The following is a 111,195-nucleotide window of genomic DNA, read 5'->3' on the forward strand; positions in this document are numbered from 1 at the left end:
TCAGGAATCCCGAGCCGGTGGCGCCGTCGGCCGACGAGCCGCTCACCTCGAGCGAGACCACGCTGGGCAGGACCCGGTTGGCCACGCCCGCCACGGAGTCGGGCGGGCGGTTGGTGACGCCGCTCGGCGCCGGGCCGAGGCTGTAGGAGGGGTTGCTGCCGGCACTCGGCCTGGTCAGCAGGTAGGTGCCGAGGCTGCCGAGCCCGGAGGCGACCAGCGCGATCACCACGGCCAGGGCGACGAGCAGGCCAAGGTTGGGGCCGCCGCGCTTCGGCGCCGGGCCGGCACCGAAGCCGTGCCCTGGAGGCGGCGCCCACCCGGCGCCCATCCCCGTCGCCCCCGGAGGAGGCGGAGGCGTTCCGCCGCCGCCAGGAGGCATCCCGCCGCCCCCGTGAGGCGGAGGAGGCCCCTGGGGCACGCCGAAGGCCAGGGTCTCACTGGAACCACTCGGTGGCGCGCCGTACGCCGACTCGTTGAAGTAGGGCTGTGGCCGGCCGGAAGGGTCGCCCCAGCCCGCGGAGGGGTTCTCGAACGAGGCCGTCTCCCCGTCGCCCGCAGGCAGGAAGTCCGGCCGCTCCGACGGCGTGCTACGGCGCGTCTCGTCGGTCACTAGTGATCACCACTCCTTGCTCGGACACCGCAATCCTGGTCCGCACGGCATACGAGAGTCGTCAACAAACCACGATCGTATGCCCCCAGCGCGGCTGGCTGCGTCCTACCGAGTATCCCAGCTACGGCGTCGCGGTGGGGGTGGTGCCCTGGTGGGACGGTGAGATGGGCCGCTCGAACAGCTGGACGGGCGGAGGTGTGTTCTGCCCGACGCCGGAGACCGCGAAGAAGGTGCCGAGCGCGACGGCGGCCGAGACCACGCCGACGGCCACGTACGTCGTGCGGCGCCTAGTCCCCCGACCGGGGCCGGTGGCCCCACCAGCGGTGCGGGGGCGGTTGTCCAAAGGGGCGATACTGTGCGGCCCAGGCAGCGGCACCCCTCCGAACGTCCGGGTAGGGAAAGGCCGCTCCCGAGGCGGCAGCGGCCCGCCCGGCTCTGCCATCCGCAGCAACGACATCGTGAGGTCGGCCGGCATCGCCGGACCGTCGAGCGACCGCAGGCGCGACTTCAGCGCCCGCATCGACTCCACCTCACGCCGGCAGTCGCCGCAGAAGGTCAGGTGGGCGAGTGCGCGCTCGCGTTCGGCGTGACTGAGCTCGCCGTCCACGAGTGCGGATACACGCTCTCCAAGATGCGACATATCAGACTTCCTCCCCACGGATCCCCGACGGGTTTACTGGCGGGGGGAGTTGAGAGTTGCGGGGCGCTCGATGCTCGAGTGCCTCACGCAACTGCGCCCGGCCACGGTGAATACGGCTTCGGACCGTACCCAGCTTGACGCCGAGCGTGGCCGCGATCTCCTCGTAGGACAGGCCTTCGATGTCGCACAGCACGATCGCGGCCCTGAACTCGGGCGCGAGCGATTCGAGCGCGGCTTGGATGTCCGGCTCGAGATGCGCGTCGTCGAACGCCTGCGCCGGTGACGGCTCGCGCCCGCGCAGCCTCTCGGCCGCGTCGTCGGCGAGCCCCTCGAACCTGATGCGCTGCTTGCGGCGCGCCATGTCGAGGAACAGGTTCGTGGTGATCCTGTGCAGCCAGCCCTCGAACGTGCCGGGGGTGTAGCTGGACAGGGACCTGAACACCCGGACGAAGACCTCCTGAGTGAGGTCCTCGGCGTCATGGACGTTGCCGGTCAACCGGTAGGCGAGCCGATACACGCGTGCGGAGTGCGTCCGCACGACCTCCTCCCAGGTGGGAGGAGTCCACTCGGACACCTGGTGGTCGCTTTCGTCCACCAAGGCTCCTCTCTTTGGGACCACCGCTACAGCCATAGTGCCTGCTTTCGTCCCCTCGTGCGTACTGCCTGCCTTCCGGACCGGCAAAGCCCGTTTAAACCTGCAACGCCCAAGGTGCGACTTGAGTTCCCGTACCGGCGTGTCTCCCCTAGGCTGCGATCGGTGAACAATCGCACGAAAGTGGGGGGAGGTGGCCGATGACCAGCCCGGTGGAGGCCACTCTGGCCTATGCGGAGCAGTTCCATCACGAGGATGAAATCCTGCACGCGGCGCGGCAGCGCGGCCTGGAGATGGGGGCGGTGCCCATCCTTCCCGGGGGCGGGGCGGCGCTCTGCTTCGTCGCCACGGCGCTCAACGCCAAGTCGGTGGTGGAGGTCGGCACCGGCTGCGGTGTGTCGGGCCTCTGGCTGCTGCGCGGCATGCGCGGTGACGGCACGCTGACCAGCGTCGACGTGGAGCCCGAGCATCAGCGCCTGGCCCGCCAGGCCTTCGCGGAGGCGGGTTTCTCCGGCGGCCGGGTGAGGTTGATCACAGGCCGCGCCCTGGACGTGCTCCCCCGCCTGTCTGATGGCGGCTACGACATGGTCTTCGCCGACGGCTCCAAGCAGGAGTACGCCGACTACCTCGCCGAGGCCGTCCGCCTGCTGCGCGTGGGCGGCGTGGTGGCCTTCGACAACGCCCTGTGGCACGACCGCGTCGCCGACCCGGCCCAGCGAGACCCCGACACGGTGGCGATCCGCGAGCTGGGCAAGCTGGTGCAGGCCGACGACCGGCTGCGCTCGGTGATGATGCCGCTGGGCGACGGGCTGCTCGCCGCCGTCAAGCTCTCTGACTGAGGAGTACGGCGAGCCGCCCGGAATCTCAGTACCGGGTGAGCCAGTCGAGCAGCACCCGGACGCCGAACCCGGTGGCGCCCTTGGTCACGATGCCCTCGTCCACGGTGCTCCGGCCGACGCCCGCGATGTCCAGGTGCGCCCACGGCCGCTTGCCGGCGAACTCCCGCAGGAACAGCGCCGCGGTGATCGACCCGGCCCCGAAGCGCGAACCCGACTCCACGTTGGCCAGGTCCGCGATCGACGACTCCAGCGCCGGCGTGTAGTCGTCGATGAGCGGCATCCGCCACAGCCGGTCGTCGCTGGACTGCCCGGCCGCCACCAGCGCGTCGGCCAGCTCGTCGTCGGAGGAGTACACGGCGCCGATGTTGCGCCCGAGCGCCACCGTGATCGCGCCCGTGAGCGTGGCGATGTCCACCACCGCGTCGGGGTCGAGCTCGGAGTCGGCGTAGGCCAGGGCGTCCGCGAGCACCAGGCGGCCTTCCGCGTCGGTGTTGAGCACCTCGACCGTGCGCCCGCCGTAGTGGGTGATGACGTCGCTGGGCCGCTGCGCCGTACCGGAGGGCATGTTCTCGGCCGAGGCGATCAGACCGGTCACCCGGACCCGGGCGCCCAGGGCGGCCAGCGCGCCGAGCACGGCGATGACGACGCCGCCGCCCGCCATGTCCGTCTTCTGGGTCTTCATGTTCTCGGTCGGCTTGAGCGACAGGCCACCCGAGTCGAACGTGATGCCCTTGCCCACCAGCACGACGTGCCGGTCGTAGGAGTCGGGCGTGTAGGACAGCTGGATGAGCCGGGGAGGGCTGGCCGAGCCGCGCCCGACGGCCAGGATGCCGCCGAAGCCGCCGGCCTGCAGCTGCTCCTCGTCCCACACGCGCACGGGCACGCCCTGCTCGGCGGCGCGCTCGGCCAGCCAGGCGGGATTCTTGACCGAGGCGGGCGTGTTGGCCAGGTCGCGGGCCAGCGCCACGGCCTCGGCGATGCGGCGGCCTCGCCGTACGGCCTGCTCGTCGGGCGTGACGAGGGTGAGCGTGCCGACGGCAGGCTTGCCGGGGGTGCCGATCTTGAAGGTGTAGGCCGCGAGCAGGGCGGCCTCGGCGAAGACCGCGACGTCGCCGTCGGGCACGACCACGGCCAGCGACGCGCGGCCCTTGGCCTTGCGGGTGAGGGCGGCGGCGGCCTTGCGCAGCGCCTTCGGGGAGGCGTCGCCCACGCCGTACAGCAGCACCCGGCCGACCGCGTCGCCGCGGGTCACCGGCACCTCGACGATCTCGCCGGGCTCGCCCTTGGCCTCGTGGTGGTCGAGCAGCCCGGCGACAGGGACCGGCAGCTCGAAGGGGAGGGCGGGGGTGAGGTCCGAGGAGTACGGCACGGCCAGCAGCTCGGCGTCCTGAGGGACCTCGGCGACCACCGCGGCAGTGGTCTCAATGGGCACGGGATATCTCCAAACGTAACCGGCCCCGGCGCGAGCACGCCAGGGCCGTCATCCAATCCGGGGAGCGCTCAGCCGACGACGTTCTTCAACGCCTCGCCGAGCGCCTTGGCCTCGTCGGCGGAAATCTCCACGACGAGCCGGCCGCCACCCTCCAGGGGGACCCGCATGACAATGCCGCGCCCTTCCTTGGTGACCTCGAGCGGACCATCGCCGGTCCGCGGCTTCATCGCCGCCATGCGTGCATCCCTTCCTGCCTTGGGCTCCCGCGGCCCGCGATTTCCGGCCGCCCACGGGGGCGACCGGCGCATTCACGTCTTCTGTGATGTCCTATTCTCCCGCATCGAGAGCCCTCATGGGTAACGATCTCCTCCCAGAATGCGTTGTCGAGGTGGTCCAAGGCGTCCAAACTGGACCTTGTGCATGCGCGTGCTGCCCTGTTCGACCTCTACGGAGACCACCTGCGCACACGCGGTGGTCAGGCCTCCGTGGCCGCTCTTGTCCGGCTCATGAAACCCCTGGAAATCGCGGCTCCCGCAGTACGGACAGCCGTGTCACGGATGGTGCGCCAGGGGTGGCTGCGGCCGGTGAAGCTGCCCCCTGGGCCGGGTTACGGGCTGACCCCTAAGTGCGTGAGACGCCTGGATGAGGCAGCGCTGAGAATTTACCGAGCTGGGACGATCACCTGGCGCGGCCGCTGGCACCTGATCGTCTTCGGGCCGGTCAAGGAGCGCCAGCGCAGGGAGCGGATCAGGGCCGACCTGACCTTCCTCGGCTACGCCTCGCTGTCGGAGACGACGTGGATCGGGCCGCGCTCGTCCATCGAGCTGGACCACCTGCTGGAGGCGGAGGGCATCGAGGCCGACAGGTTCGACGCGGCGCTGGAGGGCGATCCGCGGGAGCTGCTGGCCAGGGCCTGGGATCTGGAGGCCATCGGCGCGGCCTACGAGCAGTGGCTTTCCGAGGCCGTGACACTGGTCGCGGCGCTGCCGGAGAACGCCCCGGGTGATCAGGTGTTCGCCACCAGGAGCAGACTGGTGCACGGGTGGCGCAACTTCCTGTTCCGCGATCCCGGTCTGCCCGCCGAGCTGCTGCCCGCCGGGTGGCCGGGCGAGAAGGCGAGGATCTACTTCGAGCAGGAAGCTGCCCGCCTGCTGCCGGCGGCGGCAGCCTTCGTCGACAGACAGCTGCTATGACGCAAGGAGCACTCTTTGATCCGCTATGACGTGACCGACGCCGTCGCCACCATCACGCTGGACCGCCCCGACGCGATGAACTCGCTCACGGCCGATCTCAAGGCCGGCCTGCTGGCCGCGCTGCGCGACGCGGCGGCCGACGAGTCGGTCAGGGCAGTTCTGCTGACCGGCTCGGGCAGGGCCTTCTGCGCCGGGCAGGACCTGCGCGAGCACGCCGACAACCTGGAGGCGGGCCGCGGCCTGGCCAACACGGTGCGCGAGCACTACAACCCCATCGTCGAGCTGATCACCACGATGCCCAAGCCGGTCGTGGCCGCGGTCAACGGGGTGGCCGCCGGGGCGGGCGCCGCCCTGGCCTTCGCCTGCGATCTGCGGGTCGCCTCGGAGAAGGCCAAGTTCGCCGCGGCCTTCTCCGGGATCGGGCTGGCGCCCGACTCGGGCATGTCGTGGACGCTGCAGCGCCTGATGGGTCCCGGCCGCGCCGCCGCGCACCTGCTGCTGGGCGAGCCTCTCGACGCGGCCCGCGCCTTCGAGCTGGGCCTGGTCACGCGCGTGGTGCCCGCCGACGACGTGCTGAAGACCGCGCAGGAGCTGGCCGTACGGCTGGCAGCGGGACCCACCAAGGCGTACGCGGCCACGAAGCAGGCCCTGGCCTTCGCCGCCACGCACTCCCTGGCCGAGTCGCTGGCACTGGAGGCCGACCTGCAGGACGCCTGCGTGGCCACCGAGGACCACCAGGACGCCACCCAGGCCTTCCTCGCCAAACAACGGCCCACCTTCCAAGGGAAGTGAGCCTGCTCAGAGGTCAGAGGCCGTGGGGCGGGCTCAGGGCTGGCGGGCTACGCAGCCTTCGATGTGGTCGTTGACCAGTCCGATCGCCTGCATCAGCGCGTAGGCCGTCGTCGGGCCGACGAAGCGGAACCCGTGCTTCTTCAGTTCCTTGGCCAGCGCCTTGGACCCGGGTGTGATGGCGGGCACGTCGGCCATCGTCCTCGGCATGGGCGCGTCCGGATCCGCGTACCGCCAGACCAGCTCCGACAGCCCGCCCGGCACCTCGAGCGCGGCCCTGGCGTTGGCGATCGCGGCATCCACCTTGGCCCGGTTGCGGACGATGCCGCTGTCGGCCAGCAGGCGCTCCACGTCATGCTCGGTGTAGGCGGCGACCTTGACGATCTCGAAGCCGTCGAAGGCCTTGCGGAAGTTCTCCCGTTTGCGCAGGATCGTGATCCACGACAGGCCCGACTGGAACGCCTCCAGCGTCACCCGCTCGAAGATCTTGTCGTCGCCGTGGACCGGGCGGCCCCACTCCTCGTCGTGGTAGGCCATGTACAGCGGGCTGGAGTTGCCCCACGCGCAGCGGATGACCTCGGTCACTGGCGCTCGTCCTCGTCCTTGCCCGACGACACCCGCACAGTCTCCCCGTCCTCGTGTTTCTGGTCCTGCGCCCCTGCCTCCGGGGTCTCGACGCCCGCCTCCTCGCCCTGCGGCTCGTCGGACTCGACGCGCTCCGGCTCGTCCTGGGAAGCCTCGACGTGCTCGTCCTGGGAAGCCTCGTCCTGGCGTGCCTCGGCGGCGGGCTCCGCGGCGGGCGAAGGCTCCGCGACCGGCTCCTCGGTGGGCTCGTCGGTGGGTTCCGGCTCGGCCTGCCGTACCTCGTAGGGGTGGCTGGCGGCCTGCCGTACCTCGTGCCGGTCGTCCTTGCCGAAGGAGGGCGGGGCGTAGACCTGGTCGCCCTCCTCGGGCAGCGCGGGGCGGGCGGGGGCCTCGGGCTCGTGCTCGGTGCGCGGGCCGCTGCCCGGCGCCGCGTAGACCTCCTGGCGCGCCTGCAGGCGGCTCGACAGCAGCTCCGACACGCGCTGCTCCAGCACCGCGATCCTGGTGTCGCGGGCGCTGATCGCGCTGGCGGCCCGCCGCAGGGTCTCGTCGACGGTCTGCGTGTGATAGCCGACCAGGTTGACCGGCAGCTGCAGCGCCATGAAGTCCACCGCCGTCAGCTGCCCGGGCGCGGGCAGATCCAGCGGCGGCACGTCCGGCGGGAACTCGGTCAGCTCACCGCCCCTACCAAGGGAGACCAAGACGACGCCTGCCAGAATGGCGAGCGCGGCGATGGCGAGTACGACGACCAGCACATTGGCATCGTACTCATACCATCGGGGCATGATGCCCGCACTTGTCACCCCAGGCGCGCCCTGGGATCCCGCGTGGACGCAGGCGCGAACCCCCGCGGAGGCGGCCGAACTGTCCGCCGGAGGCGCGACCGTGCTGGTCACGTTGCCGTCCCGGCTCGACGCCGCGCTCGCCGCCGCGGCCGTTTACTTCTGGCATGGTGCGCGGGTGTTCGTCACGGAATACACGGATGAGGTACGGCAAGCCCTGGAGATGACCGACTCCCTGGCGGGCAACCGGCCCCCGGCGCTAACCCGGCGCGGACTCGCCTAGCTCCTCCACGCTCGGCCGCACCGGCTTGGCCCGCCCTTCCAGGTGCTCGAAGGCCTCTTCCACCGAGGTCGTCCACGACACCGCGTCGAAGATGTTGGCCCGGGTGAAGCCCGCCTCGTACAGGTTGTCGATGAGCTGCCGCAGCGGCTCGAACAATCCCCACGGGTCGAGGATGACCAGCGGCCGGTCGTGCAGGCCGAGCACGCGCGAGGTCCAGATCTCGAACAGCTCCTCGAGCGTCCCGATGCCGCCAGGCAGCACCAGGAAGGCGTCGGAGCGGGCGTCCATGAGGCCCTTGCGCTCGCGCATGTCGGCCGTGACGATCAGCTCGTCCGACTCGGTGTCGGCGATCTCGATGTCCACCAGCGACTGCGGGATGACTCCCACGGTGCGCCCGCCCGCCGCCCGCGTGGCCCTGGTCACGGCCCCCATGCAGGAGACCGTGGCACCGCCGCTCACCAGCGTGTGCCCGCGCTCGGCGAGCTCGGTGCCGACCTCGGCCGCCAGGTCCACGTACTTCTGGTCGATCTTCTGACTGGAGGAGCAAAAGACGCAGATATTCACGGACGCGAGCTTATGCGGGGCTCCCTACTGGGGTTCGGCAGGCTGGGCCGCGGATGCCTCCAGCTCGTCCTGAAGCTGCCTGGAGCGGGCCAGGTCGGCGTCGGCCACGATGCGCACGGCCTCGTCGACGTCGTCGGTGAGGTGGATGAGGTCGAGGTCCTGCGCCGCGATCTTGCCGCCGCCGAGCAGCGCGTGCTTGACCCACTCCAGCAGCCCGCCCCAGTACTCGCTGCCCACCAGCACGACGGGGAACGAGGTCACCTTGCGCGTCTGCACCAGCGTGAGCGCCTCGAACAGCTCGTCGAGCGTGCCGAACCCGCCGGGCAGCGCGATGAAGCCGCAGGAGTACTTGACGAACATGGTCTTGCGGACGAAGAAGTAGCGGAACTCGATCCCGAGGTCCACGTAGTCGTTCATGCGCTGCTCGAACGGCAGCTCGATGCCGAGCCCGACCGAGATGCCCCCGGCCTCGGTGGCGCCCCGGTTCGCGGCCTCCATGACGCCTGGCCCGCCCCCGGTGATCACCGCGTACCCGGCCCCGGCCAGCGCCCTGCCCAGCTGCACGCCGAGCTCGTACTCGGGCGAGTCGACGGGCGTGCGGGCCGAGCCGAACACGGTCACGGCCGGAGGCAGCTCGGCCAGCGCACCGAAACCTTCGACGAACTCCGCCTGGATGCGCAGTACCCGCCACGGATCCATGTGCACCCAGTCGGCGGGCCCCTGCCTGTCGAGCAGCCGCTGGTCGTGGGTGGAGGAGGGGACCATATCGCCACGAACCACGGCCTGCCCTTGGCGGCGTTCCGGACGTGTCTGTTTCATACGGAGCACGCTAGCCCGTCCTGCGCGAATTACGCGTCTTGCGGCTCCGGATCCCTCCTCCGGGGTCGCCGCGGCCCGGCCGTATCGGGACTCGGTGACCGGGTCGCGAACGAAATCCCTGGTCAGAGACCATTTCAGGTTCTCTAAAAAATCTTGAAAAAAGGAGGAACCGGATTTCGAGGAGGCTGCGTCTAATCGGCGAGGGTGCTGCTCGGGACTGAAAGTGGCTCTCCCCGCCAAATGGCCGGCGAGGAGAGCCACTTTCATGTGCGGAGCCAGTCGAGCATGGCCCGCTCGCTTTCCGCGATCTTCGAAAGCGACACGAACTCCCCCTGCTGGTGCGCCAGATTCGGATCCCCCGGGCCGTAGTTGACGGCGGGAATGCCGAGTGCGGAGAAGCGGGCGACGTCGGTCCAGCCCAGCTTGGCACGGGGCGTGCCGCCGACCGCGGTCGTGAAGGCGGCAGCCACCGGGTGGGTGAGGCCGGGCCTGGCGCCGGGCGCGGTGTCGGTGAAGGCCACCTGGAACCCGTCGAACACCTCGCGCACGTGGTCCTGAGCCTGCTCGATCGACAGGTCGGGGGCGAAGCGGTAGTTCACCGACACCACGCACTCGTCGGGGATGACGTTGCCGGCGACGCCGCCCCTGATGCCGACCGCGTTCAGCCCCTCGTGATACTGCAGGCCGTCCACCACGGGCAGCCTGGCCTCGTAGGCGTTCAGCCTGGCCAGCACCGGCTCGATGCCGTGGATGGCGTTGACCCCGAACCAGGACCTGGCGCTGTGGGCGCGCTTGCCCGTGACCGTGACGTCGGCGCGGAGCGTGCCCTGGCAGCCGCCCTCGATGACGCCGTCGGTGGGCTCCATGAGCACGGCGAAGTCGGCGGCCAACCAGTCAGCGTGGTCGCGGGCCACCCGGTTGAGGCCGTTGCGCTCGGCCTCGACCTCCTCGCAGTCGTAGAAGACGTAGGTCACGTCCCTGTTGGGGGCGGCCACGGTCGCGGCCAGCTTGAGCGCCACCGCCACGCCCGCCTTCATGTCGGTGGTGCCGCAGCCGTAGAGCAGGTCGCCCTCGACCCGGCTGGGCAGGTTGTCCGCCACGGGCACGGTGTCGAGGTGGCCCGCGATCAGGACCCGCTCGCCGTACCCGAGGAAGGTGCGGGCCACGACCGTGTCGCCGGAGCGGTCGACGGTCAGGTGGGGCAGCGCCCGCAGCGCCTGCTCGACCAGGTCGGCCAGGGCCTTCTCGGCGCCGCTGACCGACTCGACGTCCACGATCGCGGCGGTCAGCGCGCCGACGTCCTGCGTGAGATCCAGCATCAGGCATTCACTCCGTGCTCGCGCAGCACCTGGTTGAGTGCCGCCTTGTCGTGTCGCTGGCCCGGCTCGAGGCGCCTGAGCACCAGCACGCACGGCAGGCCGAACGTGCCGCCGGGGAACCGCTTCTGGCGGGTGCCGCTGACCGCCACGCACCAGTCGGGGATGCGGCCGCGGCTCAGCTCTTCGCCGGTCTCGACGTCGATGACCGGGATCGACGCCGACAGGATGGTGCCCGCGCCGACGACCGCGCCGCGGCCGACCCGGGCGCCCTCGACGATCATTGCCCGGCTGCCGATCAGCGCGTCGTCCTCGATCACCACCGGGACCGCGTTCGGCGGCTCGAGCACGCCGCCGATGCCCGCTCCTCCGGACAGGTGCACGTTCTTGCCGATCTGGGCGCAGGAGCCGACGGTCGCCCAGGTGTCCACCATGGTGTTCTCGTCGACGAAGGCCCCGATGTTGGTGAAAGACGGCATGAGCACCACGCCGGGGGCCAGGTAGGCGCCCCAGCGGGCGATCGCCCCCGGCACCACGCGCACCCCTTCGAAGGTGGTCTTCAGCGGATGCCTGTCGAGGTGCTGGAAATCACCCACCTGCGACCTGGCCATGCTCAGCACCTTGAAGCTGAGCAGGATCGCCCGTTTGGCCCGCTCGTCCACCATCACCTCGTCGCCGGAGATCATGGCGACCCGGGCCCTGCCGGTGTCGAGCTGGTCGATGGCGCCCACGACGAGGCTGCGGGCCTCGGCGTCCTCCGGTGACAGCGTGTCGCGGCGCGCCCACAGCTCGTCGATCGCGGCGGGCAAGGGTGACTGCAGACTCATGGCCACGGAGCCTATCTGGCCGGGTAGTTTTTCAGGGTGCGCCTGCGCTTCTCCCGCGGAGTCATCGCCATCGCGGTCATCGTCGTCGTGCTCGCGGTGGGAATCTCCGTGGGCCTGTACAACCTGCTCAAAAAGACCGCGCCGCTGGTGGTGACCGAGGCCCACTGCCTGGTCAAGACCGACAAGGGTGAGCTGGGGCTCGAGCCGGAGCAGGCGCAGATGTCGGCCACGATCGCCGCCGTCGCGGCGCGCCGCCGGCTGCCGGAGCGGGCGGTGGTGATCGCGCTGGCCACCTCGCTGCAGGAGTCGAAGCTCTTCAACCTGAAGTACGGTGACCGCGACTCGGTGGGCATCTTCCAGCAGCGCTCCTCGCAGGGGTGGGGGTCCAAGAAGCAGCTGATGGACCCGGTCTACGCCTCGAACAAGTTCTTCGCCGCGCTGGTGAAGGTCAAGGACTACCGCAAGATCCCGCTCGCGGACGCCGCCCAGGCGGTGCAGCGCTCAGCCGGCGGCTACGCCTACGCCGTGCACGAGGAGGACGCCAAGCTGCTGGCCTCGGCCTTCACCGGCCGCGTCCCCAAGGCCCTGCACTGCAGCTACCCGCCGCCCAAGGCGCAGACACCCCAGCCGCAGCCGCGTACCGACGAGGCCCGCCGCCAGCTCACCCGCGCGCTCGGCAGCACCGCCAGCACCACCGAGCGCCGCGGCTGGCTGATCGCCTCCTGGTCGGTCGCGCACGCCCAGAAGTACGGCCTGCGCCGCGTCGCCTACAGCGGCAGCGCCTGGTCCGCGTCGGCCGCCGCCTCGGACGACGACGGCTGGCAGCCCACTACCAAAGCGACCACCGACGCGGTCGAACTGTCCTGACCCGCCGACGCGTCAGTTGGGGGCGCGGCTGACGATCGTGATGGAGCCTGGGGGCAGGGGTTCGGCGTGGCTGGCGGTCCAGGCGGCGCCCTGGACGCGTTCGAAGGAGAGCAGGCGGCCGTCCGAGGCGCGGTAGTCGGCGAAGTCCAGCAGGCCGCGCTCCGGGTACCCGGTGTCGCCCTCCGTCCGGAAGGCGGCCGTGCCGCGCTCGATGGGGAAGAACTCGACGCCCTCCATGATGAGCATGCTCTTGGCCGGCACCATGCCCTGGGTCGGGACGTCGGTCCAGACCAGGACCTCCAGGTGGGGCGGATCCCCGCCGGCCAGGCCGTGCCGTACCTCCACCGAGAGCCAGCGCGTGCGGGCGATCCCCTCTTCCAGGACGTACTCCGTCCACTCCTGCCCCTGCCAGGAGACGAAGACGGCCCCGCGGACGCGCGAGGGCGTGCCGTGCACTTCGATCCGATCGCCGACCTTGATGGTGCGGGGATCGTCGTAGTCCGAGCCGACATGCCCGGGCACGACCACGGGTGCCGCGAGCGGGGTCTCGACGGGAGCGACCTCGGCAGGCGGCGCGGTCGTGCGGCCCTTCCCGTCCCGCCGCAGGGTGGCCACGAAGGCCCCGAGCAGCAGCAGGACGGTGGCGATGCTCAGCCCGAGTACGACCATGGAGGTCATGCTCATCGATCAGCTCGCTCCACTCGCGGTCTGCCTCGGCAAACGCCCTTTATCAACTTATGAGGCGCGATCCTACTGGAGGCGGCTCACCGCCGCACCGATGCGTTCATCGGAGGCGGTCAGCGCGACGCGGACGTGCCGTTCACCTGCTCGTCCGTAAAATTCGCCTGGCGCGACCAAAATCCCGATTTCGGAGAGCTTGCTCACCTGATCCCAGGCGTTCTCCCCGTTCGACGCCCACAGGTAGAGCCCGGCCACCGAGTGGTCGATCCGCCACCCCGCCCGCTCCAGCGCGGGCCGCAGCACCGCACGGCGGGCCGAGTACAGCTCCCGCTGGGCCTCGGCGTGCGCGTCGTCACCCAGCGCGACCGTCATCGCGACCTGGACCGGCTGCGGCATCAGCATCCCCGCGTGTTTACGGGTTTCCAGCAGCCGCTTGACCAGCGCGGGATCGCCCGTGACGAACCCGGCCCGGTATCCGGCCAGGTTCGAGCGCTTGGACAGCGAGTGGACCGCAAGCAGCCCCTCGTGGGAGCCCTCGCACACGGACGGGTGCAGGATCGAGACCGGCTGTTCCTCCCAGCCCAGCTCGATGTAGCACTCGTCGGAGGCCACGACCGCGCCGCGCTCACGGGCCCAGGCGACCACCTTGCGCAGGTGTTCAGGGGGCAGCACCCGTCCGGTGGGGTTGCTGGGCGAGTTCACCCAGACCAGGTCCACCTTCTCCGGCCCGAGCGCCAGCAGCCCGTCCGAGGCCACCGCGGAGGCCCCTGCCAGCCTGGCTCCCACGTCGTAGGTGGGATAGGCCAGCTCGGGGAACACCACCCGCTGGGCGCCCAGGTAGCCGGGCAGCGCGGCGATGAACTCCTTGGAGCCGATCAGCGGCAGCACGTCCCGCGGCTCGACCGCGACGCCGTGGCGACGCGCCAGCCACCCGGCCGCCGCCTCGCGCAACGCCGGGGTGCCGTGCGTCAGCGGGTAGCCGGGGCTGTCGGCGCCCTGGATGAGGGCATCCTGGATCACCTTCGGCACCGGATCGACCGGCGTGCCGATCGACAGGTCGACGATCCCGTCGGGATGTGCCTGAGCGCGTTCCTTGTACGGCTCCAGCCTGTCCCACGGGAAATCGGGAAGCTTGTTCACGTGTCTCCAGACATGGGTTCGGTACGGCCGGCCGTACCGAACCCGCGGGAACTACTCGCCCTCGGCCTGCGGAGGCAGGGCGGCGATCAGCGGGTGATCCTTGTCGATCTTGCCGACCTTCGAGGCGCCGCCGGGCGAACCCAGATCCTCGAAGAAGTCCACGTTCGCCTTGTAGTAGTCCTTCCACTGCTCGGGAAGGTCATCCTCGTAGAAAATCGCCTCGACCGGGCACACAGGCTCGCACGCGCCGCAGTCCACGCACTCGTCGGGGTGGATGTAAAGCATGCGCTCGCCCTCGTAGATGCAATCGACGGGGCACTCCTCGATGCACGCCTTGTCCAGGACGTCCACGCAAGGCTGCGCGATGACGTAGGTCACCTCGAGCTCCTTCTTCTCCGCACCATGGCACGACTTCAACCGCGGTTTGCTGTCACCTAGTATTGCCGTGCTTGCCAACTGGCCGAAACGTAGGGTGGCAAACTCGTGCCCGCTCGCCTGGTGATCAGGATCACATCTGCCGACATCGGCGCACGGATCACCACGCGCAGGAGGGTTTCCGGCGGGTTCAGCGACGCGGTGGGAATTCTCGAATCGTGGGACGCCGGAGTGTTGCGCGTTCGCAAACAGGACGGCACGATCGTGGAAATCCTTGAAGAGATGCTGGTCGCCGCCCGCGTGGTGCCTCCTCGACCCTCGGGGCGATAGCGGTAAGTATTTAATCCGTGACCGTACGTACCAGCGCAGCAGCTCTTGCAGCGATCCTCGTCAGCGCCGGTTGCGGCGCGTCGACCACCACAGAGAAGCCGCCGCCGCCCGTCAACGCGCACGCCGCCTCCATGAAGGACGGCTTCGGCACGATGGAGCGGCTGGCCGAAGAGGCCAAGAAGGAAGGCTCCCTCACCGTCATCGCCCTTCCCCGTGACTGGGTGAACTACGGCGAGATCATCGACACCTTCGCCGACAAGTACGGCGTCAAGGTCAACCAGCTCGAACCCGGCGCCAACAGCAGCCGCGAGATCGAGGCCGCCAAAGACCTCAAGCCCGACGTGTTCGACCTGACCCTGGACGTGGCCGTCGCCAACGCCGGCAAGTTCGCCCCGTACAAGGTGCTGGGCTGGCAGGACGTGCCCGACCACGTCAAGGACCCGAAGGCCGCCTGGTACGCGGGCTACGGCGGCTACATGTCGATCGGATACGACCCGCGCAAGGTGCAGGCGCCGGCCTCCTTCGCCGACCTGCTCAAGCCCGGCTACACGGTCGCGCTCGACGGCGACCCGCTGCGCTCCGCGGCGGCCTTCAACGGCATCATGGCGGCCTCGCTGCAGTCCGGCACCCCGCGCGTGGAACAGGGCGTCAACCTGTTCGAGAAGCTCAAGCAGACGGGCAGGCTGACGAGCCCGGACAAGGCCAACGTGGTGGTGGACTGGGATCACCTCAACGCCGCCAGGGCCGCCAAGGACGCCGAGGCGTGGAAGGTCATGATCCCGCGCGACGCCCCGCTCGGCGCCTACTACGTGCAGGCGATCAACAAGAACGCCCCGCACCCGGCGGCCGCCCGGCTCTGGGAGGAGTTCCTGTTCTCCGACGAGGGGCAGAACCTGCTGCAGAAGGGGTTCGCCCGCCCCGCGCGCGGCGAGGCCATGCTGATGCGCGGCACGCTCGACACCGAGCAGGCGGCCAAGCTCCCCACCGCGCCTGGAGCTCCCGTGCTGCTGACGATCCCGCAGGAAGATGCCGCAAAGGCCTACATCAAGCACCAATGGCAATGATGCGGATGTGACTTGATATGTCGTAGAGACAATCAGGCTCTAAAGTGAGCGGACAGCACGGCCACGGGGGCCCGATGTCTGACGAATGTGAGCTGATCGTCTTGCGATACGACACACCGAGTCTGGAGCGTCTTCGCAGTAACAGCTTTGGATACGTCTCCGCCAACGGTCGTCCGCTGGTGGACCTGCTCGACCCGCAGCCGGGCGAGCGCGTGCTCGACCTCGGCTGCGGCACCGGCGTGATGACCGCCGAGATCGCGCTGCGGGGAGCCGAGGTGCTCGGCATCGACGGCTCCTCCGCCATGATCGAGAAGGCCCTGGCGCAACACCCGGGCATCGACTTCATCATCGGCGACGGCCACGACTTCACCGTCGTCCAGGCCTACGACGCCGTTTTCTCCAACGCGGCCCTGCACTGGATGAGCCGCGACCCCGGCACCGTGATCGCCAACGTCCGCGAGGCGCTGGCCCCCGGCGGCCGTTTCGTGGCCGAGATGGGCGGGGCCGGCAACTGCGCCGAGCTGACCGCCGCGATGCTCACCGCATGGCGGGAGTACGGCCTGCGTGAGCCGGACCTGCCGTGGTACTTTCCCTCCCCTGCCGAGTACGCCCAGCGCCTGGAGCGCGAGGGCTTCGTGGTCAGGTTGCTCGAATACTTCGACAGGCCCACCCCGCTCGACGAGTGCCCCGGCGGGGCGGCCGACTGGGTGCGCATGTACGCGGGCTCGGTGCTCGACGGGCTCCCGTCCGACATCGTGGATCCGCTGCTCAGGCGGGTCAACGAGCTGGCGGCGCCCGCCCTGCGGCGCGAGACCGGATGGATGGCCGACTACGTTCGCCTACGCTTCGCCGCCGTTCGGCGCTGATGCGTAGTCCATGGTGCGTAGGGCCTTTTTGCCAGACTATGGTCTGTTCCGTGGGATGGCTGCGCCGAGACGGCGGAGTGAGGGGCTGGTGAACGGAACGGAATGAACTTCTGCCTGAGCGACCTCGTACCACCGTTGCGGTGGAGCGACGCGTCCAAGATCACGCTGCTCACGGGGCAGCCGGACCTGCCGGAAGCCTGGTGGCGGAGCCTGCCCATGCCGCGGGTGCTCGCGGCCATCGGCCCCGAGTCCCTCGGCGAGCTGCTCACGGAGATCGCCCTGGAGCACTGGCCCGCGGCCGCCGTGGGTGACGTGCTCCCGGCGCTGCACGTGCTGGACCCGGACGACGCCGACGAGCCCCACGTGGCGATCGCGCTCGACCGTGCGGGCTCCTGGACCGGCCTGCTCGCCCTCACCAGCCGCGAGCTCGCCGACCAGCCCTTCATCCAGGCGCGCCCGGTCCTCACGACGCTCTTCTCCGCGGTCCTGGTACGGCTGGCCTCCCCTGCCCCGGCACCCCACGCCGCATCCCCGGCGAAGTCCGCCGCCGAAGCGCCGGTGACCAAGGACCCCACCGAGCAATCGGTGGCCGGTGAACCCGCGTCACCCACCGAGGCGGTCAAAGAGCCGACCGCCAAGGATGCCACCGCGTCACCGCTGGAGGCCGCCGAGCACGAGGAGCCGGTTGCCGACGAGCAGGTGGCCGAGCAGCCCGCTGAGGAGCCGGTGGCCGACGAGCCCGCAGCGGCAGCCGCCGACGCCGTAGAGCTCGCCGAGGCGCAGGCCGAAGCCGACGAGCCCGTCCAGGCGCAGGCGAGTGCTGTTCAGCCCGCCGAAGCCCAGGCCGAGGCCGACGAGCCCGCAGCGGCCGAGGCCGACGAGCTCGCCGAGGCGCAGGCTCTCGAGCTTGCCGAGGCCGACGAGCCTGCCCAGGCGCAGGCGGGTGCTGTCCAGCCCGCCGAAGCCCAGGCCGAGGCCGACGAGCCTGCCGAAGCACAGGCCGCGGATGCGGAGCCTGCCGAAGCACAGCACGAAGCCGACGAGCCTGCCGAGGCGCACGCCGAAGCCCCCGAGGCGGAGGCGGCCGAGCTTGCGGAGGTTCATGCCGAGGCCGCCGAGTTCGCCGAGGAGCCGGCCGCGGATGCGGAGCTTGCCGAGGCCGTCGAGGACGCCGAGGATGCGGAACCTGAGGGCGAGGGCGGGCTTCTCGCCGCCGCCCCCTCGGCCGAGGCCGGGGCCGAGCTCGACGAGGAGGCCGCGCCGAGCGAAGCGGAACCCGAGCCGGCCGCCGCGGGCGAGCCCGTCGAGCTTGCGGACCTGATCGAGGCCGCGTTCGCGGGCCTGGACGACAAGAGCTGGGCGGTCGCGCAGAACCGGGTGTTCACCGACGAGCCGTCGGCCGTGGACCAGCTGGCCAAGCTGTTCGCCGTGCCGCCCGCCGAGATCGACCAGACCGAGACCCAGCTGCGTGCCAAGCTCGACCAGTGGCTGGCCAGCGACGAGGCCGCGCCGTACCGCGCGCATCTGGACGAGCTGCGCAGGACGATCGGCCCTGCCGCGCCCAAGGAGCGGCTGATCCGCGCCGCCGACTGGCACCGCAAGGAGATCCGCGCCCTGGAGGTCCCTGCCTGGCAGTTCGTCCTGGCCACGATGCCCGAGCAGCGCCAGGCCGCCCAGGAGGCCCCGCAGCCGGTGCAGGCCCAGGGGCAGCAGGCACCGCAGGCCGAAGCGCTCCAGGCTCAGGCGCCGCAGGCCGACGGGCCACGCGAGCAGGAGCCGCAGTTCCACGCGTTCACCCCGGTGGCCCCGGCGCAGGGCAACGGAGTGGCGGAGGAGCCGCCCAAGCCGTACCAGCCGCTGAAGGACGTCGCCCACACCAGACGCTGCTTCCGCCAGCCGGACGGCCGCTGGTGGCTGCGGATCGACGTCACCGCCGAGCAACTGACCGGCGGCGAGTGCGCGCTCCCGACCGGTTTCGCCGCCTACCTGGACCTGTCGCCCGGCGAGAGCCGCACGGTCCGCAGCGCCGCGGGCGAGCTGACGATGACCTGGCACGGCAGGCCCGTGCTGGAGAACGTGGAACGGCTGCTTGCCGACGTGGGCGCCAAGGAGGGCGGCCACCTGTTCCTGACGCTGTCGGACGAGGGTGTGCTGCGCGCCAGGCACCTGCCGGTGGCCGCGGCGGGGGCAGAGAAGATCACCAAGGCGCTGCGCCTGGTCGGCTACACCGCTCCGGGCGGCACCAAGGACCAGGCGGCCAGGGTGATCGCGACCAGGATCGGGATGACGGGACCCGTCGGACTACCGGATCTGCTGACCAGGCTCCGCGAGCGCGGTGACCGCGACCTGCTCCAACTCCTGGACTGAGCCGTGCCGCGGCTGGCGATCGGCCCCGACTTCCCCCGGGAGCTCAGCGCACTGGATCACCCGGTGCGCAGGGACGTCGTGGTCGCGCTGCGCCGCTTCCTGCTCAACGCCGCCGGCGCCCCGCATCCAGAACGGGTCAGGGGCGCCCGCGACGCCAGGGTCGCCACGCTGCGGCTGACCGAGGGGCAGCGCGCGGTCGTGGTACGCCAGCGGGACGTCTACTGGCTGCGCAGCGTACTGCCGGACCCGGAGGCCTGGTCGGACGCCAGACGGCACCGCTTCGGCATCAACCCGGTGATCGGCGTCATCGAGGAATGGGACGCCGAGGCGCTGGACCTTGTCGAACCGGCGTTACGGCGGTCGGCGGGCGCGGCGCGGCTGTTCGACCCGATCTGCGACGGCGATCTGCTCGCGCTCGGCATCGACGTGCGGGCGCTGCCGCTGGTCAGGCTCATCACCACCGAGGCGGACGTCGAGGCGCTCGAGCCGCTGCTGCCGCCCACCCAGCACCTGCCGCTGGCCGTGCTGGCCCGCGGCGGCACGATGGCGGAGGCCTGGCAGGAGGTCGACGGCTGCCGCGCCGTGGCCGAGGAGCCGGGTCCGATCGACCCGGACGACTTCCACGCCGCGATGCGCCGCAGCCCTGACCGCGCGGTCTTCGTCGCGGACAAGATCCAGCTCGAGAGGGTGCTGGAGGCGCCGGACTGGTGCACGTTCCTGCACCCGCCGCAGCACCGGCTGGCCCGTGCCCCGCGCTACGACCACCCGGTGCTGGTGGTGGGCGGGGCGGGCACCGGCAAGACGCTGGTGGCCCTGCACCGCGCCGCGCACCTGGCCGAGCGCGGCACCGGTCCTGTCCTGCTGGTGACGTTCTCGCAGGGGCTCGCGGAGGACCTGACGGCCAGGCTGGACCTGCTCGTCCAGGACGAGTTGGCGCGCAAGCGGATCGAGGTGGGCAACCCGGAACGGCTGGCCATGCGCATCGTGGCCGACGCGGAGGGCAAGCGTCCCGCCCTGGTCGGACCCGGCGCGCGCACGCTGGCCGAACTGACCGACGAGGCGCTGCGGCTGCTGTCCAGGACGACCGGGGACCTGCTCGACGACGTGCTGGCCGATGGGGACCCGGTGCGCAAGCCGTACCGGCACATCGTGGTGGACGAGGCGCAGGACATCAGCCCCGCGCAGTGGCGGCTGCTGCGGGCGGCGGTGCCGCGCGCGCCCGACGACCTGTTCATCGTGGGCGACCCGCACCAGCGCGTGACCGACACCCATATCGCGCTCGGCGCGGTCGGGATCCCCGCGGTCCAGCACACGCTCAAGGTTTCGTACCGCCTGCCCCAGGAGATCCTTTCCTTCGGTGTCCGGCTGCGCGGTGGTGGTCCGGCGGATGGCCTGGTCAAGGGCTATGCCGCTCTGTACGGCTTCCGCGCCACGCACAACGGGGAGCGGCCGGTGATCAGGGCGTACGACACGCCGGAGGCCGAGCTGGCCGGGCTGGCGCACACCGTGGACGCCTGGCTGGACGAGGGCGTCCCCGCGGACCGGATCGCGGTCGCGGCCCGCACCAGGCCGCTGGTGAGCGCGGCCAAGCGGGCGCTGGGCGAGCGTGCGGTGCGGGTGGCGACGTTCCAGGGGCTCAAGGGCCTCGAATTCGAGCGTGTCGCGGTCATCGCGGTGACGGAGGGTGTCGTTCCCGAACCTCCGCCGGCCGATCCCGCGGCCCGCGCCCGAGCCTTACAACGGGAGCGGAGCATGCTGTTCGTAGCATGCACGCGGGCCCGCACCCTGCTCTACATCTCTCACTCCGGACGGGGCAGCCCATTTCTGTCCCTCTGATCACATAGTCTGAACTGCGGAATCTCCCCTTGCCGGTTGGACCCCTATGAACCTCAGCCTGAGCGACCTCGCGCCACCCCTGCGCTGGACCCCACCTGGTCAGATCGCGCCGATCGTGGAAGAGCCCCAGCTGCCCGAGGCATGGTGGGCGGCGATTCCGCTCGACCGCGCGTGCGCCCTCGTGGGGACCCAGACGGTGGCGGGCCACCTGGCCGAATTGGCGGTGGCCTGCTGGGGTCACCTGCTCGTCGGCGACATCCTGCCGTTGCTGCGCTTCTCCGACCCCGCCGAAGCCGAGCGCACGCCCGAGTCGCTGGGCAAGGACGTCGTGCAGAAGCTGTTCGGCGGCGTGTTCGACCGGCTGCTCGAGCCTGCGCCGCAGCCGGTCGTGCCCAAGGCGGACAAGCCGCTGCCCGAGCCGATCGAGGACGTGTTCGCGGCGCTGGACGATCGGCAGCGGGCCATCGCCAGGGACCGGCTCTACGCGGGGCAGCGGGCCACGCTGGACGAGCTGGCGCAGCGGTTCTCGGTCACGCGGGAGCGGATCAGGCAGATCGAGCGCGACCTGCGCGACCACGTGGAGGCCTGGCTGGCAAGCCCTGAGGCGGCCGGTCTGGTGGCGCACGTGTCGTGGCTGCGGGGGCGGCTCGGCTCCGCCGTACCCGCCGACGATCTGGCGGCGGCGGTGCCCTGGCACCGTGGCGAGCTGCGGACGCTGGGGATCCCCGTGTGGCGGTTCGTGCGGACGCTGCTGACCGGCTACGAGCAGGCCGACGGCTGGCTGGTCGCGGGCGGGGCGGACGAGCTGCGGGAGAAGACCAGGCAGCTGTTCGCCGACGGGCCGCGGCCGCTGGGCGAGGCGGTGGCCATGGTCACCCAGCTCGGCGTGCGCGAGGACGTGGCCGAGCGGTGGATCCTGGCGGTGCCGCAGCTGCGGGTCCTGGAGCAGCACGTGGTGCCGTGGCCGCGCAGCATCAACGAGAAGGCCGAGGCGGTGCTGGCGGTGGCGGGGCGCCCGCTGTCGCCCGAGGAGATCCAGGAGCGCATCGGCGAGGACTACAGCCTGGTCGGCATCCGCAACCAGCTGACCGCCGACGAGCGCTTCCTGCGGGTCGACCGCAACAAGTACGGGCTGGCGCGCTGGAGCGGCGAGGAGTACCTGGGCATCAGGGAGATGATCGCCAGGGAGATCGAGCGGGCCGGGGGCGAGGCCTCGGTCAGCACCATCGTGACGAACCTGACCTCCAAGTACGAGGTCAGCGAGAGCTCCGTGCGCGCCTACTCGGGCGGGCCCGGGTTCGAGCGGACACAGCGCGGGTGGATCCGGGTGGCCGGGTCCGGGGACGTCGAGCCGTACCAGCCGCGCAAGGACGTCTCGGAGACGCGGCGCAGCTTCCGCAGCCGCGACGGGCGCTGGTGGCACCGGGTGGACGTCAACGCCGAGCACCTGCGCGGCTCGGGTTCGCCGCTGCCGACCGGGTTCGCCGCCTACCTGGGCATGGCGCCGGGCGGGCAGCTGACCGCCGCCACGCCGTCGGGCGACGTGGTGATCTCCTGGCACAACCAGCCGACAATGGGCTCGATCCGCAACGTGCTCGCCGACTTCAAGGCCGGCGAGGGCGACCACGTGTTCCTGACCGTGTCTGACGGCGGCGAACTGCTGACCCGCCACCTGCCGGCCGCGCCGCCGTCGATGCCGCCGCTGAACCGGGCGCTCTACCTCATCGGCTACACCGCGCCCGTGACGTCGGAGCTGGAGGGGCTGCGCCTGATCGGCGCCAGGATCGGGCTGCCCGACCTGGCGGCGCGCGAGGAGGTGCTGGCGCGGCTGCGCGAGCGTGGCGACCGCGACATCCTGGGGTTCCTGGGCAGCTAGGCTCGGAGGATGCTGCGCCTGTACGACCCGCGGACCGGACACGTCGAAGAGCTCGCCGCCAAGCGGGCCATGCGCGTGTACAGCGAGGGCGACCTGCGTACGCTCCTGCTGTCTGACGTGATCCGGCGCGTGCTCGAGCGGCACCGGGTCCGCACGGTCGCCTGGTGGGCCGACCTGCCCTCCTACGCCGGCGAGCTGAACCTGCGGCCGCCGGAGCACTTGGACGGCAGCGCGGACTTCGATCTCGAGGTCGGCCCCGGGCGCCGGGTCGAGGCCGCGCCCATGCCCGACCTTCCCGACGTGCCGGGTCTCGATCCGCTGGCCGTACGGCTGGCTCTGCTGCAGGGCCACTACCGGCAGCCCATGACGCTGACCGCGCAGGCGCTCGGCGAGGCGGAGGCGGCGCTGCTCGGGTGGCGTTCGCAGGTGGCCACGTGGGCCGAGTCGCCGAGCGCGCCCCTGGCCTCGCACGTGGCGCAGGTCCTGGAGCGCTTCGACGACGATCTGGACACACCCGGGGCGCTGCGGGAGCTGGCGGCGCTGGCGGAGGATCCCGCGGTGCCGGCGGGGGCCAAGTTCGAGTCGTTCCTGCAGGTCGACCACGTGCTCGCGCTCGACCTGTCCTCGCAGATCGGCCGCTAGACCCCGGCCAGCCCCTCGCTCAGCAGCGCGAAGGCCTGCTCCGCCTCTTCCGCCGCCGAGGGGAAGCGGTCGTCCGCCGTCTGGCCGCCGGTGAGATGGCGGGCGTTGTCCAGGGCCAGCAGCCACTCGACGGCCACCACCTGGGTGGCCGCCACGCGCGCGGTCAGCGCCGGGGCGCCCGCGGTCTCCTGGAGCGCCTCGGCCAGCGCCCGCTCGGCACCCTCCTGGAAGCGGGTCATCCTGGCCACCAGGGCCGGGGTCCGCAGGATCATGCCGGTCAGCGCGAGGATCTCCGGGATGTCGTTGAGCCCGGTGATCGGATCCCGCCTGCGCAGGCCGTCGAGGAAGTGGTCCCGCAACGCCTCGATCGGCGTGGCCCCCTGCGGGCGGGCGCGGACCACGCGGGCGGCCTCGGCCTCGTGGTCGGCGAAGCGGTGCACCACGAGGTCCTCCTTGGCCGGGAAGTAGGCGAACAGCGTGCGCCTGGAGACCTCGGCCGCCTCGGCCACCTGGGTGATCGAGACCTGGTCGAAGCCGTGCTGCAGGAACAGCGCGATGGCGGCCTCGGAGATGGCCTCGTGTGTTCGCTGCTTCTTGCGTTCGCGTAGCCCGGTCATGGCATCATTATATCTGCACTCGGTCTACATTTGCACTTGGAGGAGCTTTGCGTGAGACAGAGGTCGTCATCGTGGGAGCGGGGCCCACAGGGCTGATGCTGGCCTGCGAGCTGGCCCTGGCCGGGGTCGAGACGCTGGTGGTGGAGAGCCTGCCGGAGCGGATCCAGCAGACCAAGGGCGGCGCGATCCAGCCCCGCACCGCCGAGCTGCTGGAGCTGCGCGGCCTGCTCGAGCCGATCCAGCGCAGGACGCTGACGCGCGAGCCGGTCGGCGGGCACTTCGCGCTGCTGCCCGTGCCGCTGGACTACACCTCGTGGGACACCCGGCATCCGCACCCGATCGCGATCCCGCAGTGGGAGGTGGAGGAGGTGCTCGAGGAGCGCGCCACGAGCCTGGGGGCCGAGGTCGTGCGCGACGCGCCCGTGACGGCCGTGGAGCAGGGAGACGGGGTGGTGGTGACGGCTGGTGACCAGCGGATCAGCGCGCGCTGTCTGGTGGCCTGCGACGGCGGGCACTCCACGGTCAGGAAGCTGCTGGACGTGCCGTTTCCCGGACGGTCAGGGACGTACACGGCGATCCTCGCCGACATCCAGGTGTCGTCGGTGTCCGACCTGGTGCCGACCAAGATCGGACACATCAGCGACCTCGTACGGGAGGTCGACGGGCACTGGGTGATGCTGGTGCCGCTGGGCGGCGACCGGTACCGGTTCACCGGCGGGGAGCCCTCGCAGGTGTCGCGGCAGACGCCGGTGGCCTTCGAGGAGATCGCCGGCGCCCTCAGGCTCGTCTACGGGGAAAAGACCGTGCTGGCGGCGATCGAGAACGCCTCCCGCTTCTCCGACGCGACCCGGCAGGTGGAGTCCTACCGGGTGGGCGAGGTGTTCTTCGCCGGGGACGCGGCGCACATCCATCCGCCGCTCGGCGGGCAGGGGCTGAACCTCGGCGTGCAGGACGCCTTCAACCTCGGCTGGAAGCTGGCCGCCACGCTCCGCGGCCGGGCTCCCGCCGGGCTCCTCGACACCTACCACGACGAGCGCCACCCCGTGGGCGCCCAGGTCCTGCACCACACGGCGGCGCAGCGGGTCTTCGCCAACCCGCGGGTCGACGAGGACGTGCGGGCGCTGCGCGACATCTTCATGGACCTGATGCGCCTGCCGGAGGCCAACCGGCAGCTGGCCGGGCTCATGTCGGGCCTGGCGATGTCCTACGACCTGCCGGGCGACCACCCGCTGGTCGGCCACCGGGTCCCGGACGTCGACCTGGGCTCGATCCGCCTGTCGTCGCTCTTCCGCTCGGGCAACGCGGTACTGCTGGACTTCGCGGGCGTACTCCCGCCCGGCATCGAGGCCACCCGCGCCGAGCCCGTCCCCGGCCTCCCGGCAGCCCTCCTGATCCGCCCCGACGGCTACATCTCCTGGGCCACCGACACCACCCCCGACCTCGAGGCGCTGGCCGCGGCCGCCGCCCCGCACGCCATCGACATCGCCGGAGCGCCCTCTACATAACAGGTATGTAGAGATATTTCCGCTATCGATCACTTGACAGGACTGGGTGGTAAACAGTTGATCCCTTAGAAATCCTGAAGCTTTCAGAGGGAGCGTCACCGATGGTCGATTCCTCCATTTCCGTCGAGCACGACGGCCTCCGCAAGGCCGGTCTCAACACCGATTTGGTCCGCGACGAGCTCAACACCTTTCGGACCGGCGGGATGATCGACCAGGTGCGGCTTCCGCTCGCTGCGCTCGGCCTGATCGGCATGCCCGCCGCGATCCGGCACAACATGGGCGTGGACAACTATGCCGAGCGGCTGGGACATGGCGCGGAGTCGGCGGACTGGCTCGCCGGCAACCTGGGGAAGACCAACGGCAGCTACCTGGGCGCGAATGACGCCGCCATCCAGGCACTGGTGGCGCGCACCGCGAATGACTCGCGCGATGTGTACACGGACTACAGCGTGATCCCCAAGAAGCTGATCGCGAAGGACTACTCGGAGAACTGGCTCGGCCACAGCATCCCGCAGTCCGACTTGTCCGACGAACAGCGGAATCGGCTGCTGGAAGTCGGCTTTGGGGGTGCGGCCGTGGCCGGGGCCGCACGACTCGGCGCCTACGCGGCCGACCTGTATGGAGGGAGCACAGCGGGAAAGTACAGCGAGATGATCAAGGCCAGGCTCAACGGCGCCAAGTTGCTCTCGCCGTCGGTCCTGGTCCCGATCGCCATCTTCGCCGCCATCGCGATCAGGTCCGACTTCGAGATCGACCAGTGCGTGGGCGAGTGGCACACGCTCGCCGCGTGGATGTCCGGACTCTTCGGCGCAGGCGATCCCATGAAGCGGGAGGAACTGGCCAACGCGTGGGACAGCCCTGCACACGACTCGGCTGACCTGAAGCTGCGCGACTACGTCACCGCGGGCATCCAGCTCACCGATCGGGCCGTGGCCAAGTTCGACGCGCTGCGCAAGGCGGTCTACGCCCTGAACAGGCTGTACAAGATCCTCCTCTACACCACCACGGCGGAAGTGCTCCTCCTCATGGGGCTGAGCGTCGCCGCCACCTTCAACCCCACTGCTCTCCTCATGAAGGAGAGGTACGCGGCCAAACTCGGAATCACCTTCGCCGCTTTCTATGCCGCGCTCGGCGTGTTCTACGGCTGGAAGATGTGGCACGACATGGGCAACGACTCCGCCGTCGCCCAGCCGCACGGCGTGTCCAACGTGGACTTCCCGAGAGGCGCCTGACCGTCAGCGCCGCGATCGGGTGACCGCGGAGAGGACGGCGGCGTCCGGGGTGCGGCCCGCACCCCAGAACGTGCCGTTGGGGGTGCGGATCTCGGCGTAGGCGAGGTGGTCGTCGTGCTCGCGCGCGATGACCTCCGTGTCCGCCGGCACCGAAGCCGCGCCGGGGATCAGGTAGGTGGCGGTGAAGAGGGCGTGCAGGTCGGCGGCGCCGTACTCCTTGCCCGTGGCGTCCGTGGCCTGCTGCACGACGGCGGAGAACTCGGCGCGCATCCGGGGCGGCAGCGACAGACCGTAGTTGGCCTGAAGGAGGTGGGCGATGCCGCCCTTGCCGGACTGGCTGTTGACCCGGATCACGGCCTCGTACGAGCGTCCCACGTCGGCGGGGTCGATCGGCAGGTACGGGACCTCCCACAGCGCGCCCTTGCGGGTGGCGAAGCCCTTGCTGATCGCGTCCTGGTGGGTGCCCGAGAAGGCGGTGTAGACGAGGTCGCCGGCGTACGGGTGCCGGATGTGCACGGGCAGGCGGTTGCACTCCGCGACCGTGTCCCTGATGACGTCGATGTCCGAGAAGTCGATCATCGGGTCGACGCCCTGGGCGTGCAGGTTGAGCGCCAGCGTGACCAGGTCGACGTTCCCCGTGCGCTCGCCGTTGCCGAACAGGCAGCCCTCGACCCGCTGCGCCCCCGCGAGCATCGCCAGCTCGGCGCAGGCGACGCCGGTGCCGCGGTCGTTGTGCGGGTGCACCGACAGGATCACCGAGTCGCGCCTGGCCAGGTTGCGGTGCATGTACTCGATCTGGTCCGCGTACACGTTCGGCGTGGCGATCTCCACGGTGGCGGGCAGGTTGTGGATGACCGGCCGGTCCGGCGAGGCGTCCCACAGGGCGGTGAGCCCGTCGCAGATCTCCAGGATGTAGTCCGGCTCGGTCAGGTTGAACACCTCCGGCGAGAACTGGAACCGCACCTCGGGCCCCAGCCGCGCCATCAGCGTGGCCGCCTCCATGATCATGGCCTTGACCTCGGTACGGCTGCGCCCGAGCACCACGTCGCGCCAGATCGGCGCGGTGGCCGTGTACAGATGCACCACCGCCCGCGGCAGCCCCTCGATCGAGGCGAACGTCCGCTCGATCAGCTCGGCCCGCGCCGGCGTGAACACCACCACGGTCACGTCGTCTGGAATGTCCGTCCGCGTCGCCAGATACCGCACGAAGTCGTAGTCGGTCTGGCTGGCCGACGGGTAGCCGACCTCGATCTCCTTGAACCCCATCGCCACCAGCAGGTCGAACATCCGCCGCTTGCGCGGCGTGTCCATCGGCTCGGCCAGGGCCTGGTTACCGTCGCGCAGATCCACGGGCACCCACAGCGGCGCGCGCTCGATGATGTTGTACGGCCAGCGCCGATCGTCCAGCGCCGGGACCACCACCCGCTCATGGAACGGGCGGTACTTCTGGTACGGCATGCCGCTGCGCCGCTGCGGATTCCAGGAGGGCGCGCCGTCGGGCACGGGACCGCTGGGCGTGTTCAGCGTGGGAAACCCGGTCATGATTCCTTCTCTCCGGTCTCGATCGAACGACCGGCAGCACGACCACGCGCTCACCGGTCACAGAAGTCGGTCGACCAGGAAGGCGTCACCTGCGCCCTCACCGGTCGTGGGAGTCAGTCGACCGGCAGCACGGCACCCCGCGGCGGGGTGCCGGTCTGGTCAGGCCCCGCCGCGGCGGCCGAGAAGGAGAACCCGCAGCGTCATGCCGGGTATAGTGGCACACCTCAGCTCCTCAGACAACCTGAGAGGTTCTCTCACGTGGCCCTCGGCGAACTCCAGCCCAGCCCGCTGGTCGAGCAGGCGACCCGCACGCTGCGCGAACAGATCACCGGCGGCGCCTGGCCGGTCGGCACCAAGCTGCCCGCCGAGACGGCGCTCGCCAAGACGCTCGGCGTGGGCCGGTCCACCGTGCGCGAGGCCCTGCGCGCGCTGGCGGGCGCCGGGCTGGTGCAGGCGCGTCAGGGCTCGGGCGTGTTCGTGATCGCCGCCTCACCGGTGGAGGACTGGGCCTCCCGCCTGCGCCGGGCCGCGATCGCCGACGTGTACGAGGTGCGCATGCTCGTGGAGGTCGAGGCCGCCCGGCTGGCCGCCCACCGCCGCTCCCCTGACGACGCCACCGCGCTCCGTGCCGCCCTGGCCCGCCGCCAGGAACTCGCCCCCCGTCCCGGTGGCGTGTGGACCGGGGATTCCCGGGTCGCGTTCGTGGACGCAGACGTGGCGCTGCACGCCGCGGTGGTCGCGGCTGCGCACAACCCCGTGCTCACGGACCTGTTCGGCGAGTTCGTCCCCGCGATGCGCCAGGGCCTCATCGACCTGGTCGACCTGCTCGACGTGAGCACCATGGAAGCCGAGCACGGCGACGACGCCCACGCCGCCCTCGTAGCAGCCGTGATCACCGGCGACCCCGACACAGCCGGCCGCGTACTACACGAAGAACTCCAACGCACCCTCACCCACCTACGCACCCGCTAACCGAACAACCCAGTACCGCACCCACTACGCCGATCAACCCGACGCACACGGTGTAGGGCGGGGGGCGTTGAGGGGCGGGTGTGGCAGGGGCCGTACCGGGGCGCACGCCATCCGAGCGGGGTGAGGATGGCGCACGCGACAGCAACGTAGGCGATCCGGGGTTGCAAGCGGGTTGCCCTGGTTTCAGGGGACATGGGTTGTAAATCCGGGTGCGACAGCGGGGTTGGGGCCCCTGGCCTGCCGTACCTCAAGAAGGGGTTGATCTTTGGTCACGGGGTGTTCAAGCCAGTGCCAAACTTGGTGCCCATGAGGTTGAGACCCTACGCGTGGATGCCGTGGCCGCTGCGGTGGCTCGCCCGGGTGTTGACCGTTCTCCTGGTGCTGGCGCTGGTGCTCGCCGGGGTGCTGGTGTACACCGTGCGCAGGTCGTTCCCCCAGATGGACGGCCAGCTCCGCCTGCCCGGTTTGAGCGGAAATGTCGACATAAAGCGGGATCAGTGGGGGATTCCGCAGATCTATGCCGACACGGCCGAGGACCTGTTCATGGCCCAGGGCTACGTCCACGCCCAGGACCGCTTCTGGGAGATGGACTTCCGCCGCCACGTGACCGCGGGCCGCCTGTCGGAGATGTTCGGCAAGGCCACGGTCGACGACGACAAGGCCATCCGCACCATGGGCTGGCGGCGCGTGGCCGAGCAGGAGCTCCCCCAGCTCGCCGAGCCCACCCGCCGCTACCTGGACTCCTACGCCAAGGGCGTCAACGCCTGGCTGGCCGCCAACCCCGACGCCTCGGAGAGGAGCCTGGAGTACTCGATTCTCAAGCTGCAGAACGGCTCCTACACCCCCGAGCCGTGGACCGCGCTCGACTCGATCTCCTGGCTCAAGGCCATGGCCTGGGACCTGCGCTCCAACATGGACGAGGAGATCGACCGCGCGCTGGCCGCCACCAAGCTGCCCAGGCAGCGCGTCGAGCAGCTCTACCCCGACTACCCCTTCGACGAGCACTCCCCGATCGTCACGCAGGGCGCGATCAGGCGCGGCCGCTTCGAGGCTTCGGCGGAGCCGGCCCCCACAGGCACCCCGGCGCTCTTCCAGTCGGCAGCGGGCACGCTCGACCGGATCCCGAGCACGCTGGGCAGCGGCGAGGGCATCGGATCCAACTCGTGGGTGGTGTCGGGCGAGCACACCAAGAGCGGCAAGCCGCTGCTCGCCAACGACCCGCACCTGTCCCCCGCGATGCCGTCGGTCTGGTACCAGGCGGGGCTGCACTGCCGCCGGCTGTCGGACGCCTGCCCGTACGACGTCACCGGGTTCACCTTCTCCGGCCTGCCCGGCGTGGTCATCGGCCACACCGGCAAGATCGCCTGGGGCTTCACCAACCTGGGCCCTGACGTGGCCGACCTCTTCCTTGAGCAGGTCAAGGGCGACACCTACCGCTACAAGGACCAGTGGGCCAGGCTGACCGCCCGGCAGGAGACGATCAAGGTGGCCGGCGGCGACCCGGTCACGATCACGGTTCGCACCACCCGGCACGGTCCGCTGATCAACGACGTGATCGGCGACGTCAAGCCGTCCGACGGCGCCAACGCGGTGGCCCTGCAGTGGACCGCGCTGACCCCGGGCAGGACCGCCGACGCCATCTTCGAGATGAACAGGGCCACCAGCTGGCAGGAGTTCAGGCAGGCCGCCGCGTCGTTCGAGGTCCCCGCCCAGAACCTGATCTACGCGGACACGGACGGCACGATCGGCTACCAGGCGCCCGGCCGGATCCCGGTCCGCGCCAAGGGCGACGGCACCTGGCCGGTGCCCGGCTGGACGGGCGAGTACGACTGGGTCTCCACCATCCCCTTCGACGAGCTGCCCAGCGTGCGCGACCCCGACGTGGGCTACATCGTCACCGCCAACAACGCCGTCATCGACCCCCGCCGCTACGAGCCGCTGCTCACCAGGGACTGGTCGTACGGCTACCGCTCCCAGCGCATCCTGGACCGGCTGCAGCAGGAGACGAACAACGGCAAGATCGACGCGGCGACCATGGCCGCCGTCCAGCGCGACACCCGCAACGGCTTCGCCCAGACCCTGGTGCCCGAGCTGCTGAAGATCGACCTGGCGGGTCCCGCCGCCCAGGCCAGGGACCTGCTGAAGGGCTGGGACGGCGCGCAGGACATGGACTCGGCCCCCGCGGCGTACTTCAACGCGGTGTGGCGCCACCTGCTCAAGCTGACCTTCGACGACGACCTGCCTGCCGGAGCGCGGCCCGGCGGCGGCGACCGCTGGTACGAGGTGGTCGGCCGGCTGCTCGACACCCCGGACGACCCGTTCTGGGACGACATCACGACCGAGCGCGTCAAGGAGACTCGCGACGACATCCTGCGGCAGGCGCTGGCCTCCGGCTATCAGGAGCTGGCCGACCGGCTCGGCCCGGACGTCAAGGCGTGGCGCTGGGGCGACGTGCACCAGCTGAAGCTGACCAACGGCTCGCTCGGCACCTCGGGCGTCGCCCCGATCGAGGCGCTGTTCAACCGCGGCCCGTTCGGCGTGCCGGGCAGCAAGGACGCCGTGGACGCCACCGGCTGGAACGCGCAGAAGGGCTACGAGGTCACCGCGGTCCCGTCGATGCGCATGGTCGTGGATCTGAGCGATCCGTCGAAGTCGCAGTGGATCAATCTGACGGGCGCCTCCGGGCACGCCTTCAACGACAACTACTGGGACCAGGCCCCGCTGTGGACGAAGGGGGACCTCCTGCCGATGCAGTCGGAGCCCGTTCACACGCTCCGCCTACATCCGTAGGGGTAGCCGGGTTCTAGACAGAGGCCCGATTCGGCGGGGCGCGTGTCGCGGCACGATCGCGGCATGACTCGCCTCTGGTATGCGATCGGTGTCCTGCTCCTGCTCGCCGGGCTGTTCCATCTCGGCGTGCTCGTGGTCGAGGGCGGTCCGTGGGACGGGCCGGTGTCGTTCCGCAAGCCGTTCACGTTCGGAATCTCGTTCGGCCTGAGCGTGCTGACGATGACGTGGGTGGCCCAGTACGTCAGGACGCGCCGGCGGGGCCTGCTGGTCGGCGCGTTCGCCGTGGCGTCCGCGTACGAGGTCTTGATGATCACGGTGCAGGCGTGGCGGGGCGTACCCTCGCACTTCAACATGTCCACCACGGTCGACTCGCTGATCGCCCGCTCGCTGGCGATCGGCGGCGGGGTGCTGATCGCCGTGGGCATCGTTATGACCATTGCCGCGTTCCGCCGCAATCCGGACGTGCCGCCGAGCATGAACCTGGCCGTGCGCGCCGGGTTCGGCACGCTGCTCGCGGCCTTGGTGTTCGGCGGCGTCATGATCGCCCGGGGCATGGTCGAGGTGTTCTCCGGCAACCAGGACCTGGCCTACACGGTGGCCGCCTCGGTCAAGCCCGCACACGCGATCTTCATGCACGGGGTGCTGCTGCTGCCGGCGCTGGCCGTCCTGCCGCTCGAGGAGGCCGTACGGCTGCGCCTGGTACGGCTGGCCACCTGGACCTACGTGGGAATCGCGGGGATCGTCGCGGCGCTGGCCGTGGCCGGGATCGAGCCGGTGAGCCCGTCGATCGCCTCGATCCTGGCCGCGGGCGCCGTGTCAGGACTCGGCATCGGAGCCCTGTCCCTGCGCCGGATCAGGTCGTGACCTCTTCCACCAGAGGGGACAGTGCGGGTACCCGCCGTCGTCGAGGCCCGCCAGGCGCTCGAAAGGGTTGTAGGAGGCCTGGTGGCCACAGAGCATGATCGAGACGAGCATGGACAGCAGGTAGAGCGGGAGCATCGGCAGGCCCGCGCACCAGGCCCACTGCGTGGAGTGTCGCCCCTCGTGCAGCACGAGCCGGTCGTCGAGCGACTGCTCCTTGGTCAGGATGACGTTGCCCACCGTGAACGCCCCGGCGATCGGGAAGCGGTAACGGTAGCCGAAGGCGAACACCAGACCGTTGGGTCCCGGTGTCCTGGTGGCTCCGCCGACGACGGAGATGAGCAGCCCGAGGGGGGTGGCGAGGTTGATGTAGTTCACCACCCGGCGGAACCGGTATCGCCTGTCCATGCGTCTTAGCCTTGACCAATCTTGACAAGCCGGAATAATGATCCACGTCCTGAAATCTCCCACAAGAGCAGGATCATGCGATTCATCACCGTTGGCGCGCTGCTCGGCACCGTGGCCATGGCGGCTGCAGGCGGCCTCGCCATCACCCAGACCTCGTTCAGCGACCCACTTCCGTCCACCGGCATCCCCTTAGGCATTCGGGTGGCGTTACCCAACACGTCGACTCCGACCCCAACCCCTACGGTCGGGAAGTACACCCTGAAGACGAAGGTCGTCAAGAAGAAGGGCGTGTCCTATCTGGATGTGTCCATCAAGTACGACGGCGCGGCCCGCTTCACCGTGAAGCAGAAGGCGTGCAGAACCTCGAAGTCCTGTACGAGCTCCACGGCCGAGCTCCCCGTCACGACGGGCGCGGGCACGGCGGCCAAGAAGATCGGCAAGGGCGCCTACAAGCTCAAGGGCAAGCCCACGGTCAAGATCAAGGTCCTCCCCTGGCCCACCCGTACGGTCACCGCCACGCCCAGCGCCACGACCACGGTGACCGGCAGCGCGGCACCCGCCGCCACGGTCACGGTCAGCAACCAGGCCACGGTCACCGAGCAGGCCACCGTCACACAGGAGGTCACGGTCACGGCCGCGCCCTCGGAGAGCTCCTCGGACTCGGCCCCGGCTCCCGCCGAGACGGTCACCGTCTACGTGACCTGCCAGCCCGGCACCTCGACCCCGAGCCTGCCCCCGACAGGAACCCCATCGGAAACCCCGTCAGGGACGCCGTCCACGGTCGCGGAAGCGCCATCCGACACACCGACCCCGACTCCGACACCCACCCCGACGCCGACCCCGACGGTGACCGACTCGCCCACGGCCACGCCGACCGTCTCCGACACCACGGTCCCGACGTGTCCCACCCCTGCCGGCACCCCGACGCCCCCGACTGAAACCCCCACCGGCACACCGTCCGGCTCCCCCAGCCCGGCGGCCCAGTAGCCGTAGCGCCGGCCGCCCCCGCGCTCCGGGGGCGGCCGCGCCGTGTCAGCCCTTCTTCTTGCGCCGGATCTTGATGTCGCGCATGTCCGTCACCGCGGTGCGCAGGACCCGGTACGGCACGCCGTACTTGTCCAGTGCCACGATCGCGCGGCCGGCGGCCTCGTTCTCGTCCTCGCCCTCGACCTGGCAGCGGAACGTGAACGACGACAGCGTCCCGTCGTGGGTGAAGGTGCCCTCCTCGGTGAAGCCGGCTCCCACGGCGGCCAGCACGGCCTCCCTGTCGGCCTCGGGCATCGACTCGAACGCGCCGGAAACGATCACTCTGAACAAGGTTTGTCCTCTCTGATGGCGTAACCGAGAATCCGCTCGCCCAGCAGCTGCTCGACCGTGTCCAGCAGTGCGAGCACCGACGTGGCGATCGCGTCGGGCGGCTCGCCGGCCGTGACGCGCCTGCCGATCTCGGCGTAGACGAGGGAGTGCACGCTGCCCAGGTGCCAGGCCACGACCCGGGTCAGCGGGTCGCCGGGCGCGGCCCCGGTCTCGGCGGCCAGCTCGGCCGCCAGCGCGTCGGTCATCTGCTCGGCCAGCTCGCCCAGCCGGGCGGTGAGCGTCGGCGCGGCCCGCATCATCTCCAGCACCCGCCCGAACCCTTCGGTCAGCCCCACCCGGCGGTCGCGCCGCCGCACCTCCTCGCGCAGGTGGTCGAGCACGGCCCGGACGGCCGGCACCCCCGCGGCCCGCGCGCGCACGATCGCGGCCAGCCGGTCGGGCGAGGCCTCGTCCGGCGGCAGGACGAGGTCCTCCTTGGTGTCGAAGTAGTTGTAGACGGTGTTGACCGACACCTCGGCGGCCTCGGCCACCTCGGCGATCGTCACCTGGTCGAAGCCGCGCTCCACGAACAGGGCGGTGGCCACCCGGGAGATCCGCTCCCGTGTCTGGCGCTTCTTCCGCTCTCGCAGTCCTTCACTCACACGCAAAGTCTAACTGCACTCCAAAAATGCAGTCGACTACAAAGATTTGTACCGGCCGTCGTGGTAGATCAGCGGCGAGCCGTCGTGCGGGGTGGCCAACGACAGCACCTCGCCGACCACGATCGAGTGGTCGCCGCCCGGGTGGACGGCCGTGGTGGCGCACTCCAGGGTGGCGAGGGCCTCGTCGAAGAGCGCGGCGCCCGATGTGGGGCCACGGTGGTGCGGCCAGCGCGACAGCTGCCCGTCGAGCGGGCGGCCGCGGTGGGCGAAAAAGCGGGAGGCGTCCTCCAGCGAGGCCGGCAGGATCGACACGGCCCAGGTCCCCGAGGCCATCACGGCGTCGTGGAAGCGGGCGACCTTCTCGGCGCAGAACAGCACGAGCAGCGGGTCCAGCGAGACCGAGGTGAAGGAGTTCACGGTCATGGCATGGTCGGCGCCGTCGAGGGCGGTGGTGACGATCGCGACACCGGTGGCGAACTGGCCGACGACTTTGCGGTAACTTGCCCGGTCGACGGCCCGCTCAAAGGAGTGCACGATCGCTACTTTATGTCCCTATGTCGGACTCTTCGGCAGCTGCCCACGCAGGAGCCAGGACCCGCTCCGCCGGGACGGGGGCGACAGGTAGAAGGCCACCACCACCGCGACCATCCCGCCGTACAGGTAGACGATTCCCGCCCATCCCTCGATGACCAGGTCACCGGGGGCGAGCTGGAACGACAGCGGCATCGACACCAGCAGCCAGCCCAGCGCGGGCAGCGCGGCGGCCAGCCGGGCCCGCATCACGCGCCCCGCGGCCAGGCAGACGCCGAACAGCACGATCACCCAGAAGATGGCGGCCACGGGGATCGAGGCCACCTTGAAGGCCTGGGTGAAGCCGCCCACCAGGCCCATGGCCAGCCCGAGCACGAACAGCATGCCGTAGGCCGCCCCTTTGAGAGCCGCCTCCGCATGGCTGCGTTGTTCCATGGCGCCGAGGTTAGTGGATGCCCGCGAACAGATCGTTCTCGCGGGTGTGCGGCTCGCCGAGACCGCCTGCTTCCAGCCGGACGCCCGGCGCGGCGGGTCCTGGCCGCCCGGCGGCCAGCACGAAGTGCTCGACGCCCAGCGCCTCCTGGCCGATGTTGTTGGACAGCGCGAACCACGGGTCGCGCACCGTGATCTGGGTGGCGTGCGCGCGCATCGCGTCGAGCTTGTTGGCCACCCACGGGCGGGCGTCGATCTCGGTGGTGATCACCCCGTCGGGGCAGCCGAACCCCAGGTCCTCCTCGATGAGGAAGCCGGTGCCCGCCTCGCGCAGCTCCTCGACGGAGCGCCGGATCACCGACCTGGCCTGGGCGGTGTGGTAGAACTTCGCGACCTGCCAGGGCGTGCCGTAGGCCAGGTCGAAGGCGCGCCTGGCGACCCGGTGCGCCTGGATGTGGTCGGGGTGACCGTAGAAGCCGTTGTCGTCGTAGCTGACCATGACCTGCGGCCGCACCTCGCGGATCACCTCCGTGAGCAGCGCTGCCGCCGCCTCCACGTCGGCCTGCCAGAAGGCGTCGGGGCGGTCGTTGGAGGCCACGCCCATCATCCCGGAGTCGCGGTAGCGGCCCGCGCCGCCCAGGAAGCGGTGGTCCTCGACGCCGAGCGCCTTGCAGGCCGCGGCCAGCTCGCCGATGCGGTGCTGCCCGAGCTCGTCCGGGCCCAGATCCGCCAGCTCGGGCGGGATGATCTCGCCCTCCTCGCCCAGCGTGCAGGTCACCAGCGTGACGTGCGCGCCCTGCGCCGCGTACCTGGCCATGGTGGCGCCGGTGCCGATCGACTCGTCGTCCGGATGGGCGTGCACGAGCAGCAGGCGTCGGTCCGTCATGGCACGAGCGTACTGGCAGGATTGGGACCATGAGTGAGAGCTTCCCGCGCCTGTCCGCCCGGACCCGCCGCTTCACCCTCGGGGTGCCACGCGGGTTCACGATCTCCCCCGACGGGGGTCGGGTCGTCTTCCTGCGTACGAAGTCCGGCACCGATCCGGTGACGTGCCTGTGGGAGCTCGACACGCGCGACCATGTCGAGCGGCTGGTCGTCGACCCGCGCACGCTGGACGCCGACGAGGAGAACCTGCCGCCCGAGGAGCGCGCCAGGCGCGAGCGGAGCAGGGAGTCGGCGGGCGGCGTGGTGGGCTACGCCGCCGACAAGGAGGTGGCCAAGGCCGTCTTCGCCCTGTCGGGCGAGCTGTACGTCACCATCCTGGCGACCGGCGACACCCAGAAGCTGGACACGCCCGGCGGCGTCATCGACCCGCGCCTGTCGCCCGACGGCCGCACCGTCGCCTACGTCAGCCAGGGCACGCTCCGCGTCCAGGACCTGGCCACCGGTGCCGACCGCGCGCTGGCCGCGCCCGAGTCCGACACCGTCACCTACGGCCTGGCCGAGTTCATCGCCGCCGAGGAGATGGACCGCATGCGCGGCTACTGGTGGTCGCCTGACAGCGACGCGCTGCTGGTCGAGCGGGCCGACGAGGCGCCGGTCCGCACCTGGTACATCGCCGACCCGGCCAACCCCTCCAGGCCCGCCGCCGAGCAGCGCTACCCGGCCGCGGGCACGCCCAACGCCGTCACCGAGCTGTTCGTGATCGGGCTCGACGGGTCGCGGGTGGCCGTGCCGTACGAGCAGGAGTATCTGACGACGGCGGCCTGGGACTCCCACGCGCTGTCGATCGTGACCATGTCGCGCGACCAGAAGTCGCTGCGGCTGTTCACCGTCGATCCGGCCACCGGCGCGTCCACGCTGGTGCGCGAGGACACCGACCCGGCCTGGGTGGACGTGGTCGGCGGCGTGCCCGCCCACCTGGACGACGGGTCGCTGGTGTGGGTGGCCGCGCACGAGGGCGGCAACCGGCTGTTCGTCGGCGACCGCGCCGTCACTCCGCCGACGCTGCAGGTGCGGGACGTGCTCGACGTCGACCACGACAGCGTGCTGTTCCGGGCCAGCGGCGACCCGACCGAGATCCAGCTGTGGACCTGGGACGGCCACTCGTTGCTGCCCGTCTCCACCCGTTCCGGCGTGTTCTCGGGGCGGATGTCCGGCGGCGTCGGCGTGCTGAGCGAGCAGACTCTCGACGCCGAGGGCGTGTCCACCACGGTCGTGCTGCGCGACGGCATGGCGTTGCCGATCCCGTCCGTCGCCGAGCGTCCCGGCCTGGACCTGCGCGTCTCGCTCGGCCGTTCCGGCCGTCGCGAGCTGGCCACCGCCGTGGTCCTGCCGTCCTGGCACGAACCCGGCTCGCGCAAGCTGCCCGTCCTGATGGACCCGTACGGCGGGCCGCACGCGCAGCGGGTCCTGGCGCGCCACGGCGGCTACCTGGAAAGCCAGTGGTTCGCCGAGCAGGGCTTCGCCGTGATCGTCGCCGACGGCCGCGGCACGCCGGGCCGCGGCCCCGCCTGGGAGCGGGAGATGCTCGACGACCTGGCGACCCCGGCGCTGGAGGACCAGGTGGACGCGCTGCGCGGGGTCGCCGAGCAGTACCCGGATGACCTGGACCTGTCCCGGGTGGGCATCCGCGGCTGGTCGTTCGGCGGCTTCCTGGCCGCGCTGGCGGTGCTGCGCAGGCCGGACGTCTTCCACGCGGCGGTGGCCGGGGCGCCGGTGACCGACTGGCGGCTGTACGACACCTGCTACACCGAGCGCTACCTGGGCCACCCGGACGAGCAGCCGGAGGTCTACGACCGCTCGTCGCTGTTCGGCGACGCGGCCAAGCTGGAGCGGCCGCTGCTGCTGATCCACGGGCTGGCCGACGACAACGTGGTGGCCGCGCACACGCTGCGCCTGTCGTCGGCGCTGCTGGCGGCGGGCCGCCCGCACACCGTGCTCCCGCTCTCGGGCGTGACCCACATGACGCCGCAGGAGGTCGTGGCAGAGAACCTCATGCTGCTCCAGGTGGACTTCCTCAAGAAGTCGCTGGGCGGCTGACCGGGCGCTCCGCGGGCGGTCCTGTCACCCGGCCGCCCGCGCGTCCTGCGCCGGTGACAGCTGGTGCAGGGTCCAGCCGCCCGAGGCCTGCTTGAACAGGTACTCGGCCCGCTCGTACGACAGGCGGCCCCGTCCCGTGTGCGGGCACAGGTTCTCCTGCCCGGGCATGCGGGCCGGGGCGGGTCTCCGGTCGGCCAGGAAGAGCGGGCCACGGGTCCGGCCCGCCACCAGGTCGGGCAGGAGGGCGGCCGTGCCGTACCCCCAGGCGATCCGGACCTGTCCCGACTTGGTGGTGACGCTGCCGAGCCTGGCCTCCAGGTCGAGGTCCTCGACGTTGAGCGCCAGCGCGGTCCTGGCGGAGGCGCCCGACTCGTGCAGCAGCCGCCACAGCGCCCGCTCCCGCACCGACGGGTGGCGCCACAGCGCCTCCAGCCTCGGCCCGTCGACGGCCGGGCGCCGGCGGCGGCTCTCGTGCCTCCTGTCCAGCTCGGCCGCCAGGTCCCCGATGGCGGCCCACGCGGAGAAGGACCGTACGGCGGCGCGGTGCCGATTCCACGTCCTGGGCGCGACCGAGCCCCAGGCGACGGCGAACACCCTGGCCACCTGGGCCGCGTTCACCTCGGCCAGCCGGGTTCCCGGGCCGAGATCCAGGCGCAGGCGGCGCAGCGTCTGCCCGTAGGACCTGATCGTCTCGGCGTCCAGATCGTCGCGGGCCAGGAACCCGTCCACGGCCTGTCCGAGCGTTGCCTGGCCGGGCCGGGTGATCGTCGGCGCGGCGGCGGCGTGCTGGGTGGCGGCGCGCCCGCGCAGGAAGGCGCGTTCCGCGGCGTTGCGGGTGAGGGCGGCGGCGCGTTCGAAGGCGGCGCCAGCCTCGGCGTGCCGTCCGAGCCTGGCCAGCAGATCGCCGTGGACCACCGACAGCGGGTGGTAGTCCTTCAGCGCGGGGTCCGACAGCAGCCGGTCGACCAGGGCCAGGCCCGCCCGCGGCCCTTCGGCCATGCCCACCGCGACCGCCCGGTTGAGCTGGACCACCGGGGAGGGCACCAGCCGCGCCAGCGCGCCGTAGAGCGCGGCGATCTGCGCCCAGTTCGTCTCCTGCGCGCTGAGGGCCTGGGCGTGGGAGACGGCGATGGCGGCCTGCAGCACGTACGGCCCGAGCGGTCCGCCGGCCTCGCGCGCCCGCAGCATCGACGCGAAGCCGCGGTCGATCAGCTCCCGGTCCCAGCGCGAGCGGTCCTGCTCGTGCAGCTGGACCGGTTCGCCCGACGGTCCTGTGCGGGCGGCCGAGCGCGACTGCTGGATCTCCATCAGCGCCACCAGCCCGTGCACCTCGGCCTCGCCGGGCGCCAGTCCGGCCAGCAGGCGGCCCAGGCGCAGCGCCTCCAGGGCGAGCGCAGGGCGCATCAGGTCGTCGCCGCCCGTCGCCGAGTAGCCCTCGTTGAAGATCAGGTAGATGACCTCGAGAACGGAGGCCAGCCGCCCGGCCAGCTCGTCCCCTGGCGGCAGTTCGAAGGGGATCCCGCGTTCCGCCAGGGTGTGCTTGGCCCTGGCGATGCGCTGGGCGACGATCCGCTCGGGCACGAGGAAGGCGCGGCCGATCTCCTGTGCCGTCAGGCCGCCGAGCAGCCGCAGCGTCAGCGCGGCCCGCTCCTCGGTGGGCAGCACGGGGTGGCTGGAGATGAACATCAGCCGCAGCACGTCGTCGTCGAGCGCGGCCCGCGCCGGGGCCTCGCCGGAGCTGTCCTGCTCCAGGGCGTGGGCGAGTCGCTCGTGCGTGCGGTCCTGCCGCTGGGTGCGGCGGAGGTGGTCGAGGGCGCGGCGCTTGGCGGCGGTCATGAGCCACGCGCCGGGGTTGTCCGGGATGCCGTGTTCGGGCCAGCGTTCCAGCGCCGTGACCAGCGCGTCCTGGGCGAGCTCCTCGGCCAGGCCCACGTCGTGGACCATCCGGGTCAGCCCGGCGATGATCCGTGCGGACTCCGCCCTCCAGACCGCGTTGACCGCCGCCTGGACGTCGGCGGTCATCCGTAGATCTGCTGCATCCTGCCCTCACCGTCGCCGATGACCGCGAAGAAGCGCCGGGAGAGCTCCAGCGCTTCCTCCTTCGAGCCCACCTCGATCAGCGCGAAGCCGCCTGCCATCTCCTTGGCCTCGGCGAACGGCCCGTCGATCACCGAGAACTCGCCCCCGGCGGACTTGAGCACGCTGCCGCCCAGCTCCATGCCCCCGGTGGCGATCAGCACGCCCGCCTGGGTGAGCTCCTGGATGAACTTGCCCATCTCGATGTGGAGCGCCTCGTCGGTCCGCTTCTCGCTCACGCTCGTCAGCAGGAATCGCATGCCTCCACCATAGAGACGCCGTGCGTTCCCTGTCACATCGCCCGATCGTCGCGTAGATGAGAAGACGACGAAAGGACAGGGCCATGACCGCCATCGCCATCACCGCCACCCGCACCTCGACCCGCACCCTGCTGACCGCCGCGGCCGCCGCCGCGCCGATCTGGACGATCGTGTCCCTGGCCCAGACCCTCACCCGCGAGGGCTACGACATCACCCGCCACCCGCTGAGCCAGCTGTCGACCGGCTCGCTCGGCTGGATCCAGATCACCAACTTCCTGGTCGTCGGCGCGCTGCTGATCGCCGGCTCGTTCGGCCTGCGCCGTGCCCTGGACGGCAAGCCAGGCGGCACCTGGGCGCCCCGCCTGATCCTGGTCAACGGCCTCGGGATGCTCGCGGCGGGCGTCTTCGTGATGGACCCGGGGGACGGCTTCCCCGTCGGCACCCCGGCGGGCGCCCCCGCCACGATGAGCTGGCACTCGATCCTGCACATGGCCTCGGGGTCGGTCTCGTTCATCGCCCTGGCCGCGGCCGGCTTCGTCCTGGGCCGCTACTTCAGCCGCACCGGCGCCCGCGGCGCGGCCATCGCCTCCCGGCTGGCGGGCGTGGCCGTGATCGCCGGCGACGGCTGGGCGATGAGCGGCGGCCGCATGGGCTCCCTGACCCTGGCCATCGGCGTCACCCTCGCGATGATCTGGGTCTCCCTGGTCGCCGGCCACCTGCGCAAGTCCCGCTGAACCGCGCCGCAGAACGAGCCCCGCCCGGAGAGAACCGGGCGGGGCTCGAGTGCGTTTCGCACAGGGCTGACATCCCCAGGTCTGACCCGCGGCCACAAGACCCCGACCACGGTCCGATGTGCGCCGTGGTCGCCTTCGACGACCGTGAACGCCATGCTCAAAACGACAGTGGCGCTCACCCTTCTCCTGTCGCCCACCCCCACGGCTCCCTCGGCCCTGGACTGGGCCCAGTGCCCGGGCGACAAGATCGGCATGGAGTGCGCCGACCTCCAGGTCCCCCTCGACTGGGACAAACCCGACGGCCGCCGGATCACCCTGAAGCTGGGCCGGCTCAAGGCCACCGGCACCCCCGAGGGCTCCGTCCTGGTGGCGTACGGCGGGCCGGGCGGACCCGGCATCGCCATCACCCAGGGCATCCCCGACACCTGGGCGGGACTGCGCAAGCGGATGAACGTGGTCACCTGGGACACCCGCGGCTACGGCAAGCAGTTCCAGGGCCTCAGCACCGGCCTGCCGTGCACCTGGACGCGCATCCCCGTGCCCGCCTTCCCGCGCGACGACGCCGAGTGGGGCCGCCTCGCCGACACCAACCGCGGGTACGCCGAGCCCTGCCGACAGAGCGACCCCGACCTGTTCGCCCACATGAGCTCCGCCGACCAGGCCAGGGACATGGAGGCGATCAGGAAGGCGCTCGGCGAGCAGAAGCTCAACTACTACGGCGCCTCCTACGCCGGCTTCTACGGCCAGGACTACGCCCGCCTCTTCCCCGGCAAGGTCCGCACGATCGCGCTCGACGGCACCTGGTCCCACAGCGCCCCCGATTGGAACGCCGAACTGGACGAACTGGCCAGGGCGGGGCAGAAGGCGATGGACCGCTTCTTCGCCTCCTGCGGCTGCCGCCCGCAGTGGCGGGCACTCATCGCCAAGGCCGACAGGAGGCCGATCCGCGCCAAGGACATCGCCTACTCCGGCCGCGACCTGCAGGACCTCGCCCTGGGCACGGCCCGCCAGGGGCCGGCCGCCTGGCCGGGGCTGGCCAAGGCGATCTCCGCGGCAGCCCGCGGCGACGCCTCCGGGTTCGTGCCCGAGCGTGGCCTGCGCTATCCGGACCAGTCGACCGGCGTCACCGAGTGCGTCGACTGGCCGCGTTTCACCGGCCGTGCCGAGCTCGACGCGGCCGTGAAGCGGCTGCGCGGGATCGCCCCTGACACGGGCACGGCGGGGACGATCGCGGAGGGCACGCTGGGCTGCGTGGGCTGGCCGGTCCCGGTCACCAACCCGCCCAAGCCGCTGCCCAACGGCCTGCCGCCGCTGCTGGGGGCGGGCAACTGGGGCGAGTCGGACGCCGTCGAGCGGGTGCTGACCCAGGTGCCGGGCAGCATCACGGTCCGGCACGGAGGCCCGGGGCACACGCTCTACATGTCAAACGCGTGCGCCCGGGCCCACATCGACCGCTACCTCACCGAGGCTGTGCTTCCCCCGCGAGGGACGGCTTGCTAGGCGAGCCGTGCCAGCTCTGCCACAGCGCGGCGTAGGAGCCGCCCGCGGCCACCAGCTCGTCGTGCGCGCCGAGCTCGCTGATGTGCCCGTCCTCGACCACCGCGACGCGGTCGGCGTCGTGGGCGGTGTAGAGGCGGTGGGCGATGGCGATCACGGTGCGCCCGTCGAGCACGGCGGCCAGGGAACGCTCCAGGTTGCGGGCCGCGCGCGGGTCGATGAGCGAGGTGGCCTCGTCCAGGACCAGCGTGTGCGGGTCGGCCAGCACCAGCCGGGCCAGCGCCAGCTGCTGGGCGTGCGCCGGTGAGACGTCCTGCCCGCCGGAGCCGACCATCGTGTCGAGCCCGTCGGGCATGGCCAGCACCCAGTCGAGCGCGTCGACGGCCACCAGGGCCTGCCGTACGGCCTCGTCGTCGGCGGAGGGGCGGGCGATCAGCAGGTTGTCGCGCAGCGTGCCCTTGAACACGTGGTGCTCCTGGGTGACCAGCGCGACGTGGCCGCGCAGGTCGTCCAGGGGCAGCTCCACCAGGGGCACCCCGCCGACCGTCACCGCGCCGGTGCGCGGGCCGTGGATGCCGGCCAGCAGCCGCCCGAGCGTGGACTTGCCCGCGCCGGACGGCCCGACCATGGCCAGCCGCTCGCCCGGCTTGACCGTGAGGGACACGCCGTGCAGCACGTCGCGGCCCTCCCGGTAGGCGTAGCGCACGTCCCGTGCCTCGAGCAGCTCGCCCGAAGGGCGGGCGCCGGTGGCCTCGCGGTCGTCGCCGACGTTGGACACGCCCAGGAGCCTGGCCATGGCCGCGCCGCCGACCTGCAGCTCGTCGATCCACATCAGGAACCGGTCGAGCGGGTCGATCAGCTGCTGCGCGTACAGGGTGGCGGCGGTGACCTGGGCCAGCGTCACCCAGTCGTTGGCGTAGAACAGCCCGCCCACCAGCAGCGTCGACACGACCGGGATCACGTAGCCGAGCTCCACCGAGGGGAACCATACGGTCCGCAGGCCGAGTGTGTAGCGCTCGGCCGCGTACGAGCCGCGGATGTCGCCGTCGGTGCGCCGCGTGCGCCGGTCCTGCAGCCCGAGCGCCTCGACGGCGCGCGCGCCCTCGACGGTCTCGGCCAGGCCCTCGGTCATGTCGGCGTAGGCCGCGTTCTCGCGCAGGTAGCCGTCGCGGGCCCGGTGGAGGTACCAGCGGGTGGAGATCCACAGGATCGGCGTGGCCACCAGCATGGGCAGCATCAGCAGCGGGCTCACCAGCACCAGCGCGCCCACCGTGATCACGAAGGTGACCAGCGCGATCAGGGTCTCGGGCACGGCGTGCCGTACCGAGCGCGACAGCGAGTCGACGTCGCGGGAGGTGCGGGTGAGCAGGTCGCCGGCGCCGGCCCGCTCGACCGTGGACAGCGGCAGCCCCAGCACCCGGTCGACGAACTCCTCGCGAAGCTCGGCCAGCACCTTCTCGCCGAGCTTGGCCGAGGCCAGCACGGCGTAGCGGATCAGGGCCGCCTGCAGGAACAGGAAGCCGCCGATGGCCAGCGCGACGAACCAGACGTTGACGTCGGCGCCGTCCTGGACCTGCTGGACCAGCCTGCCCAGCTGCCAGGGCACGAACAGCCCGGCCACCGCCGCCAGCCCGTGCAGGGCCAGGGTGAAGGTCAGCCGGCGCGGGTACTTCAGCGTCAGCCGCCTGGCGTAGGCGCGGACCTGCTTCTGGTCGGCGACCGGCAGGATCTCGCGGGCCATCAGTCTTCCCCCCTCGTGACTGTCGCGGCGTATTCGGACGTGGAGACCAGCAGGTCGCGGTGCGTGCCTTCGGCCAGCACCCGGCCGTCCTCCACGTAGGCCACCCGGTCGGTGCGGCCGAGCACCAGCGGGCTGGTCGTGCAGATCAGCGTGGTACGGCCGGCGCGCGCCTTGGCCAGCCGCTGGGCGATGCGGGCCTCGCTGTGCGCGTCGACCGCGCTGGTCGGCTCGACCAGGATGAGCACCTCCGGGTCGGCCAGCAGCGCGCGGGCCAGGCGCAGCCGCTGCTGCTGCCCGCCGGAGAACTCCCTGCCCGACTCGGCGACCGGCGCGTCCAGCCCCTCGGGCAGGGCCTCGACGATGTCGTCGGCGCAGGCTGCGTGCAGGGCCTGCCGTACCTGCTCGTCGGTGGCGGTGCCGCGCACGTCCAGCTCGTCGCGCAGGCGGCCGGTGAACAGCCGGGCGCCGTTGTCGGCGACCAGGATGCGCGTACGGATCTCCTCCATCGGCAGCGTGGCCAGGTCGACGCCGCCGAAGGTGACGTCACCGTCGGCGTAGCGGCCGAGCCGGTCGGCGATGGCGATCGCGTCCTCGGGCGCGCTCGCCGCCAGGGCCGTCAGCTCGCCCGGCTGGACGGTGACGCCGCTGAAGGTGTCGCGCAGCACGCCGCCCTGGCTGGTGGCGGTGCCGCCGCCCACCTCGGGCTCGATCGACAGGATGCGGACCACCCGGCGGGCGGCCACGTGGCCCTTGGTCAGCCGGTCGGCCATCTCGGTGAGCGTGCGCATCGGGCCGATCAGGAAGACCGCGTAGCCGTAGAAGGCCACCAACTGGCCCGCGGTGATCTGGCCGCCGAGGGCGAAGGAGGCGCCGATGCCGGTGACGGCGGCGATGAGCACGCCGGGCAGCAGGATCTGGGCGCCTTCGAGGAGGGATTCGACCCTGGCCACGCCGACGCCTGCCTGGCGCACCCGCTGGGACTCCTCGCGGTAGCGCTCGGAGAAGACCTGCTCGCCGCCGATGCCGCGCAGCACGCGCAGCCCGGACACGATGTCGGCGGACCTGGTCGACAGGTCGCCGGTCAGGTCGCGCTGCCGTTTCTGCCGCCGGTGCAGCGGCTTGAGCAGCGGCCCGACCGCGACCGCCATGATCGGCACGCCGAACAGCACCATCAGGCCGAGCGGCAGCGAGGTGGAGATCAGGATCACGGTGACCGTGATGATCGCCACGATCGAGCCGGTGCCGCGCAGTAGGATGTCCATCGAGCCGCCGATGTGCGCGATGTCGGAGTTTCCGACGCTGACGACCTCGCCGGTCGACAGCCGCTTGGGCAGGGTCGCGCCGAGCCTGGCCGCATGCCGGGTGGTCACCTGGACCGTGCGGTAGGCGGCGGCCAGCCAGTTGTAGACGGCCAGCCGGTGCCGCATGATCCCGGTGAAGGCCTGCATGAGGCCGAGCCCCAGCAGGATCACGCTCCAGGTGACCAGCGCCCCCGTGTCCTTGGCGGTGACGGCGTCCACTCCCTTGCCCAGGACAGCCGGAACCAGCGCCTGCACCAGCCACCAGAGGGTCGCGAAGGCGATGCCGCCCAGCAAGCTGGGGGCCTGCCTGCGCGCGTTCCACCACAGGTAGCGCAGCGGGCTGCGAATGTCGGGCATGCCGGGATCGGCATCGGGAAGGGAGCGCATAGCTCGTCAAGATTGACAAACGGCCGCTGGGCCCGGCAAACCATTTTCACCCGCAATGATCTTGTACGGCAGGCCACACCACCCCCGCCCTGCGCACTTCGGCCGAGGACCCGCGACCGGCGCTGCTGGCGAGTCGGTGACAGTCGCCCACCGCTACGACTCCGCCGTGGGCCGAGTGCTCAGTCGGTGCGACGGCTGGTCGGGGAGTGCCTCGGGAGCCCCCCGAACGCCCGGGCGGTGTAGAACAGGGCGATCAGCGCGGTCAGCGCGAGCAGCAGGTAACCCACGGTGTAGGCGCCGGTGGCGGTGTAGACGGCGCCCATCACCAGGGGCGGGAAATAGCCGCCGAGCCCGCCCGCGGCGCCCACCAGGCCGGTGACCGTACCGACCCTGGACGGCTCGACGAGCCTGGCCACCAGCGCGAACACGCCGCCGGTGCCCAGCCCGAGGAAGAAGGCCATGAGCACGAAGCTCGCCCCGGCGGGGATCTCGGGCGGCGGGTTGAAGGCCAGCACGACCGCCATCACCACGGCCCCAGTGAAGGAGATGAGCAGGATCCGCACGGGCGTGGTCCGGTCGGACAGGATGCCGCCGAGCGGCCTGGCCACCACGGCGGCGATCGAGAATCCGGCGGTGCGCAGGCCCGCCTCGGTCTGGGCGAAGTCGTAGACGTTCTGCAGCAGGGTCGGCAGGTAGGTGGAGAAGGCCACGAACCCGCCGAAGGCCACCGCGTACAGGAACGCGCACTGCCAGGTCGCCTTGATCTTCATGGCGTCGCGCATCCGCGGCAGCGCGGGCTCGGTGGACGGCGCCCAGGCCGGCGAGTTCCTGGAGCACAGCCACATGATCACGCCCATCGCGGCGAGCGCCGCGCCCATGATCAGGTGCGTGGCGGGCCGCCCGACCGCCTCGACCAGCCGCGGCGTGAAGAACGCCGACAGCGCGGTGCCGCCCATCCCCGCGCCGAACACGCCGGTGGCCAGGCCGCGCCGGGCGGGCTCGTACCAGGCGTTGACGAAGGGGATGCCGATCGCGAACGACGTGCCGGGGATGCCCAGCAGGAACCCCCAGAACAGCAGCGCGCCGTACGAGCTGGACCAGCCGACGAACAGCACGGGCACGATCGACACGAAGCAGATGACGGTGAACATCAGCCGCCCGCCGAACTTGTCGGCCAGCACGCCGACGGGGATCCGCCCCAGCGACCCGACCAGCACCGGGATGGCCACCAGCGCCGAGGTCTGCGTCGGCGACAGGTGCAGCAGCTTGCTGTAGCTGCCCGACAGCGGCCCGATCAGGTTCCACGCCCAGAACGTCAGAGCGAAGGCCGCCGTGGCCAGCGCCAGGTTCGGCACCTGCCCCCCGCGCAGTCCGGCCACCGTGCACCCCTTACCCTGTGTAACAGATCGTAGCTCAATGTGTTTATGGCACTGAACAGGGGGATCGTCACATGGAGGCCATTCCCGCACTAACGGAGCAAAGCTCCATCGCTGGGACGGCCCGCAGACCCAAGGAGCACCGGTGGCTGAGCCCGAGAACCTGCTACTGAAGACCGGCCGGTTCTTCCGACGCGCGGCCACCAGCGACGACCTGCGGACGATCACGAAGCGGGGCGGGCGCGAGGGCGACGACTTTTACCGCGACCGCTGGAGCCACGACAAGGTGGTCCGCTCCACGCACGGCGTGAACTGCACGGGCTCGTGCTCGTGGAAGGTCTTCGTCAAGGACGGCATCATCACCTGGGAGACCCAGGAGACCGACTACCCCAGCGTCGGCCCCGACCGGCCCGAGTACGAGCCGCGCGGCTGCCCGCGCGGCGCCGCCTTCTCCTGGTACACCTACTCGCCGACGCGCATCCGCTATCCCTACGCGCGCGGCGTCCTGGTCGAGATGTACCGCGCAGCCAGGGCGGCCGGGCACGACCCGGTCGCGGCATGGGCCTCGATCACCACCGATCCCGAGCGTCGCCGGAAATATCAGGAAGCGCGGGGACGCGGAGGGCTTGTCCGGATTTCTTGGGACTTGGCGACCGAGATGATCGCCGCGGCCCACGTGCACACGATCAAGGCCTACGGGCCCGACAGGATCGCCGGGTTCTCCCCGATCCCGGCCATGTCGATGGTGTCGCACGCGATCGGGTCCCGGTTCGTGTCGCTGATCGGCGGGACCATGCTGTCGTTCTACGACTGGTACGCCGACCTCCCGGTGGCCTCGCCCCAGGTGTTCGGCGACCAGACCGACGTGCCCGAGTCCGCCGACTGGTGGGACGCTGCCTACCTGGTGCTGTGGGGCGCCAACGTGCCCGTCACGCGCACCCCGGACGCCCACTGGATGGCCGAGGCGCGCTACCGCGGCCAGAAGGTGGTCGTGGTGGCGCCCGACTACAGCGACGCCGCCAAGTTCGGCGACGAGTGGCTGGCGATCAACCCGGGCACCGACGGGGCGCTGGCCATGGCGATGGGGCACGTGCTGCTGCGCGAGTTCTTCGTCGACCGCCAGGTGCCCTACTTCCAGGACTACGTCCGGAAGTTCACCGACCTCCCCTTTCTGGTACGGCTGGCCGAGCGGGACGGCGCCTACGTGCCCGGCAAGTTCCTGACCGCGGCCGACCTGGGTTCGGACGAGGAGGCCGCCGAGTGGAAGACCGTCTTCCTGGGCGCCGACGGGACGCCGGTGGTGCCGAACGGGTCGGTGGGCTTCCGGTGGACCGAATCCGGCAAGGGGCGCTGGAACCTCGAGCTCGGCACCGAGCCGCTGCTCACGGTGCACGGCGGCGAGTCGGTGGAGGTGCTGCTGCCGCGCTTCGACGCCCCTGCTCCTCATCGGGACCCGCTCGTGCGCGGCGTCCCGGTCAGGCGGGTCGGCGGCCACCTGGTCACCACCGTCTTCGATCTGCTCCTGGCCCAGTACGGCGTCGGCCGCGACGGGCTGCCCGGCAAGTGGCCGACCGGCTACGACGACGTGGCCGAGCCGTACACCCCTGCCTGGCAGGAGCCCATCACGGGGGTGCCGGCGCGGCGGGCCGAGCGGATCGTGCGCGAGTTCGCCAGGACCGCGGAGAAGACGCGCGGCCGGTGCATGATCGTGCTCGGGGCGGGGACGACGCAGTGGTTCCACGGCGACACGATCTACCGGGCGTTCCTGTCGCTGCTGATGCTCACCGGCTGCCAGGGACGCAACGGCGGCGGGTGGGCGCACTACGTCGGCCAGGAGAAGTGCAGGCCGCAGACCGGGTGGGCGCAGCTGGCCTTCGCGCTGGACTGGACGCGGCCGCCGCGGCAGACGCCCGGCACGCCGTTCTGGTACCTGCACACCGACCAGTGGCGCTACGACCGCTTCGACGCCGGGGAGCTGTGCTCGCCGCTGGGGCCCGGGCTGTTCCGCGGCGCGCACACGGCCGACCTGGTGGCGCAGGCCGTGCGCAACGGCTGGATGCCGATGGCGCCCGCCTTCGACCGCAACCCGCTGGAGCTGGGCGAGGCCGACGACCCGATCGCCCACACCCGCGAGGAGCTGCGGGCGGGACGGCTGAAGTGGGCCGCCGACGCGCCCGACGACCCGCGCAACTGGCCGCGCGTGGTCACGCTGTGGCGCTCGAACCTGCTCGGCTCCAGCGCCAAGGGCAACGAGTACTTCCTGCACCACCTGCTCGGCGCCGGGTCGAACCTGCCGCACCCGGACCAGGAGGCGCCGCGCGGGAAGGTGGACCTGCTGCTCACGCTGGACTTCCGCATGACGTCGTCGACGATGTTCTCCGACATCGTGCTGCCTGCCGCCACCTGGTACGAGAAGCACGACCTGTCCACGACCGACATGCACCCGTTCGTGCACGCCTTCAACCCGGCGATCTCGCCGCCCTGGCAGACCAGGACCGACTTCGACGCCTTCCACGCCATCGCGCGCGCCTTCAGCGAGCTGGCCGCCGAGCAGTTGGGGGTGCGCCGCGACGTGGTGGCCGTGCCGTACCAGCACGACACGCCGGGAGAGATCGCCCAGCCCGGCGGGCGCGCGCCCGAGCAGGCCGAGCCCGACCTGGTCGTGGTCGAGCGCGACTACGGCGCGGTCGCGGCCAAGATGGCCGCGCTCGGGCCGCTGGCCGAGAAGGCGGGGCTGCCGGTCAAGGGCGTGACGTTCCGGCCCGACGAGGAGGTGGCCTGGCTGGCGGAGCGTTGCGGGGTGGAGGCGCACGGCGTGGCCAAGGGGCGGCCGCTGCTCGACACCGACTCCAAGGCGTGCGAGGCGATCCTGGCGCTGTCGGGCGTGAGCAACGGGCGGCTGGCCGCGCAGGGCTTCCGCCAGCTCGCCGAACGGACCGGGACGGACCTGGACGAGCTCATGCACGGCGACCACCGCATCGTCTTCGCGGACACGCAGGCCAGACCCACCCATGTCGCCTCCAGCCCGGAGTGGTCCGGCAAGGAGTCGCACGACCGGCGCTACTCGCCCTTCACCATCAATGTCGAGCACCACAAGCCGTGGCACACGCTGACCGGGCGCATGCACTTCTTCCTCGACCACGACTGGATGCACGAGTACGGCGAGGCGCTACCGGTCTACCGGCCGCCGCTGGACATCTTCGCCCTGTTCGGTGAGCGGCCTGAGGGTGAGCTGATGGTGCGTTACCTGACGCCGCACTCCAAGTGGTCGATCCACTCCGAGTACCAGGACAACCTGCTCATGCTGTCGCTGTCGCGGGGCGGGCCGACGATCTGGATGTCCCGCGAGGACGCTCTTAAGATCGGCGTTTCCGACAACGACTGGGTCGAGGCGGTCAACCGCAACGGAGTCGTGGTCGCGCGCGCGATCGTCTCTCATCGCATGCCTTCGGGGACCGTCTACATGCACCATGCGCAAGATCGACTGATCGACGTCCCCAAGTCCGAAATTTCAGGAAAACGCGGCGGGATCCACAACGCGCTGACCCGCGTGCTGATCAAGCCGACGCACATGATCGGCGGGTACGCCCAGCTGTCGTACGCCTTCAACTACCTCGGCCCCACCGGCAACCAGCGCGACGAGGTCACCGTGATCCGGCGCCGCTCGCAGGAGGTGACGTACTAGATGCGCGTGATGGCCCAGATCGCCATGGTGATGAACCTGGACAAGTGCATCGGCTGCCACACCTGCTCGGTCACCTGCAAGCAGACGTGGACCAACAGGGCAGGCGTCGAGTACACCTGGTTCAACAACGTCGAGACCCGCCCCGGCCAGGGGTACCCGCGCCGCTACGAGGACCAGGAGCGCTGGCGCGGCGGCTGGGAGATCGACGCCAAGGGCAGGCTCCGGCTGCGGGCCGGCGGGCGGATGCGCAAGCTCCTCGGCATCTTCGCCAACCCGCTCATGCCCTCCATCCAGGACTACTACGAGCCCTGGACCTACGACTACGAGAACCTGTTCCGCGCGCCCCTCGGCCCCGACATCCCGGTCGCGCCGCCGCGCTCGCTCATCAGCGGCGAGCCGACCACGATCCGATGGAGCGCCAACTGGGACGACGACCTCGGCGGCGACCCGTCACCCGACCCCGTCCTGAGCGGGATGTCGGAGAAGGTGAAGCTGGAGTTCGAGCAGGCGTTCATGTTCTACCTGCCGCGCATCTGCGAGCACTGCCTCAATCCGTCGTGCGTGGCCTCCTGCCCGTCGGGCGCGCTCTACAAGCGCACGGAGGACGGCATCGTCCTGGTCGACCAGGACCGCTGCCGAGGCTGGCGGATGTGCGTCACCGGCTGCCCGTACAAGAAGATCTACTTCAACCACCGCACCGGCAAGGCCGAGAAGTGCACGTTCTGCTACCCGCGGGTCGAGGTCGGGCTGCCCACGGTGTGCTCGGAGACGTGCGTGGGGCGGCTGCGGTACCTGGGTGTCATGCTCTACGACGCCGACCGGGTCACCGAGGCCGCCTCGGTGACCTCCGAGCAGGACCTGTACGAGGCGCAGCTGTCGGTGTTCGTCGACCCCGACGACCCGGCCGTGGCCGAGTCCGGGCTGCCCGACGACTGGATCGAGGCGGCCCGCAGGTCGCCGGTCCGCGACCTGATCATGCGCTACCGGATCGCGCTGCCGCTGCACCCGGAGTACCGGACGCTGCCGATGGTCTGGTACGTCCCGCCGCTCTCCCCCGTCGTGGACGCGCTGGCCGCCACGGGGCACGACGGGGAGGACGCGGGCAACCTCTTCGCCGCGATCGAGTCGCTGCGGATCCCGCTGGAGTACCTGGCCGGGCTGTTCACCGCGGGCGACACCGGGCCCGTGGTCGTGGCGCTGCGCAGGCTGGCCGCGATGCGCTCCTACATGCGGGCCGTCAACCTCGGCGACGAGCCCGAGCCGCCGGAGGCCGGCCTCACCGAGGACGACATCCGCGACATGTACCGGCTGCTGGCCCTGGCCAAGTACGACGAGCGGTACGTCATCCCCACCGCCTACGGCAACACCCCTGGCGACGTCGAGGAGGCCGGCTGCAGCCTCGACTACGACGGCGGCCCCGGTATGCAGGCGCCCTTCGGTGAGACCTCGGGCAGGCCCGTGCCGGTCTCCATCGAGACCTTCCACGGGCTCAAGCAGCGCCAGACGGGCGAGAGCGTCACCCACGAGCGGGTCAACCTCCTCAACTGGGACGGCAGGGGCACACCTGCCGGGCTCTTCCCGCCACGGAAGGGGAAACCATCGTGAATCCGGCCACCATCTGGCAGGGCGCCTCGCACCTGCTGGCCTATCCAGACGAGCGCTTCTGGGCGCGGCTGCCACAGCTCCGCCCCGCCCTGCTGCCCGATTTCGGCGGATTTATCGCGAAAATTGAGGCTCTTGGCCCGGGCGAGCTCGCCGCCCACTACGTCGACACCTTCGACCTCAAGCGGCGCTGCTGCCTGTACCTCACCTACTACACCGACGGCGACACCCGGCGGCGCGGCCAGTCGCTGGCCGTGCTGAAGGCCCACTACCGGGCCGCCGGGTGGGAGTTGCTCGACGACGAGCTGCCCGACTTCCTGCCCGTCATGCTGGAGTTCGCCGCGCTCGTCCCCTCGGGCACCGACGTGCTGCGGTCCTACCGGGTCCAGCTCGAGACGCTGCTCGCCGCGCTGCGCGCGGAGGGCTCGCCGTACGTCCTGCTGGTCGAGGTGGTGTGCGCCACCCTCCCGCCGCTGTCGGCGGCAGAGCGGGACCTCTCGGTACGGCTGGCGCGCGGCGGGCCGCCCGCCGAGTCGGTGGGGACGTACCGGTGACCTGGGGAGAGAGCGCGCTGTGGATCGTGGCGCCGTATGTGACGCTGGTGATCCTGATCGGCGGGCTGATCTGGCGCCACCGCTACGACAGGTTCGGCTGGACGACGCGCTCCTCGCAGCTGTACGAGGGGCGGCTGCTGCGGGTGGGCAGCCCGCTGTTCCACTACGGGCTGCTCGTCGTCATCGTCGGCCACGCGATCGGGCTGCTGATCCCCGCCTCCTGGATCCTCTTCGTGCCGGCTCATGTGTACCACCTGGCCGCCCTGGTCTTCGGCGGGATCGCCGGGCTGTGCACGGTGGCCGGGCTGGCGCTGCTGATCTACCGGCGGCGCACCACCGGGCCCGTATTCCTCGCCACGACCCGCAACGACAAGCTCATGTTCGTGCTGCTCGGGCTGGCGATCCTGGCCGGGCTGGCGGCCACGGTCTCGGGCGTGCTGCCGGAGCAGGCCGACTACCGCGAGACGGTCTCGCCCTGGTTCCGGGGGATCTTCGTGCTCCAGCCGGACGCCGAGGCGATGGCGGGCGCGACCACGACCTTCAAGATCCACGTGCTGGCCGGCATGATTCTTTTCGCCGTCTTCCCGTTCACGCGCCTGGTCCACGCGTTGTCGGCGCCCGTCGGGTATCTCTTCCGTCCCTACATCGTCTACCGGAGCCGGTAGGTAGGCCAGAATCAGACGCTGTGAGGCACGGCTACACCAACAGCACGTTCGGCGACGGCGCACTCGTCGTCAAGTGTTACGAGGGCCCCGACGCCGCCCGCCGGCTCCGCACGGAGTCCCGCTACCTGCGCCGCCTGCGCGGCCGCCTGCCCGTGCCGGCCGTCCACCAGGTCACCACGACCAGCCTGACCACCCGCTTCGTGCCCGGCCTGCACGGCCAGGACCTCCTGGACGCCGGCCACGCCGCCGAGGTCCTCGCCGCCTGCGGCGGGATGCTGGCGCGCATCCACACCCTGGGGATAGTCCACGGCGACTACGGCCCGCAGAACCTCCTCTTCTCCCCCGAGCCCCTCGAACCGGTCGCCATCCTCGACTGGGAATGGGCCCACGCCGGGGATCCCATCGAGGACCTCGCCTGGTGCGAATGGATCATCCGCGCCCACCACCCGTCGGACATCGCCCACCTTCCGGCCTTCTATACGGCTTACGGCACGCCCCAGCCGCCATGGGAGGTACGGCACGCCGCCATGCTCACCCGCTGCCGAGACCTCCTGGACTTCGCGGCCCGCTGGAAACCCGGCGGAGACGGCGAAAAACTCTGGCTAAAACGCATAGAAACCACCTCCACCTGGACCCCCTAAAGCCACGGCCCTTCGCTTTTTCGGGCCCGTCTTAGTGGGCCACGCCTGTCCGACATGTGCGCACCCCAGCACCCGCGCCGATGCCCGCCCGCGAGCCGTAATCGCCCTCCGGGTTCCAGGCCCTCGGTCAGGAGGGAATCGTCCGGGCTGCTGCCGTCGGCACGGATCCGCAATCGATGGCTCCTCGCGCAACAGCAGGCCCCCCTCACGGAACATGGCCGAGACAGGACTCAGGAGCCTGCGCCGAACCCAGCCGTCGAACTCGGAGAGTTCCGCGGGCCCCACGCCTCCGCTCATCTCCAGATAGGCGGGAGTCCCTCCGAAACTTTCCCGCGACATTGGCCCGGCTGTGGAACCGGAACCTTCAAACCGATGAGGTTGACCTGGCGCGCTAGCAGGCGATCAGAAGCCAGGAGGGGACCGGCATCCTTCAGGCCGCCGGTCGCCTACCCCACGGCTACCGCACCTCGCTCCGTCGCGCGGGCCCTGAAGCTCCGCCCTCCTCCTCGGCCAGGGGGTCGACAACCTGCGCTGTTACCAGAGCAGAAGGCGTGACACTGGCGTGACAGTGGCGTATCAGCGGATCACGGGAGCGTCCTCCTGCCGATGAACGACGAAGAGGAATGGAACCCGATGATGAGCTTCGCCGCTGTCCTCCAGATTCTGATCGCGCTGGCCTTTCTGAGCATTCCGGTGGTGCGGCATCGCTACGGACCTCAGGCCAAGACGGCGGCCGAGGGTGAGCTGCGGCGGCAGGGGATCCCGGAAACCGTGCTCGAGGAGAACAAGATCCGGTTCGATGCCAGTGGGCACGAGACCGCCGTCCCTGCCACGGTCGCGGTGGTGATGGTGGGGCTGGCCGTGCTCAACCTGGCGGGGGCCGGGCTCGGGGTGACGTTGTCGTGGGTGTTCCAGCCGATCGTCCTGCTGGGGAACCTTCTGATCATCTACAGCAACCTGACCGCGGTGAAGTCCGTCGAGACCGCGTTCAGGCGGAAGAACGACCCCGTGCTGGCGCGGATCGACGTCCGCTCGTTCCTGAAGGCGGCGGAGCGGGGGTTTCCGACCTGGGTGATGCCGGTGCTGCAGAACGTCAGGCACGTGGTGGTGATCGGCGGCTCGCTGCTGGTGATGGGGGCGCTGGCGCTCGCCGGCTAGAGCAGCCGGCCGCGCAGGACGATGCGGTGCGGGTGGTGGAGGACCGAGGGGTTCACGCGGGGGTCCTCCTGGTAGGCGACGAGGTCCGCCAGGCCGCCTTCCTCCAGGCCTGGCAGGCCGAGCCAGGCGCGGGCGGTCCAGCTGGCCGCGCCGATGGCGGTCGTGGCCGGAAGGCCGGCCGAGATGAGGTGGCTCACCTCGGTGGCCACGTTCCCGAAGGGGGCCGAGTCCGTGCCCGCCAGGACTCTGACGCCGGCGTCGTGGGCCTCGCGTACGCGTTCGATGATGGTCTCGTAGCCGCGCAGCCACAACCGCGACCGGTCCGTGCCGCGCAGCCGTACCCGCTCGGCGCTGGCGGCGAAGACGGTGAGCGTGGGCACGTAGGCGGAGGCGTTGGCGGCCAGGAGCGAGACGGCGGTCTCCGGCATCGCCATACCGTGCTCGATCGAGTCCACCCCTGCCAGCGCGGCGTTGAGCGAGCCCGCCTCGGTCTGGCAGTGGGCGGCGACCCGGCCGCCCGCCTCGTGGACGGCGGCGACGACCGCGGCCATCGTGGCGTAGGGAACCGGGTCCGACTCGAGGTCCCAGTCGCCCATGATCTTGCACCAGCCGTCGTGGGCCCTGGCCTGCTCCACCGCTGCCGCGGGCAGGTCGTCGACGATCGTGTGGAAGTCCGCGTGCCGCGACAGGCCCGACCAGGCCAGCCACCGTCCCGCCCGTACCATGCGCGGCAGTTCCGGCAGATCTCGCACATCATCCGGTACGGCGCCGCCGAGCCCGGGAAAGCGGACGGCGGTGACACCCGCGGCGACGTGGTCACCGCATTCGGCGGCGAACCGGTCGAGCGTGAAGCCGTCCTCGCCGGTGCCCGGATGGGTGTGCACGTCGACGAGCCCGGGCAGCAGGTATCCGCCGTCGACCACGGTCGTCGACTCCTGCGCGGGCCGTTCGAAGGTCACGCGGTCGCCCAGCAGCCACAGGTCGCGTACCTCGCCATCCGGGAGTACGGCGCCGCGGAAATGGAGAGCCATGCACCAGATCTTGACATCGCCTCCGCGCCAACCGCACACCCGTCTGCTTGGCTGCTTGGCATGAGCTCCATCGACTACCTGGACCGGGTCGCGGCGAGCGCCCCTGGCCGGATCTACAAGCGGCAACTGCTCGCCATGCTGGACGTCCATCCCGGGCACGCGGTGCTCGACATCGGCTGCGGGCCCGGCACCGACCTGGGCGAGCTGGCCAACGCCGTCGGCCCGACCGGCTCGGTGATCGGGGTCGACCACGACCTGGTGTCGGCGGAGACGGCTCGCGAGCGGCTCGCCGTACACAGGATCGTCGATGTTCGCGTGGGCGATGCGCACGCGCTGCCGCTCGAGGAAGGGTCGGTCGATCGGGCGCGGACCGATCGGGTGCTGCAGCACGTCGCGGACCCACGGCGGGTGCTGTCCGAGATCAGGCGGGTGGCCCGGCCGGGGGCGCGGATCGCGCTGGCGGAGCCTGACTGGGACGGGCTGCTGGTCGACTCGGCGAACCTGGCGGCCGGCCGTACGCTGACGAACTTCATCACCTCGCAGGTGGTGCGGAACGCCACGATCGGGCGGGCGCTGCCGCGCCTGTGCGCGGAGGCCGGGTTCTCCGTCACCTCGGTGGTGGCCTCCGCGCCGGTCATCACCGACTTCGAGGCCGCCGACCAGCTCCTCGGCCTGCGGCGCAACGCGCGGCGCTGCCTGGGCGCCATGGCCGAGGACTGGCTGGCCGAGCTGGCAGCCGGGCCGTTCCTGGCCAGCTGCCTGATCTTCCTGGTGGTGGCCACCGTTTAGGCCCTCCCCTCAGGTCCGCGCGATGAGCGTAGGGAGAGACATAGGTCACAGTCGGTGGGTGTTACATCTTTGCCGGGCCGCGTGTCTTGGGGGTGGAACAGCAGACAGCGGTATCCAGGAGTCGACCTTGGAATGCCGCCACCGAAGGAACGGATAGCCATCATGAGCAAGGTCTGGTTCGTCACCGGTTCGTCGCGCGGCCTGGGCCGCGAATTCGTCGAGGCCGCCCTGTCCCGGGGCGACAAGGTGGCCGCGACCGCACGGAACGCCGCAAGCCTTGACGAGCTGGTCGCCGCCCATGGCGACGCGGTGCTCCCGCTCGGGCTGGACGTGGCCGACAAGACCGCCGTTTTCGAGAGCGTACGGCGGGCCAAAGAGCACTTCGGCCGGCTTGACGTCATCGTGAACAACGCCGGCTACGCCCAGATCGGCGCGGTCGAGGAGCTGACCGAGCGGGAACTGCGCGACCAGCTGGAGACCAATCTGTTCGGTGCGGTGTGGGTGATCCAGGCCGCGCTGCCCTACCTGCGCGAGCAGCGCTCGGGGCACATCATCCAGCTGTCCTCGGCGGCCGGGGTCATCGCCATGCCACTCGGCGGCGCATACCACGCCTCCAAGTGGGCCCTCGAGGGCTTGAACGAAGCCCTCGCCGGCGAGGTCGCCGACTTCGGCGTCAAGGTAACGATCATCGAGCCCGGCGGCTTCGCCACCAGGGACGGCAAGAACCCGGATCCGCTCGCCAACGGCCACGTGGCCCAGACCGACCCGACCTACGACGGTCTCCGCCGACGCCTCGGCTCGGTCGCCGGAAAGCAGCCCGCCGGCGACCCGGCCGCCGCGGCCCAGGCACTCCTCAAGCTCGTCGACTCCGACAACCCGCCCCTGCGGGTGCTGTTCGGCCAGGGCTTCTACCCGATGATCCAGCAGGTCTACGCCGACCGGCTCAAGACCTGGGCCGACTGGCAGGACCTTTCGGCGGAGGCTCACGGCAAGCTCCAGTGACCCCCCGGTCCGGGCTTTTCGAGCCGTGAGCCGAAGTCCACCTCAAGGTGGGGGTGCCGTGATCAGCCCGGACATTGTCCGGCTGGCCACGTACGAAGGAGAAGGACCGAGACATGAGCGACCACGCCACCGACGCGGCGACCGAGGCCTTCGTCGCCTACCGCAACCTGCTCTTCACCGTCGCATACGAGATGCTCGGGTCGGCGGCCGACGCCGAAGACGTCCTCCAGGAAACCTGGCTGCGATGGGTCAAGGCCGACCTGGAGCAGGTGCACGACCAGCGCGCCTACCTGATCCGGATCACCACCCGGCAGTCGCTCAACCGCCTGCGCAGCATGAAGAGCCGCAAGGAGGCCTATGTCGGCCCCTGGCTGCCCGAACCGCTGCTCACCGCGCCGGACGTGGCCGAGGACGTCGAGCTCGCCGAGAGTGTGTCGATGGCGCTCATGCTCGTCCTCGAGACGCTGTCGCCGACCGAGCGCGCCGTCTTCGTGCTGCGCGAGGCCTTCGATGTCGGCTACGACGAGATCGCGGCTGCCGTGGGCAAGAGCCCCGCGGCCGTCCGCCAGCTCGCGTACCGCGCCCGCCGGCACGTCGAAGCCCGCCGCCCTCGCGAGGTGGTCTCCTCCGGCGAGGCCCGGGCGGCGCTGGAGTCGTTCCAGCGCGCGCTCGAAGCCGGAGACCTGCAGGGCCTCCTTGACGTACTCGCCCCCGAGGTCGTGGCCATCAGCGACGGCGGAGGCGTCAAGCAGGCCTCGCCTCGTCCGATCATCGGCGCCGACAAGGTGGCCCGCTTCATCGCCGGCGGCATCGGCAAGGCCGAAGTTGCACTCACCGGTGACCCCACCGTGGTCAACGGCAGCCCGGCACTCATCATCCGTGTGGACGGCGAACTCGACGGCGTCATCGCGATCCGTGTCGAGGACGCCCGCATCACCGGCCTCTACTACGTCCGCAATCCGGAGAAGCTGACCCGCATCGAATCCGAGACCCCGCTCACTCTCCGCTGAACACCGGCGGCGGAACAGCCACCTGACCAGGCACCTCGTCGGGCTTCACCCCCGAACAGCCCCGAACAAATTCAGCGGGATCTTTTACCGGGAGGTCATTCATGACGAAGAGCATCGCCGACGAACTCGCCAGTCTGGAACTGCCGGTCGAGCGTGATTGCCCGTTCGCCCCGCCCGCCGCCTACGAGCGGCTGCGCGGGCAAGCGCCGATCAACAAGATCCGCCTGGCCAGCGGCGGCGAGGCGTGGTGGGTGTCCGGGCATGAGGAAGGCCGTGCCGTCCTCGCCGACCCCCGCTTCTCCTCCGACAAGCGCAAGGACGGCTTCCCGCTCTTCACCCTCGATGCGGCGACCCTGCAGCAGCTCCGCAGCCAGCCGCCGTTGATGCTCGGCATGGACGGCGCGGAACACTCAGCGGCCCGCCGTCCGGTGATCGGCGAGTTCACCGTGAGGCGGCTGGCCGCGCTGCGCCCGCGGATCCAGGACATCGTCGACCACTTCATCGACGACATGCTCGCCGCCGACCAGCGGCCGGTCGACCTGGTGCAGGCGCTGTCCCTTCCGGTGCCCTCCCTGGTGATCTGCGAACTGCTCGGCGTCCCCTACACCGACCACGACTTCTTCCAAAGCCGCACCACCATGATGGTGAGCCGGACCTCGCTGGAAGACCGCCAGCGAGCCTTCGCCGAACTGCGCTCCTACATCGACGACCTGGTCACCCGCAAGGAGTCCGAACCCGGCGACGACCTGTTCGGCCGGCAGATCGCCCGGCAACGCCAGAAGGGCACCCTCGACCACGCGGGCCTGGTGAGCCTGGCCTTCTTGCTGCTGACCGCCGGACACGAGACCACGGCGAACATGATCTCGCTCGGCGTGGTCGGGCTGCTCTCCCATCCGGAGCAACTGGCCTTGGTCAAGGCCGACTCGGGCAGGACGCCCATAGCGGTGGAGGAACTGCTGCGCTACTTCACCATCGCCGACGGGGTCACCTCCCGAGTGGCCACCGAGGACGTGGAGATCGGCGGGGTGAGCATCAAGGCCGGCGAGGGCGTCATCGTCTCGACCCTGTCGGCCAACTGGGACCCGGCGGCGTTCAAGGATCCGGCCGAACTGGATGTCGAGCGCGGGGCCCGCCACCACCTCGCCTTCGGATTCGGCCCGCACCAGTGCCTCGGCCAGAACCTGGCCCGGATGGAGCTGCAGATCGTCTTCGACACGCTGTTCCGCCGCATCCCCACCCTGCGGCTCGCCGCACCGGCCGAGGACCTGCCGTTCAAGAGCGACGCCGTCATCTACGGCGTTCACGAACTCCCGGTCACCTGGTGAGCAGGACATGATGCGGATCAAAGCGGACAGCGGCCTCTGCGTCGGCTCCGGCCAGTGCGTCCTGACCGAGCCGGCCGACGTCCGGTGAGGTAGGTCAGACCTTGCCTCCAGCGCCTCCGCGTTGGAGGCAAGGCGAGGCCATCCGGACCGCAGCGGGGACTCTCATCCCGATGATCGTCGCCATGGGGGAACCCTCGGCGTCGCGAGCATCGCTGGGCGGCGCTCCGGCCGCTCTGTGACCCATGCCACACGCGGTTCCTGTCAGCAATCGGGGCGCCGTTCCGCTCAACTCACCGGGAGCAAGCGAACCGACAGGAGCAACACATGAAGCACCGCATCGTCGTCCTCGGCGCCGGCTATGCCGGGGTCTACGTGGCCGGGAACCTGGCCCGCCGGCTGTCCCCGGCGGACACCGAGATCACCGTGGTCAACGCTGTGCCGTACTTCGTCGAGCGGCTGCGGCTGCACCAGTTGGCGGCCGGCCGGGAGATCGAGGCGCAAAAGCTCGCCGACGTCTTCGCGGGGACGGGGATACGGCTGCGCGTGGCCCGTGTCACCGCCGTCGACCCCGAGCGCCAGGTCGTCGCCGTGGCCGACGCCGACGGCGGCGGCGAGCTCGGCTACGACACGCTCGTCTACGCGCTCGGCAGCCACGGTGACGTCGAAGGTGTCCCCGGCGTGGCCGAGCACGCCTTCGACATCGCCGGCCGGCCCTCGGCGCTGCGCCTGCGCGAGCGCCTGGACAGCCTGGGCAGGCGGGGCGAAGGCGGGAGTGTGCTGGTCGTCGGCGACGGGTTGACCGGCATCGAGACCGCCACCGAGATCGCCGAATCCCGGCCCGGCCTGTCGGTGGCGCTGGTCGCCCGCGGCGAGCTGGGCGCCCGGCTCTCCGCCGGAGCCCGCGGCCATCTGCGCCAGGCCTGCGACCGGCTGGGCATCGCCGTCCTGGAGCACACCAGCGTCGAAGCCGTCGAAGCGACGCGGGTGCTGTGCGCCGACGGCACCGCCCTGGCGTCCGACGTAACCGTGTGGACGGCCGGGTTCGCGGTCAGCCCCATCGGCGCCGCCGGCGGGCTGGAGGTCACCGAGAACGGTCGGATCGTCGTCGATCGCATCATGCGGTCGGTCTCGCACCCGAACGTCTACGCCGTCGGCGACAGCGCCTACGCCATCGGCGACAACGGCCGACCGCTGCCGATGTCCTGCGCTTCGGCCGGCTACACAGGCGGGCAGGCGATCCACGCGATCGTGGGACGCCTGACCGGCCGCAAGATCGCGAAGACCAAGCTGGTCTACACGTACAACCACATCAGCCTCGGGCGGCGGGACGCGATCTGGCAGATGGTCGACGACGAAGGGCAGGCAAAGCCGACGTACGTGGGCGGCTGGAAGGCCGTGCGGATCAAGTCCGGCATCCTCAAGGCCTCGCTGTGGGCCAACTCGCACCCGACCTTCGGCCTGCCCAAGCGCAAGCGCCGCCTGGCCGCCGCGCCGGATGTGTCCGCCGAGAAGGTGGTCGCGTAGCCGCCTAGGGTGGTCCGCGTGGACAGCACCGCCGCTGATCGCTTCGACACCAGTCGGTTCGAGGCCAGCCGGAACCGGCTGGCCTCGCTGGCGTACCGGCTGCTGGGCTCCGCCGCCGACGCCGAAGACGCCGTGCAGGACGCGTTCCTGCACTGGCAGGCCGCCGACCGGCAGCGGATCAAGGTGCCGGAAGCATGGCTGACCAAGGTCGTCACCAACCTGTGCCTCGACCGGCTCCGCTCGGCACAAGCCCGCCGCGAACGCACCGTCGGCGCCTGGCTGCCCGAACCGCTCCTCGACGGCGACCCGATGCTCGGCCCGGCCGACACTTTCGAGCAACGCGAATCGGTCTCCCTGGCCGTGCTGACTCTCATGGAGCGCCTGTCACCCCTCGAGCGGGCCGTCTACCTCCTGCGCGAAGCCTTCTCCTACAGCCACGCCGAGATCGCCGAGATCCTCGACCTCACCGAGTCCGCAAGCCAGCAGCACCTCCACCGGGCCCGGAGCCGCATCACCGCCGCGCGCCGCCGCGGCAGCGCCGAAGTCGACCCCGCATCCGCCCGCAGGATCGTCGAGGAATTCCTCGCCGCTGCCTCCTCGGGCCGCACCGAACGGCTGGCGGCGCTGCTCACCGACGACGCGACCGCGATCTCCGACGGCGCCGGCCTGACCGAGACGCTGATGCAGTACGACACTCCGCAGCGCATCGCCGCCGTCGTACGGGCCGGCTTCAAACCCACACCCGCGAAACGGCGATTTGCCGGCGGCACGTCCGCCGTCCACTACGCGCTCGTCAACGGCGCCCCCGCCATCCTCTTCGTGGTCGGCGACCAGGTCGTCGGCGCCGTGACGTTCGACATCACCAACGGCAAGATCGCAACCGTGCGCGGCATCGCCGCCCCCACCCGCCTCGCCCGCCTCGCCGAAGCCTGGCGGCAGCACGAACCGGAAACGCCGCTCATCACCCAGTGGTGACCCGACGCCGACCGCGGCCAGCCGCAGCGGGCTTCGGACGCCACCAGCCGCATGCGGACAGCGTGCGGCGGCTCCCTGCCGTCATCCGCGCGGACCCGAGTGGAGGGCCGTTCAGCGGAAAGCGTCCGCGTTCTCGGCAGCCCACTGGGCGAAGGTGAGCGCGGGCCGCCCGGTGACCTTTTCCACCGAATCGGTCACGGTCCGCCCGATCTCCTGATTGCCGCCGTACACCCGCAGCAGGAACTCCACCTTCGTCCGCGCGTCCGCGTCGCCCATCACCTGCAGGAGCAGCAGGTCCGGCGGCGTGCCGTCCTCGATCCACTCCTGCCGCGTCTGCTCCGGCGTCAGCTCGACGAAGGCCAGGTCACGGCCCGTGGCCTCAGCCAGGATCCTGATCTTGTCGCGCGGGGTCAGCAGCTCGGGTCCGGTGATGCGGTACGCCTGGCCGCCGTGCCCGCCCTCCGCCAGTGCCACCGCCGCGATGGCCGCGATGTCGGACTCGTGCACCGGCGCGCTCGTCCGCCCGCCGTACGGCTCGCGAATGACGCCCTCGGCCCGCAGCCGCGGCGCCCAGTCGTTCAGCGTGTTGCTCATGAACTCGATCGGCTGCAGTTGCGTCCACTCCAGATCGCTGGCCCGTACGGCAGGCTCCAGCGAACCCTCCTCCCAGCCGCCCAGTATCGTGACCCGCCTGACCCCGGCCCGCACGGCGGCGTCCACGATCTCCTGACCGTTGCCGAGCGGCCGGTAGCCGTCGCCGAAGTTGATCAGATGGGCGGCGGTGATCCCGTCGAACGCCTCGGCCATGCGCGCCGCGTCCGTCATGTCCCCGGCGACGACCTCCACGCCCTCGGGGAACCGCGCGACGTCCGGCCGCCGGGTCACGGCCCGCACCTTCTCCCCCGCGTCGAGCAGATGCCGCACGACGAACCGCCCCACGGTCCCGGTCGCGCCGGTAACCAGAATGGTCATCTCGAACTCCTCTTGGTAGGTGACACATCCCAAGAGAGCCCCGCACCGCGAAGTGTGACGCGGTGAGACCTAAGTCACCTCAAGCAGCTTGGCCGGCAGCCCGGTCAGCTGAGCGCGCTCCTCAGCCGTCAAGGCTCGGAAGGTGTCGTCGAGAGCACGGTCTGGACCACGGCCCAGGCGCCGCTGGAACGGGAACTGGCCCAGGTGCTCAGCGTGCCGTACGACGACATCATGCGGCTTTCCTGCCGCCGGCCTACACGATCGGCACGACCTTCAACCGGCCCCCCGAGTCCCCCGCGACCAGATCCTCCACTGGCAACACTGGTGACCGCCCTGTGCTGGTCAGCTGCGCGGACTCACAGACGGCTCGCCCTGGCCGAGCAGCGCCGGGACGAGGGTTGGAGGGGTTCGTCGATGACCTCGATCTCGATGGCGAGCACGCCGAGGGCTTCTTTCTCCGGGCGGTAGATGCGGCGGATGTCGGCGAGTTGCTGTTCGCGAGGGCTGGTCGGGTTCACCCGCTCAGGGCCCTCGGTGTCGAGCATCTCCTCGAAGGAGGTGTAACGGGCGACACGCTTGACTCGGGTGAGGGCGTCGTCGCGGCCGCACACGAAGCGGATGTGATCGCCGGCCTTGAGGGTGCGCAGATTGGGGTACTGCACCCGCACCTCGATCGTCTTGGTCCCGTTGGCGACCAGGTCGAAGTATCGGCGGTAGAGCTTCATCTCGCGGGCGCGCACGCCCGTGGTGATCGCGGGGCGTCCGGTCATGATCCTGTCCAGTTCGGCAGTGGTGTAGGAGCGGTAGAAATGCTTGGGATCGGCGAGCATCCGGGTCACGAGCCAGACCATGGCGTCGACGAAGGAGTCGGTGTTGCCCTTCCCGGTCGGCCACATCCAGCATGCAACGTCGAGACGGCCGCCACAGGCTTCTCACCGCGTACGAGGGGTAATCGCGCAACAAGCATCGCGGTATCCGGATGATGGTGGTCTGATCCCGGCCGCCAGGGTCGAGCAGGTGCGCATGGCCGGGGGAGTCGGACAGCGGGAACCAATGCCCCTCCGCAGCGTTGTAGAGATCAGGGCGACTCAAGGAGACTTTCGTTGGAGCACCTGTTCAAGTACTTACCGCTGCTGTTCGTGGCGTTCGGATTAGTGATCATTCTGATTTCGATCAAGAGGATTGCCGACGGCAGAGGGTTCGTACGGCGAGCACAGCGGGTGCCTGGCGTGGTCAGCGACGTCCGGACCACGTTCACGGGGCAGGGAGACCATCTGAGGGCGATGCAGCGGCCGGTCCTGACCTTCACGACCGTGGATGGCCGGGAAATCACCACCGAGGCGGCGACCACCTCCCGCCTTGGCATCGGCAACGAGGCCGAGGTGCTCTACGACCCGGAGAACCCGACCGTGGCCGTGCCCGCAGAAGACGCCGGCGGCAGCTACAGCGGAATCGTCATCGGGCTCATCGCGGTCGTCATTGGTCTAGCCTTCTTCGCCGTCTTCGCCGGCTTCGTTGGCTTCCATGGATTCGACAAGGGCGAGACCTGGTGCGAGACGCAGCAAGCCGATGGCTCCGTCGATCAGGTCGAGTGCCCGCCCGGCTTCTTCAGGTGATCTCGACCAGCCGACCGGCTGAGCATCACAGGCGCGCCCAGAAGTGTTTCTCCGAGACCGCCCAACGAGAAGACCACTCCCAGCGCGAAGCGCCGATCGCGATGACCATGCTCTTAAGAGCTGTACGGCGGGCCGCATCGCATCGGCCCGCCGTACATGGGACTACTTGGCGTTGGACTTGAGGTAGTCGGCGTTCATCTGGGCGATCGTGTCCAGGGGGATGCCCTTGGGGCAGACCGCGGTGCATTCGCCGGTGTTGGTGCAGCCGCCGAAGCCCTCGGCGTCCATCTGGTCGACCATGGCCTTGGCGCGCGAGAGGCGTTCCGGCTGGCCCTGCGGCAGCAGCGACAGGTGGGTGATCTTGGCTGCGGTGAAGAGGGAGGCCGAGCCGTTGGGGCAAGCCGCCACGCAGGCGCCGCAGCCGATGCAGGTGGCCGCGTCGAAGGCGCTGTCGGCGTCCTCCTTGCGGACCGGGATCGAGTGGGCGTCCGGCGCCGAGCCCGCGGGCACCGAGACGAAACCGCCCGCCTGGATGATGCGGTCGAAGGCGGACCTGTCCACGACGAGGTCCTTGACCACGGGGAAGGGTGCCGCGCGCCAGGGTTCGATGGTGACGGTGGCGCCGTCCTCGAAGTGGCGCATATGCAGCTGGCAGGTGGTGGTGGCCCGCTGCTCACCGTGGGCGACACCGTTGATGACCATGCCGCACATGCCGCAGATGCCCTCGCGGCAGTCGTGGTCGAAGGCGATCGGGTCGTCGCCGTCGAGGATCAGCTTCTCGTTGACGACGTCCAGCATCTCCAGGAAGGACATGTCGGGTGAGATGTCCTTGGCCTGATACGTCACCATCCGACCGGCATCGGATGGGCCGTCCTGGCGCCAAACGCGAAGGGTCAGATTCATCCCAGGTCTTCCTTGTCGTTCGTGCGGTCGGGAAGGGAGTTCACTTGTAGCTCCGCTGGCTCATCTTGACGTACTCGTAGTCGAGCACTTCCTTGTGCAGCACGGGCCCGTCAGCGTTGAACTCCCAGGCCGAGACGTGGGCGAAGTGCTCGTCGTCGCGCAGGGCCTCGCCGTCGGCGTCCTGGGACTCGGCGCGGAAGTGGCCGCCGCAGGACTCGGTGCGCACCAGCGCGTCCAGGCACATGAGCTCGGCCAGGTCGAAGAAGTCGGCCACCCGGCCGGCCCGCTCCAGGACCTGGTTGAGCTCCTCGGCGGCGCCGGAGACCTTGACGTTGCGCCAGAACTCCTCGCGCAGCGTGGGGATGAGCTCCAGGGCCTTGCGCAGCGACTCCTCGGTGCGCTCCATGCCGCAGTATTCCCACATGATCTTGCCCAGCTCGCGGTGGAAGGAGTCGGGCGTACGGTCGCCGTTGACGGAGAGCAGCCGGTCGATCTTGCGCCGGACCCGGATCTCCGCCTCGGCGATGGCCTCGTCGTCGACCTCACCGTAAGGACCATTCGCGAGATAGTCCCCAATAGTGGTCGGAAGAACGAAATATCCGTCGGCTAGCCCCTGCATCAAAGCAGAAGCCCCGAGCCGGTTGGCCCCATGGTCGGAGAAGTTGGCCTCACCGATCACGAAAAGTCCGGGAATGGTGGATTGGAGGTCGTAGTCAACCCACAGCCCACCCATCGTGTAGTGCACCGCGGGATAAATCCGCATCGGCTGTGAATAGGGGTCCTCACCCGTGATGCGCTCGTACATCTCGAAGAGGTTCCCGTACTTGGCCTCGACGGCGTCCCGCCCGAGACGGCCGATCGCGTCCCGGAAGTCCAGGTAGACCCCGAGCCCGCCGGGCCCGACCCCGCGCCCCTCGTCGCAGACGTTCTTGGCCGCCCGCGAGGCGATGTCCCGCGGAACGAGGTTCCCGAAGGCCGGATAAATCCGCTCCAGGTAGTAGTCGCGCTCCTCCTCCGGGATGTCACCCGGAGCCCGGGTGTCCCCGGCGGCCAGCGGAACCCACACGCGCCCGTCGTTGCGCAGCGACTCCGACATGAGCGTCAGCTTCGACTGGTACTCCCCCGACACCGGGATGCAGGTCGGGTGGATCTGCGTGTAGCAGGGGTTGGCGAAGTACGCCCCCCGCTCGTGCGCCCGCCAGATCGCGGTGGTGTTGCACCCCTTGGCGTTCGTGGACAGGAAGAACACGTTGCCGTACCCGCCGGTCGCCAGGACCACGGCGTCGGCCAGGTGCCGCTCGATCTCGCCGGTCACCATGTCGCGCACGATGATGCCGCGCGCCCGCCCGTCGGAGACGATCAGCTCGAGCATCTCGTGCCGGGTGTACATGGTCACGGTCCCGGCCGCGATCTGCCGCTCCAGCGCCTGATAGGCGCCGAGCAGCAGCTGCTGTCCCGTCTGGCCGCGGGCGTAGAAGGTCCGGGAGACCTGGGCGCCGCCGAAGGAACGGGTGTCGAGCAGCCCGCCGTACTCGCGGGCGAACGGCACGCCCTGGGCCACGGCCTGGTCGATGATGTTCACCGAGACCTGGGCCAGGCGGTAGACGTTGGACTCGCGGGCGCGGAAGTCGCCGCCCTTCACGGTGTCGTAGAACAGCCGGTAGATCGAGTCGCCGTCGCCGCGGTAGTTCTTGGCGGCGTTGATGCCGCCCTGGGCGGCGATGGAGTGGGCCCGGCGGGGCGAGTCCTGGTAGCAGAAGGACTTGACGTTGTAGCCGAGCTCGCCCAGCGTCGCGGCGGCCGAGCCGCCGGCCAGGCCGGTGCCGACCACGATCACGTTGAGCTTGCGCTTGTTGGCGGGGTTGACCAGCTTGGCGCCGAACTTCCGCTTCTCCCACCGCTCCTCGATGGGACCGCTGGGCGCCTTGGTGTCCCTGATCTCGGGACCTTCGGTGAAATTCACTTGATCACTCCGAACGTGACGGCCAGCGGCGGGGCCAGGAAGCCGAGGACGAGGACCGCGGAGACGAGCGCGGCGGTCGCCTTCAGCGCCTTGTAACGGGTGCGGTTGGCCCAGCCGACGGTCTGGAAGACGCTCCAGATGCCGTGCCGCAGGTGCAGGCCCACCATGATCACGGCGGCGATGTAGATGAGGGTCACCCACCAGCGCGACGGCTCGAACCCGGCGACCATCCGGTCGGCCGGAGCGGCGTCGTACCCCTTGGGGTTGACCACGCCGAAGCTGAGGTCGAGCAGGTGCCAGACGAGGAAGAGCGCGATGGTGACGCCGCCCCAGCGCATGATGTGCGTGGAGTACCCGGAGGCCTGCGACTTCTTGGCCACGTACTTGACCGGCCTGGCCTTGCGCGCCTGGCGCGTGAGCGAGATGGCCGCCCAGATGTGCAGGACGACCGAGGCGACCAGCACGGCCTCGAGGATCGTCAGCACCGTCCGGTAGGGCAGGATCGGCTCGAGCAGCGTGCGCAGCGCGTCGGCGTAGTCGTTGAAGGACTCCTTGCCCAGGAAGATCTTCAGGTTGCCGAGCATGTGGAGCAGCAGGAAGAGCACCATGACGGCGCCCGTGACGGCCATCACGACCTTCTTGCCGCTCGACGAGTTCAGGAACCCGCGGCGCTTGTCAGGCGTTGGAGCTTTGGCGACAGGTGTCGCCTTGGGGGAGGTAACCGGCGCAGTGGCGGACCCGCGCTCAATCGTGGCTGTCACATCTTCCGACGGTAGGGACCAGCCATGATCCCGTCCAAGTCATCACACGCCTGGTTTCCATAGCCTCCGGCTATGATGCTTGGTTTGTACGGCAGGCCGTACCAAACCCACCTGGGAGATTGCGACCAAAGTCACATGCAGTTGCAGCAACTCGCCTACTTCGTAGCCGTGGCGGAGACGCGGCACTTCACGCAGGCCGCCGAGCGCATGCGGGTGGCCCAGCCGTCGCTGAGCAAGCAGATCAAGGCGCTGGAGAGCGAGCTGGGCGCCCCGCTGTTCTCCCGGGCCAGAGGCAACGTGATGCTGACCGCGGCGGGCGAGGCGCTGCTGCCGCTGGCCCGCCGGATGCTGGCCGACGCCGACACGGCCAGGCTGGAGGTGGCCGAGCTGGCCGGGCTGCGCAGGGGCCGGGTGCGGCTGGGCGCCACGCCGTCGCTGTGCGCGGGGCTGCTGGCCGACGCGCTGGCCCGCTTCCACCGCGCCTACCCGGGCATCGAGCTGCTGGTGGAGGAGGGCGGCTCGCGCGACCTGGTGCGGGCGCTGGCTCGCGGCCAGCTCGACCTGTCACTGGTGATCACCCCGTTGCAGCATGACGACCCGTCCCTGGTGTCCGAGGAGATCCTGCGCGAGAGCCTCGTGGTCGTCGCCCCCAGCCAGGGGCAGGAGCCGCGGCGCAAGCACCTGCATATCGAGGACCTGCGGGGGAAGACGATGGTGATGTTCAGGCGCGGATACGACCTGCGGGAGGCGACGCTCGCCGCGTGCCGCAATGCCGGGTTCGAGCCACGGTTCGCGGTGGAGGGCGGCGAGATGGACGCCGTGCTCCGCTTCGTGGAGGCGGGCCTGGGCGTGGCGGTGGTTCCGTCGATGGTGCTCGAAGGGCGGCCAGGGCTACGGGGGACCCCACTGGCGGGCTTGAACCGCACGATCGCGATCGCCCATCGCAAGGACGTCGAGCCGACCCGCGCGGCGCAGGCTTTCCGCACGGCCCTGCGGTCATTTCTGGTCGAGGCCGGTAATGCCGGCACGCTTCCGGAAGGCGTCGAGCTCATCGCAGAATGACTCCAACGGCGGAATCTCTCTGAAGAGGCGTATGTGACGGCAACCCTTTCCGTATCGCTCACACTGCTCCTCATCGAGGACGACGCCGGGGATGCGTTCCTGGTGGAAGAGCTGCTCAAGGAGGCCGACGCGCCGCCAAGGATCGTCTGGGCACGCAGCCTGACCGAGGCCAGGCCCAAGCTGACCAGCGAGATCCAGTGCGTGCTCGTGGACCTGTCGCTGCCCGACGCCAGCGGGCTCGAGGCGCTGGAAGAGGTGCTGCGGCTGGCCCCGCACGCGGCCGTGCTGGTGCTGACCGGCCTGCGCGACCTGCACATGGGCGTGGCGGCGGTCCAGGCAGGGGCTGAGGACTACCTGGTCAAGCAGGACGTCGACGCGCGACTGCTGGCGCGCGCCATCCGTTACGCGATGGAGCGCAAGCGGGCCGACCTGGCGCAGCTGCGCCTGGTGGAGGCCGAGCTGACGGCCAAGGAGAACGCCCGGCTGGAGAGCGGCCTGCTGCCGGTGCCGCTGCTGGACACCGGAGCGCTCGAGCACATCACGCGCTACCTGCCGGGCAGCCAGAGCACGCTGCTGGCCGGCGACTTCTACGACACCGTGCAGACTCCCGACGGCTCCGTGCACATCGTGGTCGGCGACGTGTGCGGCCACGGCCCGCAGGAGGCGGCGCTCGGGGTGGCGATGCGCATCGCCTGGCGCACGCTCGTCCTGGCCGGTCAGACCGGCGACCTGCTGCTGCACACGCTGGACGCGCTGTTACGGGTGGAGCGCAAGGCGCCGGAGATCTTCACCACGCTGTGCATGGCCACGATCGCGCCCGACCTGCGCCACGCCAGGATGCGGGTGGTCGGTCACCCGCCGCCGGTGCTGGTGCGCGACGGCGCGGTGGACGTGGTCACCGAGACGCCGTCGGGCCCGCCGCTGGGCATCTTCCCCGACGCGCAGTGGCAGGTGCTGGACGTGCCGCTGGGAGAGGAATGGTCGATCCTGCTGTACACGGACGGGCTGATCGAGGCCGCCATGGGTGAGAACGCCGAACGGCTGGGCGTCGAGGGGCTGGTCGGCCTGGTACGGGAGCACGGCACGATCGATCTCGACCGGTTGATCCGGCATGTGGGAACGTTGAGCGACGATCTCGCCGCGGTACTCGTGCGCAGGAGCTCCCCATGAACATCGGCCCGCTGCCACCGCCCAAGGAGCCGACCGGGCTGGGCAGGCTGCCCCTCGCCCGCTGGTTCATCGCCACGGGCGCGCTCGTCCTGGTGGCCTACGTGATCGGCGTGGTGATCACGCTGATGATGGTCGGCCAGGTCCGCGACGTCGGCCCGCGTCCTGAGGTCTCCGCCGCGCTCGACCGCGTCACGGTGACGCTGGTCGTGCTGTTCTCGGTGCTGCTGGTGGCCGGGGCGGGGGTCGCGGTGATGGTACGGCTCGCCGTACTGAAGCCCCTCCGGCAGCTGACCGAGCAGGTGCGCGCGGTCGCCGCGGGGGACTTCGACCACCGCCTGGACGTCGACAGGCCGGCCGAGCTGGCGGAGCTGTCGAGCCACGTCGACTCCATGCGCAGGCGCATCCTGACCGGCTGGCGCCACGCCGAGGAGCAGTCGGACGAGCTGCGCCGCTCCAACGGCGAGCTGGAGCAGTTCGCCTACGTGGCCAGCCACGACCTGCAGGAGCCGCTGCGCAAGGTCGCCAGCTTCACCCAGATGCTGGAGCAGCGGTACGGCGAGCAGCTCGACGACCGGGCACGGCAGTACATCGCCTACGCCGTCGACGGCGCCAAGCGGATGCAGGGCCTGATCAACGACCTGCTCGACTTCTCCCGGGTCGGCAGGGTGACGGGCGAGCGCGTGGTCACCGACACCAGCCAGGCACTGGCCGCGGCGCTGGACAACCTGTCGGCCACGATCGACGACACGGACACCGTGGTCACCTGGCACGACCTTCCCCCAGTGATCGGCAACCGGGTCCAGCTGACCCAGCTGTTCCAGAACCTCATCGAGAACGCCGTCAAGTTCCGCTCCGAGCTGCCGCCGCGGATCAGCGTCGCGGCCAAGCGGGCGGACGGGATGTGGGAGTTCAGCTGCTCCGACAACGGGATCGGCGTCGAGCCGAAGTACGCCGACCGGATCTTCCTGATTTTCCAGCGGCTGCATCCCCGGGACGTGTATCCAGGCACAGGGATCGGCCTGGCGCTCTGCCGCAAGATTGTCGAGTATCACGGCGGGCAGCTGTGGCTCGACCGCGAGTCGGAGGGCCCGGGCGCGACGTTCCGCTGGACCCTACCTGCCGCCGAGCCTGCCGCCGGAGACGAATGATGAGCGACCTGCGCCCGATCGAGGTGCTCCTGATCGAGGACGACCAGGGTGACATCCTGCTCACCAGGGAGGCCTTCGACCTCAACAAGGTGCGCAACCGGCTGCACGTGGTCAACGACGGCGAGCAGGCGATGGCGTTCCTGCGCCGCGAAGACGGCTACGCGGACGCGCCGCGCCCCGACCTGATGCTGCTCGACCTGAACCTGCCGAGGATGGACGGCATGGAGGTGCTCGAGGCGGTCAAGGCGGACTCAGAGTTGCGGACGATCCCGGTGGTGATCCTGACGACCTCCGAGGCGGAGGAGGACATCATCCGCAGCTACCGCCTCCACGCGAACGCGTATGTCTCCAAACCGGTGGACTTTGAACAGTTCATACGCGTTGTCAGGCAAATAGATGACTTTTTCGTAACAGTGGTAAAGCTTCCGAGTCACCATGACGGTGGGACGTGACAGGAATCACAGCGAGTCATCGAAAAAGTGAGTGACCCTTCTCACAAATCCTCATGCCATCGTCGTAACGTATCCCCCACCAACGCGCGCCGGAACCGCTGTGCCGTACGCGCATTCACAGAACGAACCCGGACCCACCCCAGCGCGGGGTCCGCGGGAGGTGGAGAGGTCCGCGATGACCCAGACGACGCCCGAAGCTTCGGTCAGACGGCAGCGCGCACAGGTCAAGGTGCGCACGCTGCGGACGGACAGATGGTGGCTGGCTCCGCTTTTGACATTCCTCGGGCTCAGCTCGTTCCTCGTCTACGGCGTGTGGGCGATCATCAACAACAACTACTACGTTGATCCTTATATCGCGCCGTTCTCGTCGCCATGTCTGGCGACGTCCTGTCCCGAAGGGGCGCGCCTGTTCGGCCTGGCGCCCTTCGGAGACTGGTACACGCTGCCGCCCGGGCTGCTGATCCTCGGCCTGCCGGGCGGCTTCCGTCTGACGTGCTACTACTACCGCAAGTCCTACTACCGCTCGTTCTGGCTGTCGCCGCCCGCGTGCGCGGTGCAGGAGCCGCACGGCAAGTACTCCGGTGAGACCCGCTTCCCGCTGATCATCCAGAACATCCACCGGTACTTCTTCTACGCCGCGATCGTCATCGGCGCGATCCTGAGCTACGACGCGATCCTCGCGCTCATCCACAAGCCCATCGCGCTCGGCACCTGGATCCTCATCGTCAACGCGATCCTGATCGTGACCTACACGATCTCCTGCCACTCCTGCCGGCACATCACCGCGGGGCGGCTCAACCACTTCTCCAAGCACCCGCTGCGCTACAAGGCCTGGACGTTCGTCTCCAAGCTCAACGCCAAGCACCAGCCCCTCGCGTGGGCCTCGATGTTCTCGGTGATGGGCGCCGACCTGTACGTCCGGCTGGTCGCCATGCACGTCATCAACTTCCCGTACGCGTAAGGAAATTCAGGACAGTGGACATCGAGCGTCACGAATACGACGTCGTCGTCATCGGCGCGGGCGGGGCAGGGCTTCGGGCCGCGATCGAGGCACGCCAGCAGGGCAAGCGGACGGCCATCGTCTGCAAATCCCTGTTCGGCAAGGCGCACACGGTCATGGCGGAGGGCGGCGCGGCCGCCGCGATGGGCAACGTCAACCCCGACGACAACTGGATGGTGCACTTCCGTGACACCATGCGGGGCGGCAAGTTCCTCAACAACTGGCGGATGGCCGAGCTGCACGCCAAGGAGGCGCCGGACCGCGTCTGGGAGCTGGAGGCCTGGGGCGCGCTGTTCGACCGCACCAAGGACGGCAAGATCAGCCAGCGCAACTTCGGCGGTCACGAGTATCCGCGCCTGGCGCACGTCGGCGACCGTACCGGCCTGGAGCTGATCCGCACCCTGCAGCAGCGGGTCGTCGCGCTGCAGCAGGAGGACTACGAGACGCACGGCGACTACGAGGCCTACATCAAGGTCTACGCGGAGTGTACGGTCACCCGCCTGCTCAAGGAGGGCGACCGGATCGCCGGCGCGTTCGGCTATACGCGCGAGACCGGGAACTTCTTGGTCTGGGACGCGCCCGCGGTGGTGCTGGCCACCGGCGGCATCGGCAAGTCCTACGTGGTCACCTCGAACTCCTGGGAGTACACCGGCGACGGCCACGCGCTGGCGTTGCTGGCCGGGGCCAATCTGATCAACATGGAGTTCATCCAGTTCCACCCCACGGGGATGGTCTGGCCGCCCTCGGTGCGCGGGATCCTGGTCACCGAGTCGGTCCGCGGCGACGGCGGCGTGCTGCGCAACTCGCTGGGCGAGCGCTTCATGTTCAACTACATCCCGGACGTCTTCAAGGACAAGTACGCCACCACCGAGGAAGAGGGCGACCGCTGGTACACCGACCAGGCCAACAACCGGCGCCCGCCGGAGCTGCTGCCCCGTGACGAGGTGGCCCGCGCGATCAACTCCGAGGTGAAGGCCGGGCGCGGATCGCCCCAGGGCGGCGTGTTCCTGGACGTCTCCAGCCGGCTGCCCGCCGAGGAGATCAAGAAGCGGCTCCCGTCGATGCACCACCAGTTCAAGGAGCTGGCCGACGTCGACATCACCGCCGAGCCCATGCAGGTGGGCCCGACCTGCCACTACATCATGGGCGGCGTGGAGGTCGACGCCGACACCGGCGCGGCGGCCGTACCCGGACTGTTCGCGGCCGGCGAGGTGTCGGGCGGCATGCACGGCTCCAACCGGCTGGGCGGCAACTCCCTGTCTGACCTGCTGGTCTTCGGCCGGCGCGCCGGGCTCGGCGCCTCCGAGTACGTCGACGGGCTGGACAGGCGTCCGTCGGCTTCCACGGAAGACGTCGACGCCGCCCACGCCGAGGCCCTGGCCCCGCTGGAGCGGACCGGCGAGAATCCGTACGAGGTGCACCACGAGCTGCAGCGCTCGATGAACGACCTGGTCGGCATCATCCGCAAGGCCTCGGAGGTCTCCGAGGCCATGGAGGTCATCGAGAAGCTCAAGGAGCGCGTCCAGCTCGTCGGCGCGGCCGGCTCGCGGATCTACAACCCGGGCTGGCACCTGGCGATCGACCTGCGCAACATGCTGCTGGTGTCGGAGTGCGTGGCGCGTGCCGCGCTGCTGCGCGAGGAGAGCCGCGGCGGGCACACCCGCGACGACTTCCCGGGTATGAACCCTGAGTGGCGGCGCAAGCTGCTGGTCTGCTCCACCGAGGACGGCTCGTCGGTGACGGTCGAGGAGAAGCTGCAACCGTCCATGCGCCAGGACCTGTTCGACCTGTTCGACCTGGCCGAGTTGAAGAAGTACCTCACCGACGAGGAGCTGGGGAACGAGAAATGAGCTACAAGGCGAAGTTCAAGGTCTGGCGCGGTGAGGGCGGCGAGGGCAAGCTCGAGGACTTCACCGTCGAGGTGAACGAGGGCGAGGTCGTCCTCGACATCATCCACCGCCTGCAGGCCACCCAGGCCCCCGACCTGGCGGTCCGCTGGAACTGCAAGGCCGGCAAGTGCGGCTCGTGCTCGATGGAGATCAACGGCAAGCCGCGCCTGGGCTGCATGACCCGGATGTCGACCTTCACCGAGGAGGAGACGATCACGGTCACGCCGATGCGGACGTTCCCCGTCATCAAGGACCTGGTCACCGACGTCTCCTTCAACTACCAGAAGGCGCGCGAGGTCCCCTCCTTCACCCCGCCGGAGGACGTCCGTCCCGACGACTACCGCATGCAGCAGATCGACGTCGAGCGGTCCCAGGAGTTCCGCAAGTGCATCGAGTGCTTCATGTGCAACAACGTCTGCCACGTCATCCGCGACCACGAGGAGAACAAGCCCGCCTTCTCCGGGCCGCGTTTCCTCATGCGGATCGCCGAGCTGGACATGCACCCGTATGACGTGGCCGACCGCCAGGAGTCCGCGCAGCAGGAGCACGGCCTCGGATACTGCAACATCACCAAGTGCTGCACCGAGGTCTGCCCCGAGCACATCAAGATCACCGACAACGCGCTCATCCCGATGAAGGAGCGCGTGGCCGACCGCAGGTACGACCCGTTGGTGTGGCTGGGCAACAAGATCTTCCGCCGCCCCAAGTAGCCACCCCTCCAGCGCCTCCTCTCCCCGGAGAGGGGGCGCTTCTTTCATGCCCGTACGGCAGGCCTACACGCCCCTGAGCGCCCGCCCAACGCCCCCAGGCACCCTCTACGGCCCCGATAGGCGCCGCGACGGCGGGACGGGGTACGGCGGAGCCCGGCGCCCTCTTACGGCGGCGAGCCGGGACCTGGGCGCCACGACCACCGGGCGCCGTGACGGCGGGCAAGTGGCACCGACTCGCCGGAAGCGCCGGTCGCGGGCCCTCAGCGCACGACGGCGGGCGGCCGGCGGGGCGGCCTGCCGTACAGGAAGCCAGGCCTGCCGTAAAGAAAGCTAGGCCCGCCGTGCAGGGAGCTAGGAGAGGTCCTGCGGACGCGGGTGGACGATCGTGGAGTCATCGCTTTGCCAGGGCTCGGAGTCGCCGGATTCGGCGGAAGCGGCGGAGCCGAAGGGGCGGTCGTCCTGGGGCGCCTGGTCGGCGGGGATCAGCGGCTCGAACGGCGCGCGGTACTCCGACTGGGCGGCCGGCTCCGTCGGGGGCTGGTGGTTGTAGGAGTCGAACTCGTCCGGGTGCAGCACCACGGGCGGCTCCGTGGGCGCCGGCGGATAGGGCTCCGGGTAGGTCGGATACTGCGGCGGCGTCGCCGGATAGGTCTGCACCGGGACGAAGCTGATGATCGGCGCGTAGGCCGTGCCGCCCGGGTAGCCGGGCGCAGGGAAGCTCGCGGTCGTGTAGCCGGGCCCGGCCGGGTAGCCGTGCGGCTCGGGGCCGGGGAGGGGGCCCGCCTTGCGGACGGCGGCCGCGTGGGCCATCCGCCGCAGCCTGCCCTCGAAGATGAGCACCGCGAACAGCGCGAGCAGGACCAGCACGAGCGCCGGGATGCTGAGCTTCTGCGCCAGCGTCCGCTGGTCGAACTCCGGCGTCGCCGCGTGCAGTTCGAGCTGCACCGAGTCGCCGGCCGGGGTGCTGTCGGCGGGGGTGGCGGGCGGGCTGGCGGTGAGGCTGTCCTCGGGCGCCACGGTGGGCAGCTGCACGCTCTGCTCGGGCGTCGTCGGCGGCGCGGTGGTGGCGGGGGGCACCTGGACGTTCTGCGACGGGATCGGCTGCAGGGGCGGCGGCGTCGTGGTCTTGGTGGTGGCGAGCGCCGGGTTCGAGGACTTCTTCGGCGTCGGGGTCTTCGTCTTGGAAGTCGGCGTGATCGTCTTGGTGATCGTCGTCTCTGGGTCCGGCTCCTGGGTGATGGTCGTGGTGACCGTCACCTCGGGCGTCTCGCACACCTGGTCGGCGTCGCAGGGTGGGACGCTCGGGTCGCGGGCGACCACGGCGGAGCTGGCGCTGGCGCTCTGCGCGATGAACGGGGCCGAGACCGCACCCGTTAACCCGACGGCGAGGACAAGCGCGGACATGGCCGTCGCTCGCGTGCGTGCCACCGGAGCCCTCCGCGCTTTCCCGAAAGCAAGGTCAAGGGAATAATAGTCGGGTCAAAGTAACAGTAAAGTCGGAATCACCATACGTTTCGGCGGATCCGCGATCGCTGTGCCCTGACCACCAGCCACAGGGCCGCGAGCAGGACGCCGATACCGCCCGCGGCAACCGGGAATCCGTTGGCGGTCGTCATCACGTTGAACTGCTGGGCAGCGAACTCGGGCCGGTCGGCGGCCACCACGGAAATCTGCATCGGCAGCGGCGCGCCCTCCTCCTGCGGCGGCTGCCCGCCCGAGTCGATCTGGGGCAGCTCGAGCGTTTTCATGGCGCCCCCGATTCCCGGGATCTGGGCGTCCGCAGGTCCTGACCGCGCGTCACGGGGGGCAGGCGCGGGTGCGCCGGCATGTCCGCGGCTGCTCTGAGGCGGGCGCGCGTGGTGGGATCCGAGTCCGCTCAGCGGGGCGGGTGCGGTGATGGGGGTGCGGGGTCCGGCCGGGACTGCGTGGTGCGAGGTGGCGAGCGTGTGGGTGGTGTGCTCGCGCGCCTGGTGCTCGTGTGCATGCGGGACGGCTCCGCGGGGGTGGGCGGAGGTCACGGGGTCGCGGGGGCTCGCCGTATCGGTGGAGGCCTGCGGGTCGACGAGGGTGGCGGTGCCGGTGATCGTGTACGGCGAGAGCACCGCGGGAGCCTCGACCACGCGGGTCACCACGGGCATCGTGGCGCTCCTGCGCAGCGTGGCGACCCCGGAATCGCCGCGGACCTCGGCGGTGACCGCCAGCTCGACCTCCGTCGCCCCCTGCGGCACGGTCAGGTCCACATCCACGGTCCGCTCCCCCGACAGATCGCCGATCCGGCACACCCGGGCCCGGTCCGCGGCCTGGTCCGCGGCCTGGTCCGCGGAAGGCGCGACGGGAGGGGCGGCGACCTGGCTCGTGGCGGGTGTGGTGTCGGCCGGGCAGCTGACCGTGGTCAGCGCCTGCTCCGGCTGGGCCGCCATGGACAGGCTGGCGTCGTGGCCCAGGCCCGCCAGCCGTACCTGGAACCGCAGCACGTCCCCCGTGCGGGCCCACTGGCCCAGGTCGTCAGGATTGCCGAGCCGGTCGAAGAACAGGGACACGTCGTCATCCGCGATCGCGGGCGCGGCAGGCGCCCCCGTCAAGATCAAGGCTCCGACAGCGACCGCAAGCCAGCCGTCTCTGAACATGCCGCTTCCCCCCGAATGCGGACACACTTAGTAGTGTTTATGTCACTCTTCGAGGTCGCCTAATCCTCAGAAAGCAGTTTCTCCACCGCGGCCATCACCGGAAGGTCCCCTGCCAGCCAGTCCACCGCGTAGTACTCCCCCGGCCCCAGCCAGCGCACCGCCAGGTGTTCCTTGGCCTGCGGCTCCCCCGACACGACCCGGGCCAGCCAGACCCGCATCACGTATCCGGCGGCCAGCGGCCACTCGCCGCCCACCCGCTCGCCCACCGCGATCTCCACCCCGAGCTCCTCGCGGCACTCGCGCACCAGCGCCTCGACGTCGCTCTCGCCCGGGTCCACCTTCCCGCCGGGGAACTCCCAGCCGCCGGCCAGCGCGGGCGGGTCGCCCCGCTGCGCTGCCAGGATGCGCCCGCCGGGGGCGACGATCACTGCGGCCACCACGGTCTGCGTCATAGGGAAGCATTCTGCAGCCTCTTGAGCTGCTCCAGGACGTCGGGGTTGGACAGCGGGCGGGTGTAGCCGACGATGTTGTCGCGCTCCTGGTACGTGGTGACCTTGATCGGCCCGCACAGCGTGCAGCGCGCCTCGATCATCTTCCCCTTCGACACGATCATCCCGACGTGCCCGGGACTGCTCGGGCCCGTGCCGGGTCCCGCGTTGAAGAAGACCAGGTCCCCGGGCTGCTCGCTGCCCGCCTCGATCTTCACGCCGAACGGCCACTGGCCGAACGTGGTGCGCGGGATCGACAGCCCGGCCGCGCGGTAGGCCGCGTAGATGATCCCTGAGCAGTCGAACGCGTCGGGCCCGGTGCCTCCCCACAGGTACGGCTTGCCGCGCTGGGCCAGCGCGAAGGCCAGGATCTTGGCCACCACGACGCTCGGCGCGGCCTGGACCAGCGGGTCGTCGCAGGAGGAGTCGGCCTGCGGCGGCACCTGGACGTCGCCGTTCTTGGCGTACTTGCGGGCGATCTCGATCACCTGGTCGACGTACCACCAGGCCCGGTTGTAGATGAACAGGGCCCGCCGTACGTTCTCGGGCGCGCCGTTGCGCTTGAGCATCTTGGCGGCGCCCAGGATGGCGTCCGCCGGGTTGTAGACGTCGCCGATCCCGTCGCCGTCACCGTCGGAGGCATAGCCGCTGAACGTGGAGTCCATCTTGATCTGCGCCTTGCCGCCCCAGGTGCTGATCAGGAACTGCATGGGCCCGGCCGCGCCCGCCTCGTTGGTGCCGCTCTGCACGCCCGGCATCGTGGAGCGGCCGTGGTCGGTCTCCCGCTTGCCGACGCCGGCCAGGATGTTCCACTGCACGCCGATCTGCTTGCCGAACTTCTTGTACAGCTCCAGGTACTTGGGCGGGATGTCCGACCCTGCGCTGTCCGACACGTCCTGGACCGGCGTGCCGTTGCAGTCGGTGGAGCTCCCGCCGCCCAGGATCGAGGGCACGGCCGTCATCAGCATCGGGGAGACGATGATCAATGCCAGGAACAGCGCCCCGGCGATGCCGATCACCAGGGCCGTGCGCGGCTGGGAGACCTTCACCCCTGGGTGTCCCCGTCCTGCCCGTCGTCGGCGGGCTGGATGTCGAAGATCCGCCAGTCGTTGCCTGCCTCGGAGACCGTGACCGCGTAGTCGTCGGCCTGCTGCTTGGTGCCACTCTTGCCGGTCAGTTGCTGCGTGCCGGTGACGACGAACACCACGGAGGTCCTGCTGACCTGCCGGATCTGCTTCATCTTGGCCGTCGAGGTGGCCACCACCTGGTCGGCCGTGTCCACCGAGGTACGCGTCTTGGCCAGCACGTTGCCCAGCTCGGGCGTGGTGAAGACCTTGATCCGCGCCAGGTAGGCGGCCGGGTCCTCGTCGTAGCGGAACGTTCCGTAGCTGGCGGTGAACCGCTCGGCCAGGTCGGCGGCCGCCGCCAGCTCCTGCTTGGACATGGGCAGGTAGGAGTAGATGTCGAAGGGCGCGCCGCTGGCGGTGGCCAGCGGCTTGCTGGGCGCCACCGAGGAACTGGTGGTAGGGCCGGCCACCGGCTGCTCCGTCGACGGATCGTCCGAGGTCGGCCACATCGTCAGGTAGATCCCGACGGCGGCCACGACCACCACGATCGCGGCGAAGGCCACCCCTCGCTTGTCACCTGCCTGGGCCATGATCAGTCCTTGTCGGGATTGCTCGCCTTGAGCCAGAACGGCACGGCGGGGTCGTCACCGCCCCCGCCATTGCTCTCACGCGAGGGCAGCCATAGCGGCGGCGGCTCCGAGGAACGCGGCGACGGCACATCCCTGCTCCCGCCGCCACCGAAGAGCCCGCCTCCGGACCGCGACCCACCCGAGCTCCCGGATCGCGACCCACCGGACCCACCAGACCTGCCCGAGCCACCCGAGCCACCCGAGCCGCCTGAGCCGCCTGAGCCGCCGAACAGCCCGCCGGATCCCGAGCCGGACCCACGACCGCCCGAACCCCCGGACCGACGCCCGGACGACCCGCCCGAGCCACCGGACCCGCCCGAGCCGGACCCGCCGAAGAGCCCTCCGGACCCGCCGGACCGCGTCCCGCCACGGGATCCCGAGCCCGCCGACCGCGTGCCGGACCCGCCGCGGGGCGCCCAGCCGCCGCCCGAGCGGCCGCCGAACCAGCCGCTCCTGACCGTGCCGCCACCGGACCCGCCGGACACGGAACCCGACCCCGCACCGGCGCTCGAACCGGCCGCCCCGCCGGACGTGCCCGAGGCCGTCCGGGTGCCGCCGAGGTTGAGCGGTGGCGCGGCGCCCGTCCGGGGCGCGGCGGTGGCCCTGGTGCCCGACTTGCCGTCGGGATTCAACGGCGCCGCCGTGGCGGGAACCCGCGTGCCTGCGGCAGTCCCCTGTTCGCCTTCCTCGCCCCGCATCCTTCCCTGCGCGACCGCCGACGCGGCCGCCGCGGCGCCTGCCGTACCACCGGTGGCAGCGGCGGCGATCAGCGGTTCGGCCTTGCGCATGCCCCAGCGGCCGATCCTGGCCGCCGCCACCGGCGGCAGCGACACGGCCGAGCGCTCAAGCACCGGCGAAGAGGCCGCATCGCCCAGCATCCTGGTGGTCAGCGTGTGCCCGTTCATCGAGGCGAACAGGTGCTGGAACGGCCGGCGATAGAAGAACACCGCGATCGTCAGCAACGCCATGAACAGGATCTGCAGCCCCCACGGCATGGCCGTGGAGATGATCAGCGCGTAGCCGTAGACCAGCACGCTCAGGACCAGCGCCAGCACGGCCTGCCGCAGCAGCGTGCCGACCAGCATCTCCACCCAGCGCATGGCGATGATCCGCCCCGAGCCCGGATGCACACCGATCAACAGGAACACAGGACCCAGGATCAGCAGCAGCAGGAAGCCCACCTTGAGCACCAGCAGCGACACCGCGACCAGGAAGATGAGCACCCCGGCCACGCACGCGGCGATCAGCGCCCCGATGGCCACGCCCAGCCGGCTGGTCCAGTCCTTGCCCTGGAAGATGGCGAAGCGCGGGTCGTTCTTCAGCTTCTCGGCCAGCGCCGCGTACTTGGCCTGCGCGGCGGCCGGGTCGGGCGCGCCGCCCTTGGCCACCTCGGAGGCGGGGATCGACTGGTACTCCAGCATGGTGCGGCCGAAGTCGCGCACCACCGGCTGGTTCGGGTCGGCGGTGCCGAACTCGCCCATCAGCCACGGCTTGCATACCAGCGTGGACCAGAGGGCGTCGGAGTTCTGCGCCACGGTGGGCGTGCCGACCTGAGCGTAGCCGCCGGCCTTGACCTGCGGGCTGGTCTGGCCGGGCGGCGGCAGGCAGGAGGCGCCGCCCGCGCCCGGCAGGCCGGAGAAGGCGGAGTTGACCACCTCGCCGGTCTTGTCCGTGACGAGCTTGCCCAGCCCGGTGAAGTCCTGCGGGCGGCTGAAGAACCACGTCGCCACCGTGACCGCGAGCACCATCCAGATGACGCCCTCGGCCGTGGTCGTGGCCCGTTTGCGCAGCAGGCCGTACCAGGCCAGCCAGATGGCGCCAAGGATCACGATCGGCCGCAGGAACGGCCAGTACATGGCGTCCGACAGCCGCTGGACCATCGTGTCGACCACGTCCTTGATGGACTGCAGCGGCCCCTCCGTCGCCGCGGCCTGGTACGTGGTGATCGTGAGCCGGTCGATCGCCTTGGCCCACAGGAAGATCGTGTTGGCCCAGGAGTTGCCCAGCACCGCCCCGATGTCGGAGCAGCCCAGACCGTAGGTGTGCCAGAACTGGCCGGACATGCCGAACTGCTCGTAGTTCGTCGTCGGCGCCTGCGGCGCACCGGGCGTCGCCGGAGGCTGCATGAGCCCGTCGACACCGCTGCCGATGAGCTCGGGCGCCAGATCGGGTGACAGGTCACAGGGCCCAGCCGCGGCCGGTTGGATCCCGCCGATCACGATCGGGACGATCAGGATGCCTGCCAGCAATGCCAGGGCGAGCGCCAGCCGCCTGGGTAGCCGGACCTTCATGACCGCACCTCCTGCGCGCTGCCCACTCCCCCTTGATGATCATCATGCCTGCTGTCGTCAGGTTTGTCGTGCGTCGGGTTCGTGTCCAGCCAACGGAGCAGCTCCTCGGAGATCAGGTCTACTCCGATACGCCCCGCCCTGCCATCCAGATCACGGAAAATGCATTCCCCGTTGCCGAGCGAGCGCAGCACGGCCTGATGCTCTTCCGAGGCGTCCACCCCGAGCAGGGACATCACGTGACCCACCTCGACCCGCTCGGTTGAGCGGAACGCGAAAACCGACGACAGACAGTTGGTCACCTGCTCGTTCAGCAGGTCGCCCGCGTTCTGGGAGACCAGCACGAGCGCGGTGTTGCGGGAGCGGCCCATCCGGCTGACCTCGGGCACCAGCTTGGCGCCCTCGGGCGTGGAGGTGATGGCCCACGCCTCGTCCAGGAAGATCGCCTTGGGCGCGCGCCGATCGAGGCCGTTCATCAGGCGGCGGGCGAACTGCGAGACCAGGTAGAGCAGCGCCACGGACAGCCGCTGCTCGTAGGAGTAGTCGTCGCGGCCGGTCGCCACGTCGGGCAGGGTCAGCCCGCCCAGCGTGAACACGGTCGTCCAGCCCTCGGAGTCGATCTGGTCGCCGCCCGACGGGTCGAAGCAGAGCCTGGCCAGGTGCATCTCCGACATCGAGCGCAGTACCGCGCCCAGGTTCTTCGAGGCGGGGTCGTCGGCCTGCTCCAGGTGGTCGACGACCTTGCCCAGGGATGGGTCCTCTCCGTTGGAGACCGCGGCGACGGCCTGGATCATGGCCGACTCGCGTTCCTCCGACATCCTGGGCAGCAGCAGCCGCAGCGTCTCGGTGGCCATGGTCTTCTTGGCCGCGATGTCGTCGCCGAACGAGAACGGGTCCAGCAGCCCCGGCGCGGCCGAGCCGAGCGGGATGATGCGCGCCTTGCGGTCACGCTTCTGCAGCAGCTGCACCAGCGACTCGGCGTCGCCCTTCGGGTCGATGACGGCCACGGTGACCCCGCGCAACGCCATCTGATAGATCATCAGCAGGGCGAGCGTGGTCTTGCCGCCGCCCGGCTCGCCGGTGATCGCGATGGCCGTCGGCCGGTTCCTGGTCGCGGCGACCAGCGGGTCGAAGTGGACGATGCTGCGGGCCCTGCCCACGGTCTCGCCGATGTACGGCCCGCGCCACCCCTCCGTGCCGTCGCCGAGGGTGTCGCCCAGCTCCACCGTGGCCGTGGCCATGCCGCCGGCGATGGTCCGCAGCGGCTGGCGCTGGGCGTAGGCGTTGACCCGCACCTTCTCGCCCGGCAGCGCCTCGCAGAACAGCGAGAACTGGTCACCGGTGGAGTTGACCACGTCGATGCCCATGTCACGGTAGTGCTCCACGACCGCCTCGACACGCTGGACGCAGATCTCCTCGGTCGGCGCGGCCACGATCAGCCTGTGCCAGCCGTACACGAAGGGCAGGCGTTCCTTGGTGATGCCGTGCTCCAGCATGCGGGCGGCGTCGATCTGCTCGGCCAGCGCGATCGGGGCCTCCGCCCCCGCCTCGCGGATGTGGATGTCCATGTCGCGGGCGTGCGCGAGCTTGCGCGCGACGTCCTTGGAGGCCTTGACCGGCGGGATGAGGCGCATCCTGCTGGAGATCTCGACGGGGAAGGGCAGCTGGTCGGCGAAGTGCATCCACGGCTCGCCGTCGGGGAACGGCATCAGGTCGGGGAAGCGCGCGAACGACAGGTGCGCCACGTAGGAGTCGCCCTGCGGCTGCACGATGCGCAGCAGCGACCTGCCGTTCTGGATCTCGCCCTCGACCAGCGACTCGATCTCGCCCTTGCCCCAGCGGCGGCGCGGGCTCGCGCTGGGCGGCGGGTCGCCGAGCGCGCCGTTGGCGGAGTGCTGGAACAGCCACGCCACCTCGACCGAGGTGGCGTGACGAGCGTAGAGGGCGCTGGAGGCGAGGGCACGGCCCAGCCGTTCCGCCTGTTCGGTCCAGCGCGTGATCTCGCCGTCGGGGACGTGGTCGTCGTCGATGCCGAGCGCCTTCTCGGTGCGCTGGTAGAAGCCGAACAGCTGCGACAGGACTCCCGCACCGAGCTGCTTGCCGCGGGGGCCGAGCCGTACGCCCAGGTAGACCTCCTTGGACCAGAAGTCCTTGGCCCAGACGTGGCGGTACATCTCCTCCAGGTAGTCGCGCCAGCCGGGGCCCTCGTCTGAGGTGGCGTTCAGCGCCATCGCCCATTCGGCGGCCGGGTAGGTGCGGTGCGCGATCCGCAGGTGGACCTCCGCGTCGGGCATGCGGATGGCCGCCAGCGCGATCGTGATGTTGGTGGCCAGCGCCTCGCGTTCCTCGGGAGTGACGAACTCGTAGCTGACCGTCGGCAGGCGGAAGTACGCCCACGCCGAAGTGTCGGTGAGCAGGATCCGATCGTCGAAATAGCGGACCGCCAGCCGCTGGTGCGTGCGGGACGCCCTGCTCATGCCTTACCGCTCACCGATTCGGGTCCCCGGGGGATCACTGGCCAACTCCTCTTCGCTCGCTCGGGAAGACCTACCTGCCGTCTGTGCTGCGAATCCCGCGACCACCACGCCGGCGAGGGCGAGATAGGCCCGCCGCCCGGCCGCGCGCAACTGCCCTGGCTCGACCACGTCCGCGCCGCCCGGCGCCAGGTCGTCCTCCCAGGGCACCCGGACGATGGCCCTGCATCTGCCGCTGGCCACCGACTCTGCCTGCTCGACGTCCGACATGCTGCGCCTGCTGACGCCGTTGACCACCATGACCGCGCGCCTGCGCAGGTCGGCACAGCCGTGGCCGTCGAGCCACTCGTACGTCATGGCGACCGCCTCGGCCGCCTCCTCGCTGGCCGGCACGACCAGGACCAGCTGGTCGGCGTACGGCAGGACCCTGGCGGCCAGCGCGGGCGCCGGGTCGACCACGGCCAGCTTGTAGTAGCGGTCGATCAGGTGGACCGCCTGGCCGAGGCGGTCGTCGGAGAACAGGCTCCGGTCCGCCAGCCGGTGCTCGGCCTCGGCGTCGGAGTCCGAGCCGATCACCTCGAGCCCCGAGGGCGTCCTGGTGGTGTAGCCGCGCATCGTCAGATAGCCGCTGACCTGGTCGAGCCCGGACAGCAGTGAGGTGAGCGTCTCCGGGGACTCGGGCTTGACCCGGTCGGACAGCGTGTGCGCGCCTGCGCTGGCGTCGACGGCCAGCACCCGGTCGTCGCGGTAGCGGGCCAGCGTGTGGCCCAGCATCAGCGTGGTCGTGCTCTGGCCTGCGCCGCCGGTGCAGCCGAGCACCACGATCCTGCGGCTGCCGCTGAAGACGGCCCTGGCGCGGGCCTCGTCGATCTCCGAACCGTCGCTGCGCACGCCGCTGCTGCCGACCACGACCTGCGCGATGCGCCGCCAGCCGCCGGAGTCGCGCCCGACCACGGACTCGACCCGCCGCACGCGTGCCTCGCGCTCGCCGCCGGGGCGTGGGCCGGGTACCTGGCCCGTGCCGCCCTCCAGGACCAGCGGGGGTGCCTCCGCCGCCCGCTGTCCTGGCCGCCGCGGGGTTGCCACGCCATAGTCAGCCCGCGTCTCGGCGCCCGTCTCGGCCCGAGAGTCGGCCCGCGTCTCGGCGCCTGTCTCGGCCCGGGAGTCGGCCCTCGTCTGCGCGCCCTCTCGCGTCCCGGAGCGTCCGCCCTTGCTTTCCGCCTCGGCGCGCGCGGGTCGGCCCTGCGTGCTGTCACCCTGCGTGCCGTCGCCTTGCGTCTGTCCGCCGCGCACCCCTTCGTTGGCGGTTCCGCCGGCGACCGGGGAGGCCTCGAGGGGATACGCCGCCTGGTCCTCTTGGGTGGTCCTGCTCGTGCGGGCAGGCTCGTCGCGGGCGGCCGGGCGGGAGATGGGCTTGTCGTCGGGGCGCATGACCGGCCACACCGGGCGGGCGTCCGGGGTGGGACTCTGGCGGGGCGGCTGGCCCTTGCGGTGCTGCAGGCGCGCGGCCTCGTCCTCGCGCGACGGCGTCTCGGCCTCGGCCGCCGGCGCGTCGGCACTGGCCGCCAGCCGCCGCAACCGCCGCAGCGCCTCGGTGTCGATCGGCTTCCCGGCCCGCTCGCTCTTCCGGCCCCTCTCAGACGCCTTCCCCTCGACACCCTCCGGTACGGCAGGCATCTCCTGTACGGCGGGCCGCTCCCCGCCCCGCCGCGCCGCGGGCACCGAGACGGTCCCCGACTCAACCTGAGAATCGGGTCCCGACTCAACCTGGGAGGCAGGTCCTGACTCGCTCTGGGAAGCGGTGACCGACTCGGTCTGGGAGACGGGTCCCGACTCGCTCTGGGACGTGGAGACCGACTCGACCTGGGAGGCAGGTCCCGACTCGCTCAGGGGCGTGGAGACCGACTCGGTCCGAGAGACGGGTCCCGACTCGGGCGGGGAAGCGGTGACCGTCTCAGGCTGGGAGGCGCGTCCCGACTCGGGCGGCGAAGCGGTGGCCGGGCCGGTCTGGGCGACGGGTTCCGGCTTGCTCTGAGAAGCGGTGCTCGGAAGGGCCGGCCGTACCGGAGAGTCTGTGGCGTGGGCCTTGGAGGTGCCGAGGGCGGGGGCGGTGCCTCGGCGGGGAGCGCCCCAGATGGTGGGCTCGGCGAGGGGCGCCTGGCCGGCGGCGGCTGCGGCGGCCGCGACCGCGGGACGGACCTCGCGCACCGTCGGGACGGCGACCTGCTCGCGCTGGGAGTGGCGGGCCTTGCGCGGCTGCTTGGCCTTGACGCGCACCTTGGCGGGCGTGGCACGCCAGACCCGGCCGGAGAAGGTGATCGACTCGGGCTCGGAGCGGGGGGCCAGCCGGTACCAGGCGCGCGGCTCGCCGAGGTAGCGCAGCTGCGACTCCAGCAGCTCCGTCAGGCGCTTGCCCTCGATGACCGGGCGGGTGGACAGCCACGTGACGATGCCAGGCGGCACCAGGAACAGCACGTGCCAGGGCATCGCCACGGGCACGTGCAGCAGCAGGAGCAGGAGCGACCACGGGACGAAGACCCCCACGAACACACCGATCCAGACGATCGGAAGCGGCATCGGCAGCCGTAGGTCGTACAGCTTGTAGAGCCGCTTCTCGATTCGCCAGATATTGGTATACGTGGGCAGGTCCACGCGGTCCTCCTCTCCACCCGCTCGTTCAATGACCGCCGGGGAGCGGTCTCAACCCTTTACTTGATGCCCAGAGCGCCGGCGATCGCCTTCGCCGTCACCTCGATGATGTTGGGAACGTAGAAGATCACGCCGATCGCCACAGCAAGAATGAGGAATTGCACGAATCTCGTGATCTCGCGGGTGAAGAGGAAGAAGAGCGCGACCACGGAGACCACGACGAGGAACAGGGGCGCGAAGAAGGCGCGCAGGAAGTTGGCGAGCCCCTCGGTGTTGACGCCTGTCGGGACGGGCGACGGCGACATCTCGATCAGGTTGAGCACTAGGGTTTTCAAGATCACTTCGGGTCCTCCCGGGGGGTACCGATCAGCAGCGCGGGCGTGACTCTAGCCAACGGCGCGTCCAGCGCCGCGGATGTCGTCGACGTACCATTTGTCGCCCTGCTTCTCGACGGTGAGGCGGTAGGCCTGCTCGAGGTGGCCGCCGGCCGCGCTCTGGTCGGAGGCGTTCGGGTCGGCGGATGGCGCCGCGCCCGTCGGCACGGCCCAGACCACGACCACCTGGATCTCTCTTGTGGCACCCCCCACAGGCACCACGACGCTCTTGAGCTGCCCGAAGGCGAGGGCCCCGCCGAAGTTCGTCGGCAGGCTCCTGCCCGGGGCCATGTAACGCTGCAGCCGCACCGAGTCACCCTCGGCGTAGGCCTTGAAGAAGTCCTCCAGCTGAGGCTTGATCTCGGCGGCCGCCGCGTCGTCACCCTCCGGCTGGGCGACCTGAGGGAGATCGGCCGCCGCCGGAGCGGGCAGGAGGGCGGGACGGCCCGAGACGACGAGGCGCCTGCCCGCGTCCTTGCCCGAGTAGTAGATGGGCACCGACAGCAGCATGCGCCGGTTGCCGGTCTGGAACGCCACCGAGACGACGGCGTTCTTGGAGTCGATGATCTCGATGTCGTAGGGCTGGATGGCCGAGGCGCCCATCTTGCCGTAACCGTCCCAGCCGAACTGCTGGTCGGCGCCGTCGGGAAGGAACGCGGCCAGCTTTCCAGCTCTGCTGGCGGCATTGGCGGCGTCGAATCCCAGGTAAACACCGGCGAACTGGGCGGCGAACGCCATCCCACTCGCGCTGGGGAATCCCTCGCCCGCCTTCTCCCCGCCATTCACACTCGGGGCGCTACCCTGCGTAAACCGCTCAAATGGTGCACGGACCCCATTTACCACGATAACCAGAATAAGCGCCCAAAGAATGACACGGCCGGTCCACACCAGCCAGCGTCCGCCACTGCCCGACCAGCCCCCTCGGCGGGGCCTGCGCGGCGGCGCGTCGTCGAAGTCGGCCGGATAGAGGGGTGCCGAAAGCTCTGGGTCGCCAGCGATCCGAGGACCGTGCTGGACGGTTGACCTACGAGCCATCACGCCTCCGCTCGCGCCGATCCCCCCGGCTGGCGCGGTGTCGTCCGTTGTCGATCCCCATCATCCGGTGAAGCAGTCACCCTATCCGGTCTCGTCATTGTTCCAGGAAAGCCACGCCCATGCTGCAGGCATCGCCGCTCCGGGGCAAACCGAGTCCGCATGACGGACCGGAGTACCGCTTCCTGCCACCTTCCAGTGGAATAACCATTTGACCAGCGCAAATACTGACGAACGGATAACCTGGCGGCCAGGGATTGGTGTCCAAATGGCGCAGGGACTGTCCCGACCTCCCGCATTTGATATAAGCCCCACCCCCCACCCCACCCGCAGCCCCCTCCACCACCTGCGGTTTCTCCGCGCCACGCCCGCGTGCCACCCGGCACCGACCGGCCTCCGCCATTGCGAATCCAGCCAGGGCGCACTCCAGCGATGGGTCCCTGTGCGTCATGCCCCCGCGTGCCGCCTAGGAAATCGCGCACCGGATGCGGCCTGCCTACTGGGGCCACGCACATGCATGCGCAGACGCGATCTGGAGATTGGCCGCTGTCCGTGCTGGTCACCTGCGCTGCCTTGAGGTCGAGGCTCATCCCATGCGGGGCGAGGGGCGGGGGGATTCGGGCCGGGCCAGGCGCGGCCTGGGGTCCGGGGTCGCGCCTGGCGGATCTAGCCGTGGCGGACGCGGCCCAGGGCCTGGGCCGCGGTGGGCGCGGCCTGGGGGCTGGGCCCACCGCGGGAGGCACGGCCCGGGGTTCGGGGCCCTGCCGGGGTGGCAGTCAGGCGGGCTCTGGGTCTTCGGGGGGCGCTGGGCGGCGGCTCTGGAGGTCCACCACCGGTGCCGGGGCGCCGGACTTCACGGCGCGCTCCAGGGAGCCCCTCAGGTCGGCGAGCATCGTCGTGGTGTCGCGGCCACGCAGGCGCGTGACGACCTCGTTGCGCTCGTCCACCTTCCTGCGCAGGTACGCCTCGCGGTTGACGCGCAGGCCGTACATGAGCTCAACCCGCAGCAGAGCGAGCTCCTCCTCAAGGCTGATACCCGCGAGCGTGGGTGCGGGACGTCGTTTCCGGATGATGCGACGGATCATGAGGCCCTCCCGAGTCAGCGTGAACGCCGTGACGATTCGACGCGTAGGGGAGCAAAGAGGTTGACGCAGCAGACGTTGAACCCGAACCTACTTCGCCTCTGAACCCCCGCACCAAGGGCGCGTGCGGGGGACTGAGGGGTGGGGTCAGACGTTGAAGCGGAATTCGACGACGTCGCCGTCGCGCATGATGTAGTCCTTGCCCTCGATGCGGGCCTTGCCGGCGGCGCGGGCGTTGGCGATGGAGCCCGCTTCCACGAGCTCGTCGAAGGAGACCACCTCGGCCTTGATGAAGCCGCGCTGGAAGTCCGTGTGGATGACGCCGGCGGCCTCGGGGGCCGTGGCGCCCTTCTTGATGGTCCAGGCCCGCGTCTCCTTGGGACCCGCCGTGAGGTAGGTCTGCAGGCCGAGCGTCTCGAAGCCGACCCTGGCCAGCTGCGACAGGCCGGACTCCTCCTGGCCGACCGACTGCAGGAGTTCGAGGGCCTCGTCGTCGTCCAGCTCGACGAGCTCCGACTCGATCTTGGCGTCGAGGAAGACGGCCTCCGCGGGAGCCACGAGCGAGGAGAGCTGGGCGCGCAGGGCGGTGTCGACGAGCTCGTCGGCGTCGAGGTTGAAGACGTACAGGAACGGCTTGGCCGTCAGCAGGTGCAGCTCGCGCAGTTCGGCGCTGTCGAGGCCGGCCTCGAAGATGGTCTTGCCGGTCTCCAGCACGCTCTGTGCCGCCTCGGCGGCCTCCAGCTGGGCCTTCTTGTCCTTGTTGTTGCGAGCTTCCTTCTGCAGGCGCGGGATGGCCTTCTCGACCGTCTGCAGGTCGGCCATGATGAGCTCGGTGTTGATCGTCTCGATGTCGCGCTTGGGGGAGATGTCGCCGTCGACGTGGGTGACGTCGGGGTCGGTGAAGACCCGGATCACCTGGCAGATCGCGTCGGTGTTGCGGATGTTGGCCAGGAACTGGTTGCCCCGCCCCGCGCCTTCGGAGGCGCCCTTGACCAGGCCCGCGATGTCGACGAACTCCACCTTGGCCGGGATGATCTTGACGGAGCTGTTGAGCTCGGCGAGCTTGGGCAGCCGGTCGTCGGGTACGCCCACGATGCCCACGTTGGGCTCGATGGTGGCGAACGGGTAGTTCGCGGCCAGGGCGTTGCCCGTCTTGGTCAACGCGTTGAAGAGCGTGGACTTGCCGACGTTGGGCAGGCCGACGATACCGATGCTGAGACTCACGTCCACGGAGTTTACTTGCTCACGAGGTGCAGACAGGTCACGGGACGGTAGGCGCCGGGGGCCTCGAGGTATCGGTTCGAGCCTTCCGGGCACTGCTTTGCGGACGACTCCACCGAGGTGACCTGCGCCCACGCCCGGGGTGATGAGCAGGTGACCTGGGTGATGGCCGAGCGGGTCAACGAGGTGCGCGGCGGGCGGGCCACGCAGGCGCCGCGGGCCAGCACGTGGCCGCCGCCGCCCAGGCAGGCCACCTGGTGGTCGACCAGCGTGAGCGTGTCCAGCGTGCCGCGCGGACAGGTCGACGCCCGCCGTACCACCGCGACGGCCCTGCCGTACCAGCCTGTGCTGGCGCAGGGGCGCTCGCCGCCGTCGAGAGCGACGCAGTCACCCGGCCTGATCACCCCTCCCCCGCCGCCGGGCTCGCCGGGGTGCGGGTCGAGGAAGTTGCGCACACATGCCGTACGGCTGCCGCCGACGCGGAGCACGTCGTCCGAATCCGGCGGGCAGGGGCCGTCCGTCACGGTCAGGACCTCCGCGACGCCGCCGTTGCACGGGGTCAGGTCGTAGCGGGGCCCGGTCCTGCTCACGCAGGCGCCCGGCGACCACAGCAGCGTCTGCCGGGACACCGCGATCGTCTGGCCGGGCGGCGCGCTCCTGGAGGCGACGACCAGGCTGGTCAGCGCGACCACCACGGCCGACACGACGAAGGTCGCCGCGATGGACACCATCACCTTCGGCCCCGTAGTCATATCGATACTGTGAGTGATGGCCGACGCGCCGCACAAGCGGAATGCGCAAGCGTGCCGGGAAGATCCTGCAATCATCGATGGAGTGGACGTCGTCTCGCTTCTCATCGGGCTCGTGATCGGTGTGGCCATCGGTTTCCTGCTGGCCAAGACCAGGACGGCGGAGGCGAGCGCCCGTGCCAAGGCGGCCGAGGAGAAGCTGGCCTACGTCGAGGGGCAGCTGACCGAGCGCTTCCAGGCGCTGTCGACCCGCGCGCTCGACGTCAACAACCTGCGCTTCCTCGAGCTGGCCGAGTCCCGGCTCGCCGCCAGCAGGGCGGAGGCGACAGGCGAGCTCGAGCAGCGCAAGCAGGCCGTGGAACACCTGGTCGAGCCGCTGAAAGAGGCCCTGTCGCGGGTCGAGGAGCAGCAGCGGGTGGCCCGCACCGAGCTGGCCAAGCAGGTGGAGTTCGTACGGCAGAGCAACCAGGAGCTCCGCGCGCAGACCACCGCCCTGGTCAGGGCGTTGCAGCGGCCGGAGGCGCGGGGCCGGTGGGGCGAGCTGCAGCTGCGCCGCGTGGCCGAGATCGCCGGGATGCAGCGCCACTGCGACTTCGACGAGCAGGTCACCGAGGGCGCGATGCGGCCCGACATGGTGATCCGGCTGGCGGGCGGCAAGAACATCGTGGTCGACTCCAAGGTTTCGCTGGCCGCCTACCTGGAGGCCGCCGAGCAGGCCGACGACACGCTGGCCACCGTCAGGCTGGACGCGCACGCCCGCCATCTGCGCGAGCACGTGGACCGGCTGGCGGCCAAGGCGTACTGGCAGGGGTTCAACCCGTCGCCCGAGTTCGTGGTGCTGTTCATCCCCGGCGAGGCGTTCCTGGCCCCGGCGCTTGAGCGCGATCCCGGGCTGCTGGAGTACGCGATGACCCGGCGGGTGCACATCGCCACCCCGACCACGCTGATCACGATGCTGCGCACCGCGCACTACGCCTGGCAGCAGGAGGCGCTCAGCGAGAACGCGCGGGCGGTCTTCGAGCTCGGCAAGGAGCTCTACGAGCGGCTGTCGTCGCTGGGCAGGAACGTCGACGCGCTGGGCAAGGCGCTGACGCGCGCGGTCGAGAACTACAACAAGACGGTCGGATCCCTGGAAAGCCGCGTCATGGTCACCGCCAGAAAGCTCAACGAACTGGGCGTAGTGGACGGCAGCCTGGACTCCCCCGAGTCGCTCGACGGGCTGCCGAGGCCGCTCGCCTCCCCTGAACTGCTCGAAACCACGTCTCTGATTTCGCACACGAACGGTAAGTTGGCCAACGGGTCGCAGTAAGGGGGGCGGGGCCAGTGACTGAGAAAGGCAGGCGGTCAGCCGTGCGGTTGACGGCCCGCGGCGCCATCGCGCTCTCCCTTGTCGCCACTTTGGCGGGATATGTCCTCGCGGATCGGCTGAGCCTGTCGTGGCTGGTCGGCGTGCTGTTCGTGCTCGCATCGCTGGCGGGGGTGCTGCTGGTCAACCGGCGGGAGCTGCTGTCGCTGGTGGTGACGCCGCCGCTGGTGTTCTTCGTGGCCACGCTCTTCGTGGAGCTGGGGCGCGCGATCGGCTCGGCCTCGATCGCCGGGTCGCTGGCGCTCGGCCTGTACGGGTCGCTTTCGCGGGGCGCGCCGTGGCTGTTCGCCTGCTCGGCGGTGCTGCTGGCGGTTGCCTGGCGGCGCGGGCTCCGCGACAACGTGCGCGACCTGCGGGAGGAGCTGCGGGTGGACGCCGAGGTGCCGCGTCCGCGCAAGGAGCAGCAGCCCGTCTACGCGCCCGAGCCCGAGGGGTACTTCGAGCCGCGCGTCTACGGCACAGCTCGCACGGAGGAATAGCACCTTTTCCGGAGTACGGCGAGCGGTCGGTTGCCGGCTCGCCGTACAGCTGAAGCCCTTCAGAAGCGCGGGTCAAGCCCTTCAGACGCGCGAATGAGGCCCTTCAGGCACGCAGGTCCTTGCGGAGCTCGTGGGGCAGGGCGAAGCGCATGCGCTCGTCCACCGGCTGGACCTCGCGCACGTCCTCGAAGCCGTGCCGGGCCAGATGCGCCAGCACCTCCTCGACCAGCTCCTCGGGCACCGAGGCGCCGCTGGTCACGCCGACCGTGGTGACGCCCTCGAGCCACTCGTCGCGGATGTCGGCGGCGTAGTCGACCAGGTAGGAGGCGTCGGCGCCGTAGTCCTTGGCGACCTCGACCAGGCGCTTGGAGTTGGAGGAGTTCTGTGAGCCGACCACGATGACCAGCTGCGACTCGGCGGCGATCTCCTTGACGGCGATCTGGCGGTTCTGCGTGGCGTAGCAGATGTCGTCGCTGGGCGGGTCGATCAGCCTGGGGAAGCGCTCCTTGAGCCGGGCGACCGTCTCGTTGGTCTCGTCGACCGACAGGGTGGTCTGCGACAGCCACACCAGCTTGCCCGGGTCCTTGACCTGGATACGGTCGACCGCGTCGAGGCCGTCGACGAGCTGGATGTGGTCGGGGGCCTCGCCGGAGGTGCCCTCCACCTCCTCGTGGCCCTCGTGGCCGATGAGCAGGATGTCGTAGTCCTGGCCGGCGAAGCGGCGGGCCTCGTTGTGCACCTTCGTCACCAGCGGGCAGGTGGCGTCGACCGTGCGCAGGCTGCGCTGTTTGGCTTCCTCGTGCACGGCCGGGGATACGCCGTGGGCGGAGAACACCACGATCTCGCCCTCGGGGACCTCATCGGTCTCCTCGACGAAGATGGCACCCTTGGCCTCGAGCGTCCTGACCACGTGGGTGTTGTGGACGATCTGCTTGCGTACGTAGATGGGCGCGCCATACTGCTCGAGAGCCTTCTCGACCGCTACCACGGCTCGATCGACTCCGGCGCAGTAGCCGCGCGGCTTGGCTACGAGAACGCGTCGGGTGGTGGGGGTCTCGGACTCCATACCTCCTTATGCTACGTGGAGCGGCTGACAGGACCGCGCGTGCATCGTTGCCCGCCGTTTGCCAGACTGGCCGTCCAATACTTGACCTCCCAGGGAGACGTCATGTCCCTCAGCGACGTGATACGAAACATCGCCAAGACCGTCACCGACAAGGACGAACTGAAGGAGAAGGCCAAGGACCTTCCGATGTTCGTCATCCAGACCACGCTTAGCGCCGCGGGCCAGGCGCTGCTGCTGGTCGACCGGGTGAAGAACTCCATCAAGGGGCTGGCGGCCAAGGAAGAAGAGGAGGAGGTGCAGGAGACCGAGGCGCCCGTGGAGAAGCCGGCCCGCCGCGAGCCCGTCATCTTCGCCCCCCGCCCGTCCGACTCCGAGCCCAACGGCGTCGCCAAGACCAAGCCTGAGCCGGTCATCTTCTCCCCCGCCGGCAAGCCGACTCCCGCCGACGAGACCAAGCCGCTCGTCACCGAGACGCCGGCCGCCCCCGAGCCCGCCGCCGTCGCCGAGCCCAAGCCCGCCGCCGTCGCCGAGCCCAAGCCCGCCGCCGTCGTCGCCGAGCCCGAGCCTGCCGCCGTCGTGGAGCCCGAGCCCGCCGCCGTCACCACCGCCTCCGCCGTGGACGAGCCTGTCGCCGCGCCCGAGCCCGCCGCGCCCGCTGTCGCAGAGGAGCTCGCCTCCGCTGTCGCGGCCGAGCCTGCTGCCGAGCCCGCCGAGAAGCCGAAGACCGCCAAGCCGAAGGCCGCCGCCAAGCCCAGGGCGGCTCGCAAGCCCGCGGCCAAGAAGGAGCCGGCCGTACAGGATGAGCCGCTGCCTGGATACTCGGAGCTGACCGTGGCGTCGCTGCGGGCCAGGATGCGCGGCAAGACGGCCGAGCAGATCAAGGACCTCCTGACCTACGAGCAGGCGACGACCGCGCGGCCGCAGGTGATCAAGATGTTCGAGAACCGCCTGGCCAAGCTGGAGGCCGGAGAATAGTCGGCCGTTCCCCGTAGTCTCGGGCTATGACCTCGAAGACCTCGCCCGAATCGCCGCTGCCGATCCGCACTGTCCTGCAGATGGTGGGTGGCTGGATCGGCAAGCTCGGCACGGTCTGGGTCGAGGGCCAGATCACCGAGCTGAGCGCGCGCGGCGGCACGGTGTTCCTGACGCTGCGCGACCCGGTGGCCAACGTCTCGGCCAGGGTCACCGCCCCGCGCGGGGTCTACGAGGCCACCGTGCCGCGTCCCGTGGACGGCGCTCGGGTGGTGATGCACGTCAAGCCCGACTTCTGGATCAACCGGGGCTCGTTCGCCTTCACCGCGCTGGAGATCAGGCCCATCGGCGTGGGCGAGCTGCTGGCCCGCCTGGAGAAGCTGCGGCAGCTGCTGGCCGCCGAGGGGCTCTTCAACGCCGACAGGAAGCGGCGCCTGCCCTTCCTGCCCGGCACGGTGGGGCTCATCTGCGGGCGCGACTCCGCCGCCGAGCGCGACGTGCTCGACAACTCACGGCGCCGCTGGCCCGCCGTACAGTTCAAGGTCGAAGAGGTGGCCGTCCAGGGGCCCTACGCGGTCGGCGAGGTCACCGAGGCGCTGCGCAAGCTCGACGCCGACGCCTCCGTGGACGTCATCGTCGTCGCCCGGGGCGGCGGCTCGCTCGAAGACCTGCTGCCGTTCTCGGACGAGACGCTGGTGCGGGCGGTGGCGGCCTGCCGTACCCCCATCGTCAGCGCCATCGGCCACGAGCAGGACAGCCCGCTGCTCGACCTGGTCGCGGACGTACGCGCCTCCACGCCCACGGACGCGGCCAAGAAGGTGGTCCCCGACGTCGGCGAGCAGCTCACGCTCGTCCGCCAGCTCCGCGACCGCGGGCGCCGGGTGCTCGGCGGGTGGCTCGACAGGGAGATGTCCTGGCTCACGTCGGTCCGCTCGCGCCCCTCGCTTTCCGACCCAGTGCGCGAGCTCGAACGCCGCGCCGAACAGGCCGACGCCCTCCGCGACCGCGCCCGCCGCTCGCTCACGAGCTCCCTGGACCGCGCCTCCGACTCCCTCACCCACCTGCGTGCCCGCCTCGTCTCCCTCTCCCCTGCCGCCACCCTCGAACGCGGCTACGCCATCGTCCAGTACCCGTCGGGCGAGGTCGTCCGCCTCGCCAAAGACGTCCCCCCCAACTCCCTCCTCACCATCCGCCTCACAGACGACCGCCTAACCGTCCGCACCCAACCCCCCACCGACACCCCCTGACGGCTCTCGACCCTTGGAGCGCTCGCGCCCCAGCCTGCGCCCCGGTTCCTGCCCCGCTGTACGGCAAGCCCGCCGAGACGACGGCACGGCGGCCTAACAACGCCTGCGGTGGAAGATCGCGGCGCTCCGGCCTTCAGGCCGGGGGTGAAGGCCCGCGCGGGAGGGCCGCAAGGCCCGAGCGTGCCCTAATGTCCGTTCGGCGGCCATGGACGGCCGCGCGCCGCGCCTGCTGCCGGTCCTGGTCCGCACCGTCCTGCTGTGCCTGGCGATCCCCGCCCTCATCTCGGACCGCGACCACCGCGGCGTCCACGACCGCGTCTCCAACACGATGGTCGTGCGCATTTGACGTCCTCTCCGCCCTGAAGAAGGGCGGGGATTCTCCCCTGCTACGCCGCCGATGTGGCGGGCAGCTTGGAGCGGGTTCCTGCTTCGTCGGGTGGTGCCACCGCGAGCGATGGTCTTACCGTCCCTCCACAGGCGTTTAGGCTCTCCGCTCGTCCAGCGGCGAGAATGTTGATCGCTGCGTTCACGTCCCGATCGTGGGATACACCGCAAGGGCACGTCCAGGAGCGGACGTTCAGCGGCATCTTGTCGGCTAGCGCGCCGCACGCAGAGCACAGCTTCGACGACGGGAACCAGCGGTCGATCTTGGCGAAGGTGCGGCCGTACCGCTTCGCCTTGTACTCCAGCATGTTCACGAACTGAGACCAGCCCGCATCGTGCACGCTCTTGGCCAGCCTCGTACGGCCGAGCCCGGACACCGACAGGTTCTCCACATACAGCACGACGGCCGAAACCTCGCCCAGCCAAGACCGCTCCGGACTCACCTTGGCTCGAGTGATCACCCGCTTGGATAGGTCCCCGTCCGAGACATACGGCAAGCCTTGCTCGCGGGCGTCCTGCCGCGCGCGCAGTGCGTCGTTGAACACCGTCCGCGCGCACCCGAACGCTCTGGCCAGCGCGACCTGCTGACCCGGTGTCGGGTAGAGACGGAAGTTGTACCGGAGCTGCACTGATCAAACCTACCGACTGGCACCGACAGAACAGATCAACGGACATTAGGGCACGCTCGGGCCTAGCGGCCCTCCCGCGCGGGCCTTCACCCCCGGCCTGAAGGCCGGAGCACTGGCCCGCATTTCGGTAGCCGAAGCGGCTGTCCGGGAGGCCGGGGCCCGGGAAGCGTTCGAAGATGAAGCCGATGCCGCAGGCCGCCAGCGTGCCGTCGAGGGCGTCGATGACGTAGACCGCCGCGTACGGCTCCTCCCAGCCTTTCCCGGACGCCTGCCGTACCGGGATCTGAGGGGGTGGTGGCGGACATGCTGAGGGCGAGGAGTTGACGGAGGCGGACCAGCTCGGGGATGTCGGCTTTGGTGGCGGGGCGGACGGGCATGGTCCTCCTCGGCGGGCCAGGGCGCGGCTGTCGGTTCCTGACTCTATGGTGGTTCGCGTGGCAGACGAGAAGGCACCCTCATACGAGCAGGCCCGCGAGGAGCTGACCGAGGTGGTCCGGCGGTTGGAGACCGGCGGGCTCACGCTGGAGCAGTCGATCGAGCTGTGGGAGCGGGGCGAGAAGCTGGCCGCCATCTGCGAGGAGTGGCTCCAGGGCGCCCGCGTCAAGCTCGCCGCCGCCATGGCCCGCCGCTCCGAGCCCACCACCCAGGACGACGACGCTCCCTTCTAGCGAACGCCCCATGGCCCGCCGCCGGGCAGCGCGTGGTAGCGCCCGAACGTGACGGACACGTGGGCGGGACGCGGGCATCCCAGGGCTCGCACGAGGCACAAGGAGGGGGCAGCCCCTCCGGCGGGAGTGAGGGCGCTTGGGATCGAGGAACGCGGGGCTCCCAGGGCTCGGGCGAGGCCGCATGGGGCCCCACGGGCAGGGGAACCTAGGGGATCCCAGGGCTTGGGCGAGGCCGCATGGGGTGGCGGCCCGGTGTCCAGCGGGGCCTGCTGGGAATCCCAGGGCTCGGGTGAGGCCGCAAGGGCCCCACGGCAGGGGAACCTACGGGGATCCCACGGCTCGGGTGAGGCTGCATGGGGTGGCGGCCCGGTGGCCAGCGAGGCCTGCCGGGAATCCCAGGGCTCGGGTGGAGCCGCAAGAGGTGGGGGTTGCGGCGCTCAGGACGGGAGGTTCGGGTCAGGCGGCTCGGTGGAGGGCGAGGACAGGGATGCGGCGGGTGGTCTTGGCCTCGTATTCGGCGAAGCCGGGAGCCACGTCGACCATGCGGGCGTAGAGCTGGTCCCGCTCCTCACCGTCGATGAACTCGGCCTTGGCCTCGAAGGTCTCCGTGCCGATCTCAGCCGTCGCCGAGGGGTTGGCGAGCAGGTTGTGGTACCAGGCCGGGTGGTTGTCCGCCCCGGCGTTCGAAGCGATGATCACGTACCTGTCACCGTCCGGGAGGTACATCACGGGCGTCGTGATGAGCTTGCCGCTCTTGGCCCCCTTGGTCGTCAGCAGCACGAGCGCGGAGCCCTCGAAATAGCCGCCGACCTTGCCGCCGTTGGCCCGGAACTCGTCGATGACCTGCTGGTTGAAGTTGTCCGCCATGCTCGACTCCTTAAGCGGAGGGTTCTCCGATTCGTTTGTCAACATTAACCGGAGAATTCTCCGGTTACAACCGTTATCCTCGTACCCGAGGGGAGAGGGATGCCCAAGCGCCAGCCGCTGCCGATCATCGGGCAGCCACAACCGGAGCGAGCCGACGCAGCGCGGAATCGGCAGAAGATCATCGACGTGGCGGCCCGGATCATCGACGACCGCGGCGCCGAGCAGTTGTCCCTCGACGAGGTGGCCCGCGAGGCCTGCGTCGGAGTAGGCACCGTCTACCGCAGGTTCGGCGACCGCAGCGGCCTGCTCTACGCGCTGCTCGACGAGCGCGAGCGCCGCTTCCAGCAGGCGTTCCTGAGCGGGCCGCCACCGATCGGCCCCGGCGCTCCCCCCGCCGCCCGCGTCAGGGCCTTCCTGTCCGCCCTGGTGGACCGCATCGTCGACCAGGTCGACATGTTCCTGCTGCTGGAGTCGGGCGACGGCAAGAGCAGGTACGGCGGGCCGTACCGCGTCCACCACACGCACCTGGCCACGCTGCTGGCCCAGGCCAAGCCCGGGTGCGATCCCCACTTCCTCGCGGACGCGCTGCTGGCGCCGCTGAACGCGAGCCTGATCTGCTTCCAGCGCGACGAGCGCGGCATGACGGTCGACGACATCAAACGCGGTTTCGCGGCGCTGGCCGAGGCGGTCACGTCCTAGGTCATCAGCGACAGGACATTGCCCTCCGAGTCGCGGAATCCGGCCATCCGGATCTCAGCACGCGCCGCAGCAGAAGAAACGCCGTACCCGAAGAAAAGACCCGCCGTAGCAGAAGAGACGCCGTAGCGGAAGAAAAGACGTGCCGTGGCAGAAGAGATGCCGCACTGGGAGAAAAGGCGTGCCCTAGTGGAAGAGACGCCGCGCTGGAAGAGGAGGCCTGGTCAGCGGGGCTGGAGGGTGGTGGCTAGTTCGGTGAGTTCTGGCCAGTCGGCTGTGCCGGTGATGACCAGGGTGACGTCGGGGCGGGCGAGCACGAGGCTGCGCTGGTTCTTGTCCTCGCGGAACCGCTTGTCCCAGGTGGCCCCGTTGATCTGAGCGGTGCCGACCGACTTGTCGCTGTTGGCCATGCGGTTGGCGAAGTCGGCCGCGGGCTTCTCGTCGCTCTGGATGAACATGGCGTGCTGCCGCTTGGCCGTGGCGTAGCCCAGGGAGAGCACCTGCGCGCCGTTGGCCCCCTTGGCGATGCGGTTGCTGTTCGGCACCCATCCGGCGGGGTCCTTCACCGGGGCCCAGACCTTGTACGGCACACTGTGACCGAAGTTGGCGACGGTGATCGAGTAGTCAAGCTTGGGGATGTGCTCCTCCCTGCTCTGTGGCGTGACGAGCAGGAACAGGGCGGCCGCAGCCACGCACACGAACAGAGCTACCGCGTAGCCCCAGAAACCCTCGGTGAACCGTCGCACATCTGGCGAGGTTACCCGTTGGCAGGGCCGCCTGCCGAAGCGACCGGTCGGATCTGGCCGATGATGGCGAGCACCTCCTCGGCCAGCGCGCGGTTGCCGGTCGGCACGACCTCGTTGACAGCGGCCGCCAGCGCGCCGGTGATGACCACGACGAGCGCCGGGTCGTCCTCGAACAGCGCCGCGTTGCGCCTGGCCCAGGTACGCAAGCGGTCGCGCATCACGACCTCGAACCCGGGAGGCCCGTCGCCGCGCAGGAACAGCGCAGCGACGTCCTGCTCCTCCAGGCACCCCTCGAGGTAGGCGCGGGCGGAGTCGATGAACACCCGCATCGGGTCGGTCTCGCCCCTGGCGCGGGCGTCGCGGGCGGCGTCCTTGGTGCGCCGGGTCTGGCGGGCCTGGAACTCCTCGAACAGCGTCAGGTACAGGTCAGCCTTGCCGGAGAAGTGGTGGTAGAGGCTGCCGACGCTGGCGTCGGCCTTGGCCACCATGTCGGTCACGCCGGCCTCGGCGAATCCCTTGCGGATGAACACCTCGCGGGCAGCCGCGAGGAGTGCGGCGCGGGTGGCGGCCCCCCGCCCCGTAACCGCCTGATCCACGTCGCTCATTCGATCTCCTTTGTGCCGGACACGAACCTGATCGCGCACTGTGTATCGACCAAAACCCGCGCCGGGAAACGGGAGTAAGCCAAGGCAGGCACATTATCCTCCGCTGACCGGGAAAGAGGGGACAACTACCATCGAGTCAGTTGTCCACTTGGGAGGCCGCATCATGTCCGATCAGACGTCCGTACCCGCAGCCCTGGCCACGGGCGAGCACGCCCCCGACCGGAACCTGGCACTGGAGCTGGTTCGCGTCACGGAAGCGGCCGCGATGGCGGCGGCCCGCTGGGTCGGCAGGGGCGACAAGAACGGCGCCGACGGCGCGGCGGTCAACGCCATGCGCCAGCTGATCAACACGGTGTCCATGAACGGCGTGGTGGTCATCGGCGAGGGCGAGAAGGATCGCGCCCCGATGCTCTACAACGGCGAGCACGTGGGCGACGGCAGCGGCCCCGACTGCGACGTGGCGGTCGACCCGATCGACGGCACCCGTCTCACCGCGCTCGGCATGCCCGACGCCGTAAGCGTGATCGCGGTGAGCGAGCGCGGCTCGATGTACGACCCGTCGGCCGTGTTCTACATGGAGAAGCTGGTCACCGGCCCGGCGGCGGCCGACGTGGTGGACATCGACGCGCCCGTGGCCGCCAACATCAACGCCGTGGCCAGGGCCAAGGGCTGCTCGGCCGCCGACGTCACGGTCGTCGTCCTCGACCGGCCCCGCCACGAGCGGCTGGTCAAGGAGATCAGGGAGACCGGCGCGCGGATCAAGTTCATCCCCGACGGCGACGTGGCCGGCGCGATCATGGCGGCCCGCGAGGGCACCGGCATCGACCTGATGCTCGGCATCGGCGGCACCCCCGAGGGCATCGTGGCCGCGTGCGCGCTCAAGTGTCTGGGCGGCGTCATCCAGGGCAAGCTGTGGCCGCGCGACGAGGCCGAGCGCCGCAAGGCCCTGGACGCCGGGCACGACCTCGGCCAGGTCCTCACCACTAACGACCTGGTCACCTCCGACGACGTCTTCTTCGCCGCCACCGGCATCACGCAGGGCGAGCTCATGCAGGGCGTGCGCTTCCGCAGCGGCGTCGCGGTCACGCACTCGCTGGTGATGCGCGGGCGCTCGGGCACGATCCGCAAGGTGGAGAGCGAGCACCAGCTCTGGAAGCTCCGGGCCTACAGCGCGATCAACTTCGACAGCGCCGGCTGAGCCTTCAGCGGCGGCGCTTGCGGCGAGGTGGCTCCTTGACCTTGACCTCGCCGGCGAAGTTCGTCGTGTGGACCTCCACGACCGGGGCGTCCGGCGCGGTGGGCTGCTTGGTCAGGCGCTTGGTCTCGCCCTTGGCGATCCGGATGACCTCCAGGTCCTCCGGTACGTGGATCTCCAGCCCGCCGAAGACCAGCGTGGCGTTGATGATGATGCGGCGGTTCTGCAGGATCGCGTCACGCAGGTCGAGCGTCGTGGTGCCGAACATGGCCGTGACGCTGAGTTCGGCGGGCACGACCCAGCGGCCGCCGCGCTGCTCCTTCTTGAAGATCGCCGAGACCGGGCGGCCGTCGAGGTTGAGCGGCTGCTGGTCGGCGGGCAGCAGGTCGCCGGTGAGCTGGGCGAGGTCGCCGAGCGTGCGGGCGGAGTACAGCACGCCCAGGCGCTCCTCGAGCTCGTCCAGCGTGATGCGCCCGTCGGCGTGCGCGTCCTGCAGCACCTGAGCGATGCGTTCGCGATCGTCGTCCGAGGCCCGTAGCTCGTGCGGAGGCGGCACGTCGCCTTCCTTGGGGCGGCGCACCGAGACCAACTCCTCGGCCAGCCGCTCTCCGACTTCCTGCAGGCGGGGTAGCCAGGATCCCGGGCGTTCATTCACACTTCCGACGATATCCGGCAGGCGGGGGATTCGCTGGCTCTGGCGGCGTGTCAGGCGATTCGCGCAAGCAGGTCGTCCAGTTCCGCGGCCAGCGAGCGGTCGACGGGGGCGTGCCGGTTGAGCAGCCGGTACCACATCACCCCGAAGATCACGTCGACGACGAGTTCCGGATCGGCTCCCGCGGGCAGCACGCCCCTTTCGAGCACCTCGCGCAGCGCCTGCCTGCGTTGCCCTATGAGCCGTTCACGCAGCTTGGCGGCGAAGCCGGGATCGGACTGCGCGTCGGCCATCAGCCCCACGATCACCGGTCCCGCCGGGCCGCCCGCCACGGTGAACGTGCGGTCAAGGAAGGCCACCAGGTCCGCCCGCGCGTCACCACTGGCCGGTGGCGGTTCGACCTTGGGGCCGACCAGGTCGGTCATCGCCTCGAGGAGCACCTCGGCCTTGGTCTGCCACCAGCGGTAGAGGGTCTGCCTGCCGGTGCCCGCGGCCTCGGCGATGCCCTTGAGCGTGACGTTCTGGTAGCCGTCACGGGCACACAGCTCGAGCGCGGCCTTGAGGATGGCCTTCCTGGACTCCTCGCTGCGCGGTCTTCCCACCATGGACCGCCACTTTACAAGACACCGTGCCTCGTTTTATAGTTTCGAGGCAAGATGTCTCGTATTTAGTCATTGAGGAGAGCGCGATGCGCGTAGTGATCGTGGGCGGCACCACCGGTATCGGCCTGGCCACGGCCGCCCTGCTGGAGAAGAGCGGCGCAGAGGTCGTCATCACCGGGCGGTCGGCCGAGCGGGTCGAGTCGGCGTTGAAGGAGCTGGGCGACCGCGCCTCGGGGCAGGCCGTTGACGCCACCGACGTGGAGGCGACCAGGGAGTTCTTCGCCGGGCTCGGCACGGTCGACCACGTGGTGATCACCGTGACGGCCCGCGGTGGCGCCGGGCCGCTTCGTACGCTGACCAGGGACGACCTGGTCAGGGGTGTCGAGGGCAAGCTGATCCCGCACCTGCTGACGGCTCAGGCGGCGCTCGAGGTGCTCAGCCCGCAAGGGTCGATCACGTTCGTGACCGCAGCCTCGGCCGGGGCCTCGTTCCCCGGGGTGTCGGCGCTGGCGGCGGTCAACGGCGGGCTCGAGGCCACCGTGCCCGGGCTGGCGCTGGAGCTGGCCCCGATCCGGGTGAACGCGGTCTCCCCCGGCGTGATCGACACCGACTGGTGGTCCACGCTCGACCCGTCGATCCGGTCCGCGGTGCTGTCGAACTCGGCGGCCATGGCGCCCGTCGGGCGGGTGGGCAACGCCGAGGAGGTCGCGGCCACGATCGCGTTCGTGGTGAACAACGGATTCGTGACCGGGACCGTCCTGACCGTCGACGGCGGCGGGCGACTCAAGGCCTGACCCGTCAGAGACCGAGCTTGTCGAGGGCGGCGACGTGGTCGTCGGTGAGCCGCACGTCCAGGGCGCCGAGGTTCTCCTCCAGGTGGGCGACGGACGAGGTGCCCGGGATGGGCAGCACGACGGGCGAGCGGCGCAGCAGCCAGGCCAGCGAGACCTGGGCGGGCGTGGCGCCGGCCTCCTTGGCCACGGTCGCCAGGGGGCCGTCCTCGCCCGCGTGCTCGTCGACCGCGATCGGGAAGAACGGCAGGAAAGCAATGCCTTGCTCGTCGGCGTGGTCGAGCACCGCATCGCGCCGTAGCCGATCCTGTTGACCGTTAGATCACCAATCGTCACGTCAATCACTCCCTGATGAGGTGTCATGGCCTCGTAACCAGGGAAAATTCGCCGTTGTCGGGAGGCCTCATGCGAACCATCCTCATCACCGGCTCCACCCATGGGCTCGGCCACGAGCTGGCTCGCCGCCTGACGGCCGCCGGCGACCGCGTCATCGCGCACGGCCGCTCCGAGATACGGCAGGCCGACGGGATCCGGGCGGACCTCGCGGACCTGCACGCCGTCGACGCCATGGCCACCTGGGTCCTCGACCGATACGACCACCTGGACGTCCTGATCAACAACGCCGGCATCGGCGGCGGCAAGCCCGGCTCCGGGCGTGAGCTCAGCAGGGACGGCATCGAGCTCCGTTTCGCCGTCAACTACCTCGCGGGCTATCACCTGACGCGCCGCCTGCTGCCGCTGCTGACCACCCGCGTGGTCAACGTCGCCTCGGCCGGTCAGCACGCGATCGACTTCTCCGACCCCATGCTCGAACACGGGTACGGCGGGCAGCGCGCGTACAGCCAGAGCAAGCTCGCCCAGATCATGTTCACCATCGACCTGGCGGAGGAACTGTCCTCCCAGGGCGTCACGGTCAACGCCCTCCACCCGGCCACCTACATGGACACCACCATGGTCAGGGAAGCCGGAGCACCGATCCTGAGCACCGTCGGGGAGGGCGCGGACGCCACGATGCGCCTGGTGAACGCTCGCGACGAGGTGACGGGCCGCTACTTCAACGGCCGGCACGAGGCCCTAGCCGATCCCCAGGCCTACGACCCGGACGCCAGGCGCCGCCTCCGCGACCTCTCGGACTCCCTGATCAAACAAGCCCTCGCCCACTGACTACACACACACGCGCGAGGCACTGTGGAATCTGGGGGTGGGTCGGGGCGTTGTTGTGATCAAGACGTGGGTTTGGGGGTGGCGGTGCATCGGGGCGCTCGGTGGGGGCTCGTCGCGGTCTACGTGGGGGCGGCGGTGATCGTCGCGCTGGACCTGCTGCGGCTCGACCAGGTCGACCCGATCCGGCGGACCATCAGCGAGCACGGGCTCGGGCCGGAGGCGTGGGTGTTCGGGCTGGGAGTCGGGATTCTGGCCGCCGGATCGGCGCTGATCGGCCTCTCTCTGGCACGCAGGAAGCTGGCCGGGCCCGTGGGGACTCTGGCGATGATGGTGTGGTCCGTCGGGCTGCTGGTGACCGCCACGTTCCACAAGCACGACTGGTCGGTGGGGCCGAGCCTGAGCGGCAGCATCCACCGCACGGCAAGCTTCGCCGCCTTCCTCGCCCTGCCCATCGCGGTGCTGATCATCGCCCACCCCTGGCGGCGCATCGAAGGACGGCGTCCCGCGGTGGTGGCGTTCCTGTTCGGCGTGGTGTCGGTGGCCTGGGTGGTGGGCATCGCGACCATGGTCTACCTCGGTGCTCGCAGTGGCACGGCCTGGTGGCAGGTCATGCCCCTCGGCCTGGTCGAACGCGGCCTGGCGGTCACGGAGCTCGCCTCACTCACAGCACTGGGCGTCTGGGGGGCCCGCCGTACACCCGCGACAACCGCGCCCGAGCCCGTGAGATAGACGTCCGGTCGTCGGAGAATCCCGACGACCGGACACGCACCACAGTGGCACCAGTGGGCACTCTTCTACATACCCGGACTTCAATGCCCAAACGTCGCACTCCGCCCGAAATTACTCGTACGGCGAGGTCAAAGCCTGGGAGGGCCCTGTTCGACGCGGCGGAGGACGGGTTCGAGTTTGTCGAGGTCGGGGCCGGTGATGATCTGGCGTTCGTCCCACCAGGTGGCGCCCGCGTCGGCCAGGGGGCCGATCATGTCGCGGGCCTTGGCCGGGTCCCCGGGGGTGAGGCCGCCGAGGACGATCTCGAAGGAGCGCTCGTCGTCCCCGCGCTCCTGCCGGAGGAACCCCACCAGGTCCCGCACCTCGTCGAGCGGCGGCAGGAACCCGTGGGTGGCTGAGGCGAACAGCGGCACCGCACCGTCCCACCGTACGGCCCGCCGCATGGGCCTGCGATGCGGCCAGAACCCGGCCACCCACACCGGCGGGCGCGGCTGCTGCACCGTGGCGGGCAGCAGGGTCACGTCGTCGACCCGGTAGTGCTCGCCCTCGAACGTCACCGCCTCGCCCGACCAGTAGCGCTCCAGCAGCCCGAGCCCCTCATCCAGCCGCTCGGCCAGCACGACGGGGTCGGTGGGCTCGCCGAAGCTGCCGTACTCGTCCTCGATCGGCCCGCCCAGCCCCGCCCCGAAGACGACCCGGCCGCCGGTCAGCGCGTCCAGCGTGGCGACCTGCCGGGCCAACTGCTGCGGACGCCGCCGCGCCACCGGGGTGACCATCGCCCCCAGCCGGATCCGCGAGGTCGCCAATCCCGCCGCGGTCAACAGCATCCACGGATCGGCGAAGGTACGGCGAAGCCGCTTGTGATGCACGACGTGATCCCACACGAACAGCGCATCCCACCCCGCCTCCTCGACGGCCACGGCCAGCGCCGCCACGGTCCTGGGATCGGCAAAGTCCCCAAAATTCGGAACATTTATCGAGAAACGCATCCCCGCATCCTCCATGCCCCTAATCCCCGGGGCAACAGGGGGAGCTAGGGGCGGAGGGTGGCGATGACGTCGGTGACGTAGGTGCGGAAGATTCGCGGCATGTCGACGTTGTCCGGGTCGATGAGCCATTGGGTCTGGAGGCCGTCCATCATGGCGATCAGGCGGTCGGCGTGGGCTTCGGCGTCCAGGTCGGCTCGGAACTCGCCGGTTTCCGCGCCGCGGCGCAGCGCCGAGGCCAGGCTGGCGCGCAGGCGGCGATAGCGGGTTCTGGCCCAGTCGTGGCCCGGGTGGTCGGCCGTGACCGCTTCGCCGCTGATGACCGAGAAGAGCTGGACGAGGCCGGGCACCCGGGAGTTGTAGTCGACCACGTCCGCGAGCGCGTTGAGCGCCGCGATGCCCGTCAGCTTGCCGAAGTCGAAGCGGCGCATGTCGGCCTCGTCGCGGTAGTCCAGGACCGCGATCAGCAGCCGCTCCTTCGACTTGAAGTGGTGGAGCAGCCCCGCCTGTGACAGCTCGACGCGCTCGGCGATGCGGGCCAGGGAGG

At 70.4% G+C, this 111,195-nt stretch carries 108 protein-coding genes and 1 pseudogene (2 of these 109 cut by a window edge); 53 read left to right on the forward strand and 56 right to left on the reverse strand.

Features of this window, described 5'->3' with window-relative positions:
• From ACIBHX_RS21345 to sigE, 3 genes are all read right to left on the reverse strand, one after another.
• Window positions 1–610 carry the beginning of a S1C family serine protease gene (locus ACIBHX_RS21345; RefSeq protein ID WP_397068894.1) on the reverse strand. The gene continues 863 nt to the left of window position 1, outside the view, so only the first 610 of its 1,473 coding nucleotides appear in the window; it begins with the start codon at window positions 608–610; its stop codon lies off the left edge, out of view.
• Window positions 611–731: 121 nt separating this feature from the next.
• Window positions 732–1,250: an anti-sigma factor family protein gene (locus ACIBHX_RS21350; RefSeq protein ID WP_397068895.1), complete on the reverse strand. Its 519-nt coding sequence runs from the start codon at window positions 1,248–1,250 to the stop codon at window positions 732–734.
• Between the two features lies 1 nt (window position 1,251).
• Window positions 1,252–1,881: an RNA polymerase sigma factor SigE gene (gene sigE / locus ACIBHX_RS21355; RefSeq protein WP_397068896.1), complete on the reverse strand. Its 630-nt coding sequence runs from the start codon at window positions 1,879–1,881 to the stop codon at window positions 1,252–1,254.
• 161 nt (window positions 1,882–2,042) lie between these two features.
• Between sigE and ACIBHX_RS21360 the strand changes: the two genes are divergently transcribed.
• The gene (locus ACIBHX_RS21360; protein WP_397068897.1) at window positions 2,043–2,681 is read left to right on the forward strand and encodes an O-methyltransferase; all 639 of its coding nucleotides are present in this window, start codon (window positions 2,043–2,045) and stop codon (window positions 2,679–2,681) included.
• A 25-nt stretch (window positions 2,682–2,706) separates the two neighbouring features.
• On the opposite strand, the gene ACIBHX_RS21365 is transcribed toward ACIBHX_RS21360, so the two are convergent.
• Window positions 2,707–4,113, reverse strand: coding sequence for a leucyl aminopeptidase (locus ACIBHX_RS21365; protein WP_397068898.1), 1,407 nt, complete (start codon window positions 4,111–4,113; stop codon window positions 2,707–2,709).
• Window positions 4,114–4,181: 68 nt separating this feature from the next.
• A complete protein-coding gene (locus ACIBHX_RS21370; RefSeq protein WP_020545024.1) occupies window positions 4,182–4,349 on the reverse strand; it encodes a DUF3117 domain-containing protein in 168 nt (55 codons plus the stop codon).
• Window positions 4,350–4,529: 180 nt separating this feature from the next.
• Between ACIBHX_RS21370 and ACIBHX_RS21375 the strand changes: the two are divergent.
• From ACIBHX_RS21375 to ACIBHX_RS21385, 3 genes and pseudogenes are all read left to right on the forward strand, one after another.
• Window positions 4,530–4,694: pseudogene (locus ACIBHX_RS21375) on the forward strand (PaaX family transcriptional regulator); the annotation flags it as partial.
• A 48-nt stretch (window positions 4,695–4,742) separates the two neighbouring features.
• The gene (locus tag ACIBHX_RS21380; protein ID WP_397069237.1) at window positions 4,743–5,306 is read left to right on the forward strand and encodes a PaaX family transcriptional regulator C-terminal domain-containing protein; all 564 of its coding nucleotides are present in this window, start codon (window positions 4,743–4,745) and stop codon (window positions 5,304–5,306) included.
• A gap of 15 nt (window positions 5,307–5,321) precedes the next feature.
• Window positions 5,322–6,098 carry an enoyl-CoA hydratase-related protein gene (locus ACIBHX_RS21385; RefSeq protein ID WP_397068899.1) on the forward strand — a complete coding sequence of 259 codons (777 nt, stop codon included), beginning with the start codon at window positions 5,322–5,324 and terminating at the stop codon, window positions 6,096–6,098.
• A 33-nt stretch (window positions 6,099–6,131) separates the two neighbouring features.
• Here the strand turns inward: ACIBHX_RS21385 and ACIBHX_RS21390 are convergent, their stop codons facing one another.
• Together ACIBHX_RS21390 and ACIBHX_RS21395 are read right to left on the reverse strand one after the other, a co-directional pair.
• A complete protein-coding gene (locus tag ACIBHX_RS21390; RefSeq protein ID WP_397068900.1) occupies window positions 6,132–6,680 on the reverse strand; it encodes a DNA-3-methyladenine glycosylase I in 549 nt (182 codons plus the stop codon).
• Window positions 6,677–7,435 carry a hypothetical protein gene (locus ACIBHX_RS21395; RefSeq protein ID WP_397068901.1) on the reverse strand — a complete coding sequence of 253 codons (759 nt, stop codon included), beginning with the start codon at window positions 7,433–7,435 and terminating at the stop codon, window positions 6,677–6,679. Before ACIBHX_RS21395 ends, ACIBHX_RS21390 begins: the two co-directional genes overlap by 4 nt.
• A gap of 28 nt (window positions 7,436–7,463) precedes the next feature.
• Here ACIBHX_RS21395 and ACIBHX_RS21400 point away from each other — a divergent pair, with 28 nt between their 5' ends.
• The gene (locus ACIBHX_RS21400) at window positions 7,464–7,745 is read left to right on the forward strand and encodes a hypothetical protein (RefSeq protein ID WP_397068902.1); all 282 of its coding nucleotides are present in this window, start codon (window positions 7,464–7,466) and stop codon (window positions 7,743–7,745) included.
• Here the strand turns inward: ACIBHX_RS21400 and ACIBHX_RS21405 are convergent.
• From ACIBHX_RS21405 to ACIBHX_RS21420, 4 genes are all read right to left on the reverse strand, one after another.
• Window positions 7,722–8,309: a TIGR00730 family Rossman fold protein gene (locus ACIBHX_RS21405; RefSeq protein ID WP_397068903.1), complete on the reverse strand. Its 588-nt coding sequence runs from the start codon at window positions 8,307–8,309 to the stop codon at window positions 7,722–7,724. The two genes, ACIBHX_RS21400 and ACIBHX_RS21405, sit on opposite strands and share 24 nt — an antisense overlap.
• A gap of 24 nt (window positions 8,310–8,333) precedes the next feature.
• Window positions 8,334–9,074 (reverse strand): TIGR00730 family Rossman fold protein, encoded by a 741-nt coding sequence (locus tag ACIBHX_RS21410; protein ID WP_397069238.1) that lies wholly within the window; start codon window positions 9,072–9,074, stop codon window positions 8,334–8,336.
• A gap of 317 nt (window positions 9,075–9,391) precedes the next feature.
• Window positions 9,392–10,447, reverse strand: coding sequence for a succinyl-diaminopimelate desuccinylase (gene dapE, locus ACIBHX_RS21415; RefSeq protein WP_397068904.1), 1,056 nt, complete (start codon window positions 10,445–10,447; stop codon window positions 9,392–9,394).
• The gene (locus ACIBHX_RS21420; RefSeq protein WP_397068905.1) at window positions 10,447–11,271 is read right to left on the reverse strand and encodes a 2,3,4,5-tetrahydropyridine-2,6-dicarboxylate N-succinyltransferase; all 825 of its coding nucleotides are present in this window, start codon (window positions 11,269–11,271) and stop codon (window positions 10,447–10,449) included. Before ACIBHX_RS21420 ends, dapE begins: the two co-directional genes overlap by 1 nt.
• A gap of 36 nt (window positions 11,272–11,307) precedes the next feature.
• Between ACIBHX_RS21420 and ACIBHX_RS21425 the strand changes: the two genes are divergently transcribed.
• Window positions 11,308–12,138 (forward strand): hypothetical protein, encoded by an 831-nt coding sequence (locus ACIBHX_RS21425; protein WP_397068906.1) that lies wholly within the window; start codon window positions 11,308–11,310, stop codon window positions 12,136–12,138.
• Window positions 12,139–12,150: 12 nt separating this feature from the next.
• On the opposite strand, the gene ACIBHX_RS21430 is transcribed toward ACIBHX_RS21425, so the two are convergent.
• The 3 genes from ACIBHX_RS21430 to fdxA form a co-directional block, all read right to left on the reverse strand.
• The gene (locus ACIBHX_RS21430; protein ID WP_397068907.1) at window positions 12,151–12,822 is read right to left on the reverse strand and encodes a DUF4178 domain-containing protein; all 672 of its coding nucleotides are present in this window, start codon (window positions 12,820–12,822) and stop codon (window positions 12,151–12,153) included.
• Window positions 12,823–12,888: 66 nt separating this feature from the next.
• Window positions 12,889–13,959: a succinyldiaminopimelate transaminase gene (gene dapC / locus ACIBHX_RS21435; protein ID WP_397068908.1), complete on the reverse strand. Its 1,071-nt coding sequence runs from the start codon at window positions 13,957–13,959 to the stop codon at window positions 12,889–12,891.
• A 51-nt stretch (window positions 13,960–14,010) separates the two neighbouring features.
• On the reverse strand, window positions 14,011–14,337 hold the full coding sequence (gene fdxA / locus ACIBHX_RS21440; RefSeq protein ID WP_214327067.1) for a ferredoxin: 327 nt from the start codon (window positions 14,335–14,337) through the stop codon (window positions 14,011–14,013).
• A 105-nt stretch (window positions 14,338–14,442) separates the two neighbouring features.
• On the opposite strand from fdxA, the gene ACIBHX_RS21445 reads away from it, so the two are divergent.
• The 7 genes from ACIBHX_RS21445 to ACIBHX_RS21475 all read left to right on the forward strand — a co-directional run bounded on the left by ACIBHX_RS21445 (window position 14,443) and on the right by ACIBHX_RS21475 (window position 23,315).
• Window positions 14,443–14,664 carry a hypothetical protein gene (locus tag ACIBHX_RS21445; RefSeq protein ID WP_397068909.1) on the forward strand — a complete coding sequence of 74 codons (222 nt, stop codon included), beginning with the start codon at window positions 14,443–14,445 and terminating at the stop codon, window positions 14,662–14,664.
• 17 nt (window positions 14,665–14,681) lie between these two features.
• Complete coding sequence (locus ACIBHX_RS21450; protein WP_397068910.1) at window positions 14,682–15,728, forward strand: ABC transporter substrate-binding protein; 1,047 nt, start codon at window positions 14,682–14,684, stop codon at window positions 15,726–15,728.
• Window positions 15,729–15,802: 74 nt separating this feature from the next.
• Entirely contained in the window at window positions 15,803–16,594 is a 792-nt protein-coding gene (locus tag ACIBHX_RS21455; protein ID WP_397068911.1) for a class I SAM-dependent methyltransferase, read from the forward strand.
• 102 nt (window positions 16,595–16,696) lie between these two features.
• Window positions 16,697–18,961: a hypothetical protein gene (locus ACIBHX_RS21460; RefSeq protein ID WP_397068912.1), complete on the forward strand. Its 2,265-nt coding sequence runs from the start codon at window positions 16,697–16,699 to the stop codon at window positions 18,959–18,961.
• Between the two features lie 3 nt (window positions 18,962–18,964).
• Window positions 18,965–20,797, forward strand: a complete 1,833-nt coding sequence (locus ACIBHX_RS21465) for a UvrD-helicase domain-containing protein (RefSeq protein WP_397068913.1) — start codon at window positions 18,965–18,967, stop codon at window positions 20,795–20,797.
• Between the two features lie 46 nt (window positions 20,798–20,843).
• Window positions 20,844–22,673, forward strand: coding sequence for a sigma factor-like helix-turn-helix DNA-binding protein (locus tag ACIBHX_RS21470; protein WP_397068914.1), 1,830 nt, complete (start codon window positions 20,844–20,846; stop codon window positions 22,671–22,673).
• A 9-nt stretch (window positions 22,674–22,682) separates the two neighbouring features.
• Window positions 22,683–23,315 carry a hypothetical protein gene (locus ACIBHX_RS21475; protein WP_397068915.1) on the forward strand — a complete coding sequence of 211 codons (633 nt, stop codon included), beginning with the start codon at window positions 22,683–22,685 and terminating at the stop codon, window positions 23,313–23,315.
• Here the strand turns inward: ACIBHX_RS21475 and ACIBHX_RS21480 are convergent.
• Window positions 23,312–23,932: a TetR family transcriptional regulator gene (locus ACIBHX_RS21480; RefSeq protein ID WP_397068916.1), complete on the reverse strand. Its 621-nt coding sequence runs from the start codon at window positions 23,930–23,932 to the stop codon at window positions 23,312–23,314. The genes ACIBHX_RS21475 and ACIBHX_RS21480 overlap by 4 nt on opposite strands.
• Window positions 23,933–23,979: 47 nt before the next feature.
• Between ACIBHX_RS21480 and ACIBHX_RS21485 the strand changes: the two genes are divergently transcribed.
• Together ACIBHX_RS21485 and ACIBHX_RS21490 are read left to right on the forward strand one after the other, a co-directional pair.
• The gene (locus ACIBHX_RS21485; protein ID WP_397068917.1) at window positions 23,980–25,437 is read left to right on the forward strand and encodes an FAD-dependent monooxygenase; all 1,458 of its coding nucleotides are present in this window, start codon (window positions 23,980–23,982) and stop codon (window positions 25,435–25,437) included.
• 101 nt (window positions 25,438–25,538) lie between these two features.
• Entirely contained in the window at window positions 25,539–26,669 is a 1,131-nt protein-coding gene (locus tag ACIBHX_RS21490) for a hypothetical protein (protein ID WP_397068918.1), read from the forward strand.
• 3 nt (window positions 26,670–26,672) lie between these two features.
• Here ACIBHX_RS21490 and ACIBHX_RS21495 read toward each other — a convergent pair whose 3' ends face one another.
• Window positions 26,673–28,211: a 2-isopropylmalate synthase gene (locus ACIBHX_RS21495; RefSeq protein WP_397068919.1), complete on the reverse strand. Its 1,539-nt coding sequence runs from the start codon at window positions 28,209–28,211 to the stop codon at window positions 26,673–26,675.
• Between the two features lie 258 nt (window positions 28,212–28,469).
• Between ACIBHX_RS21495 and ACIBHX_RS21500 the strand changes: the two genes are divergently transcribed.
• From ACIBHX_RS21500 to ACIBHX_RS21510, 3 genes are all read left to right on the forward strand, one after another.
• The gene (locus ACIBHX_RS21500) at window positions 28,470–29,183 is read left to right on the forward strand and encodes a FadR/GntR family transcriptional regulator (protein WP_397068920.1); all 714 of its coding nucleotides are present in this window, start codon (window positions 28,470–28,472) and stop codon (window positions 29,181–29,183) included.
• Window positions 29,184–29,489: 306 nt separating this feature from the next.
• The gene (locus tag ACIBHX_RS21505; RefSeq protein ID WP_397068921.1) at window positions 29,490–31,973 is read left to right on the forward strand and encodes a penicillin acylase family protein; all 2,484 of its coding nucleotides are present in this window, start codon (window positions 29,490–29,492) and stop codon (window positions 31,971–31,973) included.
• A 63-nt stretch (window positions 31,974–32,036) separates the two neighbouring features.
• Window positions 32,037–32,837 (forward strand): hypothetical protein, encoded by an 801-nt coding sequence (locus tag ACIBHX_RS21510; protein WP_397068922.1) that lies wholly within the window; start codon window positions 32,037–32,039, stop codon window positions 32,835–32,837.
• Here the strand turns inward: ACIBHX_RS21510 and ACIBHX_RS21515 are convergent.
• Entirely contained in the window at window positions 32,790–33,242 is a 453-nt protein-coding gene (locus ACIBHX_RS21515) for a hypothetical protein (protein ID WP_397068923.1), read from the reverse strand. The two genes, ACIBHX_RS21510 and ACIBHX_RS21515, sit on opposite strands and share 48 nt — an antisense overlap.
• Before the next feature lie 75 nt (window positions 33,243–33,317).
• On the opposite strand from ACIBHX_RS21515, the gene ACIBHX_RS21520 reads away from it, so the two are divergent.
• The gene (locus ACIBHX_RS21520) at window positions 33,318–34,229 is read left to right on the forward strand and encodes a hypothetical protein (RefSeq protein ID WP_397068924.1); all 912 of its coding nucleotides are present in this window, start codon (window positions 33,318–33,320) and stop codon (window positions 34,227–34,229) included.
• A 45-nt stretch (window positions 34,230–34,274) separates the two neighbouring features.
• Here ACIBHX_RS21520 and ACIBHX_RS21525 read toward each other — a convergent pair whose 3' ends face one another.
• Genes ACIBHX_RS21525 through mshB form a run of 5 tightly spaced genes read right to left on the reverse strand, consistent with a single transcriptional unit; the run spans window position 34,275 to window position 37,049 of the window.
• Window positions 34,275–34,550 (reverse strand): DUF6204 family protein, encoded by a 276-nt coding sequence (locus tag ACIBHX_RS21525; protein ID WP_397069239.1) that lies wholly within the window; start codon window positions 34,548–34,550, stop codon window positions 34,275–34,277.
• Entirely contained in the window at window positions 34,547–35,200 is a 654-nt protein-coding gene (locus ACIBHX_RS21530; RefSeq protein ID WP_397068925.1) for a TetR/AcrR family transcriptional regulator, read from the reverse strand. The genes ACIBHX_RS21525 and ACIBHX_RS21530 overlap by 4 nt, the downstream gene beginning before the upstream one ends.
• A gap of 36 nt (window positions 35,201–35,236) precedes the next feature.
• Entirely contained in the window at window positions 35,237–35,734 is a 498-nt protein-coding gene (locus ACIBHX_RS21535) for a flavin reductase family protein (protein ID WP_397068926.1), read from the reverse strand.
• Between the two features lie 18 nt (window positions 35,735–35,752).
• A complete protein-coding gene (locus tag ACIBHX_RS21540; RefSeq protein ID WP_397068927.1) occupies window positions 35,753–36,166 on the reverse strand; it encodes a DUF6113 family protein in 414 nt (137 codons plus the stop codon).
• Window positions 36,167–36,176: 10 nt separating this feature from the next.
• Window positions 36,177–37,049 carry an N-acetyl-1-D-myo-inositol-2-amino-2-deoxy-alpha-D-glucopyranoside deacetylase gene (mshB, locus tag ACIBHX_RS21545; protein WP_397068928.1) on the reverse strand — a complete coding sequence of 291 codons (873 nt, stop codon included), beginning with the start codon at window positions 37,047–37,049 and terminating at the stop codon, window positions 36,177–36,179.
• A 29-nt stretch (window positions 37,050–37,078) separates the two neighbouring features.
• On the opposite strand from mshB, the gene ACIBHX_RS21550 reads away from it, so the two are divergent.
• Window positions 37,079–39,145, forward strand: a complete 2,067-nt coding sequence (locus ACIBHX_RS21550; protein ID WP_397068929.1) for a prolyl oligopeptidase family serine peptidase — start codon at window positions 37,079–37,081, stop codon at window positions 39,143–39,145.
• Between the two features lie 24 nt (window positions 39,146–39,169).
• On the opposite strand, the gene ACIBHX_RS21555 is transcribed toward ACIBHX_RS21550, so the two are convergent.
• Window positions 39,170–41,167 carry a sigma-70 family RNA polymerase sigma factor gene (locus ACIBHX_RS21555; RefSeq protein ID WP_397068930.1) on the reverse strand — a complete coding sequence of 666 codons (1,998 nt, stop codon included), beginning with the start codon at window positions 41,165–41,167 and terminating at the stop codon, window positions 39,170–39,172.
• A complete protein-coding gene (locus tag ACIBHX_RS21560) occupies window positions 41,164–41,481 on the reverse strand; it encodes a YciI family protein (RefSeq protein WP_397068931.1) in 318 nt (105 codons plus the stop codon). The genes ACIBHX_RS21555 and ACIBHX_RS21560 overlap by 4 nt, the downstream gene beginning before the upstream one ends.
• A 56-nt stretch (window positions 41,482–41,537) precedes the next feature.
• On the opposite strand from ACIBHX_RS21560, the gene ACIBHX_RS21565 reads away from it, so the two are divergent.
• Both ACIBHX_RS21565 and ACIBHX_RS21570 read left to right on the forward strand, forming a co-directional pair.
• Complete coding sequence (locus ACIBHX_RS21565; protein ID WP_397068932.1) at window positions 41,538–42,215, forward strand: DUF998 domain-containing protein; 678 nt, start codon at window positions 41,538–41,540, stop codon at window positions 42,213–42,215.
• 153 nt (window positions 42,216–42,368) lie between these two features.
• The gene (locus ACIBHX_RS21570) at window positions 42,369–43,715 is read left to right on the forward strand and encodes an alpha/beta fold hydrolase (RefSeq protein WP_397068933.1); all 1,347 of its coding nucleotides are present in this window, start codon (window positions 42,369–42,371) and stop codon (window positions 43,713–43,715) included.
• Here the strand turns inward: ACIBHX_RS21570 and ACIBHX_RS21575 are convergent.
• From ACIBHX_RS21575 to ACIBHX_RS21585, 3 genes are all read right to left on the reverse strand, one after another.
• A complete protein-coding gene (locus tag ACIBHX_RS21575) occupies window positions 43,675–45,453 on the reverse strand; it encodes an ABC transporter ATP-binding protein (protein WP_397068934.1) in 1,779 nt (592 codons plus the stop codon). The genes ACIBHX_RS21570 and ACIBHX_RS21575 overlap by 41 nt on opposite strands.
• Window positions 45,453–47,111, reverse strand: coding sequence for an ABC transporter ATP-binding protein (locus ACIBHX_RS21580; protein WP_397068935.1), 1,659 nt, complete (start codon window positions 47,109–47,111; stop codon window positions 45,453–45,455). Before ACIBHX_RS21580 ends, ACIBHX_RS21575 begins: the two co-directional genes overlap by 1 nt.
• 209 nt (window positions 47,112–47,320) lie before the next feature.
• On the reverse strand, window positions 47,321–48,520 hold the full coding sequence (locus ACIBHX_RS21585) for a nitrate/nitrite transporter (protein WP_397068936.1): 1,200 nt from the start codon (window positions 48,518–48,520) through the stop codon (window positions 47,321–47,323).
• 142 nt (window positions 48,521–48,662) lie between these two features.
• On the opposite strand from ACIBHX_RS21585, the gene ACIBHX_RS21590 reads away from it, so the two are divergent.
• From ACIBHX_RS21590 to ACIBHX_RS21615, 6 genes are all read left to right on the forward strand, one after another.
• Window positions 48,663–52,202 carry a nitrate reductase subunit alpha gene (locus ACIBHX_RS21590; RefSeq protein ID WP_397068937.1) on the forward strand — a complete coding sequence of 1,180 codons (3,540 nt, stop codon included), beginning with the start codon at window positions 48,663–48,665 and terminating at the stop codon, window positions 52,200–52,202.
• A complete protein-coding gene (gene narH / locus ACIBHX_RS21595; RefSeq protein ID WP_397068938.1) occupies window positions 52,203–53,807 on the forward strand; it encodes a nitrate reductase subunit beta in 1,605 nt (534 codons plus the stop codon).
• Complete coding sequence (gene narJ / locus ACIBHX_RS21600) at window positions 53,804–54,358, forward strand: nitrate reductase molybdenum cofactor assembly chaperone (protein ID WP_397068939.1); 555 nt, start codon at window positions 53,804–53,806, stop codon at window positions 54,356–54,358. Before narH ends, narJ begins: the two co-directional genes overlap by 4 nt.
• Complete coding sequence (gene narI, locus ACIBHX_RS21605; RefSeq protein ID WP_397068940.1) at window positions 54,355–55,023, forward strand: respiratory nitrate reductase subunit gamma; 669 nt, start codon at window positions 54,355–54,357, stop codon at window positions 55,021–55,023. Before narJ ends, narI begins: the two co-directional genes overlap by 4 nt.
• A gap of 20 nt (window positions 55,024–55,043) precedes the next feature.
• The gene (locus ACIBHX_RS21610; RefSeq protein ID WP_397068941.1) at window positions 55,044–55,664 is read left to right on the forward strand and encodes a phosphotransferase; all 621 of its coding nucleotides are present in this window, start codon (window positions 55,044–55,046) and stop codon (window positions 55,662–55,664) included.
• A 606-nt stretch (window positions 55,665–56,270) separates the two neighbouring features.
• On the forward strand, window positions 56,271–56,822 hold the full coding sequence (locus tag ACIBHX_RS21615; protein ID WP_397068942.1) for a hypothetical protein: 552 nt from the start codon (window positions 56,271–56,273) through the stop codon (window positions 56,820–56,822).
• Here ACIBHX_RS21615 and ACIBHX_RS21620 read toward each other — a convergent pair.
• Window positions 56,819–57,853, reverse strand: coding sequence for an amidohydrolase family protein (locus ACIBHX_RS21620; protein ID WP_397068944.1), 1,035 nt, complete (start codon window positions 57,851–57,853; stop codon window positions 56,819–56,821). The genes ACIBHX_RS21615 and ACIBHX_RS21620 overlap by 4 nt on opposite strands.
• Window positions 57,854–57,913: 60 nt before the next feature.
• On the opposite strand from ACIBHX_RS21620, the gene ACIBHX_RS21625 reads away from it, so the two are divergent.
• From ACIBHX_RS21625 to ACIBHX_RS21650, 6 genes are all read left to right on the forward strand, one after another.
• Complete coding sequence (locus ACIBHX_RS21625) at window positions 57,914–58,642, forward strand: methyltransferase domain-containing protein (protein ID WP_397068945.1); 729 nt, start codon at window positions 57,914–57,916, stop codon at window positions 58,640–58,642.
• Window positions 58,643–58,804: 162 nt separating this feature from the next.
• Window positions 58,805–59,644 (forward strand): SDR family NAD(P)-dependent oxidoreductase, encoded by an 840-nt coding sequence (locus tag ACIBHX_RS21630; RefSeq protein WP_397068946.1) that lies wholly within the window; start codon window positions 58,805–58,807, stop codon window positions 59,642–59,644.
• A gap of 113 nt (window positions 59,645–59,757) precedes the next feature.
• Window positions 59,758–60,654, forward strand: coding sequence for an RNA polymerase sigma-70 factor (locus ACIBHX_RS21635; RefSeq protein WP_397068948.1), 897 nt, complete (start codon window positions 59,758–59,760; stop codon window positions 60,652–60,654).
• Window positions 60,655–60,755: 101 nt separating this feature from the next.
• A complete protein-coding gene (locus tag ACIBHX_RS21640) occupies window positions 60,756–61,979 on the forward strand; it encodes a cytochrome P450 (RefSeq protein ID WP_397068949.1) in 1,224 nt (407 codons plus the stop codon).
• A gap of 324 nt (window positions 61,980–62,303) precedes the next feature.
• Window positions 62,304–63,503, forward strand: coding sequence for an NAD(P)/FAD-dependent oxidoreductase (locus ACIBHX_RS21645; protein ID WP_397068950.1), 1,200 nt, complete (start codon window positions 62,304–62,306; stop codon window positions 63,501–63,503).
• 18 nt (window positions 63,504–63,521) lie between these two features.
• Window positions 63,522–64,478, forward strand: coding sequence for a sigma-70 family RNA polymerase sigma factor (locus ACIBHX_RS21650; RefSeq protein ID WP_397068951.1), 957 nt, complete (start codon window positions 63,522–63,524; stop codon window positions 64,476–64,478).
• Window positions 64,479–64,589: 111 nt separating this feature from the next.
• Here the strand turns inward: ACIBHX_RS21650 and ACIBHX_RS21655 are convergent, their stop codons facing one another.
• Entirely contained in the window at window positions 64,590–65,450 is an 861-nt protein-coding gene (locus tag ACIBHX_RS21655) for an NmrA family NAD(P)-binding protein (protein WP_397068952.1), read from the reverse strand.
• 356 nt (window positions 65,451–65,806) lie between these two features.
• Window positions 65,807–66,346, reverse strand: coding sequence for an ASCH domain-containing protein (locus ACIBHX_RS21660; protein ID WP_397068953.1), 540 nt, complete (start codon window positions 66,344–66,346; stop codon window positions 65,807–65,809).
• 207 nt (window positions 66,347–66,553) lie between these two features.
• Here ACIBHX_RS21660 and ACIBHX_RS21665 point away from each other — a divergent pair, with 207 nt between their 5' ends.
• Entirely contained in the window at window positions 66,554–67,066 is a 513-nt protein-coding gene (locus ACIBHX_RS21665) for a DUF3592 domain-containing protein (RefSeq protein ID WP_397068955.1), read from the forward strand.
• A gap of 162 nt (window positions 67,067–67,228) precedes the next feature.
• On the opposite strand, the gene ACIBHX_RS21670 is transcribed toward ACIBHX_RS21665, so the two are convergent.
• Genes ACIBHX_RS21670 through ACIBHX_RS21680 form a run of 3 tightly spaced genes read right to left on the reverse strand, consistent with a single transcriptional unit; the run spans window position 67,229 to window position 70,561 of the window.
• Window positions 67,229–67,969, reverse strand: coding sequence for a succinate dehydrogenase/fumarate reductase iron-sulfur subunit (locus ACIBHX_RS21670; protein WP_397068956.1), 741 nt, complete (start codon window positions 67,967–67,969; stop codon window positions 67,229–67,231).
• A 40-nt stretch (window positions 67,970–68,009) separates the two neighbouring features.
• The gene (locus ACIBHX_RS21675) at window positions 68,010–69,932 is read right to left on the reverse strand and encodes a fumarate reductase/succinate dehydrogenase flavoprotein subunit (RefSeq protein WP_397068958.1); all 1,923 of its coding nucleotides are present in this window, start codon (window positions 69,930–69,932) and stop codon (window positions 68,010–68,012) included.
• Window positions 69,929–70,561 (reverse strand): succinate dehydrogenase cytochrome b subunit, encoded by a 633-nt coding sequence (locus tag ACIBHX_RS21680; RefSeq protein WP_397068959.1) that lies wholly within the window; start codon window positions 70,559–70,561, stop codon window positions 69,929–69,931. The genes ACIBHX_RS21675 and ACIBHX_RS21680 overlap by 4 nt, the downstream gene beginning before the upstream one ends.
• Before the next feature lie 267 nt (window positions 70,562–70,828).
• Between ACIBHX_RS21680 and ACIBHX_RS21685 the strand changes: the two genes are divergently transcribed.
• The 7 genes from ACIBHX_RS21685 (at window position 70,829) to ACIBHX_RS21715 (ending at window position 78,124) form a co-directional block, all read left to right on the forward strand.
• Window positions 70,829–71,755 (forward strand): LysR family transcriptional regulator, encoded by a 927-nt coding sequence (locus tag ACIBHX_RS21685; protein ID WP_397068960.1) that lies wholly within the window; start codon window positions 70,829–70,831, stop codon window positions 71,753–71,755.
• Window positions 71,756–71,788: 33 nt separating this feature from the next.
• Window positions 71,789–72,925, forward strand: a complete 1,137-nt coding sequence (locus ACIBHX_RS21690; protein ID WP_397068961.1) for a PP2C family protein-serine/threonine phosphatase — start codon at window positions 71,789–71,791, stop codon at window positions 72,923–72,925.
• Complete coding sequence (locus ACIBHX_RS21695; RefSeq protein WP_397068962.1) at window positions 72,922–74,073, forward strand: ATP-binding protein; 1,152 nt, start codon at window positions 72,922–72,924, stop codon at window positions 74,071–74,073. Before ACIBHX_RS21690 ends, ACIBHX_RS21695 begins: the two co-directional genes overlap by 4 nt.
• Window positions 74,073–74,525, forward strand: coding sequence for a response regulator (locus ACIBHX_RS21700; RefSeq protein ID WP_397068963.1), 453 nt, complete (start codon window positions 74,073–74,075; stop codon window positions 74,523–74,525). The genes ACIBHX_RS21695 and ACIBHX_RS21700 overlap by 1 nt, the downstream gene beginning before the upstream one ends.
• Window positions 74,526–74,700: 175 nt before the next feature.
• Window positions 74,701–75,486, forward strand: a complete 786-nt coding sequence (locus tag ACIBHX_RS21705) for a hypothetical protein (RefSeq protein WP_397068964.1) — start codon at window positions 74,701–74,703, stop codon at window positions 75,484–75,486.
• Window positions 75,487–75,500: 14 nt separating this feature from the next.
• Window positions 75,501–77,375 carry a fumarate reductase/succinate dehydrogenase flavoprotein subunit gene (locus tag ACIBHX_RS21710; protein ID WP_397068965.1) on the forward strand — a complete coding sequence of 625 codons (1,875 nt, stop codon included), beginning with the start codon at window positions 75,501–75,503 and terminating at the stop codon, window positions 77,373–77,375.
• Window positions 77,372–78,124, forward strand: coding sequence for a succinate dehydrogenase/fumarate reductase iron-sulfur subunit (locus ACIBHX_RS21715; protein ID WP_397068966.1), 753 nt, complete (start codon window positions 77,372–77,374; stop codon window positions 78,122–78,124). The genes ACIBHX_RS21710 and ACIBHX_RS21715 overlap by 4 nt, the downstream gene beginning before the upstream one ends.
• Before the next feature lie 351 nt (window positions 78,125–78,475).
• On the opposite strand, the gene ACIBHX_RS21720 is transcribed toward ACIBHX_RS21715, so the two are convergent.
• The 13 genes from ACIBHX_RS21720 to ACIBHX_RS21780 all read right to left on the reverse strand — a co-directional run bounded on the left by ACIBHX_RS21720 (window position 78,476) and on the right by ACIBHX_RS21780 (window position 94,807).
• A complete protein-coding gene (locus ACIBHX_RS21720; protein WP_397068967.1) occupies window positions 78,476–79,552 on the reverse strand; it encodes a hypothetical protein in 1,077 nt (358 codons plus the stop codon).
• Between the two features lie 74 nt (window positions 79,553–79,626).
• Window positions 79,627–80,706: a hypothetical protein gene (locus ACIBHX_RS21725; protein ID WP_397068968.1), complete on the reverse strand. Its 1,080-nt coding sequence runs from the start codon at window positions 80,704–80,706 to the stop codon at window positions 79,627–79,629.
• A gap of 104 nt (window positions 80,707–80,810) precedes the next feature.
• Window positions 80,811–81,203: a (deoxy)nucleoside triphosphate pyrophosphohydrolase gene (locus ACIBHX_RS21730; RefSeq protein ID WP_397068969.1), complete on the reverse strand. Its 393-nt coding sequence runs from the start codon at window positions 81,201–81,203 to the stop codon at window positions 80,811–80,813.
• Window positions 81,200–82,288 carry an NlpC/P60 family protein gene (locus ACIBHX_RS21735; protein ID WP_397068970.1) on the reverse strand — a complete coding sequence of 363 codons (1,089 nt, stop codon included), beginning with the start codon at window positions 82,286–82,288 and terminating at the stop codon, window positions 81,200–81,202. The genes ACIBHX_RS21730 and ACIBHX_RS21735 overlap by 4 nt, the downstream gene beginning before the upstream one ends.
• Window positions 82,285–82,896: a hypothetical protein gene (locus tag ACIBHX_RS21740; RefSeq protein ID WP_397068971.1), complete on the reverse strand. Its 612-nt coding sequence runs from the start codon at window positions 82,894–82,896 to the stop codon at window positions 82,285–82,287. Before ACIBHX_RS21740 ends, ACIBHX_RS21735 begins: the two co-directional genes overlap by 4 nt.
• A gap of 2 nt (window positions 82,897–82,898) precedes the next feature.
• The gene (locus tag ACIBHX_RS21745; protein WP_397068972.1) at window positions 82,899–85,226 is read right to left on the reverse strand and encodes a type IV secretion system protein; all 2,328 of its coding nucleotides are present in this window, start codon (window positions 85,224–85,226) and stop codon (window positions 82,899–82,901) included.
• Window positions 85,223–87,700, reverse strand: a complete 2,478-nt coding sequence (locus ACIBHX_RS21750) for an ATP-binding protein (protein ID WP_397068973.1) — start codon at window positions 87,698–87,700, stop codon at window positions 85,223–85,225. Before ACIBHX_RS21750 ends, ACIBHX_RS21745 begins: the two co-directional genes overlap by 4 nt.
• Before the next feature lie 3 nt (window positions 87,701–87,703).
• Window positions 87,704–90,349 (reverse strand): TcpE family conjugal transfer membrane protein, encoded by a 2,646-nt coding sequence (locus ACIBHX_RS21755; RefSeq protein ID WP_397068974.1) that lies wholly within the window; start codon window positions 90,347–90,349, stop codon window positions 87,704–87,706.
• 56 nt (window positions 90,350–90,405) lie between these two features.
• Window positions 90,406–90,651, reverse strand: coding sequence for a hypothetical protein (locus tag ACIBHX_RS21760; protein ID WP_397069240.1), 246 nt, complete (start codon window positions 90,649–90,651; stop codon window positions 90,406–90,408).
• Between the two features lie 81 nt (window positions 90,652–90,732).
• Window positions 90,733–91,506 (reverse strand): conjugal transfer protein, encoded by a 774-nt coding sequence (locus tag ACIBHX_RS21765; protein WP_397068975.1) that lies wholly within the window; start codon window positions 91,504–91,506, stop codon window positions 90,733–90,735.
• A gap of 1,022 nt (window positions 91,507–92,528) precedes the next feature.
• Window positions 92,529–92,837, reverse strand: coding sequence for a hypothetical protein (locus ACIBHX_RS21770; protein WP_214327689.1), 309 nt, complete (start codon window positions 92,835–92,837; stop codon window positions 92,529–92,531).
• A 144-nt stretch (window positions 92,838–92,981) separates the two neighbouring features.
• On the reverse strand, window positions 92,982–94,058 hold the full coding sequence (ychF, locus tag ACIBHX_RS21775; protein ID WP_397068976.1) for a redox-regulated ATPase YchF: 1,077 nt from the start codon (window positions 94,056–94,058) through the stop codon (window positions 92,982–92,984).
• 11 nt (window positions 94,059–94,069) lie between these two features.
• Window positions 94,070–94,807: a hypothetical protein gene (locus ACIBHX_RS21780; RefSeq protein WP_397068977.1), complete on the reverse strand. Its 738-nt coding sequence runs from the start codon at window positions 94,805–94,807 to the stop codon at window positions 94,070–94,072.
• A gap of 73 nt (window positions 94,808–94,880) precedes the next feature.
• Between ACIBHX_RS21780 and ACIBHX_RS21785 the strand changes: the two genes are divergently transcribed.
• Together ACIBHX_RS21785 and ACIBHX_RS21790 are read left to right on the forward strand one after the other, a co-directional pair.
• Window positions 94,881–96,113, forward strand: coding sequence for a DNA recombination protein RmuC (locus tag ACIBHX_RS21785; RefSeq protein ID WP_397069241.1), 1,233 nt, complete (start codon window positions 94,881–94,883; stop codon window positions 96,111–96,113).
• A gap of 14 nt (window positions 96,114–96,127) precedes the next feature.
• Entirely contained in the window at window positions 96,128–96,649 is a 522-nt protein-coding gene (locus ACIBHX_RS21790; protein ID WP_397068978.1) for a DUF6542 domain-containing protein, read from the forward strand.
• Window positions 96,650–96,752: 103 nt separating this feature from the next.
• Here the strand turns inward: ACIBHX_RS21790 and ACIBHX_RS21795 are convergent, their stop codons facing one another.
• Complete coding sequence (locus ACIBHX_RS21795) at window positions 96,753–97,715, reverse strand: 4-hydroxy-3-methylbut-2-enyl diphosphate reductase (protein WP_397068979.1); 963 nt, start codon at window positions 97,713–97,715, stop codon at window positions 96,753–96,755.
• A 102-nt stretch (window positions 97,716–97,817) separates the two neighbouring features.
• On the opposite strand from ACIBHX_RS21795, the gene ACIBHX_RS21800 reads away from it, so the two are divergent.
• The 3 genes from ACIBHX_RS21800 (at window position 97,818) to ACIBHX_RS21810 (ending at window position 100,280) form a co-directional block, all read left to right on the forward strand.
• Entirely contained in the window at window positions 97,818–98,690 is an 873-nt protein-coding gene (locus ACIBHX_RS21800) for a hypothetical protein (RefSeq protein ID WP_397068980.1), read from the forward strand.
• A gap of 26 nt (window positions 98,691–98,716) precedes the next feature.
• Window positions 98,717–99,934 carry an exodeoxyribonuclease VII large subunit gene (gene xseA, locus ACIBHX_RS21805; protein WP_397068981.1) on the forward strand — a complete coding sequence of 406 codons (1,218 nt, stop codon included), beginning with the start codon at window positions 98,717–98,719 and terminating at the stop codon, window positions 99,932–99,934.
• A 205-nt stretch (window positions 99,935–100,139) separates the two neighbouring features.
• Window positions 100,140–100,280 carry a hypothetical protein gene (locus ACIBHX_RS21810; RefSeq protein WP_397068982.1) on the forward strand — a complete coding sequence of 47 codons (141 nt, stop codon included), beginning with the start codon at window positions 100,140–100,142 and terminating at the stop codon, window positions 100,278–100,280.
• Window positions 100,281–100,320: 40 nt separating this feature from the next.
• Here ACIBHX_RS21810 and ACIBHX_RS21815 read toward each other — a convergent pair whose 3' ends face one another.
• On the reverse strand, window positions 100,321–100,947 hold the full coding sequence (locus ACIBHX_RS21815) for a transposase (protein ID WP_397068983.1): 627 nt from the start codon (window positions 100,945–100,947) through the stop codon (window positions 100,321–100,323).
• A gap of 422 nt (window positions 100,948–101,369) precedes the next feature.
• On the opposite strand from ACIBHX_RS21815, the gene ACIBHX_RS21820 reads away from it, so the two are divergent.
• The gene (locus ACIBHX_RS21820; protein ID WP_397068984.1) at window positions 101,370–101,615 is read left to right on the forward strand and encodes an exodeoxyribonuclease VII small subunit; all 246 of its coding nucleotides are present in this window, start codon (window positions 101,370–101,372) and stop codon (window positions 101,613–101,615) included.
• A gap of 456 nt (window positions 101,616–102,071) precedes the next feature.
• Here ACIBHX_RS21820 and ACIBHX_RS21825 read toward each other — a convergent pair whose 3' ends face one another.
• Complete coding sequence (locus ACIBHX_RS21825; protein WP_397068985.1) at window positions 102,072–102,482, reverse strand: nitroreductase family deazaflavin-dependent oxidoreductase; 411 nt, start codon at window positions 102,480–102,482, stop codon at window positions 102,072–102,074.
• Between the two features lie 99 nt (window positions 102,483–102,581).
• Here ACIBHX_RS21825 and ACIBHX_RS21830 point away from each other — a divergent pair, with 99 nt between their 5' ends.
• Window positions 102,582–103,181 carry a TetR/AcrR family transcriptional regulator gene (locus tag ACIBHX_RS21830; protein ID WP_397068986.1) on the forward strand — a complete coding sequence of 200 codons (600 nt, stop codon included), beginning with the start codon at window positions 102,582–102,584 and terminating at the stop codon, window positions 103,179–103,181.
• A 221-nt stretch (window positions 103,182–103,402) separates the two neighbouring features.
• Here ACIBHX_RS21830 and ACIBHX_RS21835 read toward each other — a convergent pair whose 3' ends face one another.
• Window positions 103,403–103,924, reverse strand: a complete 522-nt coding sequence (locus ACIBHX_RS21835; protein ID WP_397068987.1) for a DUF4245 domain-containing protein — start codon at window positions 103,922–103,924, stop codon at window positions 103,403–103,405.
• Window positions 103,925–103,935: 11 nt separating this feature from the next.
• Window positions 103,936–104,529 carry a TetR/AcrR family transcriptional regulator gene (locus ACIBHX_RS21840; protein ID WP_397068988.1) on the reverse strand — a complete coding sequence of 198 codons (594 nt, stop codon included), beginning with the start codon at window positions 104,527–104,529 and terminating at the stop codon, window positions 103,936–103,938.
• Between the two features lie 163 nt (window positions 104,530–104,692).
• Here ACIBHX_RS21840 and glpX point away from each other — a divergent pair, with 163 nt between their 5' ends.
• Window positions 104,693–105,727 carry a class II fructose-bisphosphatase gene (gene glpX, locus ACIBHX_RS21845; RefSeq protein ID WP_397068989.1) on the forward strand — a complete coding sequence of 345 codons (1,035 nt, stop codon included), beginning with the start codon at window positions 104,693–104,695 and terminating at the stop codon, window positions 105,725–105,727.
• A gap of 4 nt (window positions 105,728–105,731) precedes the next feature.
• Here the strand turns inward: glpX and ACIBHX_RS21850 are convergent, their stop codons facing one another.
• Complete coding sequence (locus tag ACIBHX_RS21850; protein WP_397068990.1) at window positions 105,732–106,379, reverse strand: DUF1707 domain-containing protein; 648 nt, start codon at window positions 106,377–106,379, stop codon at window positions 105,732–105,734.
• 50 nt (window positions 106,380–106,429) lie between these two features.
• Complete coding sequence (locus tag ACIBHX_RS21855; protein ID WP_397068992.1) at window positions 106,430–106,981, reverse strand: TetR/AcrR family transcriptional regulator; 552 nt, start codon at window positions 106,979–106,981, stop codon at window positions 106,430–106,432.
• An 83-nt stretch (window positions 106,982–107,064) separates the two neighbouring features.
• On the opposite strand from ACIBHX_RS21855, the gene ACIBHX_RS21860 reads away from it, so the two are divergent.
• On the forward strand, window positions 107,065–107,772 hold the full coding sequence (locus ACIBHX_RS21860; protein ID WP_397068993.1) for an SDR family oxidoreductase: 708 nt from the start codon (window positions 107,065–107,067) through the stop codon (window positions 107,770–107,772).
• Between the two features lie 4 nt (window positions 107,773–107,776).
• Here the strand turns inward: ACIBHX_RS21860 and ACIBHX_RS21865 are convergent, their stop codons facing one another.
• Window positions 107,777–108,055, reverse strand: a complete 279-nt coding sequence (locus ACIBHX_RS21865) for an aldo/keto reductase (protein ID WP_397068994.1) — start codon at window positions 108,053–108,055, stop codon at window positions 107,777–107,779.
• 119 nt (window positions 108,056–108,174) lie between these two features.
• On the opposite strand from ACIBHX_RS21865, the gene ACIBHX_RS21870 reads away from it, so the two are divergent.
• Both ACIBHX_RS21870 and ACIBHX_RS21875 read left to right on the forward strand, forming a co-directional pair.
• The gene (locus ACIBHX_RS21870) at window positions 108,175–108,933 is read left to right on the forward strand and encodes an SDR family NAD(P)-dependent oxidoreductase (protein ID WP_397068995.1); all 759 of its coding nucleotides are present in this window, start codon (window positions 108,175–108,177) and stop codon (window positions 108,931–108,933) included.
• A 66-nt stretch (window positions 108,934–108,999) separates the two neighbouring features.
• Window positions 109,000–109,662 carry a DUF998 domain-containing protein gene (locus ACIBHX_RS21875; protein ID WP_397068996.1) on the forward strand — a complete coding sequence of 221 codons (663 nt, stop codon included), beginning with the start codon at window positions 109,000–109,002 and terminating at the stop codon, window positions 109,660–109,662.
• A 128-nt stretch (window positions 109,663–109,790) separates the two neighbouring features.
• Here the strand turns inward: ACIBHX_RS21875 and ACIBHX_RS21880 are convergent, their stop codons facing one another.
• Complete coding sequence (locus ACIBHX_RS21880) at window positions 109,791–110,651, reverse strand: LLM class flavin-dependent oxidoreductase (protein ID WP_397068997.1); 861 nt, start codon at window positions 110,649–110,651, stop codon at window positions 109,791–109,793.
• 44 nt (window positions 110,652–110,695) lie between these two features.
• Window positions 110,696–111,195 carry the 3' portion of a TetR/AcrR family transcriptional regulator gene (locus tag ACIBHX_RS21885; RefSeq protein WP_397068998.1) on the reverse strand. Its footprint extends 94 nt past the window's final position, so the window shows 500 of its 594 coding nt (coding positions 95–594); its start codon lies beyond the right edge, outside the window; the stop codon is at window positions 110,696–110,698.

It is taken from the genome of Nonomuraea sp. NPDC050536 (assembly GCF_044457685.1).
GTDB lineage: Bacteria > Actinomycetota > Actinomycetes > Streptosporangiales > Streptosporangiaceae > Nonomuraea.

What these genes read in the sequence shown, in the direction of transcription:
- dapE (WP_397068904.1), bottom strand. Translation starts at nt 10,447, where the DNA reads ATGCTGGATCTCACGCAGGACGTCGGCGCGCTGACCGCCGCGATCGTG.
- ACIBHX_RS21855 (WP_397068992.1), bottom strand. Translation starts at nt 106,981, where the DNA reads ATGGTGGGAAGACCGCGCAGCGAGGAGTCCAGGAAGGCCATCCTCAAG.
- ACIBHX_RS21635 (WP_397068948.1), top strand. Translation starts at nt 59,758, where the DNA reads ATGAGCGACCACGCCACCGACGCGGCGACCGAGGCCTTCGTCGCCTAC.
- ACIBHX_RS21625 (WP_397068945.1), top strand. Translation starts at nt 57,914, where the DNA reads ATGAGCTCCATCGACTACCTGGACCGGGTCGCGGCGAGCGCCCCTGGC.
- ACIBHX_RS21630 (WP_397068946.1), top strand. Translation starts at nt 58,805, where the DNA reads ATGAGCAAGGTCTGGTTCGTCACCGGTTCGTCGCGCGGCCTGGGCCGC.
- ACIBHX_RS21360 (WP_397068897.1), top strand. Translation starts at nt 2,043, where the DNA reads ATGACCAGCCCGGTGGAGGCCACTCTGGCCTATGCGGAGCAGTTCCAT.
- ACIBHX_RS21430 (WP_397068907.1), bottom strand. Translation starts at nt 12,822, where the DNA reads ATGAGCATGACCTCCATGGTCGTACTCGGGCTGAGCATCGCCACCGTC.
- ACIBHX_RS21575 (WP_397068934.1), bottom strand. Translation starts at nt 45,453, where the DNA reads ATGGCCCGCGAGATCCTGCCGGTCGCCGACCAGAAGCAGGTCCGCGCC.
- ACIBHX_RS21655 (WP_397068952.1), bottom strand. Translation starts at nt 65,450, where the DNA reads ATGACCATTCTGGTTACCGGCGCGACCGGGACCGTGGGGCGGTTCGTC.
- ACIBHX_RS21550 (WP_397068929.1), top strand. Translation starts at nt 37,079, where the DNA reads ATGAGTGAGAGCTTCCCGCGCCTGTCCGCCCGGACCCGCCGCTTCACC.
- ACIBHX_RS21640 (WP_397068949.1), top strand. Translation starts at nt 60,756, where the DNA reads ATGACGAAGAGCATCGCCGACGAACTCGCCAGTCTGGAACTGCCGGTC.
- ACIBHX_RS21745 (WP_397068972.1), bottom strand. Translation starts at nt 85,226, where the DNA reads ATGAAGGTCCGGCTACCCAGGCGGCTGGCGCTCGCCCTGGCATTGCTG.
- ACIBHX_RS21570 (WP_397068933.1), top strand. Translation starts at nt 42,369, where the DNA reads ATGCTCAAAACGACAGTGGCGCTCACCCTTCTCCTGTCGCCCACCCCC.
- ACIBHX_RS21800 (WP_397068980.1), top strand. Translation starts at nt 97,818, where the DNA reads ATGTCCCTCAGCGACGTGATACGAAACATCGCCAAGACCGTCACCGAC.
- ACIBHX_RS21400 (WP_397068902.1), top strand. Translation starts at nt 7,464, where the DNA reads ATGATGCCCGCACTTGTCACCCCAGGCGCGCCCTGGGATCCCGCGTGG.
- ACIBHX_RS21475 (WP_397068915.1), top strand. Translation starts at nt 22,683, where the DNA reads ATGCTGCGCCTGTACGACCCGCGGACCGGACACGTCGAAGAGCTCGCC.
- ACIBHX_RS21820 (WP_397068984.1), top strand. Translation starts at nt 101,370, where the DNA reads ATGGTGGTTCGCGTGGCAGACGAGAAGGCACCCTCATACGAGCAGGCC.
- ACIBHX_RS21840 (WP_397068988.1), bottom strand. Translation starts at nt 104,529, where the DNA reads ATGAGCGACGTGGATCAGGCGGTTACGGGGCGGGGGGCCGCCACCCGC.
- ACIBHX_RS21505 (WP_397068921.1), top strand. Translation starts at nt 29,490, where the DNA reads ATGAGGTTGAGACCCTACGCGTGGATGCCGTGGCCGCTGCGGTGGCTC.
- glpX (WP_397068989.1), top strand. Translation starts at nt 104,693, where the DNA reads ATGTCCGATCAGACGTCCGTACCCGCAGCCCTGGCCACGGGCGAGCAC.
- ACIBHX_RS21555 (WP_397068930.1), bottom strand. Translation starts at nt 41,167, where the DNA reads ATGACCGCCGACGTCCAGGCGGCGGTCAACGCGGTCTGGAGGGCGGAG.
- ACIBHX_RS21825 (WP_397068985.1), bottom strand. Translation starts at nt 102,482, where the DNA reads ATGGCGGACAACTTCAACCAGCAGGTCATCGACGAGTTCCGGGCCAAC.
- narH (WP_397068938.1), top strand. Translation starts at nt 52,203, where the DNA reads ATGCGCGTGATGGCCCAGATCGCCATGGTGATGAACCTGGACAAGTGC.
- ACIBHX_RS21495 (WP_397068919.1), bottom strand. Translation starts at nt 28,211, where the DNA reads ATGACCGGGTTTCCCACGCTGAACACGCCCAGCGGTCCCGTGCCCGAC.
- ACIBHX_RS21540 (WP_397068927.1), bottom strand. Translation starts at nt 36,166, where the DNA reads ATGGAACAACGCAGCCATGCGGAGGCGGCTCTCAAAGGGGCGGCCTAC.
- ACIBHX_RS21520 (WP_397068924.1), top strand. Translation starts at nt 33,318, where the DNA reads ATGCGATTCATCACCGTTGGCGCGCTGCTCGGCACCGTGGCCATGGCG.
- ACIBHX_RS21715 (WP_397068966.1), top strand. Translation starts at nt 77,372, where the DNA reads ATGAGCTACAAGGCGAAGTTCAAGGTCTGGCGCGGTGAGGGCGGCGAG.
- ACIBHX_RS21620 (WP_397068944.1), bottom strand. Translation starts at nt 57,853, where the DNA reads ATGGCTCTCCATTTCCGCGGCGCCGTACTCCCGGATGGCGAGGTACGC.
- ACIBHX_RS21830 (WP_397068986.1), top strand. Translation starts at nt 102,582, where the DNA reads ATGCCCAAGCGCCAGCCGCTGCCGATCATCGGGCAGCCACAACCGGAG.
- ACIBHX_RS21770 (WP_214327689.1), bottom strand. Translation starts at nt 92,837, where the DNA reads ATGATCCGTCGCATCATCCGGAAACGACGTCCCGCACCCACGCTCGCG.
- ACIBHX_RS21760 (WP_397069240.1), bottom strand. Translation starts at nt 90,651, where the DNA reads ATGTCGCCGTCGCCCGTCCCGACAGGCGTCAACACCGAGGGGCTCGCC.
- ACIBHX_RS21780 (WP_397068977.1), bottom strand. Translation starts at nt 94,807, where the DNA reads ATGACTACGGGGCCGAAGGTGATGGTGTCCATCGCGGCGACCTTCGTC.
- ACIBHX_RS21670 (WP_397068956.1), bottom strand. Translation starts at nt 67,969, where the DNA reads ATGAATCTGACCCTTCGCGTTTGGCGCCAGGACGGCCCATCCGATGCC.
- ACIBHX_RS21370 (WP_020545024.1), bottom strand. Translation starts at nt 4,349, where the DNA reads ATGGCGGCGATGAAGCCGCGGACCGGCGATGGTCCGCTCGAGGTCACC.
- ACIBHX_RS21420 (WP_397068905.1), bottom strand. Translation starts at nt 11,271, where the DNA reads ATGAGTCTGCAGTCACCCTTGCCCGCCGCGATCGACGAGCTGTGGGCG.
- ACIBHX_RS21740 (WP_397068971.1), bottom strand. Translation starts at nt 82,896, where the DNA reads ATGGCCCAGGCAGGTGACAAGCGAGGGGTGGCCTTCGCCGCGATCGTG.
- ACIBHX_RS21560 (WP_397068931.1), bottom strand. Translation starts at nt 41,481, where the DNA reads ATGCGATTCCTGCTGACGAGCGTGAGCGAGAAGCGGACCGACGAGGCG.
- ACIBHX_RS21730 (WP_397068969.1), bottom strand. Translation starts at nt 81,203, where the DNA reads ATGACGCAGACCGTGGTGGCCGCAGTGATCGTCGCCCCCGGCGGGCGC.
- ACIBHX_RS21470 (WP_397068914.1), top strand. Translation starts at nt 20,844, where the DNA reads ATGAACCTCAGCCTGAGCGACCTCGCGCCACCCCTGCGCTGGACCCCA.
- ACIBHX_RS21795 (WP_397068979.1), bottom strand. Translation starts at nt 97,715, where the DNA reads ATGGAGTCCGAGACCCCCACCACCCGACGCGTTCTCGTAGCCAAGCCG.
- ACIBHX_RS21480 (WP_397068916.1), bottom strand. Translation starts at nt 23,932, where the DNA reads ATGACCGGGCTACGCGAACGCAAGAAGCAGCGAACACACGAGGCCATC.
- ACIBHX_RS21565 (WP_397068932.1), top strand. Translation starts at nt 41,538, where the DNA reads ATGAGAAGACGACGAAAGGACAGGGCCATGACCGCCATCGCCATCACC.
- ACIBHX_RS21510 (WP_397068922.1), top strand. Translation starts at nt 32,037, where the DNA reads ATGACTCGCCTCTGGTATGCGATCGGTGTCCTGCTCCTGCTCGCCGGG.
- ACIBHX_RS21860 (WP_397068993.1), top strand. Translation starts at nt 107,065, where the DNA reads ATGCGCGTAGTGATCGTGGGCGGCACCACCGGTATCGGCCTGGCCACG.
- ACIBHX_RS21750 (WP_397068973.1), bottom strand. Translation starts at nt 87,700, where the DNA reads ATGAGCAGGGCGTCCCGCACGCACCAGCGGCTGGCGGTCCGCTATTTC.
- ACIBHX_RS21410 (WP_397069238.1), bottom strand. Translation starts at nt 9,074, where the DNA reads ATGGTCCCCTCCTCCACCCACGACCAGCGGCTGCTCGACAGGCAGGGG.
- ACIBHX_RS21350 (WP_397068895.1), bottom strand. Translation starts at nt 1,250, where the DNA reads ATGTCGCATCTTGGAGAGCGTGTATCCGCACTCGTGGACGGCGAGCTC.
- ACIBHX_RS21680 (WP_397068959.1), bottom strand. Translation starts at nt 70,561, where the DNA reads ATGGCCGTCACGGGCGCCGTCATGGTGCTCTTCCTGCTGCTCCACATG.
- ACIBHX_RS21645 (WP_397068950.1), top strand. Translation starts at nt 62,304, where the DNA reads ATGAAGCACCGCATCGTCGTCCTCGGCGCCGGCTATGCCGGGGTCTAC.
- ACIBHX_RS21515 (WP_397068923.1), bottom strand. Translation starts at nt 33,242, where the DNA reads ATGGACAGGCGATACCGGTTCCGCCGGGTGGTGAACTACATCAACCTC.
- ACIBHX_RS21810 (WP_397068982.1), top strand. Translation starts at nt 100,140, where the DNA reads ATGGACGGCCGCGCGCCGCGCCTGCTGCCGGTCCTGGTCCGCACCGTC.
- ACIBHX_RS21460 (WP_397068912.1), top strand. Translation starts at nt 16,697, where the DNA reads ATGAACTTCTGCCTGAGCGACCTCGTACCACCGTTGCGGTGGAGCGAC.
- ACIBHX_RS21880 (WP_397068997.1), bottom strand. Translation starts at nt 110,651, where the DNA reads ATGCGTTTCTCGATAAATGTTCCGAATTTTGGGGACTTTGCCGATCCC.
- ACIBHX_RS21870 (WP_397068995.1), top strand. Translation starts at nt 108,175, where the DNA reads ATGCGAACCATCCTCATCACCGGCTCCACCCATGGGCTCGGCCACGAG.
- ACIBHX_RS21580 (WP_397068935.1), bottom strand. Translation starts at nt 47,111, where the DNA reads ATGCCCGACATTCGCAGCCCGCTGCGCTACCTGTGGTGGAACGCGCGC.
- ACIBHX_RS21695 (WP_397068962.1), top strand. Translation starts at nt 72,922, where the DNA reads ATGAACATCGGCCCGCTGCCACCGCCCAAGGAGCCGACCGGGCTGGGC.
- ACIBHX_RS21705 (WP_397068964.1), top strand. Translation starts at nt 74,701, where the DNA reads ATGACCCAGACGACGCCCGAAGCTTCGGTCAGACGGCAGCGCGCACAG.
- ACIBHX_RS21455 (WP_397068911.1), top strand. Translation starts at nt 15,803, where the DNA reads ATGTCTGACGAATGTGAGCTGATCGTCTTGCGATACGACACACCGAGT.
- ACIBHX_RS21685 (WP_397068960.1), top strand. Translation starts at nt 70,829, where the DNA reads ATGCAGTTGCAGCAACTCGCCTACTTCGTAGCCGTGGCGGAGACGCGG.
- ACIBHX_RS21615 (WP_397068942.1), top strand. Translation starts at nt 56,271, where the DNA reads ATGAACGACGAAGAGGAATGGAACCCGATGATGAGCTTCGCCGCTGTC.
- xseA (WP_397068981.1), top strand. Translation starts at nt 98,717, where the DNA reads ATGACCTCGAAGACCTCGCCCGAATCGCCGCTGCCGATCCGCACTGTC.
- mshB (WP_397068928.1), bottom strand. Translation starts at nt 37,049, where the DNA reads ATGACGGACCGACGCCTGCTGCTCGTGCACGCCCATCCGGACGACGAG.
- ACIBHX_RS21700 (WP_397068963.1), top strand. Translation starts at nt 74,073, where the DNA reads ATGAGCGACCTGCGCCCGATCGAGGTGCTCCTGATCGAGGACGACCAG.
- sigE (WP_397068896.1), bottom strand. Translation starts at nt 1,881, where the DNA reads ATGGCTGTAGCGGTGGTCCCAAAGAGAGGAGCCTTGGTGGACGAAAGC.
- ACIBHX_RS21660 (WP_397068953.1), bottom strand. Translation starts at nt 66,346, where the DNA reads ATGTGGCCGACCGGGAAGGGCAACACCGACTCCTTCGTCGACGCCATG.
- ACIBHX_RS21490 (WP_397068918.1), top strand. Translation starts at nt 25,539, where the DNA reads ATGGTCGATTCCTCCATTTCCGTCGAGCACGACGGCCTCCGCAAGGCC.